This is a genomic window from Helcobacillus massiliensis, assembly GCF_014191425.1.
Classification (GTDB): Bacteria; Actinomycetota; Actinomycetes; order Actinomycetales; family Dermabacteraceae; genus Helcobacillus; species Helcobacillus massiliensis.
Genome location: NZ_JACHWP010000002.1, coordinates 111,664 through 227,006, shown reverse-complemented (window position 1 = coordinate 227,006; position 115,343 = coordinate 111,664). Strand labels below are relative to the sequence as shown.

The window sequence follows — 115,343 nt, the reverse complement described above, 5'->3', positions numbered from 1 at the left end:
CGCTTCACCCTGCAGGTCCTCGCCGAGGAGCACCCCGGCCGGTCGGTCGAGCTGCGCGTCCCGCCGTTCGGCGCCGTCCAGCTGATCGCCGGCACCACCCACACCCGCGGCACCCCGCCGGCCGTGGTGGAGATGCCTGCCGAGACCTGGCTGCGCCTCGCCACCGGGGAGCTGTCCTGGGCCGACGGATGCGCGCCCGGCGGGGGCATCACCGCATCCGGTGAGCGCTCGAACCTCGCCGACGTCCTGCCCGTCCCGATCGCCCGCCGCACCGCCCGCGCCCACGCTGCTGACACCGGCGCCGCCGACGCAGGCCGCACCGATGCCGGCGCCGCCGACGCGGCGGGGGAGGGGCCCCGATGACCGACCCGCTCGCCGATGCCCTCGACCACACGCCCGAGCGCGCCCGCGTGCAGTTGGAGATCGCCGTCCAGGACCTGCCCGGCCTCGTGGTCGCCGCCCACGGCGGCGCCGACCGCGTGGAGCTCTGCGTGGACCTGGAGGCCGACGGGCTCACCCCGCCGATCGACCTGACCCGCGCCGCTGTCGCCCTCGCCGACGACCTGGTCGCCTCCCGCGACGCCCGGCCCCTCTTCGGCGTGCACGTGCTCGTGCGCTCGCGGCCCGGCTCGTTCGTCTACAGCGCCGACGAGATCGAGCAGATGCGCGCCCAGGCCGTTGAGGCGGTCCGGGCCGGGGCGCACGGCATCGTCATCGGCGCCCTCACCGGCAGTGCCGAGCCGGCGCTCGACATGGACGCCCTCGCCATCTGGCGCGACGCGGCGCTCGCCGAAGCACAGGCCCAGGGCCGCAGCCTGCAGCTCACCTGCCACCGCGCCATCGACCGCCTCACGGACGCGGCCCGCATCGCCGCCGTCACCGACCTGTTCGCTGCCGGCTTCCACCGCATCCTCACCTCCGGCGGCGCCGACCGCGCCCCCGACGGGACCGACTGCCTGCGCGCCATGGTGGAGCAGGCCGAGGACCTGATCGACATCCAGGCCGGCGCCGGCATCCGCGCCGCAACCACCCGCGACCTGCTGCAGGCCACCGGAGTGCCCGCCGTGCATCTGTCCGCCCGCGGCACCGAACCACAGGAACTGACCGACGTGCCGGCAGCGCTGCGCGCACTGCTGAAGGCCGACGGACGCAGCGCAACCGCGCCCACCACCCTGACCGACCCCGCGCAGGTGCGCGCCATCGCCGACCTGCTCGACCTCTGAGTGCCGCAGCCACAGCTGCTGAGCGCCCACCACCAGACAGAAGAAGGATCCATGAACTCCCACGCCGCTGACACCCCCGACAACCGCCCCACCGAGCAGCAGCCCCACACCGCCGAGGACGGCACGATCGACCACGGCGGCGACGTCATCCTCGTGCGCCGCGGCCGCCGCCTCAACCTCGGCGGCGCCGTGGTCATCGCCCTGCTCATCGGCGCCCTCGTCGGCCTCGTCTGGGGACTCATCGCCCGCGTGGACTCCCTCAACACCCTGATGCTCGGCGTGCTCAACGGCGCCCTGTTCATCGGCGGCGCCCTCGCCCTCATCGCCGTCATCATCGACATGATCATGGACAAGCGCACCCAGCGCGGCAGCGCCGAACCCCGCAGGGCCGGCACCCGTCGGCCCTGAATGACCACCGCGTGCGCCCGTCATGCATAATGGATGGGTGAAACGCGGTGATGGACAGCTCTCGCACGACCTTCTGCCCGGCGATCGGCGCCCCCAGGACGAATGCGGGGTCTTCGGAGTATTCGCCCCCGGCGAGGACGTCTCGACTCTGACCTACTTCGGTCTCTACGCCCTGCAGCACCGAGGCCAGGAGTCAGCAGGAATCGCCACCTCCACCGGTGAGCAGATCCTCGTCTACAAGGACATGGGGCTCGTCTCCCAAGTGTTCGACGACGGCACCCTGAAGTCCCTCACCGGCCATATTGCGATCGGCCACACCCGCTACGCCACCACCGGCGCTTCCGAATGGGTCAACGCCCAGCCCACCCTCGGGCCCCGCCCGAACGGCACGGTCGCCCTCGCCCACAACGGCAACCTCGTCAACACCGGCGAACTGGTCCGCCTGCTCGAAGAGCACCAGGCCGGCGCCAAGGCCATCGGAGAGATCTCCAAGGGCAACACCACCGACACCGCCGTCGTCACCGCCCTGCTCAACCGCCCCGGCACGATGCATCAGGCGATCCGCGAAGTCATGCCGATGATCCGCGGCGCCTACTGCTTCGTGATGATGACCGAGGACTCCCTGTTCGCCTGCCGCGACCCCCAGGGTGTGCGGCCGCTCGTCCTCGGGCGCCTCGAGCGCGGCTGGGTCGTCGCCTCCGAAACGGCAGCGCTGGACATCGTCGGCGCCAGCTTCGTGCGCGAAGTGCGCCCCGGCGAAATGATCTGGATCAACGCGCAGGGCCTGCACAGCGAACAGGTGATGGAGCCGAAGCCCAAGGGGTGCGTGTTCGAATACGTGTACCTCGCCCGCCCCGACACCCGCATCGCCGGCCGCTCCGTCAACGAATCCCGCATCGAAATGGGCCGCCAGCTCGCCCGCGAGCACAAGGTCGATGCGGACCTCGTCATCCCCACCCCGGAGTCCGGCACCCCCGCGGCTATCGGCTACGCGCAGGAGTCCGGCATCCCCTACGGCCAGGGCATGGTGAAGAACGCCTACGTGGGCCGCACCTTCATCCAGCCCACGCAGACGCTCCGCCAGCTCGGCATCCGCCTCAAGCTCAACCCGCTGAAGGAGATGATCGACGGCAAGCGCCTCGTGGTCATCGACGACTCCATCGTGCGCGGCAACACCCAGCGCGCCGTGGTGCGCATGCTGCGCGAGGCCGGCGCCACCGAGGTGCACGTGCGGATCTCCGCGCCGCCCGTGCGCTGGCCCTGCTACTACGGCATCGACTTCGCGTCCCGTGCCGAACTGATCGCCAACGGACTCGACACCGAGGACATCGCCCGCTCCATCGGCGCCGACTCCCTCGGCTACATCAGCTACGACGGCATGATCGCCGCCACCGAACAGCCGCGCGAGACCCTGTGCTCCGCATGCTTCACCGGTGACTATCCCATCCCGCTGCCCGAGGCGCTCTCCACCGACCACGAGCAGCTCGACATCACGGAGGCAGAGACCGGATCATGAACGACAGCGTCACCTACGCCAGCGCCGGCGTCGACATCCACGCGGGCGACCGCGCCGTTGAGCTCATGAAGAGCGCCACCGCCAAGACCCACGGCGACACCGTCCTCGGCGGCGTCGGCGGCTTCGCCGGCCTGGTGGACGTCAGCGAGCTCAAGGACTACCGCCGCCCCCTCCTTGCCTCCTCGACCGACGGGGTCGGCACCAAGCTCGCCATCGCCCAGGGCCTCGACATCCACGACACCATCGGCCGCGACCTCGTCGCCATGGTCGTGGACGACATCGTCGTCTCCGGCGCCAAGCCCCTGGCGATGACCGACTACATCGCCTGCGGAAAAGTGGTCCCCGAGAAGATCGCCGACATCGTCCGCGGCGTCGCCGAAGGCTGCCAGCTCGCCCAGACCCCGCTGGTGGGCGGCGAAACCGCCGAGCACCCCGGTGTGATGGCCGAGGACGACTACGACGTCGCCGGCGCGGCCGTCGGTGTGGTCGAAGCCGACCAGATGCTCAGCGCCGACCGGGTCCAGGCCGGTGACGTGGTCATCGGCATGGACGCCTCCGGTCTCCACTCCAACGGCTACTCCCTGGTCCGCGCCGTCGTCGCCAGCGCCGGGAAGAAGTTCGAGGACCACATCGACGACTTCGGCCGCACCCTCGGTGAGGAGCTGCTGGAGCCCACCCGCATCTACTCCGCGGACATGCTCGCGCTGCTCGCCGAGCTCGGCTGCGAGAAGCTGCACGCCCTCAGCCACATCACCGGCGGTGGCCTCGCGGCGAACGTGGCGCGCGTGATCCCGACGGACCTCTCGGTGCGGATCGACCGCTCCAGCTGGGCGCCCGCCCCGGTGTTCCACCAGGTGCAGGCGTGGGGCCGGGTGCCGCTGCTGGACCTGGAAGCGACCCTCAACATGGGCCTCGGCATGGTCGCCGTCGTCTCCGCTGACGCTGCTGATGACGCCCTCGCCTGCCTGCAGCGCCTCGGTGTCGGCTCCCGCGTGGTCGGTGAGGTCATGGCCGCATCCGACCTGCCCGGCACCTCAGCCGAGAGCGATTCACTCACCCAGGGCGCGAAGGGCGTCGACGGGGGAGCGGTGCTGATCACCGGGGACTACGCCTCCCAGTGACGGCCAGCCCCTCGGCGGTGACGGCGGCTGCGCCCTCCTCGGTGAGGGTGCGGCGCCGCAGCGCGTGGGTGCTTAAGACGATGACGGGCGGATTCCCATCCGCCCGTCAGCACCTGGTTCGGTGACTGCGTCATCGTCGAGTGGCTGTGCGCTCACTCGTCGGAGTACTTCTCAGCCCACTGTTCGGGGTACTCGTCATCGTCGTCATCACTCCATGACGACTGGGACTGCTGACCGGACAGCTCGCGCTGCAGCGCGGAGAAGTCGGTTTCCGGGCTGTAGTACTTGAGGTCCCGAGCAATCTTGGCCTGCTTGGCTTTCTGACGGCCACGACCCATAGGTAAGACCCCCTGTGCGTCGACGAATCGGGCTGCTGCCCCCGGGAATTGATAGTTACGCTCACCAAGGGTACCCCGTGGTACCTGGATACGCGTAATCACCGTGACAGGAAGCTGGGAATCAGCCGGGCGATCGCCGATCATCAGGGCGTCATTGTGTGAGCTGCGTCATCCGATTCGGGGGATTCTGATCACGATTCCGTTACGGAATCGCCTTCACGGCATCGTCGCAAAGAAAATTTTCAGTTCTGACCTGGGTTTACGATAGAACTGAGACAAAACCAATGGTCAGGCGCCTTCCACGGTGTCCTAGAGTTGGACATGTCGGACCGTGCGACCCATGGTTCGGCTCGTTCCCATCCCCCCCCGTGGTGAACGACCCACACAATAACGGAGGTGCTGAGCCATGCCGCATACCCAGGAGGCCGTGGACGGACTGCTGACCCCATCAGAGGTGGCGAAGCTGTTCCGCGTTGATCCCAAGACTGTCACGCGGTGGGCGCAGGCCGGCAAGCTGTCGGCCATTCGCACGCTCGGTGGTCACCGGCGCTACCGCCGCGGCGAGGTGGAAGCTCTGCTGCGCGACCAGGCCGGCTGAACCGCGCGCTGAACGCGCCGTCATCGAAGCCGCACACGGATCACCATCGGATGATCTGCTGTGCGGCTTCGTCATTCGCGGGCAGGGCCCGCACCCGTCGGCAGCAGCAGAGCGCCGACAGCCGCCGGGAACAGCGTCTGCGTGATCGTCATCAGCAGGACCGCCGCGGCGGCCCCGGAGGCGTCGGCACCCAGGGCCACGAGGGCCCCGGTCATGCCGGTCTCCACCACGCCGAGTCCGCTCGGGGTCAGCGGCACGAGGGTCAGCAGACGGCCCAGAGCGAACACCGCCGCGGCCTCCAGCACCGTCACGTCCAGACCGAACGCACTCGTGCACAGCGCCGCGAACGCCGCCGCCTGCAGGATGCGGGCCAGCAGCGGCAGCCACACCGCGGCGCCGCCGCCGGCGCGGGCGATCCGCAGGGACTCATCGTGCATCGCGGCCCCGTCGGCCGTGAAGTCCACGGAGCTGCGCCCGAACCCCTCGGAGAAGCCCTGTTCAATGCCCTGGGCGCGCTTCAGCAGCGCCGCGACGACCCGTCGGTTCACAGCCAGTGCGCCCACCGCGGCCAGCAGGACCAGCCCCAGCACCGCCCCGACGGCGAGGGCCGCGGCCGTGCCGCCGGTGATGCGGGCGGAGGTCGCGAGCAGTGCCGCACCGATCACGGGCAGCGCGATCGAGGTGAGGATGTCCGCGGCGGAGGCCACCGCGGTGCCCGCCGCAATCACCGAGCGGCGCAGGCCCGCGGTGCGCATGCGGGTGACGATCAGCGTCACCGCCAGGGTCGAGCCCAGCGGCACCACAGCGGACAGAGCGCCGGCGGCCGTGTTCGTGCGCAGCGCCGGCCCGAACGCGACGCCGGGGAAGCATCGGCGGAACCCTGCGGTGTCGATCAGAGCCGCCAGAGCCGCCACCACCAGCAGCGCGCCCACCCACAGAGGGCTGGTGGAGGTCAGGGACGACAGGATCTCGGGCCAGCCGGAGCGCGCGGCGCGGGGGATCAGGACGAGCACGATCAGCGCCGTCAGCGCGAGGGACAGCACGGCGACGACGACCCTCCACAGCGGGGGTCGAGCAGTGACATCGGGCTCAGTCATCGTGGTCATTCTTGCACGCGCCGCACCCGAGACTTTAAATGTCGCACCCCCTCAGTACAGTGGGAGCCATGGCTACAGTCACCACCATTCTCGTTCTGCTCCACGTCATCTGCTGGGCCGCCGCGTTCGGCATCTGGGTCGCCGCGGCGAAGACCCGCCAGCCCAACCCGGGCATGGCGCACGCCTCCGCCGGCGCCGCCGTGTTCGGCGCTCTCGCCATGGTCACCGCGGTCATGGCCGGCATGCAGGTGGACCACATGATCCTCGGCATCAAGCTGCTGATCGCGGTCCTCGTGGCCGTTGCCGCGTTCATCGCCATCAAGCAGCGTGAGAACACCAGCAGCGCCCTCTGGTTCGCCATCCCGGTGGGCCTCGTGATCAACATGATCCTCGGCGTCGCGTTCCTCTGACATGTCGCTGTTCGACGACTTCTCGCTGCCCGAATCCTTCCGCCGCCTGGAAGGGGTGAAGGCCGACGGGGACCGGGACAACCCCGAGACCCCGTCGGATGCCCCTGCCTCCGCGGGTGACTCGTTCGCTCCGGAGGAGGACTCGTTCCCGCCGGAGGACGCGTTTCCGCCGGAGAGCGAGCACTGGGGCTTCAGCGAAGCGCCGTCGGACTCCGATCTCCCTCCGGACGAGGCGTTCCCGCCCGAAGGCGATCCGGTGATGCCGCCCGAGATCGATATCGCGCCGATTCCCGATGACGTTCCGGAGCGGCAGCTGCACCGAGGTGCGCCCGCCTGGGGTGCCGCCGATGCGGGCGCTGTCGAGGAGATCGTGGCCGGTCTCAACGAGCCGCAGCGCCTGGCCGTGGAGCACCGCGGGTCCCCGCTGCTGATCGTGGCCGGCGCCGGCTCCGGCAAGACCCGCGTCCTCACCCGGCGCATTGCGCACCTGCTGCGCACCGGCACCGCCCTGCCCGGGGAGATCCTCGCGATCACCTTCACCAACAAGGCCGCCGCCGAGATGAAGGAGCGCGTGGAGGCGCTGATCGGCCCGGCCGGCCGGTCCATGTGGGTGTCCACGTTCCACTCCGCCTGCGTGCGGATCCTGCGCCGCGAAGCACAGGCCGCGGGTCTGAAGTCCACGTTCACGATCTATGACTCGCAGGACTCCCTGCGCCTGATCACGAACATCGCCAAGGACATGGGCCTGGACTCCAAGAAGATGCCGCCGCGCCCGTTCGCGAACAAGATCTCCTCGCTGAAGAACGAGCTAATCACCGCCGAACAGTTCGCGGAGGAGGCGAAGGACTCCCGCAACGAGTTCGACCGCACCATCGCCTCGATCTACACCACCTACACCGAGCGCCTCCGCCTGGCGAACGCGGTCGACTTCGATGACCTGATCGGCCTCACCGTCGCGGTTCTGCGCGACAACCCGGGAGTGCGCGACAACTACCGCCGGCGCTTCCGCCACGTCATGGTGGACGAATACCAGGACACCAACCACGCCCAGTACGAACTGGTGCGACAGCTCGTGGGCGATGACCCGCACGCCGACCTCACCGTGGTGGGCGACTCCGATCAGTCCATCTATGCGTTCCGCGGCGCCACCATCCGGAACATCATCGAGTTCGAAGAGGACTTCCCGACCGCGCGCACCATCGTGCTGGAGCAGAACTATCGGTCCACGCAGACCATCCTCTCCGCCGCGAACTCCGTGATCAGCGAGAACACCGGCCGCCGCGCCAAGCGCCTGTGGACCGACCAGGGCGACGGCCCCAAGATCACCGTGTACGTCGCCGATGACGAAGCCGCCGAAGCCCGCTACATCACCCGCCAGATCGACTCCCTCATCGACGACGGCCGCAAGGCCGGCGACATCGCGATCTTCTACCGCGCCAACGCCCAGTCCCGCGCCCTCGAGGATCAGCTGATGCGCGTCGGCCTGCCGTACAAGGTCATCGGCGGCACCCGCTTCTACGAGCGCCGCGAAATCAAGGACGCCATCGCCTACCTGCGGGTCCTGTCCAACCCGGCCGACGAGATCAACCTCCGCCGCATCCTCAACGTCCCCAAGCGCGGCATCGGCGACCGCGCCGAAGGCGCCGTCCTCGCCTTCGCCGAACAGGAGCGCATCGCGTTCAGCGAAGCCCTCGACCGGGCCGACGAAGCCCCCGGCATCGCCACCCGCTCCCTCTCCGCCATCCGGAAGTTCACGGCCATGATGGCGGGGCTGCGGGACAAGCTCGCGCAGGGGGAGGGGCCCGCCGACCTCCTCGAATCGATCCTCGCCGACTCCGGGTACGACGACGCCCTGCGCTCCTCCACCGACCCGCAGGACGAGTCCCGCCTGGAGAACCTCGCCGAACTGATCGCCGTGGCCGGCGAGTTCGAAGCCGACCAGGCCGCCGCCGAAGCCGCCGCCTCCGAATTCGACGGCGACGACGACACCGGCACCGCGGGCGACGGCACCGGAGGCGAGGGCGCGGCGGGTGCCGGCACCGATGCGGACGGCACGACCGCCGGGCCGGACGACCCGGCGGGCGGCATGGTCGAACAGTTCCTCGAGAAGGTGTCACTGGTCGCCGACGCCGACCAGATCCCCGACGGTGAGGACCAGTTCGTCACCCTCATGACGCTGCACACCGCGAAGGGACTCGAGTTCCCCGTCGTCTTCCTCACCGGCATGGAGGACGGCACCTTCCCGCACTCCCGCACCCTCCACGATCCCACCGAACTGGAGGAGGAGCGCCGCCTCGCCTACGTCGGCATCACTCGTGCACGCGAGCGGCTGTTCATCACCCGCGCCCAGATGCGCGCCGCCTGGGGCCAGCCCCAGTTCTTCCCCGCCTCCCGCTTCCTCGACGAAGTGCCCGAGGACCTCCTCGACGTGGTCCGCGCCGGCTCCACCACCGGCGGCTTCAGCGGCGGCTGGGGCGGCTCCTCCTGGAGCGACGACTGGGACAGCACGGGCAGCACGGGATCCGGCTACGGCTCCGCAGGGGCGAAGCGCGGCCCCTCCGTCACCGGCGTCGGCGTCGGCGGAGGGCGCCGCAGCGTGTCCCGCCCCTCGTTCGGAACCGGGCGGGCGGCGAAGAAGGCCAGCGAGCTGCCCGCGCTCGCCGTCGGCGACCGCGTCACCCACGACTCCTTCGGCATGGGCACCGTCTCCGAGGTCACCGGCCAGGGCGAGAAGACCCAGGTCACCGTGCAGTTCCGCGACCCGCACGGCACCAAGCGCCTGCTGCTGCGATACGCCCCCATCACGAAGCTCTGACACTCCCAGCGGGGGACCTTGTGCCTCAAACGGGGCGCCGCACCGCCCCTACTCTGGGGGAGCGGCCACCCCTCCGGCCGCCCCCGCTGAGAAAAGGAGCAGATGCGTGCGAATCGGCGTCCCCAACGAAGCGGCGGAAGGCGGCACACTCGTCGCCGCCACCCCCGCCACCGTCAAGAAACTCATCGGCCTCGGCTACGAGGTCGCCGTCCAGACCAGAGCCGGCGTCCCCGCCGCCTTCCCCGACACCGCCTACACCGACGCAGGCGCCCACATCGTCGGCGACGACGTCTGGACCAGCGACATCGTCCTCGCCCTCGACGCACCCCGCGGTGACCGCATCACCGCCATGGCGCCCGGATCCACCCTCATCACCCGCATGGCGCCCGGCCGCAGCCCCGAACTGATCGACCTGCTCGCCGAACGCAACATCACCGGCCTCGCCGTCGACGCCGTCCCGCGCATCTCCCGCGCCCAGTCGATGGACGTCCTCAGCTCCATGGCCAACATCGCCGGATACCGCGCCGTCGTCGAAGCAGCCTCCCGCTTCGGCCGCCTCTTCACCGGCCAGATCACCGCCGCCGGCCAGATGCCGCCCGCCACCGTGTACGTCATCGGCGCCGGTGTCGCCGGCCTCGCAGCCATCGGCACCGCCAACTCCATGGGCGCCATCGTCAAAGCCACCGACCTCCGGCCCGAAACCGCCGAACAGGTCGAATCCATGGGCGCCGAATTCGTCGCCATCCCCGCCGCCACCGAGAAATCAGCCGACGGGTACGCGAAGGAGATGACCGAGGACCAGGCCCGCGCCGCCGCGAAGCTCTACGCCGAACAGTCCACGCAGGCCGACATCGTCATCACCACCGCCAACATCCCCGGACGCACCGCGCCCATCCTGCTGACCGCAGCCGATGTCGCCGCCATGAAGCCCGGCTCCGTCATCGTCGACATGGCCGCAGCCAACGGCGGCAACTGCGAACTCACCCGGCCCGGCGAAATCCACACCACCGACGGCGGCGTCCACATCATCGGCTACACCGACCTCGCCAGCCGCCTGCCCGGCCAGTCCTCCCAGCTGTACGGCCAGAACCTGGTGAACCTCCTCGCCCTCACCACCCCCGGCAAGGACGGGCAGCTCACCCTCGACCTCGAGGACGAGATCGTCCGCTCCATCACCGTCACCCAGGCGCGCCCGGAACCCGTCGGCCCCGCCGACGTCCTCTGGCCACCGCCCCCGGTGACCGTGTCCGCCGCGCCGGTCACGGCGCCCACCCCCGAACCGGAACCCGTGGACGAGCAGGCCCTCGCCGCCGAAGCGTCCCGCAAGCGCACCCTGCAGCGCCTCTGGATGAGTGCCGCCGGCATCCTCGGCGCCGCGCTCGTGCTCGCCTCCCCGCTCGCGGTCGCGCAGGACTACATGGTGCTGCTGCTCGCCGTGGTCGTCGGCTTCTACGTCATCACCGCGGTCACGCACTCCCTGCACACGCCGCTGATGAGTGAGACCAACGCCGTCTCCGGCATCGTCCTGGTCGGTGCGATCCTCCAGGTCGGGTCCTCGAACATCGCCGTCACGATCCTCGCCTTCCTCGCGATCGTCGTGGCATCCATCAACATCTTCGGCGGCTTCGCGGTCACCCACCGCATGCTCGCCATGTTCCGAACGGAGGCCTGAGCATGGACACCACCCTGCAGCTCATCGAGTGGACCGGACGGCTCACCAACCTTGCGTACCTCGCCTCCGCGATCCTGTTCATCCTCGCGCTCGCCGGCCTGTCGAAGCAGACCACCGCGCAGCGCGGCAACACCTTCGGCGCCATCGGCATGGTCATCGCCCTGGTCGCCACCATCGCCCGCGCCCTCGTGCAGTCCCACGTGGACCCGGCGAACTTCCACGGCCCCCTCGTCACCTTCATGCTCATCGCCCTCGCCATGGGCATCGGCGCCGCCATCGGACTGCCGATGGCGAAGAAGGTCGAAATGACCGGGATGCCGCAGCTGATCGCGATGCTGCACTCCTTCGTGGGTGCAGCCGCCGTCCTCATCGGCCTGAACTCGTTCCTGCACCCGCACGGCGTCACCGCCGACATCGCCCGCTTCCACCTCGCCGAAGTGTTCCTCGGCATCTTCATCGGCGCGATCACCCTCACCGGTTCGATCGTGGCGTACCTGAAGCTGTCCGCGAAGATGAAGGGCGCGCCCCTGGTGCTGCCCGGCCGCCACCTGCTGAACCTCGCGGCGCTGATCCTCACCCTCGTGCTCGGGGTCGTGTTCGTCGCCACCGGCGGCACCGGCGTGCTCGCCTGGATCTCGCTGATGCTGATGCTCGTCATCGCGCTGTGGCTCGGCTTCCACATGGTCGCCGCGATCGGCGGCGGTGATATGCCGGTGGTCGTCTCCATGCTGAACTCGTACTCCGGCTGGGCGGCCGCAGCGGCCGGCTTCATGCTCGGCAACGAACTGCTGATCATCGTCGGCGCCCTCGTCGGCTCCTCCGGTGCGTACCTGTCGTACATCATGTGCAAGGCGATGAACCGGTCCTTCATCTCCGTGATCCTCGGCGGCTTCGGCTCCGACGGCGGTGCCGCCTCCGGCGCCGACCGTGACTACGGTGCCCACACCGAAACCACCGCCGCGGAGGTCGCGCAGCTGCTCGCCGGATCCGAGCACGTGGTCATCACCCCCGGCTACGGCATGGCGGTGGCTCAGGCGCAGTACCCGGTCGCGTCGCTCACCAAGAAGCTGCGCGAACGCGGCGTGGACGTCACCTTCGGCATCCACCCGGTGGCGGGCCGCCTGCCCGGCCACATGAACGTGCTGCTCGCCGAAGCGAAGGTCCCGTACGACATCGTCCACGAAATGGACGACATCAACGACGACTTCGACTCCGTCGACACCGTCCTCGTGATCGGCGCGAACGACACCGTCAACCCGATCGCCGAAGAGCCCGGGTCGCCGATCGCCGGCATGCCGGTGCTGAAGGTGTGGGACGCGAAGAAGGTCATCGTGTTCAAACGGTCCATGGGCGCCGGATACGCGGGCGTGCAGAACCCCCTGTTCTTCAACGAGAACTCGGACATGCTGCTCGGTGACGCGAAGGACTCCGTGGAGGCCATCAGCGCGGCACTGTGACCCGGGCCGTTCGGGCGCGGGCATCCCGGCGCTGACGGGCCAGCACCCCCTGCGGGGCGTCGACTCAGGTGAGCGGCGCCCCGCAGCCCTGTTCGGACAGGGGGCAGGTGCGGCAGCCGCCCGTCGGGCAGCTCGCCTGCGACAGGGTCCGGTCCACCCGGCCCATGCGCTCCAGGTGGCCGAGGGCGGCGTCGACGGTGCCGGCGTCCAGACCGGTCATCCGCTGCACGGCCTCCGCTGTCCCGGCGCCGGCGTCGACGGCGTCAGCGACGAGGGACAGCGGGCCCCGTCGGCCCCCGGCGGCGCTGCCGCGGCGAGTGCGGGGCATGCTGAGCCGGACCGCGGCCATCACAGCACCCGCGACAGGATCTGGAACACCGCGACGGCCAGTGCCCACGCGATCGAAAGCTGCAGGGCGATGCCGAACAGGGTCCAGCCCCAGCCGATCTCCCGCTTCTGCGCCGCGAGGGTCGCCACGCACGGGGTGTAGGCGAGGGTGAAGATCATGAACGCCCAGATCGCGGCCGTGGTGTGCCCACCGCTGGTGGTCTCGAACGTGTGGTGGATGGCGCGGCCGAGCTGGCTGCGGCCCTGCTGCTCAGCGTCCTGGGCCGACGGGTCCTCCAGCGCGTAGGTCTGCGCCCAGCTGGAGATCACCGCTTCCTTCGCCACGAAGCCGGTGACGAGGGCGCCGCTGGTGCGCCAGTCATCGAACCCGGCCGGGGCGAACACCGGGGTGATCACCTCGGCGCTCGCGGCGTACAGCGAATCCTGCGGAGCCACGGCGCCGAAGCGGCCGTCGGCCCCTGGAGCCGGGGTGGCCTGGAGCAGGAACACGAGGGTCACGCACGCCACGATGATGCCGGCGGCGGTCTGCAGGAACGCCCGCAGCTTCACCCACGTCACCGATGCGATGATGCGCGGCACCGGCACCTGGTACGGCGGCAGGTCCAGCACGAGGGGGCTGGACCCCATGGTGCGCCACAGGGTGGTGCGCAGCAGCAGACCCACCACGATCACGAGCGCCACCGAGATGACGTACATCGCGAACACGACGGTGCCGGCGCGGTCGGGGAAGAACGTGGAGGCGAGCATGACGTACACCGTCAGCCGCGCGGAGCAGGACGTGAACGGGATCAGCAGGCTGGTGAGGATGCGCTGCTTCGCGTCCGGCAGCACGCGGGTCGCGGCGATCGCGGGCACGTTGCAGCCGAAGCCGACCAGCAGCGGCAGGAACGCCTTGCCGGGCAAACCGATGGCGCGCATGGCGCGGTCGGAGACGACAGCGGCGCGGGCCATGTACCCGGAGTCCTCCAGCAGCGCGAGCAGCAGGAACATGATCGCCATCAGCGGCACGAACGTCAGCAGGGCGCCCACGCCGGCGATGAGGCCGTCCACGAGGAACCCGGTCACCACTGGGTGGTCGATGTGCAGCGCTGCGAGCAGCCAGCGCGCGCCGTCGGAGACGGGGCCGGAGACGAGCTGATCCAGCCCGTCCTGCAGCGGCGCGGCGATCGTGGTGGTCAGTTCGAACACGCCCCACATGACCGCGAGGAACAGCAGCGGGCCGAGGATCGGGTGGAGGGCGACCGAATCGATGCGGGAGGTGAGCGCGACCGGCGCGTTCGCGGCGCGCACCGTGGAGGCCTCGACCGCGGCGTCGATCCACGCGAAGCGCTCGTCGGCGAGGGCGAACTCGTCGGCCTCTCCGGTGGGCAGGTCCCGCTCGCGCGGCGCTGCCTGGTCGGCGTGCTCGAGGGCGCGGCCGACAGCGTCCTCCAGCTCGTCGAACCCGGTGCCCTTGCGGGGGTCGATCGCGACGACGGCGCAGCCCAGGTGGTTCTCCAGGGCGGTGGTGTCCACGCGGATGCCGCGGCGGCGCGCCACATCCAGCATCGTCAGCGCGAGCACCACCGGGTAGGGGTGCTCGCGCACCTGGGCGGCGATGTAGAGGGAGCGGGTGAGGGCGGTGGCGTCGGCGACGACGAGGACAGCGTCGGGCCGCTCCTGGATCGGGGCGTCGATCAGCAGGTCACGGGTGAGCTCCTCATCGGGGGACTGCGGGTCCAGGGAGTAGGCGCCGGGGAAGTCGATCGCATCGAAGGGGCCGCGCGTGGTGGGCCAGGCGCCGCGGCCGATCTCCACTGAGGTGCCGGGCCAGTTGCCCATGGTGCGCTTCGACCCGGTGAGGGTGTTGAACAGGGTGGATTTGCCGACGTTCGGGGCGCCGACGAACGCCACCACCGGTGAGAGCGCCGGGGCGGTGCGGGTGGAGGATTCGCCGTGGCAGGACGGAGCGGCGGGGGAGACGCGGGCCATCAGGCGGCGTGGGCGGATTCAGCGGCCGCGAGGGCGCGGCAGGTGCGCCGGTCCAGCGCGATGCGGGTGGACGCGACTTCGATGACGCGGCCGCCGCCGACTGTTCTCTGCACGACCCGCAGACGCGACCCGGGCCGCAGCCCCATCTCACCCAGGCGCAGACGCAGCCCGGGATCGGGGTGGGCCGCGGCGAGGACGAGCTCGCAGAAGAGGGGTGCGCTCAGCAGAGTCGAATCGGTCATGGCCTGAGGTTAGGCTCCCCTCAGCCGCTGAGCAAGACTCTGCGCAACCTCAAAGGAGCAGAATCCCGAAACCCGAGGTGACCATCGATGTGATCCGGGACTGACGTCCTCACTCCGCGAGCGCCGCTGCCACGATCGGCTCCAGAGCCGCCGGGTCGGTGAAGTCCTTCGTCTGCCCCCAGAACTGCAGCGTTTCACGGTCGTCCTCGGTGCGAGCCGACTCCGGCTTGGACATCAGATAGGTCTTCAGCGCGAGCATTTTGGTGCGGTGCTTCAGCGACAGGCGCGGATGGTCGATGCCGCCGCGCAGGTGGAACGCGGTGACGCGCGGGGCGATATCGGCCGGGATCGCCTTCTCGTGCAGCTTCCGGATCGTCTCGGTCTGGGTCGGCGACGCCCACGCGACGGTGGCGAACAGGGCGCGCGCGTCGGGGCGGGCGCGCACAGCGTCGGCGAAGGCGCCCATCCCCTGCACGCTGCCGCCGTAGTTGCCGCCGAGGCCGATGATGACGTCGAGGATGCCCTCCGCACCGGCGAGGAGGCCGACGGGGTCCTCTGCGGCACGGGCGTCGATCAGTCGGACGGTGCAGCCCGTCGCCTGCAGCTGCTCGGTCAGCCAGTCGGCGTAGCGGCGGGTGTGGCCGTAGCAGGAGGCGAACAGGATCGCGACGCTGCGGTCGTCGCCTCGGTCTGCGCTTCTGCTGGGGGTCATGGGGGCTCCTTCGGTGCGGTCACTGGGTGACGGTGATGAGGGCGCGGGCGCCGCGCTCCATGTCGGCGAACGCGTGGTTGACGGCGGTGTAGGTGCCGGGCTCACGGAACACCATCTCCACGAACCCGCCCTGGGCTGAGGAGAGGTCAAGCGCCTGCGCGCCGCCGCCGTTCGGGTTGTCGGGCCGCAACAGGTACTCGCCCTCCTTGAACACGGTGTCGAACACGGCGCCGACCACATGGAACGACAGGCTGCGGGTGGGGCCGGCGGCGAGCACCCAGATGCGGATGCGTTCGCCGACCTTCGCGGTGAGCGGCTCATGCACGTACTGGGTGGCGTGGCCGTTGAACACGGTGAAATCGGGCCGTTCGGCGTGGATCTTGTCCGCGCTGATGGCGTGTGCTCCCGTGCCGGACTTCTCGGTGGGGGAGAGGTAGTGGTCGGACTGGACGAGGACGTATTCGCGGTCCGCGGCCGCGATCCCGCGCGGCGGCACGATGACGGCGCCGAACATGCCGCCGGACAGGTGGTGGGTCATCGGCATGGTGGAGCAGTGGTACAGCCAGATCCCCGCGTGGTCCGTGGTCAGCGGGTAGTGGAGGGAGGCACCAGGCTTGATCCCCTGCATGTAGACGCTGGGGGAGACGGTGCCGGCGTGGAAGTCCATGGAGTGCTCCATGGCGCCGCGGTTCGTCACGGTGACGGCGATCTCCTGACCGAGGTCGGCGCGGATCACCGGCCCCATCACGGTGCCGTTGAACGGCATCGCCTGCATCATGACACCGGGCGCGATCTCGAGCTCCTTCTCACCGGCGGTGATCTCCAGGGCGGGGCCGACGGGTTCCGGCATCCGCGGGTCCCGGGCCGTGACCGATGGGACCTCACCGAAGTCGGCGGTGACTCGGGCCAGCGGATCGGCTCCGGCATCGCCCGGCTCGGCGCCGTGGTGACTGTGTCCTGCGGTGCGGGAGTCACTGCTGCTCTCGGTGCCGCTCGGTGCGCCGTCGGCGACGATCTGCAGCTCCATCCCCATGGACCGGTGGCCCACGATCGAGCACCAGCCGGTGATGCTCCGGTCGATCACACCGGCCTTCAGGGTGGCCCTCTGCCCGGCGCTGATGCGGCCGGAGGCGGCGCCGGTGTCGAGGACGAGGTCGTGGATCTGGGTGGGGTCGTCGTTGATGACGGTGATGACGAGCTCATCGCCCGCGGGCACGGTGATGCGGTCCGGGTCGAACCGCATCGTGTCCTTCGCACGGACCGTGACGGAGGTGGTCCGGCCCGTCGGGAGCACCGCAGCCGTCCCATCGCCGGTGCCCGCGCCCGGGGAGCTGCCCGACCCGCTTGCTGCGCTTCCGGTGGCGGCCGGGTCGGCGGCCCGGCCCATCGCCGACAGCCCCAGCACGCTCGCCACGGCGAGCACCGCGCCCGTCAGGTGGCGGCGGTTCAGGTTCGTCGCGGCGGAATCCGTCGGGCGTGCAGTCTCCGCCGGCCGCCCCGCCTGAGCCAGCTGCCCCGTCTGCGTCGGCGGCGCTGCGGGCATCCCGAGGTCTGCGCGCTGCTGGAGGCGCTCGCGGACACTCGCCCGCACCATCCGCTTCATCAGCACGATGAACGAAGCGAGCACCAGCAGTGCCAGCAGCGACACGAGGATCCGCGAGACGGACCCGAACTGCTCCGGTGCTCCCGTGCCGAACGTCAGGCCGAGGAACAGGGCGCGGGGGAGAAGCGCGTCGGACTCCGACAGCGCGAACAGGGCGATGGCCAGGTTCAGCGCCACCACCCGGAACACGGCGAGGCGGCTCATCTCCGCCAGGCCCGCCTGCACCGCGCGCGGCCCGCCGCCCATGATGGTGGGCATCAGGAAGCTCATCGCTCCCAGCAGCAGCTGCAGGCCGAAGCCGACCACGAACGGCACCGTCAGCGCCTTCACCGTGGACGCCAGCAGCGAGAAGTTCAACGGGGAGGCGGCTGCTTCGCCCACGGGGGCGCCCGTGTGACTGATCCACATCACCAGCAGCGCCACCAGCGTCCCGGCGAACCAGACGATGCCCGCACCCATCGACAGCGCCGGGAACAGCGGCACCTCCGCCGCATGCTTCTGCCGTGCCGACTGCACCGCCAGGCGCGCCAGCTCGGATGCGATCACCAGGAACCCGACCAGGTACAGCACGAGCCCCGCCGCACCCATCAGCACGTTGTTCATCAGCGCGCCGCCGACCGCGATCAGCAGCCCGACCAGCATCACGATCAGCATCGCGGAGGTGCGCTGCGCCCGCTCGAGCCGCATCCGGGTGCGCAGGATCGTGGGCCACAGGGTGAACAGGGTGGCGCACGCAGTCAGGCCGAGGAAGCCGAGGATGTTCACCAGCTGGTGCGCGAGCAGCAGCCGGCCCTGCCACGGCTCACCGGGGGAGAACGCGAGGACCGCGCCGAGAGCCGCCCCGATCGGCAGCAGCATCGCGGCGGTGGCGTAGGTGCGGATGACGAACGCGAACCGGGGCGCGACCGCGGCCCGGATCTGCTGGATGAGGAAGCCCGCCCACCACAGCACGGTGGCGCTCACCCCGACCGCACCGAGCACGGTCACCACCGGCAGACCGGCGACCATGCCGATCATCGTCACGGCGATCATGCCTGTGTGGATCCACAGGCGCCGCACCTGCGTGGGCCGGGTCTCCTCCGCCAGGCGGGTCTTCAGGAGGGCTTCGGCGAAGTGCTGGCCCCACAGCATGACCGACGTGGTGACGAGGCCCAGCGTCACCATGTGCACCAGCAGCCACCGGTACTGCGGGATGACCGGGTGGACCCCGACGGAGATCAGCAGCGCCGCCATCCACCAGATGATCGGCCTCGAGGCCTGTCGATGCCACGAGGCACGGCGCTTCGGCCGGGGGCCTGGAGTGCTGGGCTGAGTGTCGAGGGAGGGGGTGCGCGCAGAAGCCATAGTGGCCCCAGGCTACGCGCGGCCGCGATGGTGGGGGAGGGCCCAGGTCCCGGTCAGCGGCGACCTCGGGAAGCGCGCTCGCCGCGGTCCTGCTCGTCGAGCGGCTCCTCCTCCGGCTTCCAGATCGTGAAGAGGGTCCATGCCATGCGCACCACCACGAGGGCGAGCGCCACGATCACCACGGCCTGCCACGGGATCGGCGCCACGCGGGAGATGACGGCCCACAGGACGAACACGGCCAGCGCCATCAGCAGGGCGTCGCGCACCCCGTTCTTCAGACGGGTCCCCACATTCGCCCGACGGTAGTGGTTCTGCGCGGCGACGGCGGTGGCGGCGGCGGTGCGGCGGGCGTTTGCGCGGGAGTCGCGGGTGGTCCTGTCAGCGGTGCGGGCGGCGGCGCGGGCATGCAGGCGCGCGTCGTCCATGCCGCGGCGCAGGGACTCCTTCGCGGCGGGCGCCTGCTTCTGCGCAGTGCGCTGCGCTGCCTTCGCGTAGGTCTTCCAGTCGGCCACGGAGCCTCCTCGTCGGGAACGGATGGGTGTGATTGTCAGTCGCGGAAGCGGATGTCGGTGCCGCGCTGGTCGTCCACGCCGCGGCGGGACGGTCCCGGCCGACGGCTGCGGCGGTTCATCAGCGCGTTCAGCCCCACATTGAGGACCACCGTCAGCACAAGCGACAGGATCAGGGAGGAGAACGTGCTGCGCACACCCACCAGGCGCAGGACCAGGAACAGTGCGAGCACCACGCCCAGCGGGAACAGCAGGCTCGAGCCGCATCCGCCGCGGCGCGAGCTGCCGGAGTAGAAGAACATGCCCCCATGATGCCGCATCGCCCTGGACCCCATCGCCCTGGACCGCGGCACCGCCGTGCCCGGGTGTTCGGATCCCTGCCGGAGACTGCCCCGTCCGCTGCCCGGCAAGCAGGAGTGGGACGACGGTGGCGCGCGATACAGTTATGCCCGAACGCAGGCGGCACGCTGACCAACGAGGGTCACCCGCCCACGTCAAGACGAGAGGACGTTATCTCCGTGGACCTGTTCGAATACCAGGCGCGCGACATCTTCGAGAAGCACGGAGTCCCCGTGCTGCCCGGCGCCGTCGCCGAGGATCCTGCCAGCGCCCGTGAAGCAGCCGAGAGGATCGGCACCCCCGTTGTGGTCGTCAAGGCACAGGTGAAGACCGGCGGTCGCGGCAAGGCCGGCGGCGTGAAGGTGGCGAAGTCCCTGGACGAAGCCGAGCAGTACGCCGAGCAGATCCTCGGCATGGACATCAAGGGCCACACCGTGCACCGCGTCATGATCGCGGCCGGTGCGGACATCGCCGAGGAGTACTACTTCTCCCTGCTGCTGGACCGCGCGAACCGCACCTACCTCGCCATGTGCTCCAAGGAGGGCGGCATGGAGATCGAGCAGCTCGCCGTGGAGCGCCCCGAGGCCCTCGCCCGCATCGCCGTGGACCCGAACGTCGGCATCGACGACGCGAAGGCGAAGGAGATCGTGGACGCCGCCGGCTTCGATGCCGAGACCGGCGAGAAGATCGCCCCGGTTCTGCAGAAGCTGTGGGCCGTGTACCGCGACGAGGACGCCACCCTGGTCGAGGTGAACCCGCTGGTCAAGACCGCTGACGGCGACATCTTCGCCCTCGACGGCAAGGTCACCATCGACGAGAACGCCGACTTCCGCCACGAGGACCACGCCGCCCTGGTCGACACCAAGACCGAGGACCCGCTGGAGGCCAAGGCGAAGGCCATGGACCTCAACTACGTCAAGCTCGACGGCGAAGTCGGCATCATCGGCAACGGCGCCGGCCTGGTCATGTCCACCCTGGACGTCGTCGCCTACGCGGGGGAGGAGCACGGCGTGAAGCCGGCGAACTTCCTGGACATCGGCGGCGGCGCCTCCGCTGAGGTCATGGCCAACGGCCTGGACGTCATCCTCGGAGATGACCAGGTGAAGTCCGTGTTCGTCAACGTGTTCGGCGGCATCACCGCCTGCGACAAGGTCGCCGAGGGCATCGTCGGCGCGCTCAGCAAGCTGGGCGAGAACGCCACCAAGCCGCTCGTGGTCCGCCTCGACGGCAACAAGGTCGATGAGGGCCGCGCCATCCTCACCGAGGCGAACCACCCCCTCGTCACCCTGGCCGACACCATGGACGGCGGCGCCGCCAAGGCAGCCGAACTCGCTGCGAACTGAAAGAGAGCCTGAAGAAGCATGTCGATTTTTCTTGACAAGAACAGCAAGGTCATCGTTCAGGGCATGACCGGTTCCGAGGGCATGAAGCACTCGCAGCGGATGCTCGACTCCGGCACCCAGGTCGTCGGCGGTGTCAACCCCCGCAAGGCCGGCCAGAGCGTCGAGTTCGACGGCGGCCGCTCCGTGCCCGTGTTCGGTTCCGTCGCCGACGCCATGAAGGAGACCGGCGCCACCGTGTCCGTCCTCTTCGTGCCGCCGAAGTTCGCGAAGGACGCGGTCATCGAGGCCGTTGACGCCGGCATCGAGCTCGCCATCGTCATCACCGAGGGCATCCCCGCGAAGGACGCCGCCGAGTTCTTCAACTACGCGAAGGACAAGGGCACCACGCGCCTCATCGGCCCGAACTGCCCCGGCATCATCTCCCCGGGACAGTCCAACGCCGGCATCATCCCCTCGAACATCACCGGTCCCGGCAAGCTCGGCCTGGTGTCGAAGTCCGGCACGCTGACCTACCAGATGATGTACGAGCTCAGCGACATCGGGTTCACCACCGCCATCGGCATCGGCGGCGACCCGATCATCGGCACCACCCACATCGACGCCCTCGAAGCATTCGAGAACGACCCGGAGACCGCCGCGGTCGTCATGATCGGTGAGATCGGGGGCGACGCCGAGGAGCGCGCAGCCGACTACATCAAGGCGAACATGACGAAGCCGGTCGTCGGCTACGTTGCGGGCTTCACCGCCCCGGAGGGCAAGACCATGGGCCACGCCGGCGCCATCGTGTCCGGCTCCTCCGGCACCGCGGAGGCGAAGAAGGCGGCCCTGGAGGCCGCTGGTGTGAAGGTCGGCAAGACCCCCACCGAAACCGCTGAGCTGATGCGCGAGATCATCAAGGGCCTCTGAGCCCTCACCGCCGCATCCGGCCGCGCCCTGATGGGCTGGGCCCTGGTCGCGGCGGCACCCGTCGGACGCCGTCCTCTCCACCGCACCCGGTGGGCAGGGCGGCGTTCGCCGTTCCCGGCGCCCCGGCCGACCGTCGGCTTCCAGAGCGCTTCTCGTGGTGGCCACGCTGCTCTCCCGCGAGACGCCGCCCAACCCGATACAGTGTGACCAGCTGAAAGGGAGGGCGCGCCGTGAGCGATCTGATCGATACCACCGAGATGTACCTGAAGACAGTGTTCGAGCTGCTGGAGCTCGGCATCACGCCGATGCGCGCCCGCATCGCCGAACGGCTCGGACAGTCCGGCCCCACGGTGTCGCAGACGGTCGGTCGGATGGAGCGCGACGGCCTGCTGTACCTCGATGACTCCCGCGTCATCCACCTGACCGAGGAGGGCCGCGGGATCGCCGGTGCGGTCATGCGCAAGCACCGACTCGCCGAACGCCACCTGATGGACGTCCTCGGCCTCGAGTACGAGCTCGTGCACGACGAAGCCTGCCGCTGGGAGCACGTGATGAGCGAAGACGTGGAGCGCAAGATCGCCGCCATGCTCACGCCGCCGTACGCCGACCCGTACGGCAACCCCATCCCGGGCCTGGGCGCGCTGGGGGTGACGGCCGACGGGTCCGGCCCCCATGGCAGCCGCCGGATCGGCGACGGTGTTCAGCGCCTCGTGCAGGTGGAGCTGCCGGAGGGCGACGAGGTGGAGCTGACGGTCGACGCCATCGGTGAGGTCATCCAGTCGGACGTCGAATTCCTGCGGGATCTGAAGGACTGCGGGATCGTTCCCGGGGCGCGCGTCACGGTCGCCTCGGATGCGGATTCGCTGGTGATGACGGGGCCGTCGGGCCGGGAGATCACCCTGACCCCCAGTGATGCCGGTCATATCTGCGTGACCCAAAGGTAAGGCCCCTTCCCCGAGGGTAAAGGTCTGTCAAAGCCCGGGTAGAGGTTCGTTTGGTCCAGTGGGGAACAGTCCCCGCCTTCCGTAGGTTGGATGTCGGTTCCCGGGGCGACCCGGGTCGGAATCCGTTCCGAAACAACAGTGCTCAAGAACTCCGCGGACCGCCTCGCAGCCCTGACGGGCGCCGGCCCGCGAACGATCCGGAAGGTCTCCTGTGGCTCCTCGCTCCATGCCCACTCACCGCGGCACCCCGCGCGGCATCCTGTCCGCACCGATCGGTCGTAAGACCGCCGGCGTGATGCTCGCTGCCGGCTTCGTCGTCTCCGGTTCCGCTTCGGCCGCCATGGCCAACGGTTCCTCCGAGACCGGCAAGAACGCCGGTGCGTCCACCGCTCCCTCCACCGTGACCATCCCGGTCGCTCTCGCGGAGGGCGACAAGGCCGAGGGTGCCTACGGCGCGATCGTGAAGAAGGACAGGGTCGAGGTCAAGACCGACGAGAAGACCGACGCCCAGCGTGAGCAGGAGCGTCGCGAGGCTGAGCAGCGCGAGGCCCAGCAGCGTGAGCAGGAGCGTCAGGAGCGTGCCGAGCGCCAGGAGCGTCAGGAGCGCCGCGAGGCCCAGCAGCGCGAGGAGCGCAACCAGGAGCGCGAGAACAACCGCGAGCGCAACCAGGAGCGCGAGAACAACCGCGAGCGCAACCAGGAGCGCGAGAACAACCGCAGCGAGCGCCGCAATGAGCGCCAGGGTGACGACGACCGCCGCAGCAGCCGCGACGGCCAGCGCTCCGAGCGCCGCACCAGCGACCGCTCCGACAACAACGACCAGCAGTCCGACCGCGGCTCCAAGAAGAAGCGCTCCTCTGCTCCCTCCAACGCAGGGCGCGGCAGCTCCATCCTCGCCACCGCCCGCAGCGGCATCGGCACCCCCTACGTCTGGGCCGGTTCCACCCCGTCCGGCTGGGACTGCTCCGGCTTCACCTCCTGGGTCTACGCCCAGCACGGCATCCACCTTCCGCACTCGGCTGCTGGCCAGGTGGCCGGCGCCAAGCGCATCTCCGCTTCCGAGGCCCGCCCCGGCGACCTCGTCTACACCCCGGGCCACGTCGGCATCTACGCCGGCAACGGCAAGATCGTGGACGCCGGCCGCTCCGGCAAGCTCACCACCGAGCGCAAGCTCTGGAACGCCAACTGGAGCTACTACCGCGTCGGCTGATGCCAGTCGCCTCTTCGACACTGTGACGAGCGGATTCCGGCGCTGACCACGCCGCCGCTCAGCGAGAACCCCACCGCAGCCCTGTCGGGCCGGTGGGGTTCTCGCATTGCCTGCACCCGGCCCGACTACTGTGAGACCCATGCTTCTGCTCCGGAACCTCATCAGCGTGCTCGCGGGGATCGTCTCCCTTGCGGCGGCACTCCTGCTCGTGCCCGCCACCTGGCTGCAGGACAACATCGTGGACCGCGGCGGGTTCCTCGCCGTCACCCGACCGATCGCTGACACCCCGCAGACCCGCCAGGACCTCACCGCCCCGGCGGTCGACCAGATCCACAGCCTCGTGGACGTCCCCGAATTCCTGAAGGGGCAGGTCGATGCCCTGATCGCGAAGGGCGTCAAGACCGTCACCGGCACACGGGAGTACCAGCAGATCTGGGACCAGACCATGCGCGACCTGCATGAGTCGATGGTGCAGGGCGGCAGGGTCGAGGTGAAGCCGGACCTGATGCCGGCGTACGATTCGATCGCCGGCCCGATCGAGGATGTCCTGCCGGTGCCCGTGCCGCGCCCCGCCACCCTGCAGCCCACCATTGCCTCGTTCGATGCGGGATGGATGCAGTGGATCCTCCTGCTCACCGAGAACCGCGCAGCTCTCGGCGCCATCGCCCTCCTGGGCCTGGCGCTGATGCTGCTGACCGCCACCCATCGCGGAGCGTCGCTCATCATGTACGGCATCTTCGCCGCCGTGTTCACGGCGCTCATGTGGTTCACGGTGACGAACCTCCCCGCGCTGGTGCCGAACGTGATCGACAGGGCCCCGTTCGTCGGCCAGATCGTGACGGCGTTCGAAGAGAAGGCGATCAAGGACCTGCCCCACGGCGTGAACCTCGGCATCGCCCTGGCGGCGGTCAGCGCGCTCATCGGCATCGTGCTGATGGCGATGCGGGCCGCCCGCGATCACCGCAACCGCACCGGCACGGGCCGTGGCCCCACCAGCAGTGGGAGCGGGGCTCGAGGCCAGAGCTGGCCCGGCCCGGCGGCTGGGCACGCTGCGGCGCCGGCACCCGTCGGCCGCCCCGGCAGCGCTGGCGGCGGGGGAGGCGGCAGCTGCGCCCCCGAGGGCGGCAGCTGCGCGCCGGGTCGCTGACACCAGCAGCCGACGGGTGCGCCGCCCCGCCCAGGTCCGATTGTTATCAACCGGTTACACTGGCATCTTCGAACGCACACCCCTGACGGGGAGATGGGAGCAGTCATGGGGGTCCTCTCCTTCCTGCGCACAGACAAGACCGCGACCGACGACGCCAAGAAGGCGATGAAGGAAGCCCGCACCGGTAAGGACGCGGGTGCGCTCGAGAGCCTCGTCAACACCTTCCGCGACATCGGCATCGACGGCAAGGCCACCTTCGCGTCTGCAAAGACCGTTGCCAAGCGCGCGAAGCGGCGCCGCTCCACCGAACGCGCCGTCAAGAAGATCATTGCGAGCCACCGACGCCGCGCCACCGTCGGCGGCTTCGTCACCGGTCTCGGCGGCGCCATCACCCTGCCGGTGATGCTGCCCGCCAACGTGCTCGAGTTCTACGTCATCGCCACCCGCATGACCGCCGCGATCGCGAGCGTGCGCGGTTACGACATCAACGACCAGGAGATCCGCACCCGTATCCTCGCCGCCCTTGTCGGGGAGGAATCGGGGGACCTGCTCGGCTCGATCGGACTCGGCCCGGTCGCCGGCGCGGCGAGCCGCCAGGTGGCGAAGCGTCTGCCGCAGTCGGACGTCTCCCGCATCACCAAGGCGATCGGCGCCCGCGCTGTGCGCCGCTTCAGCCTGCGCTCCGCCCGCCTGTTCGGCAAGGCGATCCCCGGCGCTGGTGGCGTCCTCGGTGCGTGGGCGGACCGCCGCGCGCTGAAGAAGATCGCGCAGACGGCGAAGGCGACGTTCCCGCCGCTGTCCCGCAAGGAGCTGAAGGCAGCGGCGAAGGCGCAGAAGAAGCGCTGACGCGAACGGCCGCGGCGCGAAATCCCCTCTGCGATGACTGAACCCCAGGTCGGCGCCTGAAGAAGGCGCTGACCTGGGGTCCTATGTGTGCCCCCGAGACGATTCGAACGTCCGACACCGGCTTTAGGAGAGCCGTGCTCTATCCCCTGAGCTACGGGGGCTGATCGCCGAGCGAACCCGGCCGGAAGGCCGACGGATGCTGAACGGAACGGGTCCGCTCCTGCGGCAGAAGAGCCGCGGCTCGGACCCGTTCAGTGTAGCGGGATGCGCGGGGCGCACCCAATCAGACGGTGCAGATCACCAGCCGGCCTTCGAGGCGACGCGCTTGTCATCCCGCGAGCGGTACACGATGTACGGGCGGCCCAGGTAGCCCACGGGCACCGAGAACACGTGCACGAGGCGCGTGAACGGCCACACCGCGAACAGGGTGATGGCGACCAGGGCGTGCAGCTGGAACGTCAGCGGCACGTCCACCATCATCGCTGCGTCGGGGCGCAGCGTCCAGATCTGCCGGAACCACACGGAGATGGTGGAGCGGTAGTCGTAGGAGCCGAACACGTTGTTCGCGATGGTCGCCCACACGCCGAGGCCGGCCACGACCGCGAGCATCAGGAACATGAATTTGTCCATCAGCGTGGTCGCGCCCATGAGGCGCTTGTTGGAGCGTCGGCGCCAGATCAGCAGCAGCAGACCCACGAGTGTGCACACGCCCGCCACGGTGCCGAGGGTGATCGCCAGCAGGTGGTACACGTGGTCGCTGATGCCGATCGCCTGCGTCCAGGACTTCGGGATCACCAGGCCGCCGAAGTGGCCGATGGCGACGAACAGGATGCCGAAGTGGAACATGGGCGATGCCCACCGCAGGATCCGGTCCTCGTACATCTGGCTCGACCGGGTGGTCCAGCCGAACTGGTCGTAGCGGTAGCGCCAGATGTGCCCGAGCACGAAGAACGCCATGCACACATAGGGGAAGACAACCCAGAGAAGGGTGTCGAGGATCGTCACGTCACGCATGTCAGCTCCTTCGAGCGCTGGACGGCTGGGTCGGTCGGATACGTGGGGTCGGCAGGGGGACCGGGCCCGACGGGGCGGTGAAGGCGACGGGCGCGTTCGTGGGCGGGCTCGCCATGTAGTCCGCGTCCGTGCCGTAGCCGGAGAGGCCGACGGATTCCTCAGCGGGGCCCTGTTCAGCAAGCTTTGCGATCGCGGTGCGGTCGTCGTCATTGAGGGCGGGCATGGTGGCGCAGACCATCCGGATCACCGGCGCCCACGGGGAGTCGATCTCCTGCAGGTGAGTGCGCAGCAGTTCGATGCCGGCGCGGTTGTCCAGCAGGATCCGCTCACCGGCCTCCGCGTCGACGGTGCCGGCGAACTCCAGCACCACGCACAGGTGGTCGGGCAGTTCGTCCTCGCGGTCCGCGGCGAGCTCCACCCCGGATTCGCGCATGGTCTGCTTGATCTCCAGCAGCGCCATCCCGCGGCGGCGGGTGTCGCCGCTGCCGAAGTACGTCAGGAACAGGCAACCGCGCCGACGGGTGTCGAACGTCGCCACGTACTCCTGCTGCAGGGCCGCGAGGTCATCGGTGCGGGACTCGGCGAGCATCCGGTCCACGACCGCTGCCACCTCCGAGCCGTACGGCTCCGGCAGCAGGGAGCAGGCGTCCCGCAGCAGCGGCAGCCGCTCCACGATCTCCCCATCGGGGTACGCCATCAGGTGCGAGCCGATCGCCCACGCCACCTGCTTCGCGTCCCCGTCGATGGGGGAGGCGGCGAGGCCGGGAACGGCCCGGCCCGCCAGTCGCTTCAGGATGCTCATGATCGATCAGTCCCGCTGCTGTCGGAGGGGAAGAGCCCGTCGGGCGTGCCCTTGCCGTCCCAGTTCAGCAGGTTGATGCGGCCCGGCTCCACCGGCGGCACGCGGTCCATCTGGGCGCGGTTCTTCAGGATGTTGAAGTTCTCCACACCGACGGGGGTGAGGCCGTCGGCCCCCGAATCCTCACCGAAGATCGAGGACGGGCCGCCCATGCCGGGCCCGCCGTCCGTGTTCAGCGAGCAGTCGGTGGAGATGCCCTCGAGGGAGTGCGCGTCGCTGTAGTGCGCGGGCGGGATCACGTACCGCTCCTCGTACTTCGCGATCGCCAGCAGGCGGTACATTTCCCGGATCTCCTGCCCCGTCATACCGACGGATGCCGCTATCTCCTCCTGGCCCTCCCGGCCCATGGAGATGTCTCGCATGTAGGAGCGCATCGCGGCGAGCTTGCGCAGCACACCGTCCACTACGGAGACGTCCCCGGCGGTGAACAGCTCCGCCAGGTAGTCCATAGGGATGCGCAGCTGCTCGATCGCGGCGAACAGGTTGCGCTGATCCTCCGCGTCCTCACCGGTCTTCGCGACCTCGTCGACGACGGGGCTCAGCGGCGGGATGTACCAGACCATCGGCATGGTGCGGTACTCCGGGTGCAGCGGCAGCGCCACCTTCCACTCGTTGATGAGCCGGTAGATGGGGGAGCGCTGCGCGGCGAGGATCCAGTCCTCCGGGATGTCCGCCTCGCGGGCGGCCTGCACCACGGCCGGGTCGTTCGGGTCGAGGATCAGGGAGCGCTGCGCCTCGTACAGGTCCTTCTCGTTCGGGGTGGACGCCGCTTCGGTGACGCGGTCGGCGTCGTAGAACACGAGGCCGAGGTAGCGCAGGCGGCCCACGCAGGTCTCCGAGCACACCGTTGGGATGCCCTGCTCCATGCGCGGGTAGCAGAAATGACATTTCTCGGCCTTGCCCGTCCGGTGGTTGAAGTACACCTTCTTGTAGGGGCAGCCGGAGATGCACATGCGCCAACCGCGGCACTGGTCCTGGTCCACCAGGACGATGCCGTCCTCTTCGCGCTTGTACATCGCGCCCGAGGGGCAGGACGCCACGCACGACGGGTTCAGGCAGTGCTCACAGATGCGCGGCAGGTAGAACATGAAGGTCTTCTCGAACTCGGCCTTCACCTCCGTCTGGATGCGCTCCAGGATCGGGTCCTCGTGGAGGTGCTCCGTGGAGCCGCCGAGGTCGTCGTCCCAGTTCGCCGACCATTCGATCGACATGTCCTCACCGGTCAGCAGCGACTTCGGCTTCGCCACCGGGATGTGCTCCTGCGCCGGAGCATCCAGCAGGTTCGAGTAGTCGTAGGTCCACGGCTCGTAGTAGTCCTCGATGCTCGGCATGATCGGGTTGGAGAAGATCTGCGCGAGCTTGCGGAACTTGCCGCCGGCCTTCAGCTTCAGGCGGCCCTTGCGGTCCAGGACCCAGCCGCCCTTCCACTTCTCCTGATCCTCGTAGCGGCGCGGATAGCCCTGCCCGGGCCGGGTCTCCACGTTGTTGAACCAGACGTATTCGGTGCCGGATCGGTTCGTCCATGCCTGCTTGCAGGTGACTGAGCAGGTGTGGCAGCCGATGCACTTGTCGAGGTTCATCACCATCGACATCTGAGCCATGATGCGCATCAGTACGTCACCTCCGTAGTGCGCTTGCGGATGCGGGTGACCTCATCACGGTTGTTGCCGGTGGGCCCCAGGTAGTTGAAGGCGAAGGTCTGCTGGGCGTACCCGCCGACCATATGGGTGGGTTTGATCATGATGCGGGTGAGCGAGTTGTGGATGCCGCCGCGCTTCCCGCTGGTTTCGGTCAGCGGCACGTTCACCACGCGATCCTGGGCGTGGTGCATGTACACCGTGCCCTCCGGCATGCGGTGCGAGACGACCGCCCGCGCCGCCACCACCCCGTTGCGGTTCACTGCCTCCACCCAGTCGTTGTCGCGGATGCCGGCCTTGGCGGCGTCCTCCGCGCTCATCCAGATCGACTGGCCGCCGCGCGAGAGCGACAGCATGAACAGGTTGTCCTGGTACTCCGAGTGGATCGACCATTTGTTGTGCGGCGTCAGGTACCGCACTGCGAGGCCGAGTTCGTTCGTGGAGCCGATCTCGCCCTCGTTGAACAGGGCGTTCATGTCCAGCGGTGGGCGGTACACGGGCAGGTTCTCGCCCATCTCCCTCATCCAGTCGTGGTCGAGGTAGAAGTGCTGGCGGCCCGTCAGGGTGTGCCACGGCTTCAGCCGCTCCGTGTTGATGGTGAAGCAGGAGTAGCGGCGGCCGCCGGACTCCGAGCCGGACCACTCCGGCGAGGTGATCACCGGCACCGGCGCGGCCTTGGTGTCCGCGAACGTGATCTGCTTGCCCTCCGCTTCCGCGGAGAGGTCGTGCAGCTGGGTGCCGGTGCGCTTCTCCAGTGTGCGGAATCCCTGGGTGGCGAGGTGGCCGTTGGTGGTGCCGGAGAACGCCAGCACCATCTCCGCGGCCCGCACATCGGTCTCCAGGGACGGGCGGCCCTTGGCCGGGCCCTCCTTGATGAGGCCGTTCTTCTTGCCGAGGTACTCGACTTCGCGCTTCACATCGAAGGTGATGCCCTTCGTGGTGAAGCCGAGCTTCTCCGCCAGGGGGCCGAGCGCCACGAACTTGTCGTAGATCTCGCGGTAGTCGCGCTCCACCTCGACGAGCTTCGGCATGGTGATGCCGGGGATCGGCTCCACGCCCTCGTCGTGCTTCCAGTCGCGGACCACGCCGTGGGGGTAGGCGAGGGCGTCGGTGGAGTCGTGCTGCAGGGTCAGCGCCACCACGTCGCGCTGCTTGCCGAGGTGATTGCGGGCCAGTTCGGAGAACTTCTTCGCGATCTCCTTCCACGTGTCCCAGTCGTTGCGGGCCTGCCACGGCGGGGCGATCGCCGGGTTGAACGAGTGGACGAACGGGTGCATGTCCGTGGTGGACAGGTCGCTCTTCTCGTACCAGGTCGCGGCCGGCAGCACCACGTCGGAGAACAGGGTGGAGCTGGTCATGCGGAAGTCCAGGGACAGCAGCAGGTCCAGCTTGCCCTCCGGGGCCTTCTCGCGCCACACGACGTCGCGGGGGCGCAGATGCTCCGGGGTCTCCTCGGCGCGCACGTCGTTCTTCGTGCCGAGCAGATGCTTGATGAAGTACTCGGTGCCCTTGGCGGAGGAGCCGAGGAGGTTCGCCCGCCACAGCGACAGGATGCGCGGATGGTTGTTGTGCGCGTCCGGGTCCTCCGCGGCGAACTTCAGCTTCCCGGTCTTCAGGTGCTCGATGATGAAGTCCTGTACGCTGCGGCCCTCGGCATCGGCGGCCTGGGTGAGCGCGAGCGGGTTCTGGTCGAACTGCGGGAAGTGCGGCATCCACCCGAGACGCTGCGCCATCGCGACCACGTCCGCGTTGGTCATGCCCTTGAGGCGCCCGTCGGCGGTGGCGGCGGTGAACGCGTCCGCGGTCATCTGGTCGTAGCGCCACTGGTCGGTGTGCATGAACCAGTACGAGGTCTGGGTCTGGTGGCGCGGCGGCCGCGACCAGTCCAGGGCGTTGGCGAGGTGCAGCCAGCCCGTGATGGGGCGGACCTTCTCCTGGCCCACGTAGTGCGCCCAGCCGCCGCCGTTGACACCCTGGCCGCCGGTGAGGGTGGTGAGGGTGAGGAACGTGCGGTAGATGGTGTCCGAGTGGAACCAGTGGTTCGCGCCGGCGCCCATGATGATCATGGAGCGGCCGCGGGACTCCACGGCGTTCTGCGCGTATTCGCGGCCGATGCGCTGCACCTGTGCGGCGGGCACACCGGTGATGCGCTCCTGCCAGGCGGGGGTGCCGACCTCGCTGGGGTCGTCGTAGCCCGTCGGCCAGGTGCCGGGCAGGCCGTCGCGGCTGATGCCGTAGGAGGCGAGCAGGAGGTCGTACACCGTGGTGACGGTGCGGCCGTTGACCTGCGTGGTCGGCACACCGCGGCGCATCGTGCCCGGCGCGGAGTGCGCGTTGTGCGCTTCGTCCTCGGCGGGGGTGGAGACGGCGTCGAAGCGGGGCAGGAGGATCTCCTGCACGCCCTCGCCGCGGCCGTGGAGGGAGAGCTGCGGGTCAGCGCCCTGCAGGTCCAGGTTCCAGCGGCCCTTGCCGTCCTCGCTGAAGCGGTGGCCGAGTGTGCCCTGGGGGACCATCGGCCGGCCGGTGTTGCCGTCGATCAGCACGGGCTTGAACTGGTCGTGCTCGGTGCCGAACTCGTCGGTGATCTCCGCGGTGAGGTCGGAGGCCGTGAGGAACTTGCCGGGCACCACGGTGCCGTCGGCGCGCTCCTCCAGCTGCACGAGGAACGGCAGGTCGGTGTAGGTCTTCGCGTAGTTGTCGAAGTATTCGGGGCGGGCGCTGCCGTCGGGGTTCTCATAGAACTCGCGGAGGATCACGTGGCCCATGGCGAGGGCGAGGGCGCCGTCGGTGCCGGGCTGGGGCGCGACCCATTCGTCGGCGAACTTCACGTTGTCGGCGTAGTCGGGGGAGACCGCGATGACCTTCTGGCCGCGGTAGCGGGCCTCCACCATCCAGTGGGCGTCCGGGGTGCGGGTCAGCGGCACGTTGGAGCCCCACATGATGAGGTAGCCGGCGTCCCACCAGTCGCCGGATTCGGGGACGTCGGTCTGGTCGCCGAACATCTGCGGGGAGGCGACGGGCAGGTCCGCGTACCAGTCGTAGAAGGACAGCATGGCGCCTCCGATGAGCTGGTGGAAGCGCGCACCGGAGGCGAAGGACACGATGGACATCGCCGGGATCGGCGTGAACCCGGCGGTGCGGTCGGGGCCGTAGTTCTTCGTGGTGGAGACGTACGCCGCGGCGATCATCTCCACGGCCTCCTCCCACGTGGCGCGGACCAGGCCGCCGTGGCCGCGTGCCTTCTTGTACGCTGCGGACTTCTCGGGGTCCTCCACGATGGACTCCCAGGCGAGGACGGGGTCGCCGCCCACCTGCTGCTTCGCTTCGCGGAACATGGTGAGCAGGGCGGCGCGGATGTACGGGTAGCGCACGCGCGTGGGGGAGTAGGTGTACCAGGAGAAGGCGGCGCCGCGGGGGCAGCCGCGCGGCTCGTACTCGGCGCGGTCGGGACCGGTGGAGGGGTAGTCGGTCTGCTGGGCCTCCCAGGTGATGATCCCGTCCTTGACGTAGATCTGCCAGGAGCAGGAGCCGGTGCAGTTCACGCCGTGGGTGGAGCGCACCACCTTGTCGTGGCTCCAGCGGTCGCGGTAGAACGAGTCGCCCTGGCGGCCGCCGCGGTGGTGGATCTCGCGCTTGTCGTCGGAGACGCGCGAGGTGGGGGAGAGCAGGCGGCGCTTGCTGATGAGGGAGTTCATCAGCGAGGAGTCGACCTGCGGCTTCGGGTCAGTCGTCGTCATTGTCGGACCTCACTGTTCCTTGGTTGTCGTAGCGGGCGCAGCATCCGCATCCGGGTCGTCAGCAGCGGCGCGCCCAGTGCGGCCGGTCCAGATCGCCACGCCGACCGCGACGAGGGCGGTGAGGGCGAGCAGGATCAGGCCGATGGCGTAGGAGCCGGTGGAGTTCCACAGGGAGCCCAGCAGGAGGGGCGGGACGAAGCCGCCGAGACCGCCGGCGGCGCCGACGAAGCCGGTGACCGACCCGACCTGGGCGGGGTCCGCAGCCTGGCCGACGAGGCCGAACACGGCGCCGCTGCCGGTGCCCAGCGCCATCGCCATGACGAGGAAGGCGAAGGTTCCCACCAGGGTGAGTTCGCCGGTGGCGGCGACGATCAGTGCCATGACCGCCACGATGGTGTTGGCGACCACGAGGGTGCGGACGGGGCCGAAGCGGTCGGACAGCTGACCGCCGACGGCGCGCATGAACACGGCGATGATGACGAACCCGCCCATGCGGAGGGCGGCGTCTTCGGCGCCGAGGCCGTAGGCGTTGATGAGGAAGGTCGGCAGGTACACGGAGAAAGCGACGTAGCCGCCGAAGCTGAGGGCGTACAGGAAGCAGGCCTGCCACGTGACGAGCAGCTTGGTGGTGCCGAGGGTGTTGGCGATCATGGAGCCGGTCTTCGGCTTCCAGCCGGGGGCGTTGCGCATCAGCAGGTAGGCCAGCACCGCGTAGATGAGCAGGGCGGTGGCGGCGATGAGGAACGGCGCCTTCTCGCCGAGGCCCTGGAAGATGCGCACGGTGGTGAAGGCGGAGACGGCGGTGCCGCCCATGCCCATGCCGTAGATGCCGAGGGCGGTGCCGCGGCTCTTCGGCGGGTACCAGGAGTTCACGTAGGGCACGCCGATGGCGAAGGTGGTGCCGGCGATGCCGAGGAAGAAGCCGCCGACGAGCAGCGCCGCGTAGCTGGTGAACCCGAAGAATCCGAGGAACAGCACCGGGACGATGGTGATGACGGAGATGAGCGGGAACATCAGGCGGCCGCCGAAGCGGTCGGTGAGGGCGCCGATGGGGATGCGGCCGATGGAGCCGACGAGGACGGGCACGGCGACGAGCAGAGCGGCGTCGGTTGTCAGGCCCTTCTTGATGACGGTCGCGGCGAGGGGGGAGAGGAGGGCCCAGGCCCAGAAGTTGATGGCGAAGCCGACGGTGGCCATCAGCAGCATGAACGTGCGGTCACGGGCATGCTCGTCGAGGGGGGTGGCGGTGGAACCGGAAGGGCGGAGGGATGGGGACGCGGTCACTGCGTGCTCCTTTCGGTGCAGCCGATTCGAGGGTTCCCGATGACTCTAATCATAGGGGTATCGGGTGGACAGGACGATTGTCCTGAGGACGTGTTTCCCGAGGTCGGCCGATATCGTGCCGATATCGTCTTGGGTGACGATCCGACTTCATCGAGGGTGCTTCCATGGTTTCACGCGCTGCGATCATCATTGCCGGCGGACAGGGCTCCCGCCTCGGCGGGGTCGACAAGCCCCAGCTGTCGATCAACGGCCTGTCGATGCGTGCCCGAGTCGCGGGGGCGGCCATCGCGGCGCTCGGGTTGCCCTGCCGCATCGTGGTGGTAGGGGCCGAAGGGTCTGATCTGCGCGCGGCGCCGTTCACGATCGACGGGGTGGAGACGATCCGCACTCTGGAGGAGCCGCGCTTCAGCGGTCCCGTGGCGGGTCTGGCGGCCGCGGTCGATGAGCTGTCGGATCTGGGCGGCGAGGTGGATGTGCTGGTGCTTGGCGGTGATATGCCGACCCTCAGCGCTGAGCTGCTGCAGCACGTCCTGGGGGAAGGGGCCGACGGGTCCGCCCCGGCTGACAGCACTGCTGTGCGCGGCATCGAAGATTCCTCGGGCCATCTGCAGTTCCTGTGCGCCGCGTGGCCGCTGGGCGTGCTGCGCACCACGCTGAACGAGGTCCGCGGGAATGGCGGTGATTGGATGGGGCTGAGCCTGCGCCGGCTGTACGGACAGCTGGCACCGGCGCGCCTGACGATCCGACCGGCCTTGGACGGGGTCGATGATGCGGTCTCGGATGTGGACACCGCGGAGGACCTGCAGCGCGCCCGCATCGCCGTGGAAAGGACGACCCCATGACCATCGCACCCCGACGGGCCGAGCAGAACCGGCTGCGTCTCCTGCTGGCCGCCGCGGCCTCGGCCGCGCTGGCGCTCGTCGCCGCCCTGTTCGCAGCACCGGCTGCCCTGGCCCATGACAGCCTCACCGGCAGTTCGCCGGCGGACGGCGAGTCCGTTGCGACCGCCGACAGCATCACGCTCACCTATTCCGCGGAGCCGCTGGACCTGTCTGCCCGCGTTGTGGTGAAGGACTCCGCCGGCACCGTCCTGTTCGACGGCGCGCCGACGATCGACGGCACGTCGGTCACCGCGGACTTCTCTGAGGCACCCGCCGCCGGCCCGGTGACCGTCGACTGGCGGGTCGTCTCCTCGGACGGCCACCCGATCGAGGGCACCACCACCTTCACCGTCACCGAGGGCGGGGCCGCCGCATCGGACGGCGGCGGTGAGGAGTCCGCCCCGGCAGCGTCTGCCTCGCCGTCGTCCCAGCCGACGGATGCCTCCAGTTCCGCCCCCGCCGCGTCCGAAGTCGATGAGGGGACGGACGGTGACGATGGCGGCATCGGCAAGTCGCTCATCGCCGCGGCTGTTGTCGTGGCTGCGGCGCTGATCGTCGGAATCGTGGTGCTGGTGACCCGCAAGGACAAGAACCCGGATCGCGGCTCCGCCGCCGGCGACGACCGGCATCCCGGCTCGCAGGCGTGATCACAGCGCCTCGTGAGTGATGCCTCCGAGGCGCGTACGGCCATGGTGGAGAAGCGAAGGACCGGCGGCCCCGCAGGGCGCCGGTCCTTCTTCTGTGCGGGAGCTGTCCCGCTGTGGGAGGCGTATTCGCCTCAGTTGTTGCGGAGGGAGTCCTTGGCCTTGTCGGCAGCGTTCTGGATCGCGCCGTCGGCCTGGTCAGGGGCGGCATCCTGAGCCTTCTGCGAAGCCTTGTCGATGGCGCCGTCGACCTTGTCGCTGTGGCCGTCGAGTGCCTGCTTGCCCTTGTTGAGTGCGTCGTCGAAGCCCATGGTGGGTGTCCTTTCCATCGGGAACATTGGCGACCCCCACGCTACATGCCGTCTCCGTTCGAGATCACAGGTCCGTCATGAGCTCGGGGCGATTTGAGCACATGTGAACAGCCTGTGTCCCAGTCTGCGCATTCGGTCATAATCGAGGCGTGGAAATGAGCAGCGATCGTCACGTGCCACCCGTCGGTCACGACAAGTCCTCCCGCTGGGACTTCGTCCTCGGACAGCTCGCGCAGACCAAGCGACTGTCCGTCGCCGACGTCGCCGCGCAGCTCGGCATCAGCGAGTCCACTGTGCGGCGCGACTTCGTCGACATGGAGAAGGCGCAGCTCGCGCGCCGCGTCCACGGTGGCCTCGTGGCCGTGGACATCGCCTACAACCTCGCCGCCTCTCCGCGCGGCGACGGCGCCGGTGATCAGCGCGAGCGCATCGCTGCCGCCGCGGCCGCCATGGTGCAGCCCGGCAGCATCGTCGGCTTCAACGGGGGCCGCACCACCACGGCCTCGGCCCGCCGCATCGTCGCCCGCTCCGACCTCGACACCGGCGGCTCCGTCCCCGGCCTGACCGTGGTGTGCGCCGCCCTCAACATTGCGATGGAGACGGTGTTGCGTCCGGCAGTGCGCACGGTGGTGCTCGGCGGTGTGGCGGAGCCGCGATCGTTCGAGCTGACCGGCCCGCTGGCGCAGTACACCATGCGGGACCTGTGGCTGGACATCATGTTCGTGGGCGTCATCGGGGTCGATGTCGATGCCGGCATCACCTGCGACTCCGACGCCGAAGCGGGCGTCACCCGCACGATGATCTCCCACTCCCGGCGCGTGGTGGGCCTCGCGACCGGCGACAAGATCGGCAAGCGGGCGCTCGCGGGGATCTGCCCGCTCTCGGCCCTCACCGACCTCATCGTCACCGGGGATGTGCCCGCTCAGCTGCGGGAGGCCTGCGCTGAGCGTCACGTGCGCCTGCACGCCGTGTGACTCCCGTCGGGTTCGGTGGCCCGCCCCTGCGGAGGGTGAACGGCGGAACCCGGATCGGACCTGATGAGGCGATACTCTGGAGTTGTGATGTGGATTTTCGGTCGATCGAAGAAGAACGCTGCCGGTGCTGAGGGCGAGGAGCCCACGAAGGCAGCGGAGCCGTCGGCCGCCTCTGCCCGCGGCGGCACCGGTTCCGCCGACAGCGCCGCCACCGGCCCTGCCGACGCCCCCGCCAGCGCCTCCTCCCCGGCGGCGGAAGCGGACGCCGCCCCCAGCACTCTCGCTGAGCGGCACGCCGCCCAACGCGAACGCGAACGGCAGGCCGGCGCATCCGCCGTCCCGGCCGCTGAGATCGCCGACACCGGCACGTCCAGCGTGGACGATATTCAGCACTTCACCGGGGACGTCCCCCGCCTCGAGGGCCTGCTGCCGGTGCAGGTCGATGAGGTGACCCGCGAGGACCGCGTGGAGCGCGCCCTGGACCGCTGGCGCCTGACCATGTCCGACCTCGCCGACGGGCGCGGCTTCCTCCTGGACCTGCGCGGCGGCCCCGAGTACCTCGACCTGACCAACTCCCACCCGCAGGGTCTGGCGCACCTGTTCGCCGCCCGCGGCGCCACCCGCCTGTCCAGCCTCGTGCGCGAACCCGGCTCGCTCGCGACGGCGCGCCGCCATGCGCGTGCGCTGCGGGAGATCGCGCAGTCGTTCGCGGAGGAACGGGGACTGACCACCTGCTACCTCGGCATCGGTGAGGCGTCCTGGCTGCCGTCGGACGGCGGCAGCGCGATCCACGCGCCGATCATGCTGCGCCCCATCAACCTGTTCCTGCGGGGCAACGCCCGCGAGGACATCGACCTCGACCTCGACGCCGCGGTGGAGCTGAACCCGGTGCTGCTGAAGGCCATGCGCGAAGCCGGTGTGATCCTCGACGCCCGGTCCCTGCTGGACCTCACCGCGTCCATTCACGGCTTCGATCCGAGCCCGGTGATCGACGCGTTCCGCAGCCTCGGCGAACCGCTGCTGAACTTCCGGGTCTCCCACGCCCTCGTCGTCGGCAGCCTCATCGACTCCTCGGTGTCCATGCTGGAGGACTTCGACACCCCGTCGGAGGACCTCGCGGACAACGACCTGATCGCGGCGCTCGCCGGGGACCCGGAGGCCCGCGAAGCGCTCTCCCCGGAGGGGGAGAAGCGAGCCGGCACCGGTGACAAGGAGGCCGACGCCTCCTCCGCGCCGATTGCGATCGTCGACCCGGACGAGGCCCGCGCCCTGTCCGCCATCGAGGACACCGACTGCCTCGTGGTGGAGACGGCGCCGGGCGCACCGGCGACCTCCACCATCGTGAATCTGATGGCGGAGCTCGCCGCGCAGCAGAAGCGGGTGCTGGTGGTCTCGCAGCGCTCCAGCCACCTCGCGGACCTTGCGGAGGCGGTCACCGCCGCCGGGATCGGCGATCTGCTGCTGGACCTCAGCCCGGACCCGCAGCTGCAGCGCACCACGGTGGAGTCGCTGCTGGTGTCGCTGGCGAAGGCGAACTCGTTCGTGCCGCCGGTCTCGATGGAGGAGGACCCGGCGCTCGTGGAGGCGGCGGAGTCGCTGCGTGAGCATCTGACGGCGATGCACCGCCGCCAGGAGCCCTGGGGCGCCTCCGCGCACGATGCGATCAACGCGCTCTCGGGCCTGCTGCGCCGTGACCCCGCGCCGCGCACGCAGGTGCGCCTGCCGGCCGATGTGGCCCGCCGAGTGGGGGAGCGGCCCGATGAGTACCGCGAGCTGCTGGAGCGTGCCGCCGCCACCCGCGCCCTCTACCTGGGGGCCGATGTCACGCCGTGGGCCGGTGCCCACATCACCACGCGCACGCAGGCGGACCGAGCCCTGGAGCTCGCTGAGGCGCTCGATGACGAGCACCTGCCGGAGCTGATCCGCCGCAGCCGGGAGATGACGAAGCAGGCTCACCTCGAGCCCGCCGAATCGATCGATGCGCTGCGCACGCAGATCCGCGTCCTGGAACGGGTGCGCACCGTGACGACCCGGTTCGATGCCCAGGTGTTCCTCTCCGATCTGGATGCCCTCATCGCCGCGACGGGCGACAAGAAGTTCCGTCAGGCGCACGGCATCAAGCAGGGGATGCGGCAGCGCCGCGCCCTGCGGCAGGAGGCCGCCGGGTATGCGAAGGACTCGGCGACCCCGCAGGAGCTGCATGAAGCGCTCACCGGGGTGCGCGGGGTGGCCCACGACTGGCGCACCCATTCGACAGCCCCCGATTCCCAGCCTGTGGTACCCGCGGATCTGGATGACCTGACCGCGGTGGTGGACCGCTGTGAGCGCGCCCTGGATGAGCTGGAGGTGCTGCTCGCCGGAACCCGCGCCGGCACCGAGTTCGGCCGCCGTCCGATCACCGACATCCAGGCGCAGATCCGGGAACTGGTGGAGGACAAGCAGGCGCTGGAGGACCTGCCGGAGCAGACCACGATTCTGCGCGAGCTCGACTTCGAGGGCCTGGGCCGCCTTGTGGCGGATCTGCGCGCCCGCGAACTCGAGGAGGAGAACGTCGCTGCGGAGCTCGACCTCGCCTGGTGGTCCAGCGTGTTCGAGTTCATCGCGGCGAAGGAACCGCTGCTCAGTGAGCACACGGGCACGGACCTGTCGCAGATCGCGGAGCGCTACCGCCGCCTGGATGCGCAGTTCCTCGCCGCGCAGCAGTACCGGGTGCGGGAGCAGGCCGACCGCATCCTCGTGGAGACGATGAAGCGCTACCGGGACACGTCCCGCGCCGCGATCGTGGAGCTGAACAACCCGGGCACCACGAGCGTGAAGGACGTGGTCGCGAAGTACGAGCAGATCATGTTCCGCGCCCGCCCCCTCTGGCTGGTGTCGCCGTACATGGTGCCGCAGCTGATCCCGTCGGGCGTCCACTTCGATGTCGTCATTGTGGCCGACGGCGCCCGCCTGCCCACCGCTGCTGCGGTCCCCGCCCTGACCCGCGCCGACCGCGCCGTGGTCATCGGTGATGCGTACGAGTACGCGGGGGAGCCGCCGCTGCAGCCGGAGGCGGAGGAGCTGGAGCCGGGGGCGCTGCCGATGGCGAACAACCTGCTGCTGGACGACCTGCGGGCCCTTGCCCCGATCGTGCGGATCCGCCGGGACCAGCACCCCGCGACCGGTGGTGTGCGCCGCTTCGTGTCCCGTGTGACCCGAGCCGGCCGCCCTGATGAACTGGACGCCCACCAGCTCGCGGTGCCGAGCCCCCTGCCGCCGGACGATGACCTGTTCATCCACGTGGAGGACGGCCGCGGCCCCGTCGCCGCGGACACCGCCTACGTGGAGTCGACCGAGGCCGAGCTGCGCCGCATCACTGACCTGGTGGTGCAGCATGCCCGCATGTCACCGGAGCGTTCGCTCGCGGTGGTGACGGTGACGGCGGAGCACGCGAAGCGCGTGATGGACCGGATCATGTCGACGGTGAGCCGGATGCCGGAGCTGCGGGACTTCTTCCAGCCGAACGTGCCGGAGGCGTTCGTGGTGACGCCCGCGATCGGTGCGACCGCGGTGGAGCGCGACGACATCATCGTCTCCCTCGGCTTCGGCCTCACCCCGCACGGCCGCCTGTTCCACTCCTTTGGGCCGCTGTCCGGCCCGCACGGCCGCAAGGTCCTGGTCAGCCTGCTGACCCGATCGCGCCTGCGCACCGTCGTGGTCAGCTCCCTGGCCTCCGCGGACTTCGACCCGGACCGCCTCACGACGGAGGGGGCGCGCGACCTCTACGATCTGCTGCGCTTCCTCGAAGCAGGCTTCGACGCCGCGGTCCTCGGCGAGGACGACGGCACGCCCGACCCCGCCGAGCAGGCAGCCGCCGCCCCCGAGCCCACCGAGCAGGAAGCCGAGGAGCAGCAGGCCGACGGAGTCTCCGAGTCCGCCGAGCAGGCAGCCGAGGAGCAGCAAGCCGACGGAGCCCCCGATCCCGCCGAGCAGGAAGCCACCGAGTGCGCTGAGGATGCCGGTGAATCCGCGGACGCGTCGGAACCCGTCGGCCACTCCGCCGCCGACGTCGCGCCCCTGCCGGAGCCCACCCTTGAGGTGTCCGAGGACGACGCCACCGCCGACGCCACGCCGGCGATCCGCTTCGCCGAGGGCGGCGACTCCCACATCGACGCCCTCGTGGCCGACCTCGCGGACCGTCTGCAGGAGCGCGGCCTCCACACCGAGCTCGACTACGGCCTCTCCCACGACCGCATCGAACTCGCCGTCGGCCACCGGGACCTGCCGGGCCGCCTCCTCGTGGCGGTGGAGACCGACGGAGCCCGCTACGCCACCACCGCTGACCAGCGCGAACGCGACCGGCTTCGCACCGAACGCCTCGAAGCCGCGGGCTGGGTCGTGGAGCGCGTCTGGTCGTGGGCCCTGTTCATCGACCCCGAAGGCGAAGCGGACCGCGTCACGCGCACGGTGGAGCGGGCGCACGCGTTCTGGATGGAGCGCCTCCAGGAGCCGGTGGCACGCGCCGGCACCACCCGCCATCGCCTCCCGCGCCCCAAGGTGCCGGCAGGCCACCCGCTGTCGTTCTACGGCGCGGAGGACTTCGACGCGGTCGTCGCCTACATCTCCAGTGACGGACGTGCCCGCCTCACCGAGCAGCTCGCCGCCGAAGTGCGGGAGTTCCTCGGCTTCGAGCAGCGCTCCCTGCTGCTGGATGTGTCCGTGTCCTCCGCGATCCGCCGCTACCAGGAGAGCCATGACTGATCGGCGCTCACCCACGCTCGGAGAGTCGCGCCCGGGCCGCGTCGTGGTCTCGTCGGTCACCGGGAAGCCGATGGAGCAGCCCGTACGCCGCGGCGGCCCGCGCATCGTGCCCAACCGCACCGAGGACGACGCGGCCGTGGACAGCAACGACGACCGCCTCCGGCAGGACGTACCGCCGCACTGGGGGCGCTGACGGCCCCGCACCCCGTTCGATCCGCACCGCACCCGACCCGGGCGCACGCCCGGCCACCAGGAGGAGAACCGTGACGAAGCAGCCCACCATCTTCATGCTCGGCGCCGGCAGCATGGGCGGCGCCGTCGCCACCGCGATCCGCCGCTCCGGCATCGACGCGCAGAACGTCCACGTCATGAACTCCCGCCCGGAATCCACCGAGCGCGCCGCGAAGGAGTACGACCTCACGCCCGCCGACTCGCTCGAGGACGCCGTGCGCGAGGCCGACATCATCATCCTCGGCATCAAGCCGTACCAGCTCGCCGCCCAGCTGCCGAAGCTCGCCGAGCACCTCAGCGCGGACACCCTCGTGGTGTCCCTCGCGGCCGGCGCCACCATCGACACGCTGCGCGAGCACCTCGGCGGGCACGAGAAGATCATCCGCACCATGCCGAACACCCCGGTCGCCGTCGGCTCCGGCGTCGTCGCCGTGATGCCCGCCGACGCCGTCACCGACGAGGAGACCGCGACGGTCGAGGAGCTGTTCGCAGCGTCCGCCGACGTGGTGCGGGTCCCGGAGGACAAGGTCCACCAGGTGATCGGCGCGGCCGGCTCCGCGCCCGCGTTCATGTTCTACGTCGCCGAAGCGATGATCGACGAGGGCGTCATGCAGGGCCTCACCCGCGACCAGGCCGCCGAGATGGTCATCGCGACCATGGCGGGGTCTGCGAAGCTGCTGCAGGAGCAGGGCCTCAGCCCCGCCGAGGCGCGCTACCGCGTCTCCAGCCCCGGTGGCACCACGGTGCGCGGTGTCGCCGCGCTCGAAGAGGCCGGGGTGCGCGTGGGCCTGGCGAAGGCGATGCGCGCCGCCGCCGACTGGTCGCGCCACATGGAGGAGGGCTGATCCGGCCTGTTCGGGGCCGACGGGCGCCGGCGCTCAGGGCCGGTTCGCGAACCGTTCGATCAGGTCCGTGTGGCCCGACACGATCAGCGTGTCATGCACCGCCACCTTGGTTGTCGGTGCCGCGTACGTGAAGTCGCGCCCCGGTGACTTCACACCCACCACGGTCACGCCGTACTTCGAGCGGATGTCCGATTCGGCGAGGGTGAAGCCCTGGATCTCCCGCGGCGGCCGCATCTTCACGATCGCCCAGTCGTCGTCGAACTCGATGTAGTCCAGCAGGTGGCCGTTCACCAGGTGCGCCACCCGCTGACCGGCGTCCTTCTCCGGGAACACCACGTGGTGGGCTCCGATCCGCTCCAGGATCTTGCCGTGCGAAGCGGAGATCGCCTTCGCCCAGATGATCGGGCCGGCGAGGTCCACGAGGTTCGCGGTGATCAGCACACTCGCCTCCACGCTCGTGCCCACACCGACCACGGCGACGTCGAACCCGGCGGCGCCGACCTGGTGGAGGGCGTCCATGTTCGTGCCGTCGGCTTCGACGACGTGGGTGAGGCGGCCGGAGTACTCCTGCACCAGGTCGGGCCGGGAGTCGATCGCGAGCACGTTCGTGCCGAGCTTCTCCAGCGTCAGGGCGATGGACGCGCCGAAGCGGCCCAGGCCGACGACGAGGACGCCGTCGCCTCTGCGATTGTCGGGCATAGGTCTCCTCTGATGTGTCAGCCGATGATCGGCCGCTCCTCGGGCAGGCGGATGATCCTCGGACGCGTGCGCATCGCCAGGGCGGCGCCGACGGTCACGGGACCCAGTCGGCCCACGAGCATACAGGTGACGATCGCGGCCTTCGCCGGAGTGGACAGGTCCGCTGTGATGCCGGTGGACAGGCCGACCGTGCCGTACGCGGACAGCACCTCGAACAGCACCTGGTCCAGCCCGTACGGGGTGAGGCGCAGCATCACCAGGGTGGCGAAGAAGATGACCATGACGGAGATGGCGAGCACGCCGATCGCCTGACGGATCGTGTCCTCCGGGATGCGGCGGCCGAACGCCTCCACATCGCGGTCACCGCGGACCTCCGCGATGATCGCGAGCATCAGGATCGCGAACGTGGTCACCTTGATGCCGCCGGCGGTGGAGCCGGAGCCGCCGCCGATGAACATCAGCAGGTCCTGCACCACCCACGACTCGGGGTGCATCGCGCCCACGTCGATCACGGACAGGCCGCCGGAGCGCGGCATCACGCCGGTGAACAGCGCGGCCAGCATGCGATCCTTCAGCGGCAGGCCGCCGAAGGTGTCCGGGTTCGTCCACTCAAGGGCGGTGATCGAAACAATGGCGAGCAGCAGAAGCAGTGTGGATCCCGCGATCGTCATCTTCGCGTGCAGCGTCCACTTCGCGGGGTGGTTCCAGTGGCGGAACAGCACGAGGATCACGGGGAAGCCGAGGGACCCGGTGAACACGGCGGCGGCGACCGGCAGCACGAAAGCGGGCTCGCCCACGTACTGCAGGGTGCCTTCGGCTTCGTGCACGAAGCCGACGTTGTTGAAGGAGGAGATGCCGTAGTAGAGGGCGTCGAACAGGGCGGTGGGGACGGACGCGCCGCGGGACAGGAAGAACGGGGCCAGCGACAGGAACGTCAGGGTCTCCAGGGCCGTGGAGGTGATGACGATGGTCTTCAGCACCCCGCCCACCTGGTCCAGCTGCTGCGCCTTCGTCTCGCGGGCCGTTACGATGCGCTGCGCGAGGCCCATCTCCCGCATCACGGACAGGCCGAGGAGGGACGCCACGGTGAGCACGCCGAAGCCGCCCACCTTCATCGCCGCCATGATGACGATGTTGCCGAACAGGCTCCACTGGTGCGCCATGTCCAGGGTGGTCAGGCCCGTCACGCACACGGCGGACACGGCGGTGAACAGAGCGTCGATCAGCGGCGGGGAGGTCCCGTCGGCGTTGGAGATCGGCAGCCACAGCAGCAGCGTCACCAGGCCGATGATGCCGAGGAAGGCGATCATCGCCAGGCGCGCAGGCGAGGTGCGGGTCCGCGCGGCGTTCTGGACGATCCGTCCCAGCGCGCTCTTCGACCCGCGACTCTTCGCGGCTTTCTGCATGCGTGTGCTCCCGACCCATTGGATGTGACCGGCCGGGCCCGGACCGGTCAGGACGCCCAGGGGACGTCGCCGGCGATTGTACGCGCCCTGCGCTACCCTCGTAACCATGACGAGACCAGGCGAAACAGCCGTTGTCTGGGATGACGCGCTGTGCGCCTACGACTTCGGCCCCGCGCACCCCATGGACCCCGTTCGGCTCGAGCTCACTGCCGCGCTCGCACGGTCGTTCGGGCTCTTCGACCTTCCGCGGGTGCGCCTGATCTCCGCGCCGGTGGCCGACGGGTCCGTCCTGGAGACGATCCACGACCCCGTGTTCGTCCAGGCGGTGCGGGATGCGTCCGCTGCGGGGCTGAACCCGTCGGCTGAGGAGCGCACGCACCTGAACCGGTGGGGGCTCGCCACCCCCGAGGTGCCGATCTTCCCCGGCATGGACGAGGCCTCGGCCCGGCTCGTGGGAGGCAGCATCGCCGCGGTCACCGAGATCCTGGAGGGCCGCTGCGAGCGCGCCGTCAGCTTCTCCGGAGGAATGCACCACGCGAAGTCCGGTTTCGCCGGTGGGTTCTGCGTGTTCAACGATGCCGCGGCCGCCATCGCGGCGGCGCTCGCGGCGGGGGAGGAGCGCATCGTCTACCTCGATCTGGATGTCCACCACGGCGACGGGGTGGAGCAGATCTTCTGGAACGACCCGCGCGTCACCACGATCTCCATTCACCAGAGCGGCGACACCCTCTACCCCGGCACGGGGTTCATCCAGGACAGCGGCGGGCCGGCCGCCCCCGGCACGGCGATCAACATTCCGATGCCGGCGGGGACGCGCCCGGAGGACTGGCTGCGCGCGATCGACGGCGCGATCGACCCCCTGATCCGTGCGATTCGCCCCACCCTGCTGGTCACCCAGCACGGGGCCGACTCCCACAGCATCGATCCGCTGGCCGACATGGACCTGACGATCGAAGCGCAGCGCGCAGCGATGCTGATGTGCAGGGACCTCGCAACGACCGCGGCGGGCGGCCGCTGGCTGGCGCTCGGCGGCGGCGGGTACTCGGTGGCGGACGTGGTGCCGCGCTCGTGGACCCACCTGGTGGCGGTCGTGCTGGACGCCGACATCGATGCCGATGCGCCGATCCCCGAGGAAGAGCTGCAGCGGATGCGGGACGGGGCGCACCGCACCGGGGCGGTGCCGCCGCGGGCCTTCACCACGATGGGCGATGGGTCCGAGCCGGTGTTCAGGCCGTGGAGCGCAGGGTTCAACCCGGAGCATCCGGTGGACCGCCTGGTGCAGTCGGTGCGGCGCGCGCATTTCCCCGAATGGGGCCTGGACCCGCTGTACGACTGATCCGTCGGTCCCACGGCGTGAGGTGCACCGCCCGCCCCGCGCCCTGAGCCGCACCGCCGGCCCCGCCGGACGGCCGCGCAGGTGCCGACCGTTACTGTTGTGTTATGACCGAGACACCCACGCGCACCGTCACCGAAGCGGCGCGCGCTCACCTCGCCGACCTGCGGATCCCCTTCGACATCCGCGGGTCCAGCGCCGCTGAGCGCACCGCCCGCCACCTGCGCGACCAGCTCGCCGACCACATCGAACCGCGCATCGCCTCCCTCGACGCGCCGCTGCTGGCCGTCGTCGGCGGCTCCACCGGTGCCGGCAAGTCCACCCTCGTCAACTCCCTGGTGGGGCACGAGGTGACCCGCTCAGGCGCGATCCGCCCCACCACCCGCCAGCCGGTGCTCCTCCACAATCCGAAGGACGCCGCCTGGTTCGAAGGCCCCCGCATCCTGCCGAACCTGCCGCGCGTGATCCGCCGCTCCGCCGCCGACGAGGTCCCTGGCTCGCAGTCCGCCGCCGGCCTCAACCTCGTCGCCGACGACACCATCCCCACCGGCATCGCCGTCCTCGACGCCCCGGACATCGACTCCGTCGCCGCCGCGAACCGAGAGCTCGCCGGGCAGCTGCTGCGCGCCGCAGACCTGTGGATCTTCGTCACCACCGCCCACCGCTACGCCGACGCGGTCCCCTGGGACGTCCTGTCGCAGGCCGCGGCACGCGACATCACCGTCTCCCTCGTCATGAACCGCATCCCGAACCAGCCGGGCGTCGCCGAGGAGCTCGGCGGGCACCTGCAGGAGATGATGGCGGAGCGCGGAGTCGACGCGGCGACCGTGTTCCGCATCCACGAGGCACCCCTGACGGACGACGGCCTCATCCGCGGCCCCGAAGTGGATGCTCTGCGCTCATGGATCCTGTCCCTCGCCGGGGACTCCGGCCAGCGGGCCTCCATCGCCCGCCGCACCCTGGCGGGCGCGCTCACCAATGCCGCCGACGCCCTCGAGCAGGTCGCGGAGCACGTCGGTGAGCAGCAGAGCGAACAGGACCGCCTCGCCGGCATCGTCCGCTCCGAGTTCGACACCGCCGCCGAAGCGATCGCAGAGGTCACCCGCGACGGCGCCCTGCTGCGCGGTGAAGTGCTCGCCCGCTGGCAGGACGTGGTCGGCACCGGTGAGTTCTTCAAGGGCGTGCAGGGCTGGGTGTCCCGCATGCGCGACCGCATCACGAACGCTCTGACGGGCACCGCGAAACCCGTGGTGGATGCGCAGAGCGCGATCGAGACGGGCCTGGTCTCCGTGGTGATCGATGAATGCGCCAACGCCCGCACCCGCACGGTCCGTCAGTGGGGCTCGCACGAGGCGGGCACCTCGGTCCTGCAGTCCGAGCCGGGGCTGGAGCGTCAGCTGCTCGCGGTCGACGAGCGGTTCCGTCGGCAGGTGGAGGACCAGGTCCGATCCTGGCAGCGCGATGTCCTCGATCTCGTGTCCCGGGAGGGGCAGGACCGCCGGCAGAAGGCGCGGATCCTGTCGCTGGGTGTGAACGTCGTCGGCATTGCGCTCATGGTGGTGGTGTTCGCCTCCACCGCGTTCATCCCCACCGGGCTCGAAGTCGGCGCCGGCGCCACCACCGCAGTCGTCGGCCAGAAGCTGCTGGAGTCGATCTTCGGGGATGAGGCGGTGCGCCGCCTCGCCCGGGTCGCCCGGCAGCAGCTCGACGACCGCCTCAACGCCCTGGTGGACGCGCAGGCCGCTGACTTCGCACATGTCCTGGCAGAGCACCCGATCCCCGTCGGCGAGGAGGTTCTGCGCGCCGACGCCGCCCAGCTGCGCGACCTCACCGCCCAGCTCCGCTCCGGTACCGCACAGACATCCGACGGGGGCGATCGATGACGACGATCAGCGACCGCCTCCGCGCCCTGGAGGATCTGCGGACCGCGGGCGGACCCCTGCTGGACGACGCCGCCACCGGCGAGCTCACAGCCCTGGACGCACGCGTGCGCGAACGCGTCGGCCTGTCTGCCGAGCACACCGTGGTGGGCCTGTTCGGTGCCACCGGCTCCGGCAAGTCCACCCTCTTCAACGCGCTCGCGGGCGAGGAGGTCTCCCGCGTCGCGGTGCGCCGGCCCACCACCGCACAGCCGGTCGCCGCAATCGTGGAGAACCGCACGTCGCCCGAGCTGGAGGATGAGGCGCACCGCCTGCTCGACTGGCTGGAGGTGAGTGAGCGGCACATCGTCAGCCCCGACGGCGCCGATCCCCGGGTGATCCTCGTGGACATGCCCGACTTCGACTCCGTTCAGGCCGCGAACCGAGCTGTCGCTGAGCGCCTCGCCGACCTCGTCGACGTCGTGGTGTGGGTGAGCGACCCGGAGAAGTACGCCGACCGAGTGATGCACCAGGAGTTCATCGCCCGCTTCGCGTCGCACCGCGCCGTCACCCTCAGTGTCATCAACCAGATCGACCGCGTCCGCGACCGCGATCGCGACGCTGTTGTGCAGTCCTTCGCCGAGCTGCTGGCGGCCGACGGGCTCCCCGGCGCTGAGGTGCTCGCCACCTCGGCCCGCACCGGTGAGGGCGTGCGAGAGCTGCTGCAGGCGGCGTCGCGGGTTGCGAAGCAGAAGGAGGCGATCGCCCAGCGCCTCACCGCTGACTTCCAGGCCACCGCGGCACGGGTCGGGCCGATGCTCGGCGCATCCCAGCCGGAGGCGCCGAAGCGGTCCGCGCTGCGCAGCGCGGTCACCGGTGGCCGCACGAAGCATCAGGACTTCCGCGTCCCGGGCCTGCCGGACACGGTGCCGACTGAGGCGCACGACGGCCTCGTCGACGCCTGCTCCCGCGCCGCCCAGGTCGATGCGATCGCCCGCGCTGTCGGCGACTCCTACATCCACCGCGCCTCCCGGAGCACGGGCTGGCCGGGAACGCGCTGGCTGCGGAGCTTCCGCCCCGACCCGCTCGCCCGGATGCGCCTCGGCTTCGCGCCCGCGTCCCGCCACGGCAGGGCTGTGACCGCCGGAGGGGCCGACGGGTCCGCCGCGGGGGAGGGGCAGCCGGAGTTCGTCTCCCGCAGCTCCCTGTCCCTGGATGCGCCGGGCTCCCGCGCCGTCATCACCCGCGGCGCCGACAGGTTCGCGGAGGTCACCGCCGGTGATGCGCCCGCGCCGTGGCCCGCCCGACTGCGCGACGTGGTCGATGCGGAGGCGGAGCATCTGCCCGACGGCCTCGACTATGTGCTGACACACACGCAGCTGCCGGGGACGGGGCGCTCCTGGTGGTGGCTGCCGCTCAACATCATCCAGTGGCTGGCGCTGCTGGTCGCCCTCGCGGGCCTGGGCTGGCTGCTGGGCCTGTCGGCGCTGGGGTTCTTCGGGATCCCGCAGCCGGAGCTGCCGATGGTGCAGGGCCTGGGCTTCCCTCTGCCGGTGCCAACGGCGATGATCATCCTCGGGCTCGGCCTCGGCATCGTGCTGGCGGTGCTCTCCACTCTGCTGGCGCGGGTGCGGGCTGGGTCCCTGCGGTCGGCGGCGCGGCGCCGCCTGCGCACATCGATCGCCTCGGCGATCGACGACACAGTGGCCGACGCCGCTCAGGAGGAGCTGGACCGTGCTCGATCCGTGGAGGGGGCGCTGAGCACGCTCGCGCGAGCGTGACCCGCCCTCCGGCCGTCCCGGGGAGGGCCGTGAGCGGTCTCACCACGCCACCGCCTGGCCTCCTGCGCGTTGCCGGCGTGTAAAATAATGCAACGTCTGTGTTCAAGCGAACCGCTATTCGTCATCGTGAAATGAGGTCACTATGGGTTCCGTCATCAAGAAGCGTCGCAAGCGCATGTCGAAGAAGAAGCACCGCAAGCTTCTTCGGAAGACGCGCCACCAGCGTCGCAACAAGAAGTGATCGACCATCACGCAAGCAGCGGGCGCCCCGATATCTGATCGGGGCGCCCGCTGCTGTGTTCTGGGCTTCTGGTCAGCGCGGTCCGCGGCGGCCGAAGCCGCTGGGGAACCCGATGAGGGGTCGGCGGCGCTTCTTCTTCAGCGCCCGGCGCAGCTCCTGCTCGGTGACGCGGTACACGGCGACGACCTCGCCGTCCACCATGATCACCGGGATCTCCAGTGACCAGCGGCGCTTGAGGTCGTCGTCCTCATCGATATTGCGATGGTCCACCGCCTCGCCGAGCTCGTCGGCGACACGGTGGACCACGGCGGAGGCCTCCACGCAGAGGTGGCAGCCGGGCCGGTCGAGGACGGTGATGCGTGCGGAGGTCATGGCCTCACGCTACCGCAGCCGTCGTCGGCCGGAGGGGGACGGATCAGGCGGTCGGGGCCACGAACTCGGCCTCGATGGTGATGCGGACGTTGTCCGAGACCATCACGCCGCCGGCTTCGAGGGCGGCATTCCAGGTCAGGCCGAACTCCTTACGGGAGACGGTGGTCTCAGCGGCGACGCCGGCGCGCTTGGTGCCGAACGGGTCGGTGACCACGCCGCCGAACTCGTAGTCCAGTTCGACCGGCTTGGTGATGCCCATGATGGTGAGCTCGCCGGCGAGCTTGTCGCCCTTGACCTCGGTGGAGGTGAAGGTGATGGTCGGGTTCTTCTCGGCGTCGAAGAAGTCGCCGGACTTCAGGTGGTTGTCGCGGTCGGCGTTGCCGGTGTTGATGGAGTCGACCTGCAGGGTGGCGGTGTACTTCACGTCGTCCTTGCCGTCGCCCACGACCATGGAGCCGTCGATGGAGTCGAACTGGCCGCGGACTCGGGAGATGCCGGCGTGACGGACCGTGAAGCTGGCCGCGGAGTGAGCGGCGTCGAGGGCCCAGGTGCCAGTGGTGAGATCGGTGGTCATTGCGTCTCCTTCGAAGAGTTCGGAATCGGGGCCTTGCGCCCCGGCTTGTTGAAACTTAAACTATCCGGAGAGCCGTCGCGAACGCAAAGGAAGTGTGACTCATGGCACCAACGAACGGTAATGAGCCCCGCTGGCTCTCCCCTGAGGAGCAGCGCGCCTGGCGGGTGTTCCTCTACACCACCACCCGCCTGCGCGAAGCGCTCTCGCAGGCGCTCGAGCAGGACCCCGAGGTGTCCCTCACCCTCGCCGAGTACGAGATCCTCGTGCGCCTGTCCGAGGCGCCCGGCGGCCACGCCCGCATGTCGGAGCTCGCCGATCATGTGGTCCACTCCCGCTCCCGCCTCACCCACACGGTGACCCGCCTGGAGAAGCGGGGCCTGGTGGAGCGTCAGCGCTGCGCCTCCGATGGGCGCGGCCGCGAAGCGCTCCTCACCGCCGACGGGCGGGCCCTGCTCGAGCGCGCCGCACCGGTGCACGTGGCGAGCGTCCGCGCCCAGCTCGTCGACCCCCTCGGCACCGACGGCATGGTCCGCCTCGGCTCCCTCCTGTCCGCCCTCCTCACCGAGGACGAACGCGCCGAGATCGCCGCCACACCCGAGTAGCCCCCGTCGGCCCCGACGGGACCGGCCCGGCCGGGATTGCTACCGTGGGGCAGTCATCCATCGGGAAAGAAGGAGCCGCGGCAGCATGGTCGACACGGTCATCCACCTCGTCCGGCACGGCGAAGTGCACAACCCGGACAGGATCCTCTATGGACGCCTGCCCGGCTACCGGCTGAGCGAGCGCGGCGAGAAGATGGCGGAACTGGTCGCCAACCACCTCGCCAGCCGTGACATCACGGCTGTGACCGCCTCCCCGCTGCTGCGTGCCCAGCAGACCGCCGCGCCGATCGCACAGCGCCACGGCCTGGGCGTCGGCACCGATGACCGCATCATCGAATCCACCAACCACTTCGAGGGCCTGCGGGTGGGCCACGGCGAAGGTCGGCTCACCAACCCCCGCCACTGGCCGCACTTCCGCAACCCCTTCACCCCCTCCTGGGGCGAGCCGTACCGCGAGCAGGTCGCGCGGGTGCGCGCAGCCGTGCGGGATGCGAAGAACACCAACGAGGGCCACGAGGCAGTGCTGGTGCTGCACCAGCTGCCGATCTGGGTGACGCGCCTCGCCGCCGAAGGCCGGCCCCTGTTCCACGATCCGCGCCGGCGCCAGTGCGGGCTGTGCTCCGTGACGTCCCTGGTGTTCCGCGGAGACCATCTCGATCACGTTGAGTACGCCGAACCCGCAGCCGAGCTCTACAGTGGTGCCGTCGATGCCACTGGAGGAAAGCTCACATGACCAACCCGCCCCTGTCGCGCCGCCACCTGGTCGGCGCACTCGGCGCGCTGACCACCACCGCTGTCTTCGCTGCCTGTGGAACCGACACGAACTCCCGCTACGACACCGGCTTCGTCGCCGGTGACGGCGTCACCACGGAGATCGACCCGGCGGACCGCGGCGATGCGGTCGACTTCACCGCCACCGCCTACGACGGCACGGACATCGCCCTTGCTGACTGGCGCGGGAAGCCGGTGGTCCTCAACGTCTGGTACGCCTCCTGTGCCCCCTGCCGCAAGGAAGCGCCCGACCTCAAGGCGATCGCCGGCGACTACGGCGAAAAGATCCACATGCTCGGCATCAACGTCCGCGACGGCGCGGGCGCCGCCAAGGCGTTCGAGGAGAACTTCGCGATTCCGTACCCGTCGGTCCCCGACCTCGACGCGCAGATCATGTACAAGCTCCGCGGCCAGGTGTCGCCGAACGCGGTGCCCTCCACCCTCGTCCTCGATGACGAGGGCCGGGTCGCCGCCCGCATCTCCGGCATCGCCGACCCCAGCATCCTGCGCGCCATGATCGATCGGGTGCTCAGCGAATGAGCGCCCTGCGCGAAGCGTTCCAGTCCACGATCCTGTCCGGCTCCCTCGTCCTCGCGGTGGCCGTGGCGGCGCTCGCCGGCATCGTCGCGTTCCTGTCGCCGTGCGTGTTCCCCGTGGTCCCCGGCTATCTGGGGTACGTCTCGGGGCTCGCGGGTCAGCGGGAGCAGGGCGGCCGACGGGGCCGCATGGTGGCCGGAGCGCTGCTGTTCATCGCCGGTTTCACGGTCGTGTTCATGGTGATCGGCGGCTTCGTCGGCGCCCTCGGCTACCAGCTGCAGGCGCACACCACGTGGATCAACCGCATCGCCGGCGTCATCGTGATCCTCATGGGCCTGCTGTTCATCGGCCTGTTCCCGGCGTCGCTGTCGGGGGAGAAGCGCATCTCGAAGCGGCCGGACGCGGGTCTGCTCGGCGCGCCTCTGATGGGGATGGTCTTCGGCTTCTCGTGGACGCCGTGCATCGGCCCCACGTTCGCCGCCGTCACGTCCCTCGCGCTCGACGGGGCGTCCGCGGAGCGCGGCGCGATCCTCGCCCTCGCGTATTCGCTGGGCCTGGGTCTGCCGTTCGTGCTGTTCGCGATCCTGTTCGACAAGGCTATCGGCGTGTCCTCCTGGCTGAAGCGGCATCGCCGGGCGATCACCACGATCGGCGGCGTCATCCTCATCATCATCGGCACCCTTCTGCTGACGGGCCAATGGGCGAAGTGGATGGATCAGCTGTCCGTCATGACCGGCACGTTCGAGACTGTGATCTGAGGAGGGGACGAGCATGAGCACCGCCGCACCTGAACCGGCCGCGCCGGATTCCGCAGCGCCGGAGTCCGCCGCGTCGGGCCCGAAGAAGCGGCCCACCCTGCCCTCTCTCGGGCTGATGGGCTGGCTGCGCTTCCTGTGGCGTCAGCTGACCAGCATGCAGACCGCGCTGATCCTGCTGATGCTGCTGGCGATCGCCGCGGTCCCCGGCAGCCTCTACCCGCAGCGCTCCGTCAACCCCGGCCTCACGGAGCAGTACCTGCAGGAGCATGGGAAGACCGCCGAGATCCTCGACAAGCTCGGCATGTTCGATGTCTTCGGCTCCGTCTGGTTCTCCGCGATCTACCTGCTGCTGTTCGTCTCCCTGATCGGCTGCGTGATCCCCCGCCTGCAGGTGTACCTCCGACAGGTGGTGGCGAAGCCGCCCGTGACGCCGCGGCGCCTCACGCGGTTCACCGGCTACACGGACGTCATCCTGGACCCGTCGGCCCTCCCCGCCGACACGAGCGCCGACGCACTCAGCGCTGACGCCAGCCCCACGAGCGCCGCCGACCTGCGCGACCGCTTCGCCCAGCGCCTGCGCCGTTCGCGCTACCGCATCCGCACCACCGAGGACGAGCGCGGCTTCGCCGTCTCCTCCGAACGCGGCTACCTGCGCGAAGCCGGCAACCTCCTGTTCCACGTCGCACTGCTGGGCGTCCTGATCGGTGTGGCGATGGGCCACCTCACCAGCTACCGCGGTCAGGTGACCGTGGTCGAGGGGGAGGGGTTCGCCAACTCCCTCACCCGCTACGACTCGTTCGAGGCGGGCCCCTGGTTCGATGAGACGAGCCTGCCGCCGTTCCGCTTCACGCTCGATGAGTTCCGCGCCGAGTTCAACACCGACACGGACAACCCCCGCGAGTTCGGCAAGCCCACCAAGTTCGAGGCGGACGTCACCGCCTCCGACCCGGACCAGCCGGAGTTCACGAAGACTGTGCGCGTCAACCAGCCGCTGAACCTCGGCGGCTCCGGCATCTACCTGCTCGGCAACGGCTACGCCCCCGTGCTCACCGTCACGGACCCGAAGGGCCGCGTCATCGCCGACGGCCCCGTCATCACGGTCCCGCAGGGCCTGCACTACACCTCGCAGCTGGTGCTGAAGATGCCGGATGCCCGACCGAAGCAGATGGCGGTGGTGGGCATCTTCGCCCCCACGATGGTGATCGACGACAAGGGCCCCCACTCGGAGTACGCGGGCCTGGTGAACCCGGAGATCGCCCTCACCGTCCACACCGGCGACCTCGGCCTGGACGGCGGTGTGCCGCAGAACGTGTTCCAGATCGATGTCCAGAAGCTCGACCCGGTGACGAAGGCCGACGGCTCCCCGATGCTGATCCGGCTCAAGCCCGGTGAAACGACGAAGCTGCCGGACGGCACCACGATCGAGTTCACCGATGTGAAGCGCTACGCCGCGTTCGATGTGAAGCGCGACCCGTGGGAGGGCTTCACCCTCGCGATGGCGCTCGCCTCGATCGTGGGGCTGGTGGCGTCCCTGTTCATTCCGCGTCGACGCATCTTCGTGCGCGTCGCCGAGACCAGTGAAGGTCTGCGCCTGGAGGCCGCCGGCCTGGCGCGCAGCGAAGACTACCGCCTGCAGCAGGATGTGCAGGAGCTCGTGGCTGAGGTCACGGGCAGGAAGGAAGCAGACGAGTGATCAACGAACAGCTCGCGCAGTTCTCCACCCTCGCGCTGGTCACCGCCATCGCGATCTACGTGCTGGGCTTCATCGCCTTCACTGTGGACGCGGTGCGCGGCACCCAGGTGCGCAGCGACGCCCGCCTCGAATCCGGCGGCGAGGGCCCGCGCCCCACCGCGGACGAAGCGGGAGCGATGACGGCGCTGAAGTTCGCCATGACCGTCACGGTGGTGGGCGGCATCATCCACGTGGCGGGTGTGGTGATGCGCGGCATCGCCACGGGCCGCGTCCCGTGGGGCAATATGTACGAGTTCTCGATGACCGGCTCCGCCGCGGTCACCGTGATGTTCCTTCTGATCTGCCTGCGCAACCGCGACCTGCGGCACCTGGGCGCGTTCGTGTTCGGCCCGCTGCTGCTGCTGATGATGGTGGCGCAGACCGCGTGGTACCTGCCGGCCGCGCACCTGACGCCGTCGCTGCAGAACTCGTACTGGCTGGTGATCCACGTGTTCGTCGCCATTCTCTCCTGCGCCCTGTTCACCCTCGGTGCGGTCACATCGGTGCTGCAGCTGGTGCGGGCCCGCTGGGAGGAGAAGCACGCTGGAGAGGCTGAGTCGAGGGGTCTGCTGGCGCGCCTGCCGTCGGCGAAGAAGCTGGAGCAGCTGAGCTTCCAGATCAACGCGATCGGCTTCGTGCTGTGGACGTTCACGCTGATCGCCGGCGCGATCTGGGCGAAGTACGCGTGGGGCCGCTACTGGGGCTGGGACCCGAAGGAGGTGTGGACGTTCATCATCTGGGTGGTGTACGCCGCCTACCTGCATGCCCGCGCCACGCAGGGCTTCCGCGGCAACCGCGCCGCTTGGTTCTCCCTCGTGGGATTCGTGTGCCTCATCTTCAACTTCACCGTGGTGAACACGGTGATCAACGGCCTGCACTCGTACTCCGGTCTGTGATGAACGGCTCCGCCCTTCGGGCGCGGGGCGGTGCGTGCACTACCGTGGTGGGGTGAGGCCCGCCCTGTTCTGCTGCGGCCTCTCGGCGCGACCCACCGGCGCAGTCGTCTGCGCTCGCCCGCAGCCTCCGATGCTGCTGCGGCCCTGGTGATCGAGTCCCGCCGCTCCGCCGCCCGGCGGACAGCCCGTGTGCTCCGTGCAGGACACCGACCCGATAGGCCTCTTCTTTGTCTGACTTCGTTTCGCTGGGTGTTCCCCAGCCGTTCGCCGCTGCTCTTCGTACGCGCGGCATCACCACTCCGACTCCGATCCAGGCGGCGACGCTGCCGGATTCCCTCGAGGGCCGCGATGTCCTCGGCCGTGGCCGCACCGGCTCCGGCAAGACCTTCGCATTCCTGCTGCCGACGGCGACCCGCCTGCTGCGGAGCGAGACCCGACGCACCTCGAAGCGCCCCCGGGCGCTGATCCTCGCGCCCACCCGTGAGCTCGCCAGCCAGATCGCCGAATCGTTCGAACCGCTGGGCCGCGCCGTTGGCCTGAACTGGGTGACGGTGTTCGGCGGCGTGGGCCAGAACCCGCAGGTGCGGGCCCTCGCCGACGGCGTGGACGTCCTCATCGCCTGCCCGGGCCGCCTGCTCGACCTGATGGGTCAGGGCGCTGTGGACCTCGGCGGGGTGGAGATCACCGTGCTCGACGAAGCGGACCACATGGCCGATATGGGGTTCCTGCCGATGGTGAAGCGGATCCTGGACCGGGTCCCGCAGCGGGGCCAGCGGATGCTGTTCTCCGCCACCCTCGACAACGGCATCGATGTGCTGGTGAAGCGCTACCTCCACCAGCCGGTGGTGCACGAAGCGGATTCGGCGCATTCGCCGGTGGCCGCGATGGAGCATCATGTGCTGGAGGTCGACGGCGGCGACAAGGTCCGCGTGGTGGCGGACCTCGCGGCGGCGCCGGGCAAGACGATCGTCTTCACCCGCACGAAGCACGGCGCGAAGAAGCTCGCGAAGAAGCTGCTGGCGATGGGGGTGCCGGCGGTTGACCTGCACGGCAACCTGGGCCAGAACGCCCGCACCCGCAACATGGAGGCGTTCCATTCCGGCCGGGTGGAGACCCTGGTGGCGACCGATATCGCCGCCCGCGGCATCCACGTGGACGATGTGGCACTGGTGGTCCATTCGGATCCGCCGGCGGAGCACAAGGCATATCTGCACCGTTCCGGCCGCACGGCGCGTGCTGGTCGGGCCGGCACCGTGGTGACGATCGCGACGCCGGAGCAGCGCGGAGAGGTGCGTTCGCTGATGCGCGCGGCGAAGATCACCGCCGCCCGGTCATCGGCGGACGATGAGGCGCTGCGGGCCCTCGCACCGGGTGAGCGCACGTTCCTCACCCGCGCGGAGGCGGAGAAGCAGGCGCAGCCGCATCTCGCGGAGCAGGGCGGCCAGCAGCGCGGCCGTCAGCAGCGCGGCGGCCAGGGCCGGGCCCGTGCGTCGCGCTCCGGTCAGGGCCGTTCCGGCTCCTCCCGCGGCGGCGATGCCCGCGGCGGCGGGCAGGGCGGCCGTGGTCGCTCGCGGGGCCGACGGGGCCGCGGCGGCGCCGCGTCCGGCCAGCAGAGCGCGCAGTCGGCGCGCTCCGGTGGGCAGTCGGCCCGCTCAGCTGGTCTCGCGTCGTTCTCCGCCGGCGGGGGTCGACGCTCCCGCTGACCCGCATCCAGCACAGCAACCGTCGGCCGGTGAAGGAGGCCCACCGTGAACAGTCCGCAGGAGTTCCGCAAACCGGGGGAGTCGCGTGCGCACCGCTGGGAGGCGGCAGGGCTGCGCTGGCTCGCCGAGGCCGAGGCCGATGGCGGCGCCCCCGTGGTTGCGGTCCTCGACATCCGCGACGACGCGCTGATCCTGGAGCGCCTGGAGGACGGGCACCCGTCGGCTGAGCAGGCGCGGCAGTTCGGGGCGGCGCTCGCGCGCACGCACGGAGCGGGGGCCGACGGGTTCGGTGTCGGCCCGCCGAGCTGGGACGACGATCACGGGTTCGGGCTGCAGGGACCCGCTGGGGAGCAGATCCGACTGGATCTGGCGGCGCCGGGCGACTTCGACCACTGGGGTGCGATGTTCGCCGATGCGCGACTCGCACCCCTCAACGAGCACGCCCGCATTCCCGAGATCGACGCGGTGTGTTCTCGTCTGCGCGCCGGGGAGTTCAGTGACGACGCCCCGCCAGCCCGGATCCACGGCGACCTGTGGGCCGGCAATGTTCTGTGGACGCCGCGCGGCGGTGTTCTGATCGATCCGGCGGCGCACGGCGGACACCGGGAGGATGACCTGGCGGCGCTGCACCTGTTCGGCGCGCCGCACCTGGAGGAGATCATCGCCGGGTATGAGAGCGTCTCACCGCTGGCCGACGGGTGGCAGGACCGGGTGGGGCTGCACCAGCTGCACCTGCTGATGCTGCATGTGGTGCTGTTCGGCGGGCCGTATCGGGAGCAGACCCGCCGGGTCGCCTCCCGCTACACCTGAGCTGCGGCCGTCTTCTGGTCAGCGCGCAGGAAGGTGCGCAGTGCGCTGATGAATGCGTCGGGCTGGTCGGCGTGCACCCAGTGGCGGGCGTTCTTGATCGTCACCTGCAGCACGGAGGGGAACAGGGCTCGCATGACCGGCAGGTCCTCGGCGCGGATGTAGTCGGAGTCAGCGCCGGCGATCCACAGAACCGGGCCGGTGAAGGATGAGCCATCGATCTCGTTTGCGGGCCAGTCCTTGATCTGGTCGATGGCGCGGTGCAGGAGCGGGAAGTTCGGCTGCCAGTGGAAGCCGTCGCCGGTGGGGCTGTCCTTGTGGGATCCGGCGCGGTGAGTGCGGCTGAGGTTCTGCAGGAGGAATGCGCGGACAGACGCGTCGGGAACGTCCGCGGCGAGTCGGCGGTCGGCGTCGGTGCGGCCGGTGAGGGAGTCGAGGTCGAGGCGCGCGAGCGTGTCGAGGAGGTGCTTGAAGTCGCCGCGGCCGGAGGGGGAGTCGCCGTTCGGGCCGCCGTCGCCGACGGGTGCGATGTCGACCACGACGAGGCGGCGCACGAGGTCGGGGTGTCGCAGGGCGATCAGCATGGCGACTTTGCCGCCCATGGAGTGGCCGACGATGTCGACGGGGCCGCCGGCCGCGATGCCGTCCCGCAGGTGCTCGGCGACGATGTCGGCGGTGCTGGTGTAGGAAAAATCCTCGGTCCAGGCGGACATGCCGTGGTTGGGCAGGTCGATGAGGTGGCAGCGGAAGCCGGGCTGCATGCCTTTGGCGATGCTGCTGAAGTTGCGGCCGCGGCCGAACAACCCGTGGATGAACACGACGGGGGCCCCGTCGCCGTCTCCGATCTCGACCGCGGCGACCTGCGGCTTTTCGTTGTCGTTCATGGCATCACCCTATCCGGGCGGGGAGTCCTCAATGAGTCGGATCGTCGCCCGTCGACCCGGTCTCGGGGGTATCGCCGGTTGACCCGGTCTCGGGGGCATCGCCCGTCGACCCGGTCTCGGGGGTATCGCCTGCCCTGGGGCCGTCGGTGTGCGGACCTCGCGCCTGCGGACCTCGTGCCTGCGGATCTCCTGGGCTCCGCTCCGCGGCAGTGGAGCCACCGCGTTCCTGTTGGCGACGCTCGAGTTCCGCCTGTTTCGCCGCGCGATGCTGTTCTTCGATGCGTCGGCGGCGTTCGGCGCGGATCTCCCGGTCGAGCTTGGCAAGGAATTCGGGATCGTCGTCCGGCGCGAGGGGGCCGGTGCGTGCGCGTTGACGGCGCCGATTTCCCCAGCCGAGCGCCGACAGGTTCTGCCGCCCTGGACCGTTCCCGCCGTTGCTGGTGCCGGTGCCGGTGAGGGCGCGGCCCTCCTTGCCGGCGAGGAACCACGTGATGGGGCCGACCCAGGGGATGAGCACGATGAACATGGCCCACACGAGCTTCGGCATGACCTTCACTTCGCGCTCTTCGGACTGCACACAGTCCGCGAGGGCGTAGATGGCCAGGGCGATGGTGACGATGATGATGAGCGGCCGCAGCATGCAGACAGTCTAGGCGGGCCCGCGCAGTGCAGGGGCGGGCCCGCGCAGTGTAGGGGCAGGCTCGCGCAGTGTAGGGGCAGGCTCGCGCTGCCGGCCTGGTCATCAGAACGGCGGGGGACCTGGATCTGCTCCGGATGTGGGCGGCGGGTCCTCTCCACCGGACCCGTCGAGCCCGTGTCGGCGGGCGTGATGCGCCCAGGCGGAGCGAACGAAGGCGTACTCGGATGCTGCGATGAGGTCATCGGCGTCGGTCCTGTCGGCGACGAGCCTGTCGGCGATCGTCCACCGGGTCCGACCGGTTGATCGGCCCGGCTTCGGGCCGTGGATCCGAACCGGGTCCACCGCTTTCGCTGTCTTCACCTGATGGTGGCGCGTGCAGAGCAGGTGGAGGTTCTCCATCTCGGTTCGACCGCCGCTGTGGGGATCGCGGTGGTTGAACTCGACGATGTGGTCGGCTTCGATGCGGGCCCCGTTGGTTCGGCGTGTGCACCCGGGCGCTGCGCACATGCGGTTGCGCAGACGCAGGTGCTGCAGCATCTGCGGCGTGGGGCGGTACCGGGTCGCGGGGACCGGCAGGATCGCCCCGGTGGCTTCGTCCTGCAGGATCCGCAGCCAGGTGCTGCTGCGACCGGCGAGGTCACGCGCCATGTCCGCCGGAATGACGTGGTCCCCGTTGATGGTGCCGGGCAGGTCGCTCTTCCCGAGGAGGGTGAGCGCCGGAACCTGGACGAACATCTGGAAGCGGGGTTCGGGGATGCGGAGACCGTCATTCGTGAATTCGGCGCTGGTGATGAGGATGCTGCGCAGCGCGCTGACGGACAGCGGCCTCTGTTTGAGCGCGGCGATCCCGTCGGGGTCGAACGGGACGTCCTCACCCCGCTCCAATGCGTGCTTCTGCTGCAGCTGTGCGGCGCGGGCGGTTCGGTCCAGCCTGTCCGCCATGTCGATCATGGTGGGCGCCGGGCCGGTGATGATCATCGAGAGAGCACCCGGGTGCTCAGGATCGGGCGGCAGAAGGCGGGCGTCCCGCATGGGCGGCGGGGCTTCGTCCACGGCGCGTTCGAGTTCCCGCAGGTAGACGGCGAGTCGGCGCATGCCGTGGTCGAGATCGGCGGGGTCGGCCGTGAAGTCCCACTCGGCCAGGAGATCATCGCCGCGGCGGAGGATCTCCGGTGACCGATGGCGGGTCCGGTGCAGCAGGAGGGAGAACTGGTCGGCGGTGATCTCCCCGCGTTCGAGCCGGGAGAGGGTCGTCGGCAGCGCGGTGACGGCGCGGTGGGCGTCCTGGATCCGCCGGGTGGCGCGGTCGTTGGTGGTGTGCAGGCCGACGGATGCGATGAGTTCGTTCTGCGCGGCGACGAGGAGATTCGCTTCTGTGCTGGTGTCGTCGAGATGCAGCGGGGCCAGCAGCCTGTACTCGCGTGCGGCGTGCTCGGCGGCAGCACGAGTGAGGGCTGACAGGGCGTGGGCTCGGTCGCGGGCTGCACGGTCGGTGTCGGGCAGGGCGGCGAATTCGGTGACGCCGACGGTGTCGTCTCGGCGCTGCACCGGACGGGGAGCTCGCGGCTCGCGCCGGTTCGGACGGTCGTCGGCGCTGTCCGTGCTGCGGGGTGTCATGAGCTCTCCTCTCGTCGGTGCGAGCGCGGGCAGGAGCCAGCGCTGGTGAACCCGCCGGGTGCGCGAGGGTGCGCTGACCCGACGCTCCGTGATGAAGAGAGAGGAGGGGTGTCACGGAGGTTTTGCGTTCGATGCTATCCCGATCTATGATCGACGTCAAGCATTAGCGCAACAGGTGTTCGAAGGCAGTGAGGGGGTGCGGATGGCTGTCAGTGGGAATCGTTCCGCGACCAGGTGGCCGAGAGGGACCCGTCACGGGCCCGCGCGGGACTGCCGGAGGCGGCGCTAGCCTGGAGGGCATGCGTTCGATTCTTCTGTTCTCTCTGCTCCGGCTAGCGGTCTTCGCCGTTGCCTGGTTCCTGCTCGCGGTTCTGATGCCGTCGGTTCCGTGGATCTGGACCGGGATCCTGGCCGCGGTCATCGCCATGCTGGTGTCGATCCTCCTGCTGGGTAAGCAGCGCCAGCAGGTGACCGAAGAGATGCAGCGCCGGGGCGCTGAGCGCCGAGCGAAGGCGGAGAAGAAGAGGGCTGCGGGCCGCCGTTCTGTTGCCGACGAAGACGCCGAAGCCGAGGACGCCGTCATGGACGCCCGGGAGTCGGCCGGAGACCGCTGAGGATCCTGGCCTGCTCGCCTCAGGCTGAATGCGAGCGCTGATCAGCGCAGGCTGAGTACGAGCGTGAGGATCGGCCCGATCAGCAGCAGCAGGCCGACCGCCGCCTCCAACTTGCCCGCCGCACCGAGAACGGGGATCAGACTGCGCCCAGTGGCGTGCTCAGCGACAACCAGGCGAAGCGGGTGCACGGTCAGAACCACCGCGATCAGGGTGATCACCACACCGATGTTCACGATCGTGTACGGGATGACCAGGAGGAACGGCACGAGGAGTGTCGCCGCGAACAGTCGCCGAGTGCGGGCATCGCCGAGTCGTACAGCGAGCGTGCGCTTGCCGGCGACCTCATCGGTGGGAATGTCGCGCAGGTTGTTCGTCAGCATGACGGCGCAGGCGAGCAGGCCGATCGCTGCAGCGACCAGCACATCCTCCCAGCTGGTGCGGCCGGTGATCAGATAGCTGGTGCCCATCACGGCGACCAGGCCGAAGAAGATGAACACCATGACTTCACCGAAGCCGAGGTAGCCGTACGGCCTCTTCCCGCCGGTGTAGAACCATGCCGCCAGAACGCAGGCCACGCCGACCAGCAGCATCCACCACGCGCCGGCCAGTGCGACGAGCACGAGTCCGAACAGGCCGCCGATGCCGAAGCTGAGGAACGCGGCTCGCTTCACCGTTGATGCCGGCGCCGCTCCGGACCCGGTGAGGCGGAACGGCCCCACGCGGTCCTCGTCAGTGCCGCGGATGCCGTCCGAGTAGTCGTTCGCGTAGTTCACCCCCACCTGGAGGGCGAGCGCGAGACCGAGGGCGAGGAGGCCGCGCACAGCAGTGGTGGCGCCGAGGAAGCCCGCATGGTGGATCGACAGGCCCACACCCGCTGCCACCGGCGCGAACGCCGCGGGAAGAGTGCGGGGGCGAGCCCCTTCGATCCACTGGCTCACCGATGCCACAGGCGCTCCTTACTCGCGGATGAGGCGCCGGGCGAGATCCGCGGCGCGAACCCGATCCACCTTACCGGGGGCCAGCATCGGGAGGTCGTCCACGACAAGGGTGATCTTGGGGACGCTCGCAGAGCCCAGCCTTGCGGCGCGCACCGCGTCCGGCACCGTTTCCCGCAGGAGCTCCGGGCCAGGCCGTTCCACATCTGCGCCGCCAGGGTGTGCCGGTTCGGCGGGGACCACCAGCGCGACGACCTTCTGCCCCCACTCGTCGTCCGGCACGCTCGTCACGAGCGCCGCCGCGGCCGACGGGTGCTGACAGATCGCCTGCTCCACCTCCACCGGGTTGACCTTGGCGCCACCGGTGATGATGACGTGGTCGGCGCGGCCGCGGATGGAGAGGGTCCCGTCGGCCCCCAGATCCGCGAGATCGCTGGTGACGAAGCGGCGCACCCCGGCGGCGCCGCCCGCAGTGGAGGGCACCGATTCGAAGGCGCTGAGCTCACCCTCGTCGGAGAGATAGCCGCGGGCCACGCACGGCGCGGTGATGACGAGGCGGCCCTCATCATCGAGGGACAGATCCACACCCGGCAGGGGGCGGGCGCTGTACACGCAACCGCCGGCGGTCTCCGACGACCCGTACGTCGTGACGAGGCGAAGTCCGAGGTCCCGCCCCTGTCGCAGCAGGGCCGCCGGGGTGGCGGCGCCGCCCACGAGGATCGCCGAGAACCGCCGCAGCTGCTCGAGAACAGCCCGGTCCGGGTCGCGCAGCAGACGCTCCAGCTGGGTCGGCACGAAGGACGTGAACAGGGGGCCGTCGGGTGCGACCCACTGCTCCATCGCCTCCAGCACCGTGCGCGCGGTGAACGACGCTCCCAGGTCCGGCAGCGGTCCCAGTGCGCCGTGCGGGTCGGTGAGGCCCCGCTCCTCCGCGGTGCGCAGCGCCCGCGCGACCACCTGCACGCCCGCGATGTGCGTGGGCGGCAGGAACGGCAGCCACGCCCCGTGCCCGCCGAGCGCCTCAGCGGTCGCGGTCTGCGAGGCCCGCAGCGTTGACAGGGTGTGGGCGACGGCCTTCGGGGCGCCGGTGGAGCCGGAGGTCGGCAGCACGAGGGCGTACTGGGCTCCGATCGACGGCGGTGGCGCGAACGGGGCGAGCCACACGAGGGTGGCGCCGTCGGACATGCCGGTGAGGGCGTCCACGTAGCGGGAGAAGGAGTCGCGGGTGCCGGTGAACGGGCCGGGGGCGAGCAGGCGCATGCAGTCCTTTCAGCGGGGATCAGGGCCGACGGGTCAGCCCTGCGGGTGGGGGGAGGTCAGCCCTGCGGGTGGTGGAACGACGACCAGTCAGGGTCACGCTTCTCCAGGAAGGCGTCGCGGCCCTCGACCGCTTCGTCGGTGGTGTATGCGAGACGAGTCGCCTCGCCGGCGAACACCTGCTGGCCCATGAGGCCGTCGTCGGTGAGGTTGAACGCGAACTTCAGCATCCGGATCGCCTGCGGCGACTTCGTGGCGATGACCGCGGCCATCCGCAGCGCCTCGTCCTCGAGGTCCTCGTGGTCGATCACGCGGTTCACGGCGCCCCAGTCGTAGGCGTCGTCAGCGGAGTACTCCTCGGCGAGGAAGAAGATCTCCCGGGCGCGCTTCTGCCCGACCTGCTTGGCGAGGTACGCGGAGCCGTAGCCGCCGTCGAAGCTGCCGACGTTCGCATCGGTCTGCTTGAACCGGGCGTGCTGGCGGGAGGCGATGGACATGTCGGCCACCACGTGCAGGGAGTGCCCGCCGCCGGCGGCCCAGCCGTTGACCGCGGCGATGACGACCTTGCCCATGGTGCGGATCAGGCGCTGCACTTCGAGGATGTGGAGGCGGCCGGCGCCGCCGGCGCGGACCGTGTCGGCGGTGTCCCCGTCGGCGTACTGGTAGCCGGAGCGGCCGCGGATCCGCTGGTCGCCGCCGGAGCAGAACGCCCACACGCCGTCCTTCGGGGCGGGGCCGTTGCCGGTGAGGATGATGACGCCGACCGTCGGGTCGAGGCGGGCGTGGTCGAAGGCGCGGAACAGCTCATCCACGGTGTGGGGGCGGAACGCGTTGCGGACCTCAGGGCGGTCGAACGCGATGCGCACGGCGTTCAGGTCGCGGATGGCGCCGCTGTCGCGGGCGACGGCGCGGTGGTACGTGATGTCGGTGAACGCGGGGCCGCCGAGTTCGGCCTCGGGGATGTCGCGCCAGCGCTCGGGATCGAACGTGTCGGAGACGCGGCGGGGGAGTGCGGTGGGGGTGGCTCCATCAGTGGTCATGGCTCCACTGTAGAAGGTGGGTCCTGCTCGGCGAAGTCGCGGCCGACGGGGGCGAACCGCGCCGCCAGGTCCGGGAGCGGGACGCGCACGGCGCCGAGGCGGAGGCGGCATCCGTCGGCCGTGAGGGGCATGCCCTCTGCCGCCCACAGCTGCCGGGCGCGCTCCAGGAGGTGGGGTGGGAGCTCGCCGCGGGCGTTGGTGACGCGCCACCAGGGGACGGCGCTGCCGTACTGCGCCATGATCCGCCCCACCTCACGGGGGCCGAGACCGGTGACTTCCCCCAGGTCGCCGTAGGTGACCGCTTCGCGCTCAGCGAGCGTTTCCGTTAGTCTCAGAATCATCTCTGCTCTGGTCTCAGGATCCACTCAGACAGACTACTCTGGAGGCATGGCCACAACTATGTTCGACGGCATCGACCGGATCGAGGTCTACCGCATCCCCCTCACCACCCGATTCCGCGGGCTGGATGTGCGCGAAGGCGTCCTCCTGCACGGGGAGGCGGGCTGGTCGGAGTTCTCCCCGTTCTGGGACTACGACGCTGAGCAGTCGCGCCCCTGGTTCGAGGCGGCGATGGAATCCGCCACCCGGGAGTTCCCCCGCATGGAGCGGTCCGATGTCGAGATCAACGCGACCGTGCCCGCCGTGGGGCCCGACGAGGCGCACCGCATCGCCCGCTCCTTCGGCTCGGCGACGGCGAAGGTGAAGGTGGCGGAGTCCGGTTCCACCCACAAGGAGGACCAGGCGCGCCTGGAGGCAGTGCGCGATGCCCTCGGCCCGGAGGCGAAGATCCGGATCGACGCCAACGCCGGATGGGCGAAGTCCGAAGCGGTGAAGCGCATCGGGCAGCTCGACCGCGCCGCCGGCGGCCTCGAATACGTCGAGCAGCCGGGCCGCACGATCGCCGACATGGCCTGGATCCGTTCCCGCGTTGATGTGCCGATCGCGGCGGACGAGTCGGTGCGGCTCGCCGATGACCCCCTCGAAGTGATCCGCAAGGACGCCGCCGACATCATGATCCTCAAGGTGCAGCCGATGGGCGGCATCACCCGCTGCCTGCAGATCGCTGAGGACGCCGATGTCCCCGTCGTCGTCTCCAGTGCGCTGGAGTCGTCGATCGGCATCGCGATGGGGCTGGCGCTGGCCACGTCCCTGCCGGAGCCTCCGTACGCGTGCGGCCTGGGGACGGCGCGCCTGCTCGCCACCGACGTGGTCGCCGACCCGCTCATCTCCGGCAACGGCCGCCTCACCTCGTTCCGCCAGGACATCGACGAGCTGGGCCTGGAGGTCGTGAAAGCGCCGGAGGATGTGCGTGAGCGCTGGATGGAGCGCCTGAGCCACTACGCGTCCTGATCCCCGCCGTGACCGACGCCCAGCCCGTGCCGCCCGCACGCCCCGAGCCCGGCACCGCGGTGATCCCCGCGAGCGGGTCCGGTGCCGTCGAGTGCGCGCGTGCCCTGCTGGAAGCGCTGCGGGCCGCCGGCATGAGCGACCTCGTGGTGGCGCCCGGGTCGCGGTCCGCCCCGATCGTGTACGCCGCGCACGCGCTCGGCCTGCGGTGCCACGTGCGCCTCGATGAGCGGTCGGCCGCGTTCACCGCGCTCGGCATCTCCCGCGCCGGGCGGGCCGACGGGTCCTTCGCCGCCGTTGCCACCACGTCCGGCACCGCGACGGCGCACCTGCTGGCCGCGATGATGGAGGCGCACCATTCGCATGTCCCCCTGGTTGCGCTGACCGCTGACCGGCCGGCAGAGCTGCGCGGAACGGGCGCGAACCAGACCACCCACCAGGTGGGGATGTTCGAGCCGTTCACGGCGCTCAGTGCGGACCTTCCCGCACCGGCCGCGGACCGGGCGAGCGGGATGGAGCTGCGCACCTGGGCGTCCACCGCGGCGCGCGCTGCCGCGACCGCGCTCGAGGGAGGAGCGCCCGGGACCGACCTCGGAGCGCCCGTGCACCTCAACCTGTCCTTCCGCGACCCCCTCACCCCGCAGACCGCGCCCGAGTCTGCAGCGCCCGGGCCGGGCGGCGAGGATGCGTCGGCGCCCTCGCGTGCGATCAGACTCGGCGCCCGCCGCGACGCGCAGCGGGCACCCGGCGTCCCGCTGAGCCTGCCGATGCGCACCGTCGTCGTGGCCGGTGACGCCGATGAGGCCACCGGCGCCGACGCTGCCGCCCTCGCCGAGCACCTCGACCTGCCGATCGCCGCCGAGCCGTCCAGCAGCGCGCGCCGCCCGGGCCCGACCCTCATCACCCCGGAGCAGCTGGCGACCGTGTTCGCCGAGGATGCGCACCCGCTGCGGCCCGACGCAGCGGTCGTCTTCGGCCACCCGACGCTGTCCCGCCCGGTCCTGCGCAGCCTCCTGGGAGCTGACGACGTGGACATCACGGTCGTCTCACCCACCATCGACTGGGTGGACCCCACCCATCGCGCCGCCCGCGTTCTCGCGCGGGTGGACCCGTCGGCCTCCCGCCTCACCGGCGACGCGGACGCCGCCGGAAGCACCACCGGCGGCGAGTACGCCCGGGCCTGGGCCGCTGTCCCCACCAGCGACGCGACCACCTGGCAGACCCGCGCCGCGCTCGCGGTCTGGAACGAGGCCCGCAACGGCGACGTCCTCATCCTCGGTGCGAGCGCGCTCATCCGCGACCTCGAACGGCACGGCGGCCCCACCCGCGCCCGCATCATCGCCAATCGCGGTCTCGCCGGCATCGACGGCACGATGTCGATGGCCAGCGGCATCGCCCTCGCCCGCGCCCACCGCGGCGAGCGGGGACGCACCCGCGTGCTGCTGGGGGACGTGTCCGCGATCCACGACCTGACCGGGCTCGTCATCGGCCCCACCGAGGAGCAGCCGGAGCTGGACATCGTCATCGTGGACGACGGCGGCGGCCGCATCTTCGGCGGCCTCGAGCACGCCGGTGCCGACCGCGGCCTCTTCGACCGGTTCTTCACCACCCCGCACGGCACGGACCTCGCCGCTGCGGCCCGCGCCCTCGGCGTCGATGCCCGCACTGTCACAGCGGAGGATCTTCCGGAGGCGCTGGGGGAGCAGACGCGGGGCCGACGGGTGCTGGTCGTGCAGTCATCCACAGCCCAGCGGGGCTGATCGCGTCCTCAGGAGGGCTCTGGAACAATGGCGGAACTCCAGCCCCGTCGGCGCGGCGCAGCGGCGACGGACATGACCAGAACAGGAACTCGGATGGCCCCTCGATCACCCGGCTGGTGCGGCACGCTCGCACTGGTCGCCACCGGCATGCTCGTCGCCTCTGGCATCTCCATCGCCGGCAGCACCGCGATCAACGAGCTCAGCGATTCCGGGGACCGCAGCGGGCCCGCCATCACCACCGCAGCGCCGAGCGCCCCGCCGAACCCCGGCAACGGAAAGGGCGGGGATGACCCGTCGGCCCGCTGGTCGCAGACCATCGACCAGATCGGCCCCTCCACGGTGTCCATCCAGGTGAAGTCGGAGGAGGGCAGCGCCGAGGGCACCGGCATCATCCTGGACGGGGAGGGCCGCATCGTCACCAACAACCACGTGGTCGCGGGCGCGAGGCAGATCGCCGTGACCCTGGCGGACGGCCGCACGTTCTCCGCGAAGCCCGTGGGAGCCGACCCGACTACGGACGTCGCCGTCATCGCTCTGGAGCAGGCGCCGAAGGATCTGAAGCCAGCGGTGTTCAGCGACTCCGATCAGCTCAAGGTCGGGCAGGACGTGATGGCGGTCGGCACGCCGCTGGGGCTGGCGAACACCGCCACCACCGGCATCATCTCCGCACTGAACCGCCCCGTCACCACGATGGGGGAGAAGGCCGACGGGTCCGACGCCACCTTCATCTCCGCCGTGCAGACCGATGCATCCATCAACCCCGGCAACTCCGGCGGCCCCCTCGTCAACGCCAACGGTGAGGTCATCGGGATCAACTCGTCGATCGCGTCGAACGCGACCGATGAGCGCAGCGCCGGGTCGATCGGGCTCGGGTTCGCCATCCCGTCGAACACGGTCACGATGATCGCCGAGCAGATCATCGCCGGCCAGGACGTGAAGCACGCCCTGCTGGGGGTGACGGCGCAGGACTCCGCCACCGGTGGGGCCGACGCCACTTACAGGGGCGCCGAGGTCAAGGACATCACCGGCGGCGGAGCGGCGCAGAAGGCCGGGATCCGCCGGGGTGATGTGATCATCGCGGTGGATCAGATCCCCGTCGGCTCCGCCAGCGGCCTCACCGCGATCGTGCGGGGTCTGCAGCCCGGCAGTGAGCACACCATCACGCTGATCCGCGGGGATGAGAAGAAGGACGTCCGCGTCACACTCGGCAGCATGTGACACGGACGCCCTTCGGGGTGCAGGCGCTTCTGCTCCATGTGGTGCGGGCTTCGGCGCAGCACGATCCAGCCGATCGCGACCAGCAGGAACCAGAACGGGGTGGCGAGGCCGAAGATCATGCGGGACGTGGAGTAGATCCCGGAGTTCGCGGAGCTCATCGCGAACCAGAACTCGAGCTCACCGAAGTTCTTCACGCTCGGAATGTTCAGGGCGATGAGGCTGACGATGACCAGCAGTGCGACCACGGGGGCGGTCCACGCCGCCAGGTGGGGGAGCCCGATGATCCCTGGGAGAACCCCGTGGGGATGCCGTGGCGTCGGGGCCGTCGGCGAGTCGTTCAGCCGCGCAGGGCGCGCATCATAGGGCGGGTCTTCGCGAGCGCCTCGGCGTGCTCGGTCAGCGGATCGGACGCTTCGACGATGCCGCCGCCGGCCTGCAGGACCAGGTAGTGCGGGTCCTCGGGGTCGAGGTGCGCCATCCGCAGCGCGATCGCCCACTGGCCGTCGCCGCGCCCGCTCATCCACCCGACGGGGGCGGCGTACCCGCCGCGGTCCTGCTCCTCGATGGTCCGGTTGATGCGGTCGGCGTCGGCGCGGGGCATGCCGCTGACGGCGGCCGACGGGTGCAGCAGACCGGCCACGTCCACGCTCGTCAGGCCGGGCCGCAGCTTCGCGGAGACGTCGGAGGCGAGGTGCTCCAGGCCGGGCAGGCGCAGCACGAACGGTTCCGCGGGGGCGGAGATCCATTCGGTGACGGCTTCGAGCGGGCCGGTGACGGAGCGGATCGCGTACTCGTGTTCGGCGCGCTCCTTCGGGTCGTGGAAGAAGGCGTCGCGGTCCTCGGCGGTGAGCTCCCCGCCGTCGGCGACGGGCCGGGTGCCGGCGAGGACGCGGGAGAAGAGGCGGGAGCCTTCGGTCTCCACCAGCATCTCGGGGGATGCGCCGATGACATCGCCCACGCGGAACACCCACGTCATGGGATACATCGCGGCGAGGCGGCGGGCGAGCGCAGGGATGGAGACGGGGTCACTGGACCGCGCGTCGAGGCGTTCGGAGATGACGAGCTTCTCGGCACCGCCGGCGCGGATCTCGTCCACGGCGCGGCTGATCAGCGCCTGATACTCGGCGGGGGTGTGGGCGCTGGCCACCTCGATGTGCGGCACGGGCGGGGCCGGCGCATCGGCTGCGCTCGCCTCGGCGTCAGCGGTGGGGAAGAGCTCCGCGAGCAGGGCCGACGGGTCCCGGCCATCCGCTGCGCCGAGGCCGCGCGCTGGATCCTCGCCATCGGCGGTGATGAGGGTGAGGAAGGCGCACCCGTCGGCCTGTCCGAGGACGGCGCGGGGGATCACGAGGCGGGAGGGCCGCTCGGAGGCGGCGTAGTAGGAGAAGGAGCCGAGGGCGAGGAGCCCGCTGCCGCGCACACCGGCGGCGTCATCGACCGTGGCGGCGGCACTGACCTGCTGAAACGCCTGGGAGAGGTCCGTGAAGCGGTCCTCGCCGGTGGCGGTGAGGACGAGGGCCTCGCCGCGGGCGAGCAGGCCGTCGCCGCGGTGGAAGAACAGGCCGGAGGGGTCCGCTGGAATATGCTGGGCGAGGTCCACAGGGCCGTCGAGGCGGAGAGTCGTCACACTGAGCCGGGACGCGGATGCATCTGAGCCAGCGGTCCCCGGGCGGTTCACTAGGGTGGCCATGATGATCACCATTATGCCGTCGAGCAGGCCGGAAGAGGTAAGCCAGTGATTCGCAGACCGTCATCCCCGGCCGCAGCCGGGATCATCGCCGGTCTCATCGCGTTCGCGGTCAACGCCGCGACCGTGATCGTGCCCGCCATCGCCGCCCACACCGCCGACTCCCGCACCTCGCTGAGTCTGCTGGACGCGATCATGGTGGCGCTGTCGTTCTTCGCCCTCGGCAACGGCGGCGCGATCCACCTGATCGTGACGGGGATGACGGGGCCGGTCACGATCTCACCCGTCGGCCTCACCGTGGTGTTCTTCGCAGTGCTCGCGTTCACGATGCGCAGCCGCGCCCGCCTCATCGAGTTCACGCGGGCCGACGGCGGCCTCCACCCGGGCGCCATCGCCGGCCTCGGCGTGATCATCGGCGCGTTCGCCGCCGCGTACACCGTCGCGACCATGGTGACGATGATGCTCATCACCAGCGCAGACGTCCGCGTCACCACCATCCCCACCACCCTCGCCGCCCTGGTGCTGTCCCTGGTCGCGGGCGCGGTGGGCACGATGGCGAGCCTGAAGCGGCCGGCCGACGGAGGCATTCCCGCCGTCGGGATGCTCGCCCTCATCCCACACCCGTTCGACGCCATCATCCGTGCCATCGGCGCGACCGTCCTGCTGCTGCTCGGCCTCGGCGCCCTGCTCACCACGGTCATGCTCGCTGTCGCCTCCCCGTCCGTGATGGAGATGTTCACCGGCCTCAAGCCCGGACCGTTCGGCGGGGCAGTCCTGATCCTCGCGCAGCTGCTTGTGCTGCCGAGCCTGATCGTGTGGGCGATGGTGGTGCTGCTCGGCGGCACCGTCCTGACCGGCATCGGCACCGGCATCTCCCTCGGCGGCGCGACCGTCGGTGTGCTGCCGGTGCTGCCGGTGCTGGCGGCGCTGCCGCAGCCCGGTGTGTTCCCCCGCTGGATGCTCGCGCTGATGATCCTGCCGGTGATCGCGGTGGGGATGGGTGCTGTTCTGCTGGCGCGCGAGACCCGGCCGCTTGCTGATGAGCCGCCCCTGGACGGCCGCGAGATCGCCGTGATCTGGGGCGGGTTCGTCGGCGGACTGTTCTGCGTGCTGATGCTGCTGGCGGCGTTCTCCGGCGGTGCGATCGGCGCGGATCAGCTCAGTGAGCTCGGCCCGAAGCTCAGCTCGCTTGCGCTGCCGCTGCTGGGGATCATCGTCCTCGGCGCCGGCTCGGTCGCCGTGTGGGAGCTGACGGGGCTGGGGCAGCGCACCGCGGATGCGACGCAGCGTCTGCGGGACCGCGTGGATGCGTCTGAGCGCACCGACGAGGACTGACGCGCAGCAGAGCGCAGCTCAGCGACCGCCGCGCAGCCAGTCGATGACCTCGTCCTGCGCGGAGTCCTTGCAGGCGGCGCGCGCCTGCTCCGTGATCGCGTTCTCCTGACACTGCTGGATCGCGTGCATCGGCTGGTAGAAGATCGCAGACAGACCCGCCATCGCCACCAGCAGCAGTGACGCGAGGATGCCGAGCGCACCCATGATGACGGCCCGGGCACGGCGCTCAGTGCGCAGCCCCGCCATGATCGACCGCACCAGCATCACGATCGCCGCAATCGCCACCACGCCCGAGAGGAGCGAGAACGGCAGCGGGACCAGGGACAGCGCCCACGCCACCGCGAAGCAGAGCAGTGCTCGAGTGGTCCATCGGGTGTAGTCACGCAGGTTCTTCTCATCCATCACGCACCCCATTGTGCCCGAGACGGAGGACCCCCAACCACCCCGCACGGGTCGACTACGCTGGGGGTGTGCCCCACGAGAACACCGCCTCCGCCAGTCCCGCCGGTCCCGCTCGCCTCGTTGTGCTGATCTCCGGCACCGGATCCAACCTCGCCGCGGTGCTCGCCGCGATCGAGCAGGGGACCCTCACCGGTGCCCAGGTCGTCGCCGTCATCGCCGACGTCGACGCCGCCGGTCTCGACCACGCCCGCAGCTGCTCCATCCCCACCGCGGTCGTGCGCCTCGCCGACCATGAGGACCGCGCCGCCTGGGACCGCGCCCTCGCCGACGAGGTCGCGAGCCACGCACCGGACCTCATCGTCCTCGCTGGGTTCATGCGCCTGCTCGGCGCCCCCATGCTGGAGCGCTTCGGCGGCCGCATCATCAACACCCACCCCGCGCTGCTGCCGTCGTTCCCCGGCGCCCACGGCGTCCGCGACGCCCTCGCCTACGGCGTCAAGGTCACCGGCGCCACCGTCATCGAGGTCGACGCCGGCATCGACACCGGCCGCATCCTCGACCAGCGGCCCGTGCTCATCGAACCGGGCGACACCGAGGACACCCTCCATGAAAGGATCAAGGAGGTGGAGCGCGTGATGATCGTCGATGTCATCCGCGACCTCCTGCAGGCAGCACCCGTCGGCCCACCGACCACCACCCTCGAAGCAGACAGGAACACAGCAGAAGTGACCACCCAGCGAGCGATCAAGCGCGCCCTCATCTCCGTCTTCGACAAGACCGGCCTGGAGGACCTCGCCCGAGCCCTCCACGGAGCCGGCACCGAGATCGTCTCCACCGGATCCACCGCCCAGGCCATCCGGGACGCCGGCCTCCCCGTCACCGACGTCGCCGACGTCACCGGGTTCCCCGAAATCCTCGACGGCCGCGTCAAGACCCTGCACCCCGTCGTACACGGCGGCCTCCTCGCCGACCGCACCAAGGAATCCCACGAGGCGGCGCTGCAGGAGCACGGCATCGCCCCGTTCGACCTCGTCGTGGTCAACCTGTACCCGTTCGAGCAGACCGTCGCCGACGGCGGCGCCTTCGAGGAGATCATCGAGAAGATCGACATCGGCGGCCCCGCCATGGTCCGCTCCGCCGCGAAGAACTTCTCCACCTGCGCCGTGGTCGTGGAGCAGAAGGACTACGCCCTCGCCGCCGATGCCGCCGGCCGCGGCGGCTTCACCCGCGCCGAACGGTACGCCCTCAGCGCCGTCGCCTTCGCCCGCATCGCGATGTACGACGCCGCCATCGACGACTGGACCCAGCAGCAGCTCGCCGACCTCGGCGACGAACTCGCCGGCACCGAACTCGACCTCGCCACCATCTCCGAGCGCTACGCCCCGGACTCCGACGGTGAGGACTGCGACTGCTGCGCCGACGGCCACGACGACGCCCTCGACGGGGAGGTCGAGGAGGTCAGCATCTTCGACATGCCCGCCGAGCAGATGGAGGAGATCGGCATGCGGGCGCTGCGCTACGGCGAGAACCCGCACCAGCGCGCCCTGCTCGACACCGCCGGTGAGGACGGCAGCCTCGCCTCCGCCGAGGTGCTGCACGGCAAGGAGATGAGCTACAACAACTACGTCGACGCCGATGCCGCCATCCGCGCCGCCTTCGACTTCGACCAGCCCGCCGTCGCCGTCATCAAGCACAACAACCCGTGCGGAGTGGCCGTCGCCGACGACGGTGAGGACATCGCGATCGCCCACCGGAAGGCGCACGCCACCGACCCCGTGTCCGCGTTCGGCGGCGTCATCGCCGCGAACCGCCCCGTCACGGTGGCGATGGCGAACCAGGTCGCCGAGGTGTTCACCGAAGTGCTGGTCGCACCCGGCTACGAGGACGGTGCGCTCGAGATCCTGACGCGCAAGAAGAACATCCGCCTGCTGGAGATCGACGGCCAGAACAGCGAACTGGGGGAGACCCGCGACATCTGGGGCGGCACCCTCATCCAGGAGAAGGACCGCTTCCAGGCCGACGGCGACGATCCGGCGTCCTGGCAGCTCGTCGCCGGCGACGCCGCCGATGACGCCACCCTCGCCGACCTCGCCTTCGCGTGGCGGGCCGTGCGCGCCCCGAAGTCCAACGCCATCCTGCTGGCGAAGGACGGCGGCGCTGTCGGCATCGGCATGGGCCAGGTGAACCGTGTGGACTCCTGCCGCCTCGCTGTGGAGCGCGCCAACACGCTCGCCGACGGGGAGGAGCGCGCCCGCGGATCCGTCTGCGCATCCGACGCGTTCTTCCCGTTCGCCGACGGGCCCCAGCAGCTCATCGATGCCGGCATCACCGCCATCGTGCAGCCCGGTGGGTCCGTGCGCGACCAGGAGGTCATCGACGCCTGCACGAAGGCCGGCGTCACCATGTACGTGACCGGCACCCGCCACTTCGCCCACTGACCCACCCGGGCACCGCCCGGTGCCCGCCCCGCCGCCCAACGAAGGAGCCAGTCAATGAAGGACGTCCCCACGAACCAGAACCTCCGCGAATTCATCGAGCACCTCCGTGAAGAGGGGTACTCCGTCCAGGGCGGAGAGTCCCCGGACCCGGACCTGATCGACCCGCAGGGCAACCCCGTCTACACGTGGCAGGAGGGCTACCCGTACGACGAGCGCATGGAGCGCGACGCCTATGAGCTGGAGAAGTACCGCCTGCAGGTGGAGCTGCTCAAGCTGCAGTACTGGATGGAGGATGAGGGCCAGAAGGCCATCATCATCTTCGAGGGCCGCGACGCCGCCGGCAAGGGCGGCACCATCAAGCGGTTCACCGAGCACCTCAACCCGCGCATGGCGCGCGTGGTGGCGCTCAACAAGCCCAGCGACCGCGAACGCGGCCAGTGGTACTTCCAGCGCTACGTGCAGCACCTGCCCACCGATGGTGAGCTCGTCATGTTCGACCGCTCCTGGTACAACCGCGCCGGTGTGGAGCGCGTGATGGGCTTCTGCACCGATGACGAGTACCACCGCTTCATGGACCAGGCTCCGCAGTTCGAGCGGATGCTGGTGGATGCCGGCATCCATGTCACGAAGTTCTGGTTCTCGGTGTCGCAGAAGGAGCAGCGGACCCGCTTCGCGATCCGTCAGCTGGACCCGGTGCGCCAGTGGAAGCTGTCGCCGATGGACCTGGAGTCCCTGGACCGCTGGGAGCAGTACGGCGAAGCGAAGGAGGAGATGTTCCGCCGCACGGACAAGAAGTACGCGCCGTGGATCATCATCCGCTCCAACGACAAGAAGCGCGCCCGCCTCAACGCGATGCGCTATTTCCTCTCGCAGTTCGAATACGAGGGCAAGGACCATGCCGTGGTCGGCACTCCGGACCCGCTGCTGGTGATGCGCGGCAAGCACGAAGTCGCCGACGAGTGACGGTGCGCTGAGCGCGCCGCGCTGACCCGTCGGCCCGCCTCGCGCCCCGCAGCCCCCGCCGCCAGCGACGATCGGTCGACGTATGCGGGGAAAGCGGCGCGAAGATCCCCGAATGCGCAGACGGATCGCCGATCGCAGACAGAAGCGGCGCGGACACCCCGATGGGGCATCCGCGCCGCTTCACTGTTCTCGCCCATCGCGCTCAGCCGGCAGCCGGTGCTGCGCTCAGCAGGCGCTGAGGCTCAGAGCTAGAGGTCAGCGTCGGTGATGACCGGCATGATGTCGGTCTTGCCGGTGGCGCGGTACGGCTTCGTCATGCGCTCGGGCGCGAGGATGTGGCGCAGGTGCGCCTCGTCCAGCAGGCCCCGCTCGATGACGAGCTCGGCCACGCCGCGGCCGCTCTTCAGCGCCTCCGCCGCAATCTCCGTGGACGCGGCGTAGCCGATCACTGGCACGAGGGCCGTGATGACGCCGATGGAGCGGCGGATATGGTCGCCCAGCACGTCCTCGTTCACCGTGATGCCCTTGATGCAGCGCTCGGACAGGGTGTCCATCGCGCGGGTCATCATGCGGGTGGAGTTGAGGATGTTGTACGCGATGACCGGCTCGAACGCGTTGAGCTGCAGCTGGCCGCCCTCCGCCGCCATCGTCACCGTCATGTCGTTGCCGATGACCTGGTACGCGACCTGGTTGACGACCTCCGGGATCACCGGGTTGACCTTGCCGGGCATGACGGAGGAGCCGGGCTGCACAGCGGGCAGGTTGATCTCGTTGAAGCCGGCGCGGGGACCGGAGGACAGCAGGCGCAGATCGTTGCAGATCTTCGAGGTCTTCACGGCGACGCGCTTGAGGATGCCGGAGAACGTGACGAACGCGCCGGTGTCGGAGGTCGCCTCCACGAGGTCGACCGCGGTGACGAACTCGATGCCGGTCAGTTCGGTGAGCTTCTTCGCCACCAGGTTCGCGTAGCGCGGGTCGGTGGTGATGCCCGTGCCGATGGCGGTGGCGCCCATGTTCATCTCGTGGAAGAGGCGCGCGGTGCGGGTGAGGCGCTGGACGTCCTCGGCGATGGTGGTGGCCCAGGCGGTGAACTCCTGCCCCACGGTCATCGGGACGGCGTCCTGCATCTGGGTGCGGCCCATCTTGAGGATGTCCTTGTACTCCTCGCCCTTCGCCTTCAGCGACTCGATGAGGTTCTCCATTGCGGCCGTGAGCTGCGGGAAGGACAGCAGGATCGCCAGGCGCAGGGCGGTCGGGTAGACGTCGTTGGTGGACTGCCCGAGGTTGACGTCGTTGTTGGGGTGGAGGTGCTCGTACTGGCCCTTCTCGTGGCCGAGGATCTCCAGGGCCCGGTTGGCGATGACCTCGTTCGCGTTCATATTGGTGGAGGTGCCGGCCCCGCCCTGGATCATGTCCACCACGAAATGGTCGTGGAGCTGGCCGTTCACGATCTCCTCGCAGGCGGCGCCGATGGCGTCGGCCTTCTCATCGTCGAGGATGCCGAGCTCCTGGTTGGCGCGGGCCGCCGCATGCTTCACGTACGCGAGGGCTTCGACCAGTGGGGGGAAGTGCTTCAGGGGCACGTCCGTGATGTGGAAGTTCTCCTGCGCCCGCAGGGTCTGCACCCCGTAGTAGGCGGAGGCGGGGACGTCGCGATCACCGAGCAGATCGTGTTCGGTGCGAACCTCAGTCATATTCTTCGATTGTCCTTTTCAGGTGGTGTCAACGCTGACATCCACCAGGGTAGCGCGTCCGTCTACCATGGGAGCGTGAATCAGTCGCCGTACACCCTGAGGGCCGCCATGGTGCGCCAGCGGGCACTGATCCTCGCTCTCATCGGCCTGCTGGCCACGGTGCTGATCGCCCTGCTGGTGGACGTCTCCACCGGTGGCTTCGCGCTCGCGGGCCTGCTGCTCTGCCTCGCGGTGGTGCGGCTGGTGGTGCCGGCGCGGCGCCTCGGCGGGCTCGTAATCCGTCGGCGCGTGATCGACGCCGTGATCCTCCTCGTCCTCGCCGGCGGTCTGCTGCTGCTGTCGTCCAGCCCGAACCTCTGACGGCCCGCCTGCGCGGCGAGGGCGGAGGAATGCTCGCCCGGCCGACGGGGTCAGACTCCGTCGGGCGCCTCCACCAGCTCCACCAGACCGGAGTCCAACTGGTACACGCCGCCGGCCAGGGCGATGCGGCCCTCCTCCACAGCGCGGCGCACGATCTCCGACTCCTGCGGCAGGTCCGCGAGGGTGCCGGCCACGTGGTGGCGGATGGGGCGCGGGTCGTCCGGGTCGCTGATGTGCGTGCGCAGGCGCTCCACCAGGACCGGCATGGAGCCGGGCAGCTGCTCACCGTCGCGGATCGCGGCGATGGTGGCCTTGACGGCGCCGCAGTTCTCGTGGCCGAGCACGAATACGATCTGGACGCCCAGGACGTCCACCGCGAACTCGATGGAGGCGCGGACGGAACGGCCCGCCACATGCCCGGCGTTGCGGATCACGAACAGGTCGCCGAAGCCCTGGTCGAACAGCAGCTCCACACTGGCGCGGGAGTCCGAGCAGCCCACTACGCACGCGAACGGCTCCTGCGATTCCGTGAGGATGGAGCGGTGGTCGGCGTGCTGCCGCGGGTGCAGGGCGGCGTTGTCCGCGAAGCGGCGATTGCCGCGCAGAAGCTTGTCCAGGGCGTCGGCCGGGGTGCGCGCGGGAGCGGGCATGAAAAGTCTCCTTGTGGTGTGGGATCATCGGTCGGTGAGCACTTCCCTGTCGAGACTGCATGATGTCTTCGACCTCGCTATGAGGATCGGCGAGATCATGCTGGCCAGTGGCGCGGCCGCATCCGAAGTCACCGCCACGATGCTGCGCATCACTGCGTCCTCCGGCATCCGGAACGTCTCTGTGCAGGTCACGTTCAACGAACTGAGCGTCAGCTACCTGCCCGACGAGGAATCTACCCCGTTCACCCGCATCCGCGCAGTCGCAGACGCGGACATGGACTTCTCCAAGCTGGACGAGGCGGAGAAGATCACCTCCGACTACATCCACGGCGAACTCGCCCTCGCCGAAGCGATCACCGCGGCTGAGCGCACCCGCTCCGCCCCGAAGCGCTACTCCAACGCGCTGACGACCGCGGGCTGGGCGATCATGAGCGGCGCCGCCGCGGTCGGCTTCGGTGCCGGCACCATGGTGATGCTGTTCGCGGCGATCACCGCCGGCATCATCTACAACCTGCTCGGCGCACTCGCCCGCCGCGGCATCCCCATGTTCTTCGCGCAGGTCATCGGCGGTTTCCTGTCGGTGATGGCGGCGATCCTCGCGTACGTCATCGACCCGAGCGTGAACGCCTCCATCGTGGTGATCGCCTGCATCATCCTGCTGCTGGCGGGCCTGACCTCCATCGGCGCGATGCAGGACGCGATCACCGGCTGGTACATCACGGCCTCGGCGCGGATCCTGCAGACCATCATGCTGACGATCGGCGTGGTGATCGGCGTGCGCGCCGGTCTGATGTTCTCCACCTGGGTGGGGGTGGACATCTCCGTCAGTTCGTCCCTGCCGAGCACGCTCGCGTCCGTGATAGTGGTGCTTGTCGCCGGTGCGGTGATGGGCCTGGGAAGTTCGATCGGTGTGCAGTCGCCGCGGCGCGTGATCGCGGTGTCGACCCTGCTGGCGACGATGTCGTCGGTGGTGAGCTTCGCGCTGCGCACCGTCGGCCTGGAGCAGCCCTGGAACGTCGGGGTGACGGCACTGCTGGTCGGCTGCTTCGCCGTGATAGGGGCTCAGCGTCTGCGCACTCCCGCCGTGTCGATGGTGATCGTCGGGGTGCTGCCGCTGGTGCCGGGCTCCATCATCTACCGCGGCCTCCTCGCGCTCGGCGACGACCCGCAGGCGGGCGCGCTGTCCCTGTTCACCGCGGTGTCGGTCGCGGTCGCGATCAGCGCGGGCGTGGTGTTCGGGCAGCTGCTGATGGCGCGCCTGCTGCTGGGCCTGCAGGCGGCGTCCACCACCTGGATCCCGGTGATGTCCGCACCGTTCAGCACGGCGAGGCGCCGACGGGTCCTGAACTCCCGCACCGCCGCCGCGAAGGCCACGAACTACACTCTGGCGATTCCCGTGGTCCGTCTGGAACCGGGCGAAGCCGACCCCACCGAGCCGGAAGCGACCACGGAGAGCCAGAGCGTGCTCAGCCGTCTCGTGCTCGGCAGCACCGATGAGGAGAATCCGTGACCGAGACGTCGACGACCCGCCTGCACCGCGCCCCCGACCGAGCCGAGGCGGCCCGCGCCGCTGGCCGGGCCTTCGCCGACGCGTTCGGCACCGAGGCCGACGGAGTCTTCTCCGCCCCGGGGCGCGTCACCATCATCGGTGAGCACGTCGACTACCAGGACGGGCTCTGCCTGCCGATGGCGATCGGCCACCGCTGCTTCGCCGCCGTCCGCGTCACCGAAACGGGCCGTCTGCAGCTGCGGTCCCGGCAGATGCCGGACGATGCCGTGGACGTTGCGCTCGCGGACCTGGCGCCGGGTGCCGTGCCCGTGTGGGCTGGCTATGCCGCCGGCGTGATCTGGGCGCTCGCCGACGCCCATCCGCAGCTGCGCAGCGGAGAGCTGGGCCTGGCGATCCTGGTGGACGGCCAGGTGCCGTTGGGGGCGGGGCTCAGTTCGTCGGCCGCGCTCGAATGCTCCGTGGCGCAGGCGCTGGAGGAGCTGCTCGGCCTGGGCACCACGCAGCAGGAACGGATCGCTGCGTGCATCCGCGCGGAGAACGAGTTCGTCGGCGCAGCAACGGGCGGGCTGGACCAGTCGGCGTCTGTGCGAGCGGCGCAGGGCCACGCCCTGCTGCTGGACTGCGCGGACGGCGCCGTGGAGCTGGAGCCGTGGGACCTGTCGGAGCACGGGCTCGGTCTGCTGATCGTCGACACCCGCGCGGAGCATTCGCTGATCGGAGGGGAGTACGCGGAGCGGCGCGGCCAGACTGAGTCGGCGGCCGAGGCGCTCGGCGCGGCGACGCTGCGCGAGGTCGCCGATGCGGGGGCCGACGGCGTCCGCGATCAGCTGGATGCGCTGGAGGATGACGTGATCCGTCGGCGCGCCCGCCATGTCGTGACGGAGATCTGCCGGGTGCGGGAGTTCGCCGACCTGCTCGCCGACGGGGGAGTGGGGGAGAACCTGCGCCGCCTCGGTGAACTGATGAACGCCTCGCACGACTCGCTGCGGGACGACTTCGAGGTGACGGTCCCGGAACTGGATGTCGCGGTGGGAGCGGCGCGCGATGCTGGCGCGCATGGTGCCCGCATGACCGGCGGCGGCTTCGGCGGCAGCATCATCGCGCTCGTGGATGCGGATCAGATGGAGGCGACCGCTGCGGCGGTGGCGACGGCGTTTGCGGAGCACGGCTTCACCGCACCGGTGGCGTTCGCGGCGCAGCCGTCGACCGGGGCCGGCCGAGACATCTGAGAGGACCGGGCCCCGAGGCGCGGTCCCGGTCAGCCGGGCTGGAGAGCCGGGCTGGATCAGGACGGCTCGGTCTCCAGCCAGCGCTGAACGCCGGCGAGGTGCTGCTGCTTCGCCTCATCGCTCATCGTTGAGGCCATGATGGAGCCCTCGGCGAGGTGCGCGAGTTCAGCATCGCTGAAGCCGTGCTCGCGCGCCTTCTCGTACTGCTCCAGCAGGCGGGAGCCGAACAGCAGCGGGTCATCAGCGCCGAGCGCGATCGTGGCACCAGCCTCCAGAAGGGTGCGCACGGGCACGTCCCCGGATTCGGAGTAGACCCCGAGAGCCACATTCGAGGCGGGGCAGATCTCGAAGGCGATCCCGTCGGCCACCAGGCGCTCCACCAGGCGCGGGTCCTCCGCAGCCCGCACCCCGTGGCCCAACCGGGTGGGCCGCAGGGAGTCGAGCACCTCGGTGATGTGGCCGGGGCCGAGCAGTTCGCCGCCGTGCGGAACCGCGGCGAGACCGGCATCCCGGGCGATGCGGAACGCGGGCGCGAACTCGCGCGTGTCACCGCGGCGCTCATCATTCGACAGGCCGAACCCGATCACCCGACCCGCGTTCCGGGCGGCGAGGCGGGCGAGGGTGCGCGCCTCCAACGGGTGCCGCATGCGGGAGGCCGCCACCACGATGCCCAGCGAGATGCCCTCCTCCTGCTCGATCGCCTCCGCTTCGTCGAGGATCAGCTCGAGCGCGGGTGTGAGACCGCCCGCGAACGGGGCGTAGCTGGTGGGGTCGATCTGCAGTTCGAGGCGGACCGACCCCTCCGCGCGGTCATCGATCGCCGCTTCGCGCAGCAGGCGGCGCATGATCTCCTCGGAGTTCACCACGCGCCGCGCCGTGTCGTAGAACCGCTGGAAGCGGAACCAGCCCCGGGCGCTCGGCTCCACCCGCAGCGCCTGGCCCGTCTGCAGCTGCGACGGCAGACGCAGACGCTGCTCCTCGGCGAGCTCCAGCAGGGTGTCCTGCCGCATCGACCCGGTGAAGTGCAGGTGCAGATGCGCCTTCGGCAGCGCCCTCAGGTCCCGGACCGCCTCCACGGGTCCGCCCTTCAGGCGAGGAGCTTCTGCACGCGCTCGATGCCTTCGGTGAGATCGGCATCGCTGAGGGCGTAGCTGAAGCGCAGGTGCCCGGGCGCATCGAACGCCTCACCGGGAACGGCGGCGACCTTCGCCTGGTCGAGGATCACCGTGGCGAGGTCGGTGGAGGTCTCCACCTTCTGCCCGCCGATGGTGCGTCCCAGCACCCCGCTGACCTCGGGGAACGCGTAGAACGCGCCGGTGGGACGGGGCACGGAGAATCCGTCGATCTCACTGAGCATGTCGAGGATGGTGGTGCGCCGACGGGCGAAGGCCGTCTTCATGTCCTCCACGCTGTCCATCGGGCCCGTCAGAGCAGCCAGCGCAGCGCGCTGCGCAATGTTGTTGACGTTCGAGGTGAGGTGGCTCTGCATGTTGGCGGCGCCGGTCAGGATGTCCTTCGGGGCGATCATCCAGCCCACCCGCCAGCCCGTCATCGCGAACGTCTTGGCGACGCCGTTGAGGACAACGGTCTGATCCGCGAGCTCCGGCACGGCCTGCAGCACGGAGGTGAACTCGGTGCCCTCGTAGGTGAGGTGCTGGTAGATCTCATCGGTGATGACCCACAGGCCGTTCTCCAGCGCCCAGCGGCCGATCTCCTCCATCTGGGCGCGGCTCAGCACGGACCCCGTCGGGTTCGACGGCGAGCAGATCAGCACGGCCTTCGTGCGGTCGGTGCGGACCGACTCCAGCTGCGCAGCCGTCGGTAGGTAGTCCTGGTCGGCGCCGGAGAAGACGCTGACGGGGGTGCCGCCGGCGAGGCGGATGCCCTCCGGGTAGGAGGTCCAGAACGGGGCGGGGACGATGACTTCGTCGCCCGGGTCGATCAGTGCGGCGAACGCCTGGTAGACGGCCTGCTTGCCGCCGTTGGTGATGAGCACCTGGGAGGCGTCCGCCTCCACGCCGCTGTACGTCTTCGCGGCCTCGGCGACGGCCTCGCGCAGCTCCGGCAGACCGGCGGCGGGGGAGTAGCGGTGGTTCCTCGGGTCCATAACGGCTTCCTTCGCCGCCTCCACGATGTGCGGCGGGGTGGGGAAGTCGGGCTCCCCGGCGCCGAACCCGATGACGGGATGGCCGGCGGCCTTCAGCGCCTTGGCCTTCGCATCCACGGCGAGGGTGGCGGACTCGGCGATGGAGCCGATGCGCTGGGAGAGACGGCGAGAGGGAGCAGTCATGGAGGTCAGCACCTTTCCGGTGGTCACGGGGCACAGATGAGGGCTCTGTCATTGTTCCAGAGCACCCCGCATGCAGCTGGGGAATCCTGCATGCTTGCTCACACTCGGCCGAAGGATTCGCCCCGGGGCCCCGGATGTGCGTATGATCGATGGCGGTCACTCACGCGGTGGCCGCGTTCGGATACGTCCGGACACAGGGCAGTGGCGCAATTGGTAGCGCAACGGTCTCCAAAACCGTCGGTTGCAGGTTCGAATCCTGTCTGCCCTGCTACTATCCGCCTCACGATGCACACAGACCCACGACGGACCGAGGTTTCTATGTCACAACTGGAGACGGACCGCACGCGGGGCGACTTCGAGAACGAACCCGTTCGCAGCAGGAACCCGATCACGGCGCTGCTGACCTTCATCCGCGAAGTCTTCGCGGAGATGCGCAAGGTGGTCACCCCCACGGGTCGCGAACTCGCTTCCTACTCAGTGATCGTGGTCCTCTTCGTGGTCGTCATGATCGCGCTGATCTTCGGCCTGGACTTCGCGTTCGCCGCGCTCAGCCGTCTTGTCTTCGTGGGCTGACGCAGCCGCGAACTCACCGATAGCAAAGGAAGTTGGTTCATCCGTGTCCGATGACATGACCACCGACGACGCCCTCACCGGCGCCGACGAGAGCGCTCTGGAGCAGGCCGCCGCTGAGGACACCGCCGCCGAGCAGCCCGCAGTCGACGAGGCTGCTGACGCGCCCGCAGTCGACGAGGCCTCCGTCGACGAGGTCTCCGCAGACGTCTCTGACGGGGTCGCTGCCGACGAGGACGATGCCCCGGCTGTTCTCGATGCCGACTCCGAGCCCACTGTCGAGGACCCCACCGTGGCGCTCAAGCGCCATCTGCGCAGTGCCCCGGGTGAGTGGTACGTCGTGCACTCCTACTCCGGTCACGAGAACCGCGTGAAGACGCAGCTGACCACTCGTATCGAGACCCAGGACATGGAGGAGTTCATCTTCCAGATCGAGGTCCCGATGGAGGACGCCGCGGAGGTCAAGAACGGTCAGAAGAAGATCGTCCGCCGCGTGCGCATGCCCGGATACGTCCTGGTGCGCATGGACTTCACCGAAGCGTCCTGGCGCGTGGTCCGCGACACTCCCGGCGTCACCGGATTCGTGGGAAACGCCACGGATCCTGTTCCGCTGTCGTTCGATGAGATCTACTCGATGCTGGCTCCGTCGGTGAACCTGCCGGAGAAGAAGAAGTCCTCGAGTGCGAAGGCGTCCAAGAGCGCCGCTGTTCCGGCGTTCAGCGTCGGTGAGTCGGTGACCGTCATGGACGGTCCGTTCGAGACGATGCCCGCCACCATCTCGGAGATCGATTCGACCAACCAGAAGCTCCGGGTCTTCGTGTCCATCTTCGGACGCGAAACCCCGGTCGAGCTCGCGTTCGACCAGGTCGCCAAGATCTGATCCACCGCGAGTCGTACGTGGGAGGGGTCCTGGCGGACTCCGCCCGAACCACAACACAGTAAGGAAGAGCAATGGCTCCCAAGAAGAAGGTCTCGAGCGTCATCAAGCTCCAGATCCAGGCCGGCCAGGCCACGCCTGCGCCGCCGATCGGCCCCGCCCTCGGTGCCGCCGGTGTGAACATCGTTGAGTTCACCAAGGCGTACAACGCTGCCACCGAGTCCCAGCGCGGCAACGTCATCCCCGTTGAGATCACCGTGTACGAGGACCGCTCGTTCACGTTCATCACCAAGACCCCGCCGGCAGCGAAGCTGATCCTGAAGGCCGCTGGCCTCGACAAGGGCTCGGCTGTGCCGCACACCGACAAGGTCGGCAAGCTGACCATGGCGCAGGTCAAGGAGATCGCGGAGACGAAGATGCCGGATCTCACCGCAAACGATATCGATGCAGCCGCGAAGATCGTGGCCGGAACCGCGCGTTCCATGGGCATCACGGTGGAGGGCTGATACACGATGGCTAACCGTTCCAAGGCTTACCAGGACGCAGTCGCCAAGATCGACCGCGAGCAGTTCTACGCTCCGCTCGACGCTGTGCGCCTCGCCCAGAAGACCTCCGTCACCAAGTTCGACGCCGCCGTCGAGGTCGCCATGCGCCTCGGCGTCGACCCCCGCAAGGCGGACCAGATGGTGCGCGGCACCGTCAACCTGCCCCACGGCACCGGCAAGACCGCCCGCGTGATCGTGTTCGCCACCGGCCCCCAGGCCGAGGCTGCACGCGCAGCAGGCGCCGATGAGGTCGGCGACGACGAGCTCATCGAGAAGGTCGCCGGCGGCTGGACCGACTTCGACGCCGCTGTGGCCACCCCGAACCTCATGGGCAAGGTCGGCCGACTCGGCCGCGTGCTCGGCCCCCGCGGCCTCATGCCGAACCCGAAGACCGGCACGGTCACGATGGACACCGCCAAGGCTGTGGAGGACATCAAGGGCGGCAAGATCGAGTTCCGCGTGGACCGCGCCTCGAACCTGCACTTCATCATCGGCAAGGCGTCCTTCACCGACACCCAGCTGATCGAGAACTACGTGGCAGCGCTCGAGGAGATCCTGCGACTCAAGCCGGCCAGCGCCAAGGGTCGCTACATCTCGAAGATCACCATGTCCACCACCATGGGCCCGGGCATCGCGATCGACGTCAACCGCACCCGCAACCTCACCGAGGAGACCCCGGAGGCCTGAGCCCCCGTCGTCCCCTCACACGAGCCCCGCTCTGCATCTGCAGAGCGGGGCTCGTCCGTATCGCAGCCGCCCCGCTGTGAGGGCGGGCACAGTCCGCGCCATCGGGACTCCTGACCCCGTCGGCCGGTGGCGGCGCATGATTCACTCGAAGCGCGGCCCACCCGGCCGCGACGACCCTCCACTCAGAACCGACGCACACCCCGCGTCGGTCCGCTCGGAAAGGACACCCTCCATGTCCACTGCCCGCAACGAAGCAGGCACGGCAATCGGCGAGGAGACCATCTCCCGCCGCGCCGCGTACGTCCCCGAGGGACTGCGCACCGGTCCGTCCGTGAACGACCGCTCGTTCATCGGCCACCCCGGCGGCCTGCCGTGGATGCTGCAGGTCGAGATGTGGGAGCGCTTCTCCTGGTTCGGGATGCGCGCCATCCTCCTGTACTTCCTCACCGACACCCTCGCCAACCAGGGCCTGGGACTGTCCACCACCGCCGGCCAGGTGGTCGTCTCCGCCTACGGCGCCGCGGTGCTGCTCATGACGATCCCCGGCGGCATCGTCGCCGACCGTGTCCTCGGCCCCTGGATGTCCACCCTCGTGGGCGGCTCCGTCATCATGGCGGGCCACGTGGTCCTCGCCATCCCCAGCGTCCCCACCTCGTGGGTGGGTCTGATCCTCATCGCCATCGGCACCGGCTTCATCAAGCCGAACCTGTCGACCGTGGTGGGAGGCCTGTATGACAAGAACGACCCGCGCCGCGACCAGGGGTTCCAGTACTTCTACATGTCGATCAACGTGGGCTCCCTCGTAGCGCCGCTGCTGATCTCCTTCCTCCGCGGCATGTTCGGCTACCACATCGCCTTCATGGCCGCCGCGGTCGGAATGGCGTTCGCCCTCATCGCGTTCTTCTACGGCCGCCGCCGCCTCGGCGAATTCGCGTTCACCATCCCGAACCCGCTGCAGCCGGGCGAGGGAAAGAAGATGGCCCTGCTGGGACTCGGAATCGTGGCCCTCGCCGGTGGCCTCGTCGCGTTCTTCTCCCTCGTGGTGTTCGCCGACTCCGAGGACCCGCTGGTCGGTGCGATCTCCTGGTCCCTGTTCATCTTCGCCTTCGTGACCGCGCTCGGCTACTTCCTCACCATGTTCCGCAGCCCCCGCGTCACGGCGCAGGAGCGGTCGCACCTCAGCGCGTTCACGCCCCTGTGGGTGGGCAACGTGCTGTTCGTGGTGATCTTCGAGCAGGCGGCCGGCAAGATGGCCACCTTCGCGCTGGACAACACGGACCGCAGCGTGTTCGGCCTGTTCGAGCTGGCGCCGGCGATGTACCAGTCGTTCAACCCGCTGTTCGTGCTGCTGCTCGCACCGGTCCTCGGCTGGCTGTTCACCCGCCGTGCCGGACGCTTCCCGAACACGGCCGCCAAGTTCGCGATATCCCTGGTCATCATCGGTGTGTCCGCGCTGATGATGGGCTACGGCTTCAGCACCTGGCCGGGAGGCGCCGCGCTCGCGCCGTTCTGGTTCCTCGCCGCCGTGTTCTTCGTGCAGACCGTCGCGGAGCTGTTCATGAACCCGGTGGGTCTGTCCGTCACGACGAAGCTGGCGCCGCGCTACTTCGCGTCGCAGACGATGACGCTGTGGCTGCTGGCCCCGGCGGTGGGCATGGGCCTGACCTCGGTGGTCATCCAGATGGCCAGCGGCGTGGGCGACGGCGTCTTCTACACGATGCTCGGTGTGGTGACGCTCGTGGTGAGCGTCGGCATGTTCGTGATCGCACCGTGGGTGCAGTCGAAGATGGACGACATCGACCAGCGTGAGCGCGAAGGCAAGGCCTCCATGGAGAGGGCTGAGCAGGGCAGCGAGCCCGCCGACGTCGCCTGACCGCCACGTGGTCCGCCTCACGGGGAGGACCGTGATGCCGTAGGATCGTTGAACAATTCGCGGATGCCCCCGCTCTGCGAACGCACGATCCCTCGGAGGTCCCCCCGTGAGCGTCATCGATCTCAACAGTGACGTCGGTGAATCCTTCGGCAGCTGGACAATGGGCGATGACGCCGCCGTGCTCGCCGCCGTCTCCAGCGCCAACATCGCCTGCGGCTTCCACGCCGGCGACCCCAGCGTCATGGCCGCCACCTGCCGCAGCGCGGTCGCAGCCGGTGCGACCATCGGCGCGCATGTCGCCTACCGCGACCTCGTCGGCTTCGGGCGCCGCTTCCTGGACTGCTCACCCACCGAACTGGCCGACGACGTCCTCTACCAGCTCGGCGCCCTCGACGCCGTGGCCCGCCGCGAAGGCGGCGAAGTCCGCTACGTGAAGCCGCACGGCGCCCTCTACAACACGATCGTCCACCATGAGCAGCACGCGCAGGCGGTGGTGGACGCCGTCCGCGCGTTCAGCCCCGATCTCGCTCTGCTGCTCCTGCCGGGCTCGATCGCCCTGCAGAAGGCGGAGGCCGCTGGGCTGCGCGGCGTCGCCGAAGCGTTCGCCGACCGCGCCTACACCCCGGAGGGGACCCTGGTGTCCCGCCGGGAAGCGGGTGCGGTTCTGCATGACGGCGACGCCGTCACCGAGCGCATGGTGCGGCTCGTGCGGACCGGCACCCTCACTGCCATCGACGGCACCGACATCCGCATCGCTGCCGACAGCATCTGTCTGCACGGCGACACCCCCGGCGCCGCCGCCATGGCCGGGCAGGTCCGCGCCGGGCTGGAAGCCGCCGGCATCCGGATCGAGGCGTTCGCATGAGCCGCCCGCTGCGCTGGGCCGGTGCCCGTGCGTTCCTCGTGGAGTGCACGGACCTGCCCGAGGTGATGCGCCTGCACGCCCACCTGTCCCAGCATCCGCTGCCGGGCCAGGTGCAGGTGCTCGCTGCCGCCGAGACCGTGCTGGTGGAGTTCGAGTCCGGGCCCCGCGCCGCAGGGGGGGCCGACGCGCTCCAGCAGCTGCAGCTCGATGAACGGGCGGCCGTCGCGGGCCGGATCATCGACATCGACGTGGTCTACAGCGGGGAGGACCTCCGGGAGGTCGGGGAGCTCACCGGCCTCGGAGCCGACGGGGTCATCGCCGCCCACACGGGTGCCGAGTGGACCGCCGCGTTCGGCGGCTTCGCCCCCGGTTTCGTCTACCTGGCGGCCGACGGTGACCCCCTGCAGGTGCCGCGCCGCACCTCCCCGCGCCCCGCCGTGCCCGCAGGGTCGGTGGCCCTCGCCGGGGCGTTCTCCGCGGTGTACCCACAGAAGTCGCCGGGCGGCTGGCAGCTGATCGGACACACCGACGCGGTCCTGTGGGACCTCGGCCGGGAGGAGCCGTCGCTGATCCGTCCTGGTGACACGGTCCGCTACCGCGCCGTCACCGAACAGATCCGTGTGCAGGACCCGTCGGCAGCCCACCAGGACGAGCCCGCCGCGGACCCCTCGCAGCTCCCGGCGGTCCCGCAGCGCCCCGTCACCGCCAGCCGGCCCGACGCCGACTACGCCCTGGAAGTCACCGACCCGGGGATGCAGGCACTCATGCAGGACATGGGGCGGCCCGGGCACGGCGACCTCGGCGTCGTCGCCTCCGGTGCGGTGGACCGCGCGTCCGCCCGCCAGGCGAACCGCCTCGTCGGGAACGACGCCCGCTGCGCCGTCGTCGAAGCGCTCCTGGACGGCTTCGCGCTGACCGCCCGCGGCCACCACGTCGTCTCCGTCACCGGCGCCGCCGGCCCCCTCCGCATCGACGGGCCGAACGGGACGCGCACCGCAGTGCGCTGGTCCGCGATCCCCCTGTACGACGGGGAGACCCTCCGCATCGACATGCCGACCACGGGACTGCGCACCTACGTCGCGGTCCGCGGCGGCTTCGACGTGCCCGTGGTGCTCGGCTCCGCCTCCCGCGACATCATCTCCGGCATCGGCCCCGAGCCCCTCGCCGCCGGGGACGTCCTCGCCGTGCACCGCCGCGGCGGACACGTCGGCGCCCCCGAAGTCCCCGCCGTCAGCGCCCCCACCACCGGGTCGCTGCCGGTCCTGCCCGACCCGGAGGACCGGGCCGAGCCGGCGGTGTCGCTGCCCCCGCGGGACGACACGGCGGTGCTGCGGATCCTGCCCGGCCCGCGCGACGACTGGTTCACCCCCGAGGCGATGCAGGAGCTGACCTCCCGCACCTGGGTGGTGTCGAACCAGTCGAACCGCGTCGGCGTCCGCTTCGACGAACCCGCCGGCGGCGGCCTCACTCGCGCCCGCGACGGCGAACTCGCCAGCGAAGGCGCTGTCACCGGTTCCCTCCAGGTGCCGCACTCGGGCGTGCCCGTGCTGTTCCTCTCCGACCATCCCGTGACCGGCGGCTACCCCGTGATCGCCGTCGTAGTGCCGGAGGACCTGCCGCTGGCCGGACAGCTCCCGCCCGGAGCGCACGTGCGCTTCGAGCTCACCGAATCCCCCGACGCGTAGGAGAGAACGCATGAAGAAGGTCCTGATCGCCAACCGAGGCGAGATCGCGGTCCGCATCATCCGCGCCTGCTCCGACTCAGGCCTCACCTCAATCGCCGTGTTCTCGGACCCGGACGCCGACGCGATGCACACGACCCTCGCCGACGAGGCCTACGCGCTGAACGGCTCCGCCCCCGCCGAGACCTACCTCGACCAGGAGAAGATCCTCGAGATCGCCCGCCGCTCCGGCGCCGACGCGGTCCACCCCGGCTACGGGTTCCTGTCGGAGAACGCCGACTTCGCCCGCGCCGTGGTCGACGCCGGCCTCACCTGGATCGGGCCCAGCGCCGACGTCATCGCCACGCTCGGTGACAAGGTCGCCGCCCGCGAGGTCGCCGTGCGCGTCGGTGCGCCCCTCGTGCCCGGCACCGACGGGCCCGCGAAGGACGCCGCTCAGGTGCGCGAATTCGCCGAGGAGCACGGCCTGCCGATCGCGATCAAGGCGGCGTTCGGCGGCGGCGGCCGCGGCATGCGCATCGCCCGCACCATGGATGAGGTGGAGGATGCTTTCCTCTCCGCGACCCGCGAGGCGACCGCCGCGTTCGGCCGCGGCGAATGCTTCGTGGAGCGGTTCCTCGACCGGCCCCGCCATGTGGAGGCGCAGCTGCTCGCCGACACCCACGGCAGCGTCGCCGTCATCGGCACCCGCGACTGCTCCCTGCAGCGCCGCCACCAGAAGCTCGTGGAGGAGGCCCCGGCGCCGTTCCTCACCGATGAGCAGCGGATGCGCATCCACGATTCGGCCCGCGCGATCGCCCGTGAGGCCGGGTACGTCGGCGCCGGCACGGTGGAGTACCTCGTCTCCGAGGACGGTGTCATCTCCTTCCTCGAAGTGAACACCCGCCTGCAGGTGGAGCATCCCGTCACCGAGGCGACCAGCGGGGTGGACCTGGTGCGCGAGCAGCTGCGCATCGCGGCGGGCGAGCGGCTCAGCGTCAGTGAGGACCCGCAGCCGTCGGGCCACGCGTTCGAGTTCCGGCTGAACGCGGAGGATCCTGCACTCGGCTTCGTGCCCACCCCCGGCCTGGTGGAGGTGTTCGAGGCGCCGACGGGTCTCGGGGTCCGCGTGGACACCGGTGTGCGCAGTGGCTTCACCGTCCCCGCGGAGTACGACTCCCTGCTGGCGAAGCTGATCGTGTGGGGTGAGGACCGGCAGCAGGCGATCCGGCGAGCCCGCACCGCTCTTGCGGAACTGCGGATCGAGGGCCTGCCCACCGTGGTGCCGTTCCACCGCGCGGTCATGGACCACCCCGCCTACACCGCCGCTGATCGCTTCGGCGTGTTCACCACCTGGATCGAGTCGGAGTTCGCGCCGGACTTGGAGACCTCGCCGTACGCGGCCGCGCCGGAGCGCACCCGCACCACCGTGATGATCGACATCGACGGCCGGGCCGTGCAGCTCGGTCTGCCCGCGTATCTGCACCGCGCCCTGCTCAGCGGCGGGGGCGGTCAGGGCGGCGCTGGTGGTGCCGATGGCGGCGCCGCCGGCGGCGAGGGGGCAGACGGGTCCCAGGAGCGCGATGAGTCGCAGCTGACCGCACCGATGTCCGGCACCGTCGTGTCCTGGTCCGTGGAGGACGGCGCCGAGGTCGAGGACGGCGACGCCGTGCTCGTGATGGAGGCGATGAAGATGGAGACGACGGTGCGCGCGCACCGCGCCGGACGCCTCACCCGCGCCGACATCAGCGACGGGGAAGCGCTGACGCGCGGTCAGGAGATCGCGAGGATCGCATGACCGCTCGCCCGCCCCACCGTGACACCCGCTCGGCCTCGAGCCGGGCGGCCGCGTCGCTGCGCGCCCAGATCTCCGCGGGCCGGCTCCTGCCCGGGTCGAAGCTGTCCGAGGTGGCGGTGGCGGCGGAGCTCGGCATCTCCCGCAATACGCTGCGGGAGGCGTTCGCGACTCTCGCGCAGGAGAACCTGATCGATCGGCGGCCGCACCGGGGCGTGTGCGTCGCCCGGCCGGACCAAGCGGACGTGCGGGAGATCTACGAAGCGCGGCTCGCGGTGGAGCCCAGCGCCGTCCTGTGGGGTGAGGTCACGGATCAGCTGGCCGCCCGGCAGGAGAGCGTCCTCGCCGCCGCACAGGAGGCGCTGGGCGAGGGGCGCATGCACGATGTGGGCGACCAGAACCAGCTGTTCCACGACGGTCTGGTGCAGATGACCGGGTCCACCATCGTGATGGGGGCGATGGATCAGCTGCTGGCGCGGATGCGGCTGATGTTCCTGTGCAAGGATTACAGCCCCACGTTCCACGCGAACTATGTGCACCGCAACGCCGAGCTGTGGGCGATGGTGATGCAGGGACGCCGCCGAGACGCCGCGGAGGAGCTGCGCCGCTACCTCGTGGATGCGCGCACCGAGGTCCTCGACTTCCTCGGCTACGGCGCTCAGGCACCCCGCCGCTAGGGCGCGCGGGCCACGCGCCCGTGCGGCGCCCAGCAGCCGCGGTCAGGGCACGAGGTAGTCGCTGTCGCGGGCGTCCGTGATCAGCATGTGCCCCGGGTCGTGCGCGATCGCGAACGACGGCCGCGATTCCATCACCGCTGCCTGCGGCGTGACCCCGCAGGCCCAGAACACGGGGATGTGCCCGGCGGGGATGTCCACCGGGTCACCGAAATCGGGTCGGGACAGGTCGGCGATCCCCAGCTCCGACGGGGAGCCCACATGCACCGGGGCGCCGTGCACGGCGGGGTAGCGGGAGGTGATGCGGACCGCGTCGGCCACCTGGGAGGCGGGGATGGGCCGCATGGACACCACCAGCGGCCCGCCGATCCGGCCCCCTGATGCGCAGCGGCGCGTGGTGCGGAACATCGGCACGTTTACGCCCTGGTCCTGGTGCGCGAGCGCGATCCCGCCCTCCAGCAGGGCCCGTTCGAACGTGAACGAGCAGCCCACGAGGAACGCCACCAGGTCCTCGCGCCAATAGTCGGTGGCATCCGTCGGCCGCGCGACCTCCACCCCGTTCTCGAAGACGCGGTAGCGCGGGATGTCGGTGCGGATGTCCCCGCCGGCGAGCAGATCGCTGGTGACCTGCCCGGGCTCCAGCACGCCGAGAACGGGGCAGGGCTTGGGGTTGCGCTGCGCGAACAAAAGGACGTCGAAGGCGAGCTCCTGTGGGACCGCGATCAGGTTGGCCTGCGCGAAGGCGTCGGCGATCCCGGAGGTGGGGCGCACCTCGCCGGCGCGGAAGCGCGAACGCGCATCGGCCGGTGACAGGTCCGCCCAGTCGCCGCCGGGGGAGTCGGAAGCAGGTCCGGCCGCTTGCGCGGGGGCCGACGCATCCGGCGCGGCGGCGGGCTGCGCGTCGCGGTCCGCGGGGCCGACGGATTCTGCGCGCATGGCTGGCCTCCTTCTCAGGCGAAGATGCCGGGGATCTTCGCGAGCGAGGTCCAGGCGAGGCCGAGGGACACCAGCCAGGCGAGGACACCGAGCAGCAGCAGCCAGGCGGGGTAGCGGTAGCCGTGCAGCAGGTCGCGGCGGCGCCACCCGGCGTACAGCAGGATCGCGAGGCCGAACGGCAGGATCAGGGCGTTGAACGCACCCGCGAAGATCAGCAGTGCCTGCGGGGCCTGGCCGAGCACCACGAACAGGATGCCGCACACCGCGATGAACGCGACCGTCATCAGGTTGCGGGTGCGCGCCGCGGTGGCCTGGGTGGTGATGAAGGAGATGGAGGTGAAGGACGCGCCGATCACGGACGTGAGGGCGGCGCTCCACAGCACCACGCCGAACAGGCGCAGGCCGATCTGCCCGGCCGCGGCCTGGAACGCGTCGGCGGCCATGTTGTCACCGGCGAGCGCGACACCACCGGCGACCACGCCGAAGATCGCAAGGAACAGCAGCACGCGCATCACGCAGGTGACGAGGATGCCGACCACCGAGCTGCGGGTGATCTCCCGATCCGATTCGGGGCCGGTGACGCCGGAGTCGATCATGCGGTGGGCACCGGAGTAGGTGATGTAGCCGCCGACGGTGCCGCCGATGAGAGTGGAGATGATGAGGAAGTCGACCTGCTCCGGCAGTACGGTGTTCTTCAGCGCCTCACCGACCGGGGGAGCGGACACGACTGCCACGTAGATCATCAGCAGGATCATCACGGCGCCGAGGATGACCACGATGCGGTCCAGGGCGAGCCCGGCCCGCTTGGACAGGAAGATGAGGATGGCGAGGACGGCGGAGACGCCGCCGCCGATGGTCGGGTCGAGGCCCAGCATGGCGTTGAGGCCGAGGCCGGTGCCGGCGATGTTGCCGATGTTGAACACCGCGCCGCCGATGAAGACGAGGGCGGCGAGCACCCAGCCGGCGCCGGGCAGGACCCGGTTGCAGAGCTCCTGGGCGCGCAGGCCGGAGATGCCGAGGATCTTCCACACGTTCAGCTGGACGGCGATGTCGATCAGGATCGAGACGAGGATCGCGAAGGCGAACGCGGCGCCGAGCTGCGCCGTGAACACGGTGGTCTGGGTGATGAAGCCGGGACCGATGGCGCTGGTGGCCATGAGGAACATGGCGCCGAGGAGCGCTGTCCGGCGGCCGCGGCGGGCTGTGCGGTCGTCGCTGCTGTGGGCGGCTGCGTCGGTCTGGGAGGGAGTGCTGGACATTGACCGTCCGTTCCATTGGAGGGGTGAGAGGGGTCACACTGGGTCGCGTAGTCGCACGACACTAGCAGTTGTTGAACAATCCGCTCAAGCGGTGCCCACGGGCCGTCGCCTCCCCGGGTCGTCCCCGCGGGCTGCCGGGTCGCATTTGATCCGCGCCACATCGGGGTGGGAGAAGGCGACGGGATCGGGTAGTGTGACAGCTACCGAAGACCGCCGGTCGTCGGTCCTGCCATCAGGATCGACCGAAGGTTTCCCAGTCGCACTGAGGAACGGCCTGCGCAGGTGACGATTCTTCCGCACACCGGGGCTGGACTCCAGTGGGCGATGAGCCTCGACGCCTGCGTCGGGGCTTTTCTTATGCTGCGGGACACGAATCCTTCAAGGCCGGCAGCACAACCTCTGGAAGGAGGGCCATGGCGAGGCCTGACAAGGCAGCAGCTGTTGCTGAGGTCGCGGATCTGTTCCGCGAGTCCAGCGCAGCGATCCTGACCGAGTACCGCGGCCTGAGCGTGGGGCAGCTGCAGACGCTGCGCCGTTCGCTCGGTGCTGATACCACCTACGCCGTGGTGAAGAACACGCTGGCTGAGATCGCCGCCAAGGAAGCAGGAGTCGATGCTTTCCACGGCGAGCTCAATGGCCCGACCGCTATCGCCTTCATCAAGGGCGAGCCGGTCGAACCGGCAAAGGCCATGCGTGACTTTGCCAAGGAAAACCCACAGCTGATCGTCAAGTCCGGCTACTTCGAGGGCTCCGCTCTCACGGCTGACGATGTCAAGAAGCTCGCAGACCTGGAGTCCCGCGAGGTTCTTCTGGCCAAGGCGGCCGGTGCCCTCAAGGCATCCATGTCCAAGGCCGCGGCAGTCTTCAACGCGCCGCTCACGAAGACCGCCCGCACCGTCGACGCTCTGCGTGCCAAGAACGAAGACGCCTGACACTCTGACGAAACGGTGCTGCGTGCACCACCCCAACTTAGGAAGGACTAAGCCCCATGGCTAAGCTCACCAAGGACGAGCTCATCGAAGCTTTCAAGGAAATGACCCTCATCGAGCTCTCCGAGTTCGTCAAGGAGTTCGAGGAGGTCTTCGACGTTGAGGCCGCCGCTCCCGTGGCCGTCGCTGCAGCCGGTGGCGCTGCAGGCGGCGACGCCGGTGGCGCCGCTGAGGAGAAGACCGAGTTCGACGTCATCCTCAGCTCCGCCGGCTCCGCCAAGATCGCCGTGATCAAGGAAGTCCGTGCCCTCACCGGCCTCGGCCTCAAGGAGGCCAAGGAGCTCGTCGACGGCGCACCGAAGCCGGTCCTCGAGGGTGTCGACCAGGACGCCGCCGACAAGGCCAAGGAGCAGCTCGAGGGCGCAGGCGCCGCTGTCGAGGTCAAGTGACCTCCGCGCTGAGAAGCGCAGCCTGACCCCGAGCCGACCGGGCACGAACAGCGCCCGATGCTCGTGACGGAACCGCCCGTCTCCCATGAGGAGGCGGGCGGTTCCTGTATGGGCGGCATCGGAGCGCGCAGGCATCCGTCGGGCCGCAGCGTGTGCGGCCGGCGGGGGAGAGGTCTCCAGGGGCACGGGTACCCGCTCGTTCCGGTGGCGGCGAGGGATGCGCTGGGAGATGATGGGCTCAATCGCTCAGCCCCGGGCCGCTGTCTGCAGTGTCGCCGACGGGCCCGACCACCAGGAGATCCCATGACCCGCTCAGCCCTCACCCGTCCCGGACGCACCCGCGCTGGCCGCACCCGTACGGTGCGCCGCAGCGTCACCGCCGCCACCGCGCTCGCCGCCTCCGCGCTGCTGTTCACCGGCTGCGGTGCGATCAGCGGCTTCGGCAGCGAGGCGGACCCCACCGCGAAGCCCAGTGAGACAGCGAGCGACGAGGTTGACGGATCCACCCCCGCGGGCGACCAGAGCCCGTCGGATGACGCCGCCCCGAGCGACGACGCGACACCGTCCGATGATGCGAGCCCGTCCGATGATGCGAGCCCGTCCGACGACTCCTCCGGCGGCCCCGATGGCGCGATGATGGCCGAGGACATCGGCATCGGCACGAACGTGAAGGCCTCAGTCCAGGAGCAGAGCTCCCCCGGCCCAGACCAGCCTCTCGACTTCACCATGACCTACACCCTCGACGGCGTCGACATCCCGCCCGCATGCCAGGCGGCGATCGACGGAGTCAACAACTCCAAGCAGGACGCCACGGGCCTCGTCGTCGTCAACTACGACGGTGACTTCAGTGCTGAGGCCGTCGACGGCGCAACCGATGAGCCGACCGTGGTCTCCGCACTCGCCACCACCAACGAGGACACCACACTGTTCGACCCCCTGAAGGAAGTCGCCGCCGCATGCACGGAGGAGATGTCCGGCCAGGGCGGCGCGGCGAAGGCCACCGTCAAACAGCTCGGGAACAACCCCAACACGTCCTTCACCACCATGACCCTCGGCGAGCAGAAGCTCACCATGCTCATGTCCGGCGTGGACAAGGGCACCGAGCACGGCTACATCCTCGCCATCAACCTCGATGAGGCCTCTGCGCTGAAGTACGCGAGTGCGCTCGAGGAGCATATGAACGGCTGACCTCCCGTTCCGGAAGCGGCGGCGCCCACGGGGCCCGCCGCTTCGCTCTGCCGAGCCGCGGAAGCCGTCGGCCTCCCAGCGGCGCCCCGGGCGCCAGCCGCACCGGCTGCGGGGCGCGCAGGAGCGAGTGTGTCAGGGATAACGGCCGTCACATTTTCCGCGGGACCCCTTTACGGGGTATCGGGCGCGGCTTATGCTGGTTCTTTGCGCCCAGTGATCAGCGCGCCCATTTTCAGAATTCGACTCATATAGCGGGGTTGGTCGAGAAGGTGGGTGCGGTCACAGCAGCGGCGCCCATTCATCCTCGGCCCGTGGAAGGATCACCCTTGGCTGCCTCGAGCACCGATCTGAAGAAGACCACAGCCCAGCTGACGCAGTCGCCTCGCGTGACGTTCGCAAAGCTCGGCGACCCCATTGAAGTACCTGACCTTCTGAGCCTGCAGACCAGCTCGTTCGACTGGCTTCTCGGCAACGAGAACTGGGAGGAGCGCGCCGCCGCAGCGGCCGCCGCCGGTCGCGAAGACGTCCCCCAGACCTCCGGTCTCGCGGACATCTTCGAAGAGATCTCCCCCATCGAGGACATCGCCGGCAACATGTCGCTGTCCTTCCGCAACCACTCCTTCGAGGCCCCGACCTACACGGTCGAGGAGTGCAAGGACAAGGACCTCACCTACTCCGCACCGCTGTACGTCACTGCGGAGTTCATGAACCACGAGACCGATGAGATCAAGACCCAGACGGTCTTCATGGGCGACTTCCCGCTCATGACCGACAAGGGTACGTTCATCATCAACGGCACCGAGCGCGTCGTCGTCTCCCAGCTGGTCCGCTCCCCGGGCGTGTACTTCGAGGAGTCCATCGACAAGACCAGCGACAAGCACATCTTCAACGCGAAGATCATCCCGAGCCGCGGCGCATGGCTCGAGTTCGAGGTCGACAAGCGCGACCAGGTCGGCGTCCGCATCGACCGCAAGCGCAAGCAGTCCGTCACCACCCTCCTGCAGGCCCTCGGCATGTCCAAGGCTGAGATCCTCGAGGAGTTCGGCGAGTTCGAGTCGATCCGCTCCACCCTGGAGAAGGACAGGATCTCCTCGCAGGACGAAGCGCTCATGGACATCTACCGCAAGCAGCGCCCGGGCGAGCCGCCCAGCCGCGATGCGGGCGAGACGATGCTCAACAACATGTTCTTCAACGAGAAGCGCTACGACCTCGCGAAGGTCGGCCGCTACAAGATCGGCAAGAAGCTCGGCCTGGAGGTCAGCCTCTCCGAGAGCGTTCTCAACGTTGAGGACATCGTCACCACCATCAAGTACATCGTCGCCCTGCACGCGGGCCTCACCGAGTTCACCGCCGAAGGCGGCCGCACGGTGCGCGTGGAGACCGACGACATCGACCACTTCGGCAACCGCCGCATCCGCGCGGTCGGCGAACTGATCCAGAACCAGGTCCGCACCGGCCTGTCCCGCATGGAGCGCGTCGTCCGTGAGCGCATGACCACGCAGGACGTCGAGGCGATCACGCCGCTGACCCTGATCAACATCCGCCCGGTCACCGCTGCGATCAAGGAGTTCTTCGGAACCTCCCAGCTGTCGCAGTTCATGGACCAGAACAACCCGCTGTCGGGCCTCACCCACAAGCGCCGCCTCTCGGCGCTGGGCCCGGGCGGTCTGTCCCGTGACCGCGCAGGCATGGAAGTGCGCGACGTCCACCCGTCCCACTACGGCCGCATGTGCCCGATCGAGACCCCGGAAGGCCCCAACATCGGCCTGATCGGCTCGCTCGCCACCTTCGCGCGCATCAACCCGTTCGGCTTCGTGGAGACCCCGTACCGCAAGGTCGTCGACGGTGTCGTCACCGACGACGTCGTCTACCTGACCGCCGATGACGAGGACCGCCACATCATCGCGCAGGCCAACGCCAAGATCGATGAGGACGGCCGCTTCCTCGAGGAAGCCGTGCTGGTGCGCCTCGCCGGCGGCGAGCCGGACCTCGTGGCCCCGTCGGACGTCGACTACATGGACGTGTCCGCACGTCAGATGGTGTCGGTCGCGACCGCCATGATTCCGTTCCTTGAGCACGACGACGCCAACCGCGCCCTCATGGGCTCGAACATGCAGCGTCAGGCCGTGCCGCTGCTGCGCACCGAGATGCCGCTGGTCGGCACCGGCATGGAGCGCCGCGCCGCTGTCGACGCCGGTGACGTCATCGTCGCTGAGAAGGCCGGTGTCATCGACGAACTGTCCGCCGACTTCATCAAGGTCCTCGCGGACGACGGCACCTCGCAGTCCTACCGCGTGAACAAGTTCGAGCGCTCCAACGCCGGCAACTGCTACAACCAGCGCGTGCTGTTCGACGAGGGCGACCGTGTCGAAGCCGGCTCCATCCTGGCCGACGGCCCCTCCACCGACTCCGGTGAGCTCGCGCTCGGCAAGAACCTGCTCGTGGCGTTCATGTCCTGGCAGGGCCACAACTACGAGGACGGCATCATCCTGTCCTCGCGCCTGGTCCAGGACGACGTCCTCACCTCGATCCACATCGAGGAGCACGAGGTCGACGCCCGCGACACCAAGCTCGGCAAGGAAGAGATCACCCGCGACATCCCGAACGTCGGTGAGGACGTCCTCGCCGACCTCGACGAGCGCGGCATCATCCGCATCGGCGCAGAAGTGCAGCCGGGCGACATCCTCGTCGGCAAGGTGACCCCGAAGGGTGAGACCGAGCTGACCCCGGAGGAGCGCCTGCTGCGCGCCATCTTCGGTGAGAAGGCCCGCGAGGTCCGCGACACCTCCCTGCGCGTCCCGCACGGCGAGTCCGGCACGGTCATCGGCGTCCGCGTGTTCAATGAGGACGAGGACTCCGACATCCTGCCCACCGGCGTCAACGAGATGGTCCGCGTGTACATTGCGCAGAAGCGCAAGATCACCGACGGCGACAAGCTCGCCGGCCGTCACGGCAACAAGGGCGTCATCGCGAAGATCCTGCCCGTGGAGGACATGCCGTTCCTCGAGGACGGCACCCCTGTGGACATCATCCTCAACCCGATGGGCGTGCCCGGCCGTATGAACATCGGCCAGGTGATGGAGACCCACCTCGGCTGGGTCGCCAAGTCCGGTTGGGAGCTCGACCCCGAGTCCGAGCACGCCAAGGAGCTGCCGGTCGCGTCCCACAAGGGCGAGCCCGGCACCCCGGTGGCCGTGCCCGTGTTCGACGGACTCACCGCTCCCGAGGTCAACAGCCTGATCGAGGCGCACTCGCCGAACCGCGACGGCGACCATGTCGTCGGCAACGACGGCAAGGCCCGCCTGTTCGACGGCCGCTCCGGTGAGCCGTTCCCGGACCCCGTCTCGGTCGGCTACATGTACATCCTGAAGCTGCACCACCTAGTGGACGACAAGCTCCACGCACGCTCGACCGGCCCGTACTCGATGATCACCCAGCAGCCGCTGGGCGGTAAGGCGCAGTTCGGCGGCCAGCGCTTCGGTGAGATGGAGGTGTGGGCCCTGGAGGCCTACGGCGCCGCTCACGCCCTGCAGGAGCTGCTGACCATCAAGTCGGATGACATCAACGGACGTGTGAAGGTCTACGAGGCCATCGTCAAGGGTGACAACATCCCCGAGCCGGGCATCCCGGAGTCCTTCCGCGTGCTCCTCAAGGAGATGCAGTCGCTCTGCCTCAACGTCGAAGTGCTGTCCTCGGACGGCAACAGCGTCGAGGTCCCGGAGGATGACGAGGAGGTCTTCCGCGCCGCGGAGGAGCTCGGCATCGACCTGTCCCGCCGTCCCCATGAGGGCGTCGGCACCGTCGAGGAACTCTGAGCCCGCTCAGACACCCCGACCCATCCAACTTTCACCTGCTTTTTTCGAACGAGAGAAGGACACACGTGCTCGACGTCAACCACTTTGACGAGCTGCGAATCGGCCTCGCAACGGCCGATGAGATCCGTTCGTGGTCCCATGGCGAAGTCAAGAAGCCAGAGACCATCAACTACCGAACCCTCAAGCCCGAGATGGACGGCCTCTTCTGCGAGCGCATCTTCGGTCCCACCCGGGACTGGGAGTGCTACTGCGGCAAGTACAAGCGCGTCCGCTTCAAGGGGATCGTCTGCGAACGCTGCGGCGTCGAGGTGACGAAGTCGGCCGTGCGCCGTGAGCGCATGGGCCACATCGAACTCGCCGCCCCGGTCACCCACATCTGGTACTTCAAGGGCGTCCCGAGCCGCCTCGGCTACCTGCTGGACCTCGCCCCGAAGGACCTCGAGAAGGTCATCTACTTCGCGGCGTACATGATCACCGAGGTGGACGAGGACGCTCGCAACGAGGACATGCCGGAGCTGCAGCAGCGCCATGACCTCGAGATCAAGGAGCTCGCCTCCGAGCGCGACGCCGCGATCAACGACCGCGCCCTCGCCGCCGAGAAGGACCTCGCCCAGCTCGAGGAGGAGGGTGCCAAGGCCGACGCCAAGCGCAAGGTCCGCGACTCCTCCGAGCGCGAGCAGGCGCAGATCCGCAAGAAGTACGACACCGAGATCGCCCGCATCGAGGCGATCTGGGACCGCTTCAAGAACCTCAAGGTCGCCGACCTCGAGGGCGATGAGCAGCTGTACCGCGCCATGAAGCTGCGCTACGGCACGTACTTCGAGGGCGGCATGGGCGCCGGTGCGCTCCAGAAGCGTCTGCAGGACTTCGACCTCGAGGCCGAAGCCGCGACGCTGCGCGACACCATCGCCAACGGCAAGGGCCAACGCAAGGCGCGCGCCCTGAAGCGCCTGAAGGTCGTCTCCTCCTTCCTGTCGACCTCCAACCAGCCCGCAGGCATGGTCCTCGAGGCGATCCCGGTGATCCCGCCGGACCTGCGCCCGATGGTGCAGCTGGACGGCGGCCGCTTCGCGACCTCCGACCTCAACGACCTGTACCGTCGCGTCATCAACCGCAACAACCGCCTCAAGCGCCTGATGGACCTTGGTGCGCCCGAGATCATCGTGAACAACGAGAAGCGGATGCTGCAGGAGTCCGTGGACTCCCTGTTCGACAACGGACGCCGCGGCCGCCCGGTCACCGGTCCGGGCAACCGTCCGCTGAAGTCGCTGTCCGACATGCTCAAGGGCAAGCAGGGCCGCTTCCGTGCGAACCTGCTGGGCAAGCGCGTGGACTACTCCGGTCGTTCCGTCATTGTGAACGGTCCGGAGCTGAACCTGCACCAGTGCGGCCTGCCGAAGGGCATGGCGCTGGAGCTGTTCAAGCCGTTCGTGATGAAGCGCCTGGTCGACCTCGGCCACGCTCAGAACGTCAAGGCCGCCAAGCGCATGGTGGAGCGCGCACGCCCCGAGGTGTGGGATGTCCTCGAAGAGGTCATCACCGAGCACCCGGTGCTGCTGAACCGTGCACCCACCCTGCACCGCCTCGGCATCCAGGCGTTCGAGCCGGTGCTCGTGGAGGGCAAGGCCATCCACCTGCACCCGCTGGTCTGTGCAGCGTTCAACGCTGACTTCGACGGTGACCAGATGGCTGTGCACCTGCCGCTCTCCGCGGAGGCGCAGGCCGAGGCCCGCATCCTCATGCTGTCCTCGAACAACATCCTCAAGCCGTCGGACGGCCGCCCGGTCACCATGCCGGCGCAGGACATGATCATCGGTCTGTACCACCTGACCACGGTCAACGAGGACGCGCTCGGCGCCGGTCGCACCTTCGGCTCCGTCGCCGAAGCGATCATGGCGTTCGACGCCGGTGAGCTGCACATCAACGCCCCGATCACCATCCGCTTCGAGGACATCGTCGCGCCGACCGATTGGGAGGCGCCGGAGGGCTGGAGCGAGGGCGACCCGATCCGCCTGACCACCACCCTCGGCACCGTGTACTTCAACGAGACCCTGCCTCTGGACTTCCCGTTCGTGCAGGGCCAGGTGGGCAAGAAGCGCCTCGGCACGATCGTCAACGCCCTGGCCGAGCGCTACGAGAAGGTGCAGGTCTCCGCATCGCTGGATGCGCTGAAGTCCTACGGCTTCCACTGGTCGACCTTCTCCGGTGTGTCGTTCGGTCTGGCCGACGTGGTCGCCCCGCCGAACAAGGCGGAGATCATCGCCAAGTACGAGGCGAAGGCCGCCCAGGTCGATGAGAACCGCGACCTCGGCCTCGTGTCCGAGGCGGAGCGCAACTCCGAACTGATCGACATCTGGACCGAAGCCACCAACGAGGTGGACGCCGCGATGCGCGCCAACTTCGAGCGCGACAACTCGATCTACCGCATGGTGGACTCGGGCGCACGAGGCAACTGGATGCAGATCCGTCAGATCGCCGGTATGCGCGGCCTGGTGAACAACCCGAAGGGCGAGATCATCCCGCGTCCGATCCTCTCGAACTACCGAGAGGGCCTGTCGGTGCTGGAGTACTTCATCGCCTCGCACGGCTCCCGTAAGGGCCTGGCGGATACGGCTCTGAAGACCGCCCAGTCCGGCTACCTGACCCGTCGTCTGGTCGACGTCTCGCAGGACGTCATCGTCCGCGAGCACGACTGCGGCTCCACCAAGGGCTTCACCATGCCGATCGGTGTGGAGGAGGGCGGCGTCGTCGTCCCGGCCGAGAACGTGGAGATCACCGCCTACGGCCGCTCCCTCGCGCAGCCGGTCCTCGCGGAGGACGGCACCGAGCTCGCCGCAGCCGGCGCCGATGTGGGCGACGTCCTCATCGAGAAGCTGGTCGCCGCCGGTGTCACCGAGGTCAAGGTCCGCTCCGTGCTCACCTGTGACTCCGCTGTCGGCACCTGCGCCATGTGCTACGGCCGCTCCCTGGCCACCGGCCAGATCGTCGACATCGGCGAGGCCGTCGGCATCATCGCCGCACAGTCGATCGGTGAGCCCGGCACGCAGCTGACCATGCGGACCTTCCACTCCGGTGGTGTCGCGTCCTCCGGCGGCGACATCACGCACGGTCTTCCCCGTGTGCAGGAGCTGTTCGAGGCACGCACCCCGGCCGGCTTCGCGCCGATCACCGAGGTCGCCGGCCGCGTCAGCATCGAGGAGACGGACAAGCAGCGCAAGCTCACTGTCACCCCGGACGACGGTTCCGAGCCCGTCAGCTACACCCTGTCCAAGCGCGTGTCGATGCTCGTCTTCGACGGCGACCACATCGAGGCCGGCCAGCAGCTCTCCCAGGGCTCGGTCGACCCGAAGCAGGTGCTGCGCATCCTCGGTCCCCGCGCCGTGCAGAAGCACCTCGTGGACGAGGTTCAGAAGGTGTACGTGTCGCAGGGTGTGGACATCCACGCCAAGCACATCGAGGTCATCGTGCGCCAGATGCTGCGTCGCAACACGATCGTCTCCTCCGGTGACACGAACCTGCTGCCGGGCGACCTCGTGGAGTCCGCTGCGTTCGTCGCCGAGAACCGTCGCGTGGTGGCTGAGGGCGGCGAGCCCGCAGCCGGACGTCCGGAGCTCATGGGCATCACCAAGGCGTCGCTGGCGACCGAGTCATGGCTGTCCGCGGCATCGTTCCAGGAGACGACCCGCGTGCTCACCGAGGCTGCTCTCAACCAGAAGAGCGACCAGCTGATGGGCCTCAAGGAGAACGTCATCATCGGTAAGCTCATCCCGGCCGGCACCGGCCTGCCGCGGTTCCGCAGCTTCGATGTTGAGCCGACCGAGGAGGCGAAGGCCTCGATGTACCAGGTCCCCGGCCTGGACGACTTCGGCTTCGGCGACTACAACGGCTCCGGCTCCTCGCTGAACCTGGACGACCTCGACTTCGGTGATCCGTTCCGCACGAACACGATCTGATCCGATGCGATCCTCGCACCCGTCGGCCCTCTGAGCCGGCGGGGTCGGGACGAGAGCGGCCGCTCAACCACCATGGTGGGGGAGTGGCCGCTCTCGTTCATCCTGGCGCACCACCGTCCGGCAGCGGGCCGCCGCTGGACGCCGCCGCTGGGTGCTGGCCGCGGCACGGTCGCCTGGGCCACATGGCCCCTATGGCCGCAGTTACACGAACCGTCAACCTTGGGTAAAGAGTCCGCCTGGCCGCATCTAAGAAGCGACCATGTCCCTCGTGCTCCGCGGCAGGGGTGCAGAGGATAGGGGATGTTCACCGATCAGACCTGAGGATGTGTCGTGAAGAAGAAGTCCCCCATCATCATCTCCGCCGTCGCGGGCGTTCTGCTCGCCGGCGGTGGCGGCACCGCCGCATTCGCCCTCTCCAACGAAGTCACTGTGGACCACTACGGTCAGCAGACCACCATCCGCACCTACGAGACGGATGTCGACAAGATCCTGGAGAAGCAGGGCCTCGACGTGAAGGACACGGACCGTGTCAGCCCGGCTCTGGACTCCAGCGTCAGCTCCGGCGACACCATCACCGTGGTCGACCGCACCGAGGCGACTGTGGTGGTCGACGGCAAGCCCCGCACCGTGCTCACCGAGGGTGAGACCGTGGAGGCTGCTCTGAACACCGCCGAGGTCAAGGCCGACGGAGCCGTCATCAGCCCGGCGCCCTCCGAGAAGCTCACCGATGGCATGGAGATCACCGTCACCACCCCGAAGGACGTCACATTCGTGGGCCAGAACGGCTCGTGGACCGCTGAGGGCACCACGGAGCCGACCGTCGACGCCGCTCTGAAGAAGTACTTCTCCGACTCCGTCACCGACGCCGACACCATCACGCCGGGCCGCGACACCCCCCTGACCGACGGCATGGTCATCACCATCGAGCGCCACCGCTCCGGCACGACCGAGAAGGTCGAAGCCATCGACTTCAAGACCATCACCCGCAAGGACGATTCGCTGCCCGAGGGCCAGAAGAAGGTCGTCACCAAGGGTGAGAAGGGTGCGCGCACCACCGTGATCCAGGAGGTCACCGTGGACGGCAAGGTCACCGAGACCAAGGAGGTCTCCTCGACGGTGACCAAGGAGCCGGTGGACGAGGTCGTCGTCGTCGGCACCAAGAAGGCCCCGGCGCCGCAGCCGACTCAGGCTCCGAAGCCGACCCAGAAGGCGGAGAAGAAGGCGTCCCCGAGCCCGTCGCGCTCCTCCGAGCCGGCACCGAAGAAGTCGAAGGCGCCGAAGAAGTCGGAGGCGCCGAAGAAGTCGGAGGCGCCGAAGAAATCGGCGGCCCCGAAGAAGTCGAAGGCGCCGAAGAAGTCTCCGAAGGCTCCGTCGGTCTCCAACGGCTCCACCTGGGACAAGCTCGCCCAGTGCGAGTCCGGCGGCAACTGGTCCATCAGCACCGGCAACGGCTACTACGGCGGCCTGCAGTTCAACCGCGGCACGTGGCTGGCCTACGGCGGCGACAAGTACGCCCCGACCGCCAATCTCGCCACCCGCGAGCAGCAGATCGACATCGCCAAGAAGGTCCAGGCCAGGCAGGGATGGGGCGCATGGCCGGCCTGCACCGCGAAGCTCGGCCTGCGCTGAGCATTCGGTCCGCTGCTGCGGCAGCACCCCGCACGCCCTGAATTCGGGGCCGCGGCACATCCTCCATATCAGTGAACGCACGGCCCCGTCGGCTCCTCTTCGGAGGGCGGCGGGGCTTCGTGCACCCCGCGGGGTCCTGCGGCTGAGGGGGCAGCCGGAATGCGCCCGACGGGTGCCGGCCGTCCGCGGTCCCGTTCGGGGTGCAATGTGATGTGCAACAGAACGAGGGAAGACCTTTGACCGGCCGTGATGGCCGTCGGTAAACTGACAAACTGTGTCATGGTTGCCCTCTGTGCGCCGCCTTCCGGGCCTGTTCGCAGAGCCGAATCGGGCGTCACGGTAGCCGGGACACCAGCGGATCCGTCCGCTGTGCGGGCCGGAGAGATCCGGGTCGCCCGGGTGGCGCACGCACGTGCGAGCATCCGAAAGAAGTTGATCTGACCGCCCGAACAGGGCGGGAAGCGATAGGAAAGAGAACCAGTGCCTACCATTCAGCAGTTGGTGCGCAAGGGTCGCCAGGACAAGTCGGCGGCATCGTCGACTCCCGCGCTCAAGGGCTCGCCCCAGCGCCGCGGCGTCTGCACCCGTGTGTACACCACCACCCCGAAGAAGCCGAACTCGGCGCTGCGCAAGATTGCGCGTGTCCGCCTCTCCTCCGGCATCGAAGTCACCGCCTACATTCCGGGCGTCGGCCACAACCTGCAGGAGCACTCCATCGTGCTCGTCCGCGGCGGCCGTGTGAAGGACCTCCCGGGCGTTCGCTACAAGATCGTCCGCGGTGCCCTGGACACCCAGGCAGTGAAGGGCCGCCAGCAGGCGCGCTCCCGCTACGGTGCGAAGAAGGAGAAGAAGTAATGCCACGCAAAGGTGCAGCTCCCAAGCGCCAGCTCGCCGTTGACCCCGTCTATGGCTCCCCGCTGGTCACTCAGCTGATCAACAAGGTCCTCCTCGACGGCAAGAAGACCGTCGCCGAGAAGATCGTCTACGACGCTCTCGAAGGCTGCCGCGAGAAGAACGGCCAGGATCCCGTCGTGACCCTGAAGAAGGCTCTCGACAACATCCGCCCGTCGCTCGAGGTCCGCTCCCGTCGCGTCGGCGGTGCCACCTACCAGGTGCCCGTCGAGGTCCGCGCTGGCCGCTCGACCACCCTGGCTCTGCGCTGGCTCGTGGGCTACTCCCGCGCCCGCCGCGAGAACACCATGACCGAGCGCCTCATGAACGAGATCCTCGATGCCAACAACGGCCTGGGTGCCGCTGTGAAGCGCCGCGAGGACACTCACAAGATGGCGGAGGCCAACAAGGCGTTCGCTCACTACCGCTGGTAATTCACACCGAAGAATTGGCAGCGGGGACGAGAAGAAGTCGCCCCCTAGCCAGAAAGGCAGCAGCCCGTGGCACTTGCAGTGCTCAGTGACCTCAGCAAGGTCCGCAACATCGGCATCATGGCCCACATCGATGCCGGTAAGACCACCACGACCGAGCGCATCCTTTACTACACCGGCGTCAACTACAAGATGGGCGAGACCCACGACGGCGCCGGCACCATGGACTGGATGGAGCAGGAGAAGGAGCGCGGCATCACGATCACGTCAGCCGCGACGACCTGCTACTGGCACGACAGCCAGATCAACATCATCGACACCCCCGGGCACGTCGACTTCACCGTTGAGGTGGAGCGTTCGCTCCGCGTCCTCGACGGTGCCGTCGCTGTCTTCGACGGCAAGGAGGGCGTGGAGCCCCAGTCGGAGACCGTGTGGCGTCAGGCTGACAAGTACGATGTCCCGCGCATCTGCTTCGTCAACAAGATGGACAAGATGGGGGCCGACTTCTTCTTCACCGTGAAGACGATCGTCGACCGTCTGAAGGCGAAGCCCATCATCATGCAGGTTCCGATCGGTGCCGAGGCGGACTTCCGCGGCGTCATCGACCTCGTCGAGATGAAGGCCTACGAGTGGCCGGACGTCTTCGAAGAGGACGCACCGGAGCTCGGCAAGAAGAAGGGGGACGACGCCTTCGGTCAGTACCAGAAGGAGATCGAGATCCCCGCTGAGCTGAAGGACACGGTCGATGAGTACCGTGCCAAGCTCGTCGAGGACGTCGCCGAGAGCTCCGAGGAGCTCATGGAGAAGTACCTCGAAGAGGGCGACCTCACCATCGAGGAGATCAAGGCCGGCATCCGCCAGCTGACGATCAACTCCGAGGCGTACCCGGTCTTCTGCGGCTCCGCATTCAAGAACAAGGGCGTGCAGCCGGTTCTGAATGCTGTGGTCGACTACCTTCCGTCCCCGCTGGACGTCCCCGCGATGATCGGTCACGACCCGAAGGACGAGTCCAAGGAGATCGAGCGCAAGGCCGACTGGAACGAGCCGTTCGCAGCGCTGTCCTTCAAGGTCGCTGCGCACCCGTTCTTCGGCTCGCTCACCTATGTGCGCGTCTACTCCGGCCAGGTGAAGCAGGGCGATCAGGTCCTGAACGCCACCACCGGCAAGAAGGAGCGCGTGGGCAAGCTCTTCCAGATGCACTCGAACCAGGAGAACCCGGTCGAGGAGGCCTTCGCCGGCCACATCTACGCGTTCATCGGCCTGAAGGACACCACCACCGGTGACACCCTGTGCGATCCGTCGAACCCGATCGTGCTGGAGTCCATGTCCTTCCCGGAGCCCGTGATCTCGATGGCCATCGAGCCGAAGACCAAGGGCGACCAGGAGAAGCTGGGCGTTGCTATTCAGCGCCTCGCCAAGGAGGACCCGACCTTCCAGGTCGAGCTGGACGAGGAGACCGGCCAGACGGTCATCCGCGGCATGGGCGAGCTGCAGCTCGACGTGCTCGTGGACCGTATGCGCCGCGAGTTCAAGGTCGAGGCCAACGTGGGCTCCCCGCAGGTCGCGTACCGCGAGTCCATCAAGCGCACTGTCGAGAAGTTCGACTACACGCACAAGAAGCAGACCGGCGGCTCCGGCCAGTTCGGTAAGGTCCAGATCACCTTCGAGCCGCTCGTGGACGCCGAGGACGGCGTGTTCTACGAGTTCGACAACCAGGTGACCGGTGGCCGCATCCCGCGCGAATACATCCCGAGCGTGGACGCGGGCATCCAGAGCGCCCTCGAGTCCGGCGTCCTCGCCGGCTACCCGGTGGTCAACGTCAAGGCAACCCTCATCGACGGTGCCTACCATGACGTGGACTCCTCGGAGATGGCGTTCAAGATCGCAGGCTCCATGGCAACGCGCGAGGCCCTCAAGAAGGCCCAGCCGATTCTGCTCGAGCCGATCATGGACGTCGAGGTCCGTACTCCTGAGGAGTACATGGGCGACGTCATCGGCGACCTGAACAAGCGTCGTGGTCAGGTTTCGTCGATGGAGGACGCGAGCGGGGTCAAGATCGTCCGTGCTCTCGTTCCGCTGTCGGAGATGTTCGGTTACATCGGTGACCTGCGTTCCTTCACGCAGGGTCGCGCAATGTACACCATGCAGTTCGACAACTACGCGGAGGTCCCCGGCAGCATCGCCGAGGAGATCATCGCGAAGACCAGGGGCGAATGAGCTTCCATCTCTGACACGTAGACTTCTGTCTGCATGTCGGTGTCCGGATCACATTCGGTCGGGGCCCGCTGCGGCGGGCCCCACCCACCGTTCAACAGAACAACCAACAACGTCCTAGGAGGACATCACTATGGCTAAGGCCAAGTTCGAGCGCAAGAAGCCGCACGTCAACATCGGCACCATCGGTCACGTCGACCACGGCAAGACCACGCTCACCGCTGCCATCTCCAAGGTGCTGCACGACCAGTACCCGGACCTCAACGAGAGCCGTGACTACGACCAGATCGACAACGCTCCCGAAGAGAAGCAGCGCGGCATCACCATCAACGTCTCGCACATCGAGTACGAGACCGAGAAGCGCCACTACGCTCACGTCGACGCCCCCGGACACGCCGACTACGTGAAGAACATGATCACCGGTGCTGCTCAGATGGACGGCGCCATCCTTGTGGTCGCCGGCACCGACGGCCCGATGGCTCAGACCCGTGAGCACGTGCTCCTCGCCCGCCAGGTGGGCGTGCCGGCTCTGATCGTTGCGCTGAACAAGTGCGACATGGTCGACGACGAGGAGATCCTGGAGCTCGTCGAGATGGAGGTCCGCGAGCTGCTCGGTTCGCAGGGCTTCGATGAGGACGCACCGGTCCACCAGGTCTCCGCTCTCAAGGCCATCGAGGGCGATGAGAAGTGGGTCAAGTCCGTGCAGGACCTCATGGCTTCCGTCGATGAGTACATCCCGGAGCCGGAGCGCGACATGGACAAGCCGTTCCTCATGCCGATCGAGGACGTCTTCACCATCACCGGTCGTGGCACCGTGGTGACCGGTAAGGTCGACCGCGGCAAGCTCGCCATCAACTCCGAGGTCGAGATCCTCGGCATTCGCGAGCCGCAGAAGACCACCGTCACCGGTATCGAGATGTTCCACAAGCAGATGGACGAGGCATGGGCCGGCGAGAACTGTGGTCTGCTCCTGCGCGGCACCAAGCGTGAGGACGTCGAGCGCGGCCAGGTCGTCTGCGTGCCGGGCTCCATCACCCCGCACACCAAGTTCGAGGCTCAGGTCTACATCCTGTCCAAGGACGAGGGCGGCCGTCACAACCCGTTCTACTCGAACTACCGTCCGCAGTTCTACTTCCGTACCACGGACGTCACCGGCGTCATCGAGCTGCCCGAGGGCACCGAGATGGTCATGCCGGGCGACAACACCGAGATGTCGGTCGAGCTCATCCAGCCGATCGCCATGGAAGAGGGCCTCGGCTTCGCTATCCGTGAGGGTGGCCGCACCGTGGGCTCCGGCCGTGTCACCAAGATCAACGCCTGATTCTCCTGAGAGACTCAGCGTCTGATTGACGCATAGCGGCGGCCCCGGGATTCGTTCCCGGGGCCGCTTCTTCATGCCCGATTCGCGGCCGGAGCTCTGTACCGTCGGCGCTGTGGCGCCGGTGCCGGGTCCCCGCGACCGCGGTGCCGGCAGCCCCGGGACTAAGGGGCTGGCAGCCCCGTGCGCCTGCCTCACCTCGCCGGGACGATTCGTCGTCGTAATCGGAGGGGGGATGAAGGCGTTTGATGCGCGCATACGTCAACGGATCGGTGCCGCACCCGCCGAGTCGTGCGTGCGGCCTCCGCCGAGTGAGTGCGGCGGCCGGCGGCGCGCTGAGGGCGGCGTACGAGCGGCGCCCTGCTGACCGCTTGTTGTCTGCGCTGCGGCCGTCGCATGCGAGCTCGGAGCAGCGCACTCGTACCCATTCCGGTAGCCGACGGGAGCACGCTCGGGTCCTGGATGACGATGAGGCCCCCACCGGGTGGTGGGGGCCTCATGGTGCTGAGCCGAGCAGAGCAGATGCCGGCTCGGGGAGTCAGGAGGGGGGGGGAGGTCAGCGCGAGCGGGGATCCTCACCCGACGGGGACCCGTCGGCGCCGGATGCGGAGGCTGCGCCGCGATTCGAGTCTCCGGGTGCGGGCGCAGCGCCGTCTGCTGCGTTGCCTGATGCGGCGTGCCGTCCGGGCTGCGCGGGCAGTCCGAAGCTGGGGCGGCGCGGCGCGGCATCGTCGGTGCCGAAGCGCGGATCGTGGGTCTGCCCGTTCGGCGCGGCTGCGGTTGAACCGCCGGCTGAGACCGGCGCGGAATCGTCCGGGTGCGGGGCGCGGTGGCGCGGCTGGTGCGCTGCACCGGACGGCGAGTGCGCCGAGTGAGGGGAGTGTGAGGACTGCGCCGGGTCTCCTGACTGACGCGAGCGACCGGAGGAGGGCTGGCCGTACCGGTTGTGCATCTCCGGGCTGATCGGCGCCGAGTCGCCGGTGCCGAATGCGCCATAGCCGAGCGCGATGCCCTTTTCCATGAGGATGCGTCGGGCGTCAGCGAAGTGGCGATGCTCCACCAGCAGTTCGTACTGCATGGGAATCGTCGACACCATCGAGGTGAAATCGCGCTGGCCCCGGTTCGAGGCATGCCGGATGATCGCCCACACCGTGAAGAACACGATGCCCATCAGCACCGAAGTGCCGAGCATGGACAGCCAGTTGCTGGTGAACAGGCCGAACAGCAGGCCGATGAACGTACCCATCCACAGGCCCGAGAGAATGCCTCCCATGATGACCCTGCCCCATGTCTGGCGGCCGGTCACGCGCTCCACGAGCTTCAGGTCCGTGCCGACGATCAGGGTGTGCTGTACGGGGAAGTCCTCATCGGCGAGGGCATCCACCATCCGCTGCACCTCCACATAGTCCCGCACCATCCCGAGGGACTGCGGGAACTCGAGGCGGAAGGCGCTCTGCATGAGTCGGCTGGATGCGGCCATCTGGCCCTGGCTGCTGGGATGCTGAGTCATGGCCCCAGGGTATAGGGAGCACCCGTCGGGGCCTTGGGTGTCCGCTCAGGGCGCAGG

Annotated in this window: 98 protein-coding genes, 2 tRNA genes and 1 pseudogene (1 of these 101 running past the window's edge); 65 read left to right on the top strand and 36 right to left on the bottom strand. The window is 69.4% G+C overall.

The window, feature by feature from the left end:
* The 5 genes in view from FHX50_RS06615 to purM are tightly spaced (at most 51 nt apart) and all read left to right on the top strand, a layout consistent with a single transcriptional unit that may run on beyond the window.
* Positions 1–363: the 3' portion of a sterol carrier family protein gene (locus FHX50_RS06615; RefSeq protein ID WP_183375827.1), read on the top strand. The gene continues 105 nt to the left of window position 1, outside the view; only the last 363 of its 468 coding nucleotides appear in the window; its start codon lies off the left edge, out of view; it ends in the stop codon at positions 361–363.
* Positions 360–1,223, top strand: a complete 864-nt coding sequence (locus FHX50_RS06610) for a copper homeostasis protein CutC (protein ID WP_183375825.1) — start codon at positions 360–362, stop codon at positions 1,221–1,223. Before FHX50_RS06615 ends, FHX50_RS06610 begins: the two co-directional genes overlap by 4 nt.
* Before the next feature lie 51 nt (positions 1,224–1,274).
* Positions 1,275–1,631: a hypothetical protein gene (locus tag FHX50_RS06605; protein WP_183375823.1), complete on the top strand. Its 357-nt coding sequence runs from the start codon at positions 1,275–1,277 to the stop codon at positions 1,629–1,631.
* Positions 1,632–1,668: 37 nt separating this feature from the next.
* The gene (purF, locus tag FHX50_RS06600) at positions 1,669–3,147 is read left to right on the top strand and encodes an amidophosphoribosyltransferase (protein ID WP_183375821.1); all 1,479 of its coding nucleotides are present in this window, start codon (positions 1,669–1,671) and stop codon (positions 3,145–3,147) included.
* Positions 3,144–4,268 (top strand): phosphoribosylformylglycinamidine cyclo-ligase, encoded by a 1,125-nt coding sequence (gene purM, locus FHX50_RS06595; protein ID WP_183375819.1) that lies wholly within the window; start codon positions 3,144–3,146, stop codon positions 4,266–4,268. Before purF ends, purM begins: the two co-directional genes overlap by 4 nt.
* A gap of 152 nt (positions 4,269–4,420) precedes the next feature.
* Here purM and FHX50_RS06590 read toward each other — a convergent pair whose 3' ends face one another.
* The gene (locus FHX50_RS06590) at positions 4,421–4,606 is read right to left on the bottom strand and encodes a DUF3073 domain-containing protein (protein ID WP_183375817.1); all 186 of its coding nucleotides are present in this window, start codon (positions 4,604–4,606) and stop codon (positions 4,421–4,423) included.
* 406 nt (positions 4,607–5,012) lie between these two features.
* On the opposite strand from FHX50_RS06590, the gene FHX50_RS06585 reads away from it, so the two are divergent.
* Entirely contained in the window at positions 5,013–5,204 is a 192-nt protein-coding gene (locus FHX50_RS06585; RefSeq protein WP_183375815.1) for a BldC family transcriptional regulator, read from the top strand.
* Positions 5,205–5,275: 71 nt separating this feature from the next.
* Here the strand turns inward: FHX50_RS06585 and FHX50_RS06580 are convergent, their stop codons facing one another.
* Positions 5,276–6,301, bottom strand: a complete 1,026-nt coding sequence (locus tag FHX50_RS06580; protein WP_183375813.1) for a flippase-like domain-containing protein — start codon at positions 6,299–6,301, stop codon at positions 5,276–5,278.
* Between the two features lie 68 nt (positions 6,302–6,369).
* On the opposite strand from FHX50_RS06580, the gene FHX50_RS06575 reads away from it, so the two are divergent.
* From FHX50_RS06575 to pntB, 4 genes are all read left to right on the top strand, one after another.
* Entirely contained in the window at positions 6,370–6,711 is a 342-nt protein-coding gene (locus FHX50_RS06575; RefSeq protein ID WP_183375811.1) for a hypothetical protein, read from the top strand.
* Position 6,712: 1 nt separating this feature from the next.
* Positions 6,713–9,526, top strand: a complete 2,814-nt coding sequence (locus tag FHX50_RS06570) for an ATP-dependent helicase (protein ID WP_183375809.1) — start codon at positions 6,713–6,715, stop codon at positions 9,524–9,526.
* 106 nt (positions 9,527–9,632) lie between these two features.
* The gene (locus tag FHX50_RS06565; protein WP_183375807.1) at positions 9,633–11,198 is read left to right on the top strand and encodes a Re/Si-specific NAD(P)(+) transhydrogenase subunit alpha; all 1,566 of its coding nucleotides are present in this window, start codon (positions 9,633–9,635) and stop codon (positions 11,196–11,198) included.
* Between the two features lie 2 nt (positions 11,199–11,200).
* Positions 11,201–12,655 (top strand): Re/Si-specific NAD(P)(+) transhydrogenase subunit beta, encoded by a 1,455-nt coding sequence (pntB, locus tag FHX50_RS06560; RefSeq protein WP_183375805.1) that lies wholly within the window; start codon positions 11,201–11,203, stop codon positions 12,653–12,655.
* A gap of 64 nt (positions 12,656–12,719) precedes the next feature.
* On the opposite strand, the gene FHX50_RS06555 is transcribed toward pntB, so the two are convergent.
* From FHX50_RS06555 to FHX50_RS06525, 7 genes are all read right to left on the bottom strand, one after another.
* Entirely contained in the window at positions 12,720–12,983 is a 264-nt protein-coding gene (locus tag FHX50_RS06555) for a FeoC-like transcriptional regulator (RefSeq protein WP_183375803.1), read from the bottom strand.
* Positions 12,984–13,003: 20 nt separating this feature from the next.
* Positions 13,004–14,974, bottom strand: a complete 1,971-nt coding sequence (gene feoB, locus FHX50_RS06550; protein ID WP_183375801.1) for a ferrous iron transport protein B — start codon at positions 14,972–14,974, stop codon at positions 13,004–13,006.
* Entirely contained in the window at positions 14,974–15,216 is a 243-nt protein-coding gene (locus FHX50_RS06545) for a FeoA family protein (protein ID WP_183375799.1), read from the bottom strand. The genes feoB and FHX50_RS06545 overlap by 1 nt, the downstream gene beginning before the upstream one ends.
* Before the next feature lie 109 nt (positions 15,217–15,325).
* Positions 15,326–15,928: a flavodoxin domain-containing protein gene (locus tag FHX50_RS06540; RefSeq protein ID WP_183375797.1), complete on the bottom strand. Its 603-nt coding sequence runs from the start codon at positions 15,926–15,928 to the stop codon at positions 15,326–15,328.
* A gap of 19 nt (positions 15,929–15,947) precedes the next feature.
* Complete coding sequence (locus FHX50_RS06535; RefSeq protein ID WP_183375795.1) at positions 15,948–18,875, bottom strand: multicopper oxidase domain-containing protein; 2,928 nt, start codon at positions 18,873–18,875, stop codon at positions 15,948–15,950.
* Positions 18,876–18,928: 53 nt separating this feature from the next.
* Positions 18,929–19,387 carry a hypothetical protein gene (locus FHX50_RS06530; RefSeq protein WP_183375793.1) on the bottom strand — a complete coding sequence of 153 codons (459 nt, stop codon included), beginning with the start codon at positions 19,385–19,387 and terminating at the stop codon, positions 18,929–18,931.
* Between the two features lie 35 nt (positions 19,388–19,422).
* Complete coding sequence (locus FHX50_RS06525; RefSeq protein WP_183375791.1) at positions 19,423–19,686, bottom strand: hypothetical protein; 264 nt, start codon at positions 19,684–19,686, stop codon at positions 19,423–19,425.
* A gap of 216 nt (positions 19,687–19,902) precedes the next feature.
* Here FHX50_RS06525 and sucC point away from each other — a divergent pair, with 216 nt between their 5' ends.
* The 6 genes from sucC (at position 19,903) to FHX50_RS06495 (ending at position 26,119) form a co-directional block, all read left to right on the top strand.
* Entirely contained in the window at positions 19,903–21,066 is a 1,164-nt protein-coding gene (sucC, locus tag FHX50_RS06520) for an ADP-forming succinate--CoA ligase subunit beta (RefSeq protein ID WP_183375789.1), read from the top strand.
* 18 nt (positions 21,067–21,084) lie between these two features.
* Complete coding sequence (gene sucD / locus FHX50_RS06515) at positions 21,085–21,972, top strand: succinate--CoA ligase subunit alpha (RefSeq protein WP_183375787.1); 888 nt, start codon at positions 21,085–21,087, stop codon at positions 21,970–21,972.
* 230 nt (positions 21,973–22,202) lie between these two features.
* Entirely contained in the window at positions 22,203–22,916 is a 714-nt protein-coding gene (locus tag FHX50_RS06510) for an iron dependent repressor, metal binding and dimerization domain protein (RefSeq protein WP_183375785.1), read from the top strand.
* A 226-nt stretch (positions 22,917–23,142) separates the two neighbouring features.
* Positions 23,143–24,126 (top strand): NlpC/P60 family protein, encoded by a 984-nt coding sequence (locus FHX50_RS06505; RefSeq protein ID WP_183375783.1) that lies wholly within the window; start codon positions 23,143–23,145, stop codon positions 24,124–24,126.
* Positions 24,127–24,265: 139 nt separating this feature from the next.
* Positions 24,266–25,273, top strand: coding sequence for a hypothetical protein (locus FHX50_RS06500; RefSeq protein ID WP_183375781.1), 1,008 nt, complete (start codon positions 24,266–24,268; stop codon positions 25,271–25,273).
* A gap of 105 nt (positions 25,274–25,378) precedes the next feature.
* Positions 25,379–26,119, top strand: coding sequence for an EcsC family protein (locus FHX50_RS06495; protein WP_183375779.1), 741 nt, complete (start codon positions 25,379–25,381; stop codon positions 26,117–26,119).
* An 88-nt stretch (positions 26,120–26,207) separates the two neighbouring features.
* Here the strand turns inward: FHX50_RS06495 and FHX50_RS06490 are convergent.
* The 6 genes from FHX50_RS06490 to FHX50_RS06465 all read right to left on the bottom strand — a co-directional run bounded on the left by FHX50_RS06490 (position 26,208) and on the right by FHX50_RS06465 (position 34,650).
* Positions 26,208–26,280 (bottom strand) — tRNA-Arg (locus FHX50_RS06490).
* 136 nt (positions 26,281–26,416) lie between these two features.
* Positions 26,417–27,133, bottom strand: coding sequence for a respiratory nitrate reductase subunit gamma (gene narI / locus FHX50_RS06485; RefSeq protein WP_183375777.1), 717 nt, complete (start codon positions 27,131–27,133; stop codon positions 26,417–26,419).
* Between the two features lies 1 nt (position 27,134).
* Complete coding sequence (gene narJ, locus FHX50_RS06480) at positions 27,135–27,935, bottom strand: nitrate reductase molybdenum cofactor assembly chaperone (protein WP_183375775.1); 801 nt, start codon at positions 27,933–27,935, stop codon at positions 27,135–27,137.
* Positions 27,932–29,602, bottom strand: coding sequence for a nitrate reductase subunit beta (gene narH, locus FHX50_RS06475; protein WP_183375773.1), 1,671 nt, complete (start codon positions 29,600–29,602; stop codon positions 27,932–27,934). The genes narJ and narH overlap by 4 nt, the downstream gene beginning before the upstream one ends.
* Complete coding sequence (locus tag FHX50_RS06470) at positions 29,602–33,366, bottom strand: nitrate reductase subunit alpha (RefSeq protein ID WP_183375771.1); 3,765 nt, start codon at positions 33,364–33,366, stop codon at positions 29,602–29,604. Before FHX50_RS06470 ends, narH begins: the two co-directional genes overlap by 1 nt.
* A 9-nt stretch (positions 33,367–33,375) precedes the next feature.
* On the bottom strand, positions 33,376–34,650 hold the full coding sequence (locus FHX50_RS06465; RefSeq protein WP_343064053.1) for a nitrate/nitrite transporter: 1,275 nt from the start codon (positions 34,648–34,650) through the stop codon (positions 33,376–33,378).
* A 164-nt stretch (positions 34,651–34,814) separates the two neighbouring features.
* Between FHX50_RS06465 and mobA the strand changes: the two genes are divergently transcribed.
* Both mobA and FHX50_RS06455 read left to right on the top strand, forming a co-directional pair.
* Complete coding sequence (gene mobA, locus FHX50_RS06460; RefSeq protein WP_183375769.1) at positions 34,815–35,492, top strand: molybdenum cofactor guanylyltransferase; 678 nt, start codon at positions 34,815–34,817, stop codon at positions 35,490–35,492.
* Entirely contained in the window at positions 35,489–36,178 is a 690-nt protein-coding gene (locus FHX50_RS06455; protein WP_183375767.1) for a copper resistance CopC family protein, read from the top strand. Before mobA ends, FHX50_RS06455 begins: the two co-directional genes overlap by 4 nt.
* A 131-nt stretch (positions 36,179–36,309) precedes the next feature.
* Here FHX50_RS06455 and FHX50_RS06450 read toward each other — a convergent pair whose 3' ends face one another.
* Positions 36,310–36,486 (bottom strand): Rv0909 family putative TA system antitoxin, encoded by a 177-nt coding sequence (locus FHX50_RS06450; RefSeq protein ID WP_183375765.1) that lies wholly within the window; start codon positions 36,484–36,486, stop codon positions 36,310–36,312.
* A gap of 155 nt (positions 36,487–36,641) precedes the next feature.
* Between FHX50_RS06450 and FHX50_RS06445 the strand changes: the two genes are divergently transcribed.
* The 4 genes from FHX50_RS06445 (at position 36,642) to proC (ending at position 43,276) form a co-directional block, all read left to right on the top strand.
* A complete protein-coding gene (locus tag FHX50_RS06445) occupies positions 36,642–37,460 on the top strand; it encodes a DeoR/GlpR family DNA-binding transcription regulator (protein WP_183375763.1) in 819 nt (272 codons plus the stop codon).
* 87 nt (positions 37,461–37,547) lie between these two features.
* Positions 37,548–42,200 carry a DUF4011 domain-containing protein gene (locus FHX50_RS06440; RefSeq protein ID WP_183375761.1) on the top strand — a complete coding sequence of 1,551 codons (4,653 nt, stop codon included), beginning with the start codon at positions 37,548–37,550 and terminating at the stop codon, positions 42,198–42,200.
* Positions 42,193–42,393, top strand: a complete 201-nt coding sequence (locus FHX50_RS06435; RefSeq protein WP_183375759.1) for a hypothetical protein — start codon at positions 42,193–42,195, stop codon at positions 42,391–42,393. The genes FHX50_RS06440 and FHX50_RS06435 overlap by 8 nt, the downstream gene beginning before the upstream one ends.
* A 70-nt stretch (positions 42,394–42,463) precedes the next feature.
* Entirely contained in the window at positions 42,464–43,276 is an 813-nt protein-coding gene (gene proC / locus FHX50_RS06430; protein ID WP_183375757.1) for a pyrroline-5-carboxylate reductase, read from the top strand.
* Between the two features lie 33 nt (positions 43,277–43,309).
* On the opposite strand, the gene FHX50_RS06425 is transcribed toward proC, so the two are convergent.
* Entirely contained in the window at positions 43,310–43,975 is a 666-nt protein-coding gene (locus tag FHX50_RS06425; RefSeq protein ID WP_183375755.1) for a potassium channel family protein, read from the bottom strand.
* A 17-nt stretch (positions 43,976–43,992) separates the two neighbouring features.
* Entirely contained in the window at positions 43,993–45,381 is a 1,389-nt protein-coding gene (locus tag FHX50_RS06420) for a TrkH family potassium uptake protein (RefSeq protein ID WP_183375753.1), read from the bottom strand.
* Between the two features lie 106 nt (positions 45,382–45,487).
* Between FHX50_RS06420 and FHX50_RS06415 the strand changes: the two genes are divergently transcribed.
* The 4 genes from FHX50_RS06415 (at position 45,488) to FHX50_RS06400 (ending at position 50,595) form a co-directional block, all read left to right on the top strand.
* Entirely contained in the window at positions 45,488–46,717 is a 1,230-nt protein-coding gene (locus FHX50_RS06415) for an acetoin utilization protein AcuC (protein WP_183375751.1), read from the top strand.
* 104 nt (positions 46,718–46,821) lie between these two features.
* Positions 46,822–48,597 (top strand): dynamin family protein, encoded by a 1,776-nt coding sequence (locus FHX50_RS06410; protein ID WP_183375749.1) that lies wholly within the window; start codon positions 46,822–46,824, stop codon positions 48,595–48,597.
* Positions 48,594–50,354: a GTPase gene (locus FHX50_RS12260; RefSeq protein ID WP_183375747.1), complete on the top strand. Its 1,761-nt coding sequence runs from the start codon at positions 48,594–48,596 to the stop codon at positions 50,352–50,354. Before FHX50_RS06410 ends, FHX50_RS12260 begins: the two co-directional genes overlap by 4 nt.
* A gap of 142 nt (positions 50,355–50,496) precedes the next feature.
* Positions 50,497–50,595, top strand: a complete 99-nt coding sequence (locus FHX50_RS06400) for a 30S ribosomal protein bS22 (protein WP_005504750.1) — start codon at positions 50,497–50,499, stop codon at positions 50,593–50,595.
* A gap of 72 nt (positions 50,596–50,667) precedes the next feature.
* On the opposite strand, the gene FHX50_RS06395 is transcribed toward FHX50_RS06400, so the two are convergent.
* Both FHX50_RS06395 and FHX50_RS06390 read right to left on the bottom strand, forming a co-directional pair.
* Positions 50,668–50,967, bottom strand: coding sequence for a glutaredoxin family protein (locus FHX50_RS06395; protein WP_183375739.1), 300 nt, complete (start codon positions 50,965–50,967; stop codon positions 50,668–50,670).
* A 43-nt stretch (positions 50,968–51,010) separates the two neighbouring features.
* The gene (locus FHX50_RS06390) at positions 51,011–51,541 is read right to left on the bottom strand and encodes a YceI family protein (protein ID WP_183375738.1); all 531 of its coding nucleotides are present in this window, start codon (positions 51,539–51,541) and stop codon (positions 51,011–51,013) included.
* Between the two features lie 101 nt (positions 51,542–51,642).
* Here FHX50_RS06390 and FHX50_RS06385 point away from each other — a divergent pair, with 101 nt between their 5' ends.
* The 8 genes from FHX50_RS06385 (at position 51,643) to FHX50_RS06350 (ending at position 59,350) form a co-directional block, all read left to right on the top strand.
* Positions 51,643–52,143 carry a MarR family winged helix-turn-helix transcriptional regulator gene (locus FHX50_RS06385; RefSeq protein ID WP_183375736.1) on the top strand — a complete coding sequence of 167 codons (501 nt, stop codon included), beginning with the start codon at positions 51,643–51,645 and terminating at the stop codon, positions 52,141–52,143.
* 85 nt (positions 52,144–52,228) lie between these two features.
* Positions 52,229–52,876, top strand: a complete 648-nt coding sequence (locus tag FHX50_RS06380) for a histidine phosphatase family protein (protein WP_183375734.1) — start codon at positions 52,229–52,231, stop codon at positions 52,874–52,876.
* Positions 52,873–53,454, top strand: coding sequence for a TlpA family protein disulfide reductase (locus FHX50_RS06375; protein WP_183375732.1), 582 nt, complete (start codon positions 52,873–52,875; stop codon positions 53,452–53,454). The genes FHX50_RS06380 and FHX50_RS06375 overlap by 4 nt, the downstream gene beginning before the upstream one ends.
* A gap of 5 nt (positions 53,455–53,459) precedes the next feature.
* A complete protein-coding gene (locus FHX50_RS06370) occupies positions 53,460–54,209 on the top strand; it encodes a cytochrome c biogenesis CcdA family protein (protein WP_415829878.1) in 750 nt (249 codons plus the stop codon).
* Positions 54,210–54,222: 13 nt separating this feature from the next.
* The gene (gene resB, locus FHX50_RS06365) at positions 54,223–55,902 is read left to right on the top strand and encodes a cytochrome c biogenesis protein ResB (protein ID WP_183375728.1); all 1,680 of its coding nucleotides are present in this window, start codon (positions 54,223–54,225) and stop codon (positions 55,900–55,902) included.
* Positions 55,899–56,837: a c-type cytochrome biogenesis protein CcsB gene (gene ccsB / locus FHX50_RS06360; RefSeq protein WP_183375726.1), complete on the top strand. Its 939-nt coding sequence runs from the start codon at positions 55,899–55,901 to the stop codon at positions 56,835–56,837. The genes resB and ccsB overlap by 4 nt, the downstream gene beginning before the upstream one ends.
* A 227-nt stretch (positions 56,838–57,064) precedes the next feature.
* Positions 57,065–58,540, top strand: a complete 1,476-nt coding sequence (locus FHX50_RS06355; RefSeq protein WP_183375724.1) for a DEAD/DEAH box helicase — start codon at positions 57,065–57,067, stop codon at positions 58,538–58,540.
* 45 nt (positions 58,541–58,585) lie between these two features.
* The gene (locus FHX50_RS06350) at positions 58,586–59,350 is read left to right on the top strand and encodes a fructosamine kinase family protein (RefSeq protein WP_183375722.1); all 765 of its coding nucleotides are present in this window, start codon (positions 58,586–58,588) and stop codon (positions 59,348–59,350) included.
* On the opposite strand, the gene FHX50_RS06345 is transcribed toward FHX50_RS06350, so the two are convergent.
* The 3 genes from FHX50_RS06345 to FHX50_RS06335 all read right to left on the bottom strand — a co-directional run bounded on the left by FHX50_RS06345 (position 59,341) and on the right by FHX50_RS06335 (position 62,488).
* Complete coding sequence (locus FHX50_RS06345) at positions 59,341–60,231, bottom strand: alpha/beta fold hydrolase (protein WP_183375720.1); 891 nt, start codon at positions 60,229–60,231, stop codon at positions 59,341–59,343. The genes FHX50_RS06350 and FHX50_RS06345 overlap by 10 nt on opposite strands.
* A 28-nt stretch (positions 60,232–60,259) precedes the next feature.
* Positions 60,260–60,871 (bottom strand): PLD nuclease N-terminal domain-containing protein, encoded by a 612-nt coding sequence (locus FHX50_RS06340; RefSeq protein ID WP_183375718.1) that lies wholly within the window; start codon positions 60,869–60,871, stop codon positions 60,260–60,262.
* A 102-nt stretch (positions 60,872–60,973) separates the two neighbouring features.
* Positions 60,974–62,488 carry an HNH endonuclease gene (locus FHX50_RS06335; RefSeq protein ID WP_183375716.1) on the bottom strand — a complete coding sequence of 505 codons (1,515 nt, stop codon included), beginning with the start codon at positions 62,486–62,488 and terminating at the stop codon, positions 60,974–60,976.
* A gap of 299 nt (positions 62,489–62,787) precedes the next feature.
* Between FHX50_RS06335 and FHX50_RS06330 the strand changes: the two genes are divergently transcribed.
* A complete protein-coding gene (locus FHX50_RS06330) occupies positions 62,788–63,102 on the top strand; it encodes a DUF4229 domain-containing protein (protein WP_183375714.1) in 315 nt (104 codons plus the stop codon).
* A 41-nt stretch (positions 63,103–63,143) separates the two neighbouring features.
* Here the strand turns inward: FHX50_RS06330 and FHX50_RS06325 are convergent, their stop codons facing one another.
* From FHX50_RS06325 to FHX50_RS06310, 4 genes are read right to left on the bottom strand one after another with little or no spacing between them, the layout of a single operon-like run.
* Positions 63,144–64,049 carry a 1,4-dihydroxy-2-naphthoate polyprenyltransferase gene (locus FHX50_RS06325; RefSeq protein ID WP_183375712.1) on the bottom strand — a complete coding sequence of 302 codons (906 nt, stop codon included), beginning with the start codon at positions 64,047–64,049 and terminating at the stop codon, positions 63,144–63,146.
* Between the two features lie 9 nt (positions 64,050–64,058).
* Positions 64,059–65,297 (bottom strand): AMP-binding protein, encoded by a 1,239-nt coding sequence (locus FHX50_RS06320; RefSeq protein WP_183375710.1) that lies wholly within the window; start codon positions 65,295–65,297, stop codon positions 64,059–64,061.
* A gap of 56 nt (positions 65,298–65,353) precedes the next feature.
* Positions 65,354–66,334, bottom strand: coding sequence for a 1,4-dihydroxy-2-naphthoyl-CoA synthase (locus tag FHX50_RS06315; RefSeq protein WP_183375708.1), 981 nt, complete (start codon positions 66,332–66,334; stop codon positions 65,354–65,356).
* Positions 66,331–66,675, bottom strand: a complete 345-nt coding sequence (locus FHX50_RS06310; protein WP_183375706.1) for an MGMT family protein — start codon at positions 66,673–66,675, stop codon at positions 66,331–66,333. Before FHX50_RS06310 ends, FHX50_RS06315 begins: the two co-directional genes overlap by 4 nt.
* A gap of 46 nt (positions 66,676–66,721) precedes the next feature.
* Between FHX50_RS06310 and FHX50_RS06305 the strand changes: the two genes are divergently transcribed.
* The 3 genes from FHX50_RS06305 (at position 66,722) to FHX50_RS06295 (ending at position 70,659) form a co-directional block, all read left to right on the top strand.
* A complete protein-coding gene (locus tag FHX50_RS06305) occupies positions 66,722–67,684 on the top strand; it encodes an o-succinylbenzoate synthase (RefSeq protein WP_183375704.1) in 963 nt (320 codons plus the stop codon).
* An 8-nt stretch (positions 67,685–67,692) separates the two neighbouring features.
* On the top strand, positions 67,693–69,441 hold the full coding sequence (menD, locus tag FHX50_RS06300; RefSeq protein ID WP_343064052.1) for a 2-succinyl-5-enolpyruvyl-6-hydroxy-3-cyclohexene-1-carboxylic-acid synthase: 1,749 nt from the start codon (positions 67,693–67,695) through the stop codon (positions 69,439–69,441).
* 93 nt (positions 69,442–69,534) lie between these two features.
* Complete coding sequence (locus FHX50_RS06295; RefSeq protein WP_183375702.1) at positions 69,535–70,659, top strand: S1C family serine protease; 1,125 nt, start codon at positions 69,535–69,537, stop codon at positions 70,657–70,659.
* A 337-nt stretch (positions 70,660–70,996) separates the two neighbouring features.
* On the opposite strand, the gene FHX50_RS06290 is transcribed toward FHX50_RS06295, so the two are convergent.
* A complete protein-coding gene (locus FHX50_RS06290; protein WP_343064051.1) occupies positions 70,997–72,286 on the bottom strand; it encodes an isochorismate synthase in 1,290 nt (429 codons plus the stop codon).
* A 108-nt stretch (positions 72,287–72,394) separates the two neighbouring features.
* Between FHX50_RS06290 and FHX50_RS06285 the strand changes: the two genes are divergently transcribed.
* Positions 72,395–73,681, top strand: a complete 1,287-nt coding sequence (locus FHX50_RS06285; RefSeq protein WP_183375698.1) for a cell division protein PerM — start codon at positions 72,395–72,397, stop codon at positions 73,679–73,681.
* Between the two features lie 18 nt (positions 73,682–73,699).
* On the opposite strand, the gene FHX50_RS06280 is transcribed toward FHX50_RS06285, so the two are convergent.
* Positions 73,700–74,083: a hypothetical protein gene (locus tag FHX50_RS06280; RefSeq protein ID WP_183375696.1), complete on the bottom strand. Its 384-nt coding sequence runs from the start codon at positions 74,081–74,083 to the stop codon at positions 73,700–73,702.
* Here FHX50_RS06280 and purN point away from each other — a divergent pair.
* From purN to ppk2, 3 genes and pseudogenes are all read left to right on the top strand, one after another.
* Positions 74,035–74,742 (top strand): annotated as a pseudogene (gene purN / locus FHX50_RS12095) (phosphoribosylglycinamide formyltransferase); the annotation flags it as partial. The gene FHX50_RS06280 and the pseudogene purN overlap by 49 nt on opposite strands.
* Positions 74,719–76,521 carry a bifunctional phosphoribosylaminoimidazolecarboxamide formyltransferase/IMP cyclohydrolase gene (purH, locus tag FHX50_RS06275; RefSeq protein WP_415829877.1) on the top strand — a complete coding sequence of 601 codons (1,803 nt, stop codon included), beginning with the start codon at positions 74,719–74,721 and terminating at the stop codon, positions 76,519–76,521. The pseudogene purN and the gene purH, both read left to right, overlap by 24 nt.
* A 54-nt stretch (positions 76,522–76,575) precedes the next feature.
* Positions 76,576–77,484: a polyphosphate kinase 2 gene (gene ppk2 / locus FHX50_RS06270; RefSeq protein ID WP_183375692.1), complete on the top strand. Its 909-nt coding sequence runs from the start codon at positions 76,576–76,578 to the stop codon at positions 77,482–77,484.
* 248 nt (positions 77,485–77,732) lie between these two features.
* Here the strand turns inward: ppk2 and aspA are convergent, their stop codons facing one another.
* Positions 77,733–79,178 carry an aspartate ammonia-lyase gene (gene aspA / locus FHX50_RS06265; protein WP_183375690.1) on the bottom strand — a complete coding sequence of 482 codons (1,446 nt, stop codon included), beginning with the start codon at positions 79,176–79,178 and terminating at the stop codon, positions 77,733–77,735.
* Positions 79,179–79,253: 75 nt separating this feature from the next.
* Here aspA and FHX50_RS06260 point away from each other — a divergent pair, with 75 nt between their 5' ends.
* A complete protein-coding gene (locus FHX50_RS06260) occupies positions 79,254–79,538 on the top strand; it encodes a DUF3017 domain-containing protein (protein ID WP_343064050.1) in 285 nt (94 codons plus the stop codon).
* Between the two features lie 50 nt (positions 79,539–79,588).
* On the opposite strand, the gene FHX50_RS06255 is transcribed toward FHX50_RS06260, so the two are convergent.
* A complete protein-coding gene (locus tag FHX50_RS06255; protein WP_183375688.1) occupies positions 79,589–80,188 on the bottom strand; it encodes a carbonic anhydrase in 600 nt (199 codons plus the stop codon).
* 34 nt (positions 80,189–80,222) lie between these two features.
* Here FHX50_RS06255 and FHX50_RS06250 point away from each other — a divergent pair, with 34 nt between their 5' ends.
* A complete protein-coding gene (locus FHX50_RS06250; protein WP_183375686.1) occupies positions 80,223–81,698 on the top strand; it encodes a threonine/serine exporter family protein in 1,476 nt (491 codons plus the stop codon).
* Positions 81,695–82,927: a galactokinase gene (gene galK / locus FHX50_RS06245; RefSeq protein ID WP_183375684.1), complete on the top strand. Its 1,233-nt coding sequence runs from the start codon at positions 81,695–81,697 to the stop codon at positions 82,925–82,927. The genes FHX50_RS06250 and galK overlap by 4 nt, the downstream gene beginning before the upstream one ends.
* 56 nt (positions 82,928–82,983) lie before the next feature.
* Here the strand turns inward: galK and FHX50_RS06240 are convergent, their stop codons facing one another.
* Positions 82,984–84,003: an adenosine deaminase gene (locus FHX50_RS06240; protein WP_259923613.1), complete on the bottom strand. Its 1,020-nt coding sequence runs from the start codon at positions 84,001–84,003 to the stop codon at positions 82,984–82,986.
* An 11-nt stretch (positions 84,004–84,014) separates the two neighbouring features.
* A complete protein-coding gene (locus tag FHX50_RS06235; RefSeq protein ID WP_183375682.1) occupies positions 84,015–85,217 on the bottom strand; it encodes a pyridoxal phosphate-dependent aminotransferase in 1,203 nt (400 codons plus the stop codon).
* Positions 85,218–85,412: 195 nt separating this feature from the next.
* Between FHX50_RS06235 and FHX50_RS06230 the strand changes: the two genes are divergently transcribed.
* From FHX50_RS06230 to FHX50_RS06185, 10 genes are all read left to right on the top strand, one after another.
* Positions 85,413–85,485 (top strand) — tRNA-Trp (locus FHX50_RS06230).
* A 50-nt stretch (positions 85,486–85,535) separates the two neighbouring features.
* Complete coding sequence (gene secE / locus FHX50_RS06225; RefSeq protein WP_183375680.1) at positions 85,536–85,790, top strand: preprotein translocase subunit SecE; 255 nt, start codon at positions 85,536–85,538, stop codon at positions 85,788–85,790.
* A 55-nt stretch (positions 85,791–85,845) separates the two neighbouring features.
* The gene (gene nusG / locus FHX50_RS06220) at positions 85,846–86,667 is read left to right on the top strand and encodes a transcription termination/antitermination protein NusG (protein WP_183375935.1); all 822 of its coding nucleotides are present in this window, start codon (positions 85,846–85,848) and stop codon (positions 86,665–86,667) included.
* Positions 86,668–86,738: 71 nt separating this feature from the next.
* On the top strand, positions 86,739–87,170 hold the full coding sequence (rplK, locus tag FHX50_RS06215; RefSeq protein WP_183375678.1) for a 50S ribosomal protein L11: 432 nt from the start codon (positions 86,739–86,741) through the stop codon (positions 87,168–87,170).
* A 6-nt stretch (positions 87,171–87,176) separates the two neighbouring features.
* Positions 87,177–87,896 (top strand): 50S ribosomal protein L1, encoded by a 720-nt coding sequence (gene rplA, locus FHX50_RS06210; RefSeq protein ID WP_183375676.1) that lies wholly within the window; start codon positions 87,177–87,179, stop codon positions 87,894–87,896.
* A gap of 232 nt (positions 87,897–88,128) precedes the next feature.
* Positions 88,129–89,769, top strand: a complete 1,641-nt coding sequence (locus FHX50_RS06205) for a peptide MFS transporter (RefSeq protein WP_183375674.1) — start codon at positions 88,129–88,131, stop codon at positions 89,767–89,769.
* Positions 89,770–89,875: 106 nt separating this feature from the next.
* Positions 89,876–90,634, top strand: coding sequence for a LamB/YcsF family protein (locus tag FHX50_RS06200; RefSeq protein ID WP_183375673.1), 759 nt, complete (start codon positions 89,876–89,878; stop codon positions 90,632–90,634).
* Positions 90,631–92,319: a 5-oxoprolinase subunit B/C family protein gene (locus tag FHX50_RS06195; protein ID WP_183375671.1), complete on the top strand. Its 1,689-nt coding sequence runs from the start codon at positions 90,631–90,633 to the stop codon at positions 92,317–92,319. Before FHX50_RS06200 ends, FHX50_RS06195 begins: the two co-directional genes overlap by 4 nt.
* A 10-nt stretch (positions 92,320–92,329) precedes the next feature.
* Positions 92,330–94,093 (top strand): acetyl/propionyl/methylcrotonyl-CoA carboxylase subunit alpha, encoded by a 1,764-nt coding sequence (locus FHX50_RS06190; RefSeq protein ID WP_183375669.1) that lies wholly within the window; start codon positions 92,330–92,332, stop codon positions 94,091–94,093.
* Positions 94,090–94,767, top strand: a complete 678-nt coding sequence (locus FHX50_RS06185) for a GntR family transcriptional regulator (protein ID WP_183375667.1) — start codon at positions 94,090–94,092, stop codon at positions 94,765–94,767. Before FHX50_RS06190 ends, FHX50_RS06185 begins: the two co-directional genes overlap by 4 nt.
* Positions 94,768–94,809: 42 nt before the next feature.
* Here the strand turns inward: FHX50_RS06185 and FHX50_RS06180 are convergent, their stop codons facing one another.
* Together FHX50_RS06180 and FHX50_RS06175 are read right to left on the bottom strand one after the other, a co-directional pair.
* Positions 94,810–95,700 carry a putative hydro-lyase gene (locus FHX50_RS06180; RefSeq protein ID WP_183375665.1) on the bottom strand — a complete coding sequence of 297 codons (891 nt, stop codon included), beginning with the start codon at positions 95,698–95,700 and terminating at the stop codon, positions 94,810–94,812.
* A gap of 14 nt (positions 95,701–95,714) precedes the next feature.
* The gene (locus tag FHX50_RS06175) at positions 95,715–96,959 is read right to left on the bottom strand and encodes an NRAMP family divalent metal transporter (RefSeq protein ID WP_246370825.1); all 1,245 of its coding nucleotides are present in this window, start codon (positions 96,957–96,959) and stop codon (positions 95,715–95,717) included.
* Positions 96,960–97,372: 413 nt separating this feature from the next.
* On the opposite strand from FHX50_RS06175, the gene rplJ reads away from it, so the two are divergent.
* The 10 genes from rplJ to tuf all read left to right on the top strand — a co-directional run bounded on the left by rplJ (position 97,373) and on the right by tuf (position 113,779).
* Complete coding sequence (gene rplJ / locus FHX50_RS06170; protein WP_183375663.1) at positions 97,373–97,891, top strand: 50S ribosomal protein L10; 519 nt, start codon at positions 97,373–97,375, stop codon at positions 97,889–97,891.
* Positions 97,892–97,947: 56 nt separating this feature from the next.
* On the top strand, positions 97,948–98,337 hold the full coding sequence (gene rplL / locus FHX50_RS06165; protein WP_183375661.1) for a 50S ribosomal protein L7/L12: 390 nt from the start codon (positions 97,948–97,950) through the stop codon (positions 98,335–98,337).
* Positions 98,338–98,640: 303 nt separating this feature from the next.
* Positions 98,641–99,525, top strand: coding sequence for a hypothetical protein (locus FHX50_RS06160; protein WP_183375659.1), 885 nt, complete (start codon positions 98,641–98,643; stop codon positions 99,523–99,525).
* A gap of 326 nt (positions 99,526–99,851) precedes the next feature.
* A complete protein-coding gene (gene rpoB, locus FHX50_RS06155) occupies positions 99,852–103,340 on the top strand; it encodes a DNA-directed RNA polymerase subunit beta (protein WP_183375657.1) in 3,489 nt (1,162 codons plus the stop codon).
* Between the two features lie 65 nt (positions 103,341–103,405).
* Entirely contained in the window at positions 103,406–107,293 is a 3,888-nt protein-coding gene (locus FHX50_RS06150; protein ID WP_183375655.1) for a DNA-directed RNA polymerase subunit beta', read from the top strand.
* 330 nt (positions 107,294–107,623) lie between these two features.
* A complete protein-coding gene (locus tag FHX50_RS12255) occupies positions 107,624–108,922 on the top strand; it encodes a transglycosylase family protein (RefSeq protein WP_183375653.1) in 1,299 nt (432 codons plus the stop codon).
* Positions 108,923–109,402: 480 nt separating this feature from the next.
* Positions 109,403–109,777: a 30S ribosomal protein S12 gene (rpsL, locus tag FHX50_RS06140; protein ID WP_183375651.1), complete on the top strand. Its 375-nt coding sequence runs from the start codon at positions 109,403–109,405 to the stop codon at positions 109,775–109,777.
* The gene (rpsG, locus tag FHX50_RS06135; protein ID WP_183375649.1) at positions 109,777–110,247 is read left to right on the top strand and encodes a 30S ribosomal protein S7; all 471 of its coding nucleotides are present in this window, start codon (positions 109,777–109,779) and stop codon (positions 110,245–110,247) included. Before rpsL ends, rpsG begins: the two co-directional genes overlap by 1 nt.
* A 66-nt stretch (positions 110,248–110,313) precedes the next feature.
* Positions 110,314–112,461 (top strand): elongation factor G, encoded by a 2,148-nt coding sequence (gene fusA / locus FHX50_RS06130; protein ID WP_183375647.1) that lies wholly within the window; start codon positions 110,314–110,316, stop codon positions 112,459–112,461.
* 130 nt (positions 112,462–112,591) lie between these two features.
* Positions 112,592–113,779 carry an elongation factor Tu gene (gene tuf / locus FHX50_RS06125; protein WP_183375645.1) on the top strand — a complete coding sequence of 396 codons (1,188 nt, stop codon included), beginning with the start codon at positions 112,592–112,594 and terminating at the stop codon, positions 113,777–113,779.
* 553 nt (positions 113,780–114,332) lie between these two features.
* Here the strand turns inward: tuf and FHX50_RS06120 are convergent.
* On the bottom strand, positions 114,333–115,286 hold the full coding sequence (locus tag FHX50_RS06120; RefSeq protein ID WP_183375643.1) for a YflT domain-containing protein: 954 nt from the start codon (positions 115,284–115,286) through the stop codon (positions 114,333–114,335).
* Positions 115,287–115,343 lie beyond the last annotated feature (57 nt).

What these genes read in the sequence shown, in the direction of transcription:
- FHX50_RS06610 (WP_183375825.1), top strand. Translation starts at nt 360, where the DNA reads ATGACCGACCCGCTCGCCGATGCCCTCGACCACACGCCCGAGCGCGCC.
- FHX50_RS06605 (WP_183375823.1), top strand. Translation starts at nt 1,275, where the DNA reads ATGAACTCCCACGCCGCTGACACCCCCGACAACCGCCCCACCGAGCAG.
- purM (WP_183375819.1), top strand. Translation starts at nt 3,144, where the DNA reads ATGAACGACAGCGTCACCTACGCCAGCGCCGGCGTCGACATCCACGCG.
- FHX50_RS06590 (WP_183375817.1), bottom strand. Translation starts at nt 4,606, where the DNA reads ATGGGTCGTGGCCGTCAGAAAGCCAAGCAGGCCAAGATTGCTCGGGAC.
- FHX50_RS06585 (WP_183375815.1), top strand. Translation starts at nt 5,013, where the DNA reads ATGCCGCATACCCAGGAGGCCGTGGACGGACTGCTGACCCCATCAGAG.
- FHX50_RS06580 (WP_183375813.1), bottom strand. Translation starts at nt 6,301, where the DNA reads ATGACTGAGCCCGATGTCACTGCTCGACCCCCGCTGTGGAGGGTCGTC.
- FHX50_RS06575 (WP_183375811.1), top strand. Translation starts at nt 6,370, where the DNA reads ATGGCTACAGTCACCACCATTCTCGTTCTGCTCCACGTCATCTGCTGG.
- FHX50_RS06570 (WP_183375809.1), top strand. Translation starts at nt 6,713, where the DNA reads ATGTCGCTGTTCGACGACTTCTCGCTGCCCGAATCCTTCCGCCGCCTG.
- pntB (WP_183375805.1), top strand. Translation starts at nt 11,201, where the DNA reads ATGGACACCACCCTGCAGCTCATCGAGTGGACCGGACGGCTCACCAAC.
- FHX50_RS06555 (WP_183375803.1), bottom strand. Translation starts at nt 12,983, where the DNA reads ATGCCCCGCACTCGCCGCGGCAGCGCCGCCGGGGGCCGACGGGGCCCG.
- feoB (WP_183375801.1), bottom strand. Translation starts at nt 14,974, where the DNA reads ATGGCCCGCGTCTCCCCCGCCGCTCCGTCCTGCCACGGCGAATCCTCC.
- FHX50_RS06545 (WP_183375799.1), bottom strand. Translation starts at nt 15,216, where the DNA reads ATGACCGATTCGACTCTGCTGAGCGCACCCCTCTTCTGCGAGCTCGTC.
- FHX50_RS06540 (WP_183375797.1), bottom strand. Translation starts at nt 15,928, where the DNA reads ATGACCCCCAGCAGAAGCGCAGACCGAGGCGACGACCGCAGCGTCGCG.
- FHX50_RS06535 (WP_183375795.1), bottom strand. Translation starts at nt 18,875, where the DNA reads ATGGCTTCTGCGCGCACCCCCTCCCTCGACACTCAGCCCAGCACTCCA.
- FHX50_RS06525 (WP_183375791.1), bottom strand. Translation starts at nt 19,686, where the DNA reads ATGTTCTTCTACTCCGGCAGCTCGCGCCGCGGCGGATGCGGCTCGAGC.
- sucD (WP_183375787.1), top strand. Translation starts at nt 21,085, where the DNA reads ATGTCGATTTTTCTTGACAAGAACAGCAAGGTCATCGTTCAGGGCATG.
- FHX50_RS06505 (WP_183375783.1), top strand. Translation starts at nt 23,143, where the DNA reads ATGCCCACTCACCGCGGCACCCCGCGCGGCATCCTGTCCGCACCGATC.
- FHX50_RS06500 (WP_183375781.1), top strand. Translation starts at nt 24,266, where the DNA reads ATGCTTCTGCTCCGGAACCTCATCAGCGTGCTCGCGGGGATCGTCTCC.
- FHX50_RS06495 (WP_183375779.1), top strand. Translation starts at nt 25,379, where the DNA reads ATGGGGGTCCTCTCCTTCCTGCGCACAGACAAGACCGCGACCGACGAC.
- narI (WP_183375777.1), bottom strand. Translation starts at nt 27,133, where the DNA reads ATGCGTGACGTGACGATCCTCGACACCCTTCTCTGGGTTGTCTTCCCC.
- narJ (WP_183375775.1), bottom strand. Translation starts at nt 27,935, where the DNA reads ATGAGCATCCTGAAGCGACTGGCGGGCCGGGCCGTTCCCGGCCTCGCC.
- narH (WP_183375773.1), bottom strand. Translation starts at nt 29,602, where the DNA reads ATGCGCATCATGGCTCAGATGTCGATGGTGATGAACCTCGACAAGTGC.
- FHX50_RS06470 (WP_183375771.1), bottom strand. Translation starts at nt 33,366, where the DNA reads ATGACGACGACTGACCCGAAGCCGCAGGTCGACTCCTCGCTGATGAAC.
- mobA (WP_183375769.1), top strand. Translation starts at nt 34,815, where the DNA reads ATGGTTTCACGCGCTGCGATCATCATTGCCGGCGGACAGGGCTCCCGC.
- FHX50_RS06455 (WP_183375767.1), top strand. Translation starts at nt 35,489, where the DNA reads ATGACCATCGCACCCCGACGGGCCGAGCAGAACCGGCTGCGTCTCCTG.
- FHX50_RS06450 (WP_183375765.1), bottom strand. Translation starts at nt 36,486, where the DNA reads ATGGGCTTCGACGACGCACTCAACAAGGGCAAGCAGGCACTCGACGGC.
- FHX50_RS06445 (WP_183375763.1), top strand. Translation starts at nt 36,642, where the DNA reads ATGAGCAGCGATCGTCACGTGCCACCCGTCGGTCACGACAAGTCCTCC.
- FHX50_RS06440 (WP_183375761.1), top strand. Translation starts at nt 37,548, where the DNA reads ATGTGGATTTTCGGTCGATCGAAGAAGAACGCTGCCGGTGCTGAGGGC.
- FHX50_RS06435 (WP_183375759.1), top strand. Translation starts at nt 42,193, where the DNA reads ATGACTGATCGGCGCTCACCCACGCTCGGAGAGTCGCGCCCGGGCCGC.
- FHX50_RS06425 (WP_183375755.1), bottom strand. Translation starts at nt 43,975, where the DNA reads ATGCCCGACAATCGCAGAGGCGACGGCGTCCTCGTCGTCGGCCTGGGC.
- FHX50_RS06420 (WP_183375753.1), bottom strand. Translation starts at nt 45,381, where the DNA reads ATGCAGAAAGCCGCGAAGAGTCGCGGGTCGAAGAGCGCGCTGGGACGG.
- FHX50_RS06415 (WP_183375751.1), top strand. Translation starts at nt 45,488, where the DNA reads ATGACGAGACCAGGCGAAACAGCCGTTGTCTGGGATGACGCGCTGTGC.
- FHX50_RS06410 (WP_183375749.1), top strand. Translation starts at nt 46,822, where the DNA reads ATGACCGAGACACCCACGCGCACCGTCACCGAAGCGGCGCGCGCTCAC.
- FHX50_RS12260 (WP_183375747.1), top strand. Translation starts at nt 48,594, where the DNA reads ATGACGACGATCAGCGACCGCCTCCGCGCCCTGGAGGATCTGCGGACC.
- FHX50_RS06400 (WP_005504750.1), top strand. Translation starts at nt 50,497, where the DNA reads ATGGGTTCCGTCATCAAGAAGCGTCGCAAGCGCATGTCGAAGAAGAAG.
- FHX50_RS06395 (WP_183375739.1), bottom strand. Translation starts at nt 50,967, where the DNA reads ATGACCTCCGCACGCATCACCGTCCTCGACCGGCCCGGCTGCCACCTC.
- FHX50_RS06390 (WP_183375738.1), bottom strand. Translation starts at nt 51,541, where the DNA reads ATGACCACCGATCTCACCACTGGCACCTGGGCCCTCGACGCCGCTCAC.
- FHX50_RS06385 (WP_183375736.1), top strand. Translation starts at nt 51,643, where the DNA reads ATGGCACCAACGAACGGTAATGAGCCCCGCTGGCTCTCCCCTGAGGAG.
- FHX50_RS06380 (WP_183375734.1), top strand. Translation starts at nt 52,229, where the DNA reads ATGGTCGACACGGTCATCCACCTCGTCCGGCACGGCGAAGTGCACAAC.
- FHX50_RS06375 (WP_183375732.1), top strand. Translation starts at nt 52,873, where the DNA reads ATGACCAACCCGCCCCTGTCGCGCCGCCACCTGGTCGGCGCACTCGGC.
- resB (WP_183375728.1), top strand. Translation starts at nt 54,223, where the DNA reads ATGAGCACCGCCGCACCTGAACCGGCCGCGCCGGATTCCGCAGCGCCG.
- FHX50_RS06345 (WP_183375720.1), bottom strand. Translation starts at nt 60,231, where the DNA reads ATGAACGACAACGAAAAGCCGCAGGTCGCCGCGGTCGAGATCGGAGAC.
- FHX50_RS06340 (WP_183375718.1), bottom strand. Translation starts at nt 60,871, where the DNA reads ATGCTGCGGCCGCTCATCATCATCGTCACCATCGCCCTGGCCATCTAC.
- FHX50_RS06335 (WP_183375716.1), bottom strand. Translation starts at nt 62,488, where the DNA reads ATGACACCCCGCAGCACGGACAGCGCCGACGACCGTCCGAACCGGCGC.
- FHX50_RS06330 (WP_183375714.1), top strand. Translation starts at nt 62,788, where the DNA reads ATGCGTTCGATTCTTCTGTTCTCTCTGCTCCGGCTAGCGGTCTTCGCC.
- FHX50_RS06320 (WP_183375710.1), bottom strand. Translation starts at nt 65,297, where the DNA reads ATGCGCCTGCTCGCCCCCGGCCCGTTCACCGGCACCCGCGACTCCTTC.
- FHX50_RS06315 (WP_183375708.1), bottom strand. Translation starts at nt 66,334, where the DNA reads ATGACCACTGATGGAGCCACCCCCACCGCACTCCCCCGCCGCGTCTCC.
- FHX50_RS06310 (WP_183375706.1), bottom strand. Translation starts at nt 66,675, where the DNA reads ATGATTCTGAGACTAACGGAAACGCTCGCTGAGCGCGAAGCGGTCACC.
- FHX50_RS06305 (WP_183375704.1), top strand. Translation starts at nt 66,722, where the DNA reads ATGGCCACAACTATGTTCGACGGCATCGACCGGATCGAGGTCTACCGC.
- FHX50_RS06295 (WP_183375702.1), top strand. Translation starts at nt 69,535, where the DNA reads ATGGCCCCTCGATCACCCGGCTGGTGCGGCACGCTCGCACTGGTCGCC.
- FHX50_RS06280 (WP_183375696.1), bottom strand. Translation starts at nt 74,083, where the DNA reads ATGGATGAGAAGAACCTGCGTGACTACACCCGATGGACCACTCGAGCA.
- purH (WP_415829877.1), top strand. Translation starts at nt 74,719, where the DNA reads ATGATCGTCGATGTCATCCGCGACCTCCTGCAGGCAGCACCCGTCGGC.
- ppk2 (WP_183375692.1), top strand. Translation starts at nt 76,576, where the DNA reads ATGAAGGACGTCCCCACGAACCAGAACCTCCGCGAATTCATCGAGCAC.
- aspA (WP_183375690.1), bottom strand. Translation starts at nt 79,178, where the DNA reads ATGACTGAGGTTCGCACCGAACACGATCTGCTCGGTGATCGCGACGTC.
- FHX50_RS06255 (WP_183375688.1), bottom strand. Translation starts at nt 80,188, where the DNA reads ATGCCCGCTCCCGCGCGCACCCCGGCCGACGCCCTGGACAAGCTTCTG.
- FHX50_RS06235 (WP_183375682.1), bottom strand. Translation starts at nt 85,217, where the DNA reads ATGACTGCTCCCTCTCGCCGTCTCTCCCAGCGCATCGGCTCCATCGCC.
- secE (WP_183375680.1), top strand. Translation starts at nt 85,536, where the DNA reads ATGTCACAACTGGAGACGGACCGCACGCGGGGCGACTTCGAGAACGAA.
- nusG (WP_183375935.1), top strand. Translation starts at nt 85,846, where the DNA reads ATGACCACCGACGACGCCCTCACCGGCGCCGACGAGAGCGCTCTGGAG.
- rplK (WP_183375678.1), top strand. Translation starts at nt 86,739, where the DNA reads ATGGCTCCCAAGAAGAAGGTCTCGAGCGTCATCAAGCTCCAGATCCAG.
- rplA (WP_183375676.1), top strand. Translation starts at nt 87,177, where the DNA reads ATGGCTAACCGTTCCAAGGCTTACCAGGACGCAGTCGCCAAGATCGAC.
- FHX50_RS06205 (WP_183375674.1), top strand. Translation starts at nt 88,129, where the DNA reads ATGTCCACTGCCCGCAACGAAGCAGGCACGGCAATCGGCGAGGAGACC.
- FHX50_RS06195 (WP_183375671.1), top strand. Translation starts at nt 90,631, where the DNA reads ATGAGCCGCCCGCTGCGCTGGGCCGGTGCCCGTGCGTTCCTCGTGGAG.
- FHX50_RS06190 (WP_183375669.1), top strand. Translation starts at nt 92,330, where the DNA reads ATGAAGAAGGTCCTGATCGCCAACCGAGGCGAGATCGCGGTCCGCATC.
- FHX50_RS06185 (WP_183375667.1), top strand. Translation starts at nt 94,090, where the DNA reads ATGACCGCTCGCCCGCCCCACCGTGACACCCGCTCGGCCTCGAGCCGG.
- FHX50_RS06180 (WP_183375665.1), bottom strand. Translation starts at nt 95,700, where the DNA reads ATGCGCGCAGAATCCGTCGGCCCCGCGGACCGCGACGCGCAGCCCGCC.
- FHX50_RS06175 (WP_246370825.1), bottom strand. Translation starts at nt 96,959, where the DNA reads ATGTCCAGCACTCCCTCCCAGACCGACGCAGCCGCCCACAGCAGCGAC.
- rplJ (WP_183375663.1), top strand. Translation starts at nt 97,373, where the DNA reads ATGGCGAGGCCTGACAAGGCAGCAGCTGTTGCTGAGGTCGCGGATCTG.
- rplL (WP_183375661.1), top strand. Translation starts at nt 97,948, where the DNA reads ATGGCTAAGCTCACCAAGGACGAGCTCATCGAAGCTTTCAAGGAAATG.
- FHX50_RS06160 (WP_183375659.1), top strand. Translation starts at nt 98,641, where the DNA reads ATGACCCGCTCAGCCCTCACCCGTCCCGGACGCACCCGCGCTGGCCGC.
- rpsG (WP_183375649.1), top strand. Translation starts at nt 109,777, where the DNA reads ATGCCACGCAAAGGTGCAGCTCCCAAGCGCCAGCTCGCCGTTGACCCC.
- tuf (WP_183375645.1), top strand. Translation starts at nt 112,592, where the DNA reads ATGGCTAAGGCCAAGTTCGAGCGCAAGAAGCCGCACGTCAACATCGGC.
- FHX50_RS06120 (WP_183375643.1), bottom strand. Translation starts at nt 115,286, where the DNA reads ATGACTCAGCATCCCAGCAGCCAGGGCCAGATGGCCGCATCCAGCCGA.